The 111,972-nt window shown below is 65.8% G+C and carries 108 protein-coding genes (1 of these 108 only partly in view); 49 read left to right on the top strand and 59 right to left on the bottom strand.

All coding sequences use genetic code 11. The features are described 5' to 3' along the window. Together C7401_RS07930 and C7401_RS07925 are read left to right on the top strand one after the other, a co-directional pair. Positions 1-638, top strand: partial view of an NAD(P)/FAD-dependent oxidoreductase gene (locus C7401_RS07930; RefSeq protein ID WP_112170825.1) — the 3' end only. 667 nt of this gene lie to the left of the window's left edge; the window shows 638 of its 1,305 coding nt (coding positions 668-1,305); its start codon lies beyond the left edge, outside the window; its stop codon occupies positions 636-638. Between the two features lie 115 nt (positions 639-753). Next, entirely contained in the window at positions 754-1,728 is a 975-nt protein-coding gene (locus tag C7401_RS07925; RefSeq protein WP_112170824.1) for an aldo/keto reductase, read from the top strand. Here the strand turns inward: C7401_RS07925 and pdxR are convergent. Then, positions 1,722-3,200 carry a MocR-like pyridoxine biosynthesis transcription factor PdxR gene (pdxR, locus tag C7401_RS07920; RefSeq protein WP_112170823.1) on the bottom strand — a complete coding sequence of 493 codons (1,479 nt, stop codon included), beginning with the start codon at positions 3,198-3,200 and terminating at the stop codon, positions 1,722-1,724. The two genes, C7401_RS07925 and pdxR, sit on opposite strands and share 7 nt — an antisense overlap. A gap of 108 nt (positions 3,201-3,308) precedes the next feature. Here pdxR and C7401_RS07915 point away from each other — a divergent pair, with 108 nt between their 5' ends. Then, entirely contained in the window at positions 3,309-3,773 is a 465-nt protein-coding gene (locus tag C7401_RS07915; RefSeq protein ID WP_112170822.1) for a GNAT family N-acetyltransferase, read from the top strand. Between the two features lie 21 nt (positions 3,774-3,794). Here the strand turns inward: C7401_RS07915 and C7401_RS07910 are convergent, their stop codons facing one another. The 3 genes from C7401_RS07910 to C7401_RS07900 all read right to left on the bottom strand — a co-directional run bounded on the left by C7401_RS07910 (position 3,795) and on the right by C7401_RS07900 (position 6,377). Continuing rightward, positions 3,795-4,376: a DUF3501 family protein gene (locus C7401_RS07910; RefSeq protein WP_112170821.1), complete on the bottom strand. Its 582-nt coding sequence runs from the start codon at positions 4,374-4,376 to the stop codon at positions 3,795-3,797. 39 nt (positions 4,377-4,415) lie between these two features. After that, positions 4,416-5,753 carry a heterodisulfide reductase-related iron-sulfur binding cluster gene (locus C7401_RS07905; protein WP_112170820.1) on the bottom strand — a complete coding sequence of 446 codons (1,338 nt, stop codon included), beginning with the start codon at positions 5,751-5,753 and terminating at the stop codon, positions 4,416-4,418. A gap of 201 nt (positions 5,754-5,954) precedes the next feature. Continuing rightward, the gene (locus C7401_RS07900) at positions 5,955-6,377 is read right to left on the bottom strand and encodes a rubrerythrin family protein (RefSeq protein WP_112170819.1); all 423 of its coding nucleotides are present in this window, start codon (positions 6,375-6,377) and stop codon (positions 5,955-5,957) included. Positions 6,378-6,685: 308 nt separating this feature from the next. Here C7401_RS07900 and C7401_RS07895 point away from each other — a divergent pair, with 308 nt between their 5' ends. Both C7401_RS07895 and C7401_RS07890 read left to right on the top strand, forming a co-directional pair. Beyond that, on the top strand, positions 6,686-7,045 hold the full coding sequence (locus C7401_RS07895) for a DUF3564 domain-containing protein (RefSeq protein WP_112170818.1): 360 nt from the start codon (positions 6,686-6,688) through the stop codon (positions 7,043-7,045). 233 nt (positions 7,046-7,278) lie between these two features. Beyond that, on the top strand, positions 7,279-8,067 hold the full coding sequence (locus tag C7401_RS07890; RefSeq protein ID WP_112170817.1) for a DNA/RNA non-specific endonuclease: 789 nt from the start codon (positions 7,279-7,281) through the stop codon (positions 8,065-8,067). A 67-nt stretch (positions 8,068-8,134) separates the two neighbouring features. Here the strand turns inward: C7401_RS07890 and C7401_RS07885 are convergent, their stop codons facing one another. Genes C7401_RS07885 through C7401_RS07875 form a run of 3 tightly spaced genes read right to left on the bottom strand, consistent with a single transcriptional unit; the run spans position 8,135 to position 9,958 of the window. Continuing rightward, entirely contained in the window at positions 8,135-8,725 is a 591-nt protein-coding gene (locus C7401_RS07885; protein WP_112170816.1) for a BPSL1445 family SYLF domain-containing lipoprotein, read from the bottom strand. A gap of 22 nt (positions 8,726-8,747) precedes the next feature. Then, on the bottom strand, positions 8,748-9,689 hold the full coding sequence (locus C7401_RS07880) for a M23 family metallopeptidase (protein WP_112170815.1): 942 nt from the start codon (positions 9,687-9,689) through the stop codon (positions 8,748-8,750). Between the two features lie 2 nt (positions 9,690-9,691). Then, positions 9,692-9,958 carry a hypothetical protein gene (locus C7401_RS07875; protein ID WP_258396930.1) on the bottom strand — a complete coding sequence of 89 codons (267 nt, stop codon included), beginning with the start codon at positions 9,956-9,958 and terminating at the stop codon, positions 9,692-9,694. Positions 9,959-10,228: 270 nt separating this feature from the next. On the opposite strand from C7401_RS07875, the gene C7401_RS07870 reads away from it, so the two are divergent. Beyond that, positions 10,229-10,489 carry a hypothetical protein gene (locus C7401_RS07870; RefSeq protein ID WP_112170813.1) on the top strand — a complete coding sequence of 87 codons (261 nt, stop codon included), beginning with the start codon at positions 10,229-10,231 and terminating at the stop codon, positions 10,487-10,489. Between the two features lie 27 nt (positions 10,490-10,516). On the opposite strand, the gene C7401_RS07865 is transcribed toward C7401_RS07870, so the two are convergent. The 3 genes from C7401_RS07865 to C7401_RS07855 form a co-directional block, all read right to left on the bottom strand. After that, entirely contained in the window at positions 10,517-11,758 is a 1,242-nt protein-coding gene (locus C7401_RS07865; protein WP_112170812.1) for a dienelactone hydrolase family protein, read from the bottom strand. 65 nt (positions 11,759-11,823) lie between these two features. Further along, a complete protein-coding gene (locus C7401_RS07860) occupies positions 11,824-12,465 on the bottom strand; it encodes an HAD family hydrolase (RefSeq protein WP_112171110.1) in 642 nt (213 codons plus the stop codon). 162 nt (positions 12,466-12,627) lie between these two features. Then, positions 12,628-13,371: a Crp/Fnr family transcriptional regulator gene (locus C7401_RS07855; RefSeq protein ID WP_112170811.1), complete on the bottom strand. Its 744-nt coding sequence runs from the start codon at positions 13,369-13,371 to the stop codon at positions 12,628-12,630. A 104-nt stretch (positions 13,372-13,475) separates the two neighbouring features. Between C7401_RS07855 and C7401_RS07850 the strand changes: the two genes are divergently transcribed. Continuing rightward, the gene (locus tag C7401_RS07850) at positions 13,476-14,033 is read left to right on the top strand and encodes an Mpo1 family 2-hydroxy fatty acid dioxygenase (RefSeq protein ID WP_112170810.1); all 558 of its coding nucleotides are present in this window, start codon (positions 13,476-13,478) and stop codon (positions 14,031-14,033) included. 15 nt (positions 14,034-14,048) lie between these two features. On the opposite strand, the gene rarD is transcribed toward C7401_RS07850, so the two are convergent. Next, the gene (gene rarD / locus C7401_RS07845) at positions 14,049-14,942 is read right to left on the bottom strand and encodes an EamA family transporter RarD (protein ID WP_112170809.1); all 894 of its coding nucleotides are present in this window, start codon (positions 14,940-14,942) and stop codon (positions 14,049-14,051) included. 334 nt (positions 14,943-15,276) lie between these two features. Between rarD and egtD the strand changes: the two genes are divergently transcribed. Next, a complete protein-coding gene (egtD, locus tag C7401_RS07840; protein ID WP_112170808.1) occupies positions 15,277-16,278 on the top strand; it encodes an L-histidine N(alpha)-methyltransferase in 1,002 nt (333 codons plus the stop codon). A gap of 84 nt (positions 16,279-16,362) precedes the next feature. On the opposite strand, the gene C7401_RS07835 is transcribed toward egtD, so the two are convergent. Continuing rightward, complete coding sequence (locus tag C7401_RS07835; RefSeq protein WP_112170807.1) at positions 16,363-16,659, bottom strand: acylphosphatase; 297 nt, start codon at positions 16,657-16,659, stop codon at positions 16,363-16,365. 188 nt (positions 16,660-16,847) lie between these two features. Here C7401_RS07835 and hpnA point away from each other — a divergent pair, with 188 nt between their 5' ends. Then, positions 16,848-17,885 carry a hopanoid-associated sugar epimerase gene (gene hpnA, locus C7401_RS07830; RefSeq protein WP_112170806.1) on the top strand — a complete coding sequence of 346 codons (1,038 nt, stop codon included), beginning with the start codon at positions 16,848-16,850 and terminating at the stop codon, positions 17,883-17,885. Between the two features lie 112 nt (positions 17,886-17,997). Further along, complete coding sequence (locus C7401_RS07825) at positions 17,998-18,705, top strand: hypothetical protein (RefSeq protein ID WP_112170805.1); 708 nt, start codon at positions 17,998-18,000, stop codon at positions 18,703-18,705. An 80-nt stretch (positions 18,706-18,785) separates the two neighbouring features. Here C7401_RS07825 and C7401_RS07820 read toward each other — a convergent pair whose 3' ends face one another. Continuing rightward, positions 18,786-19,964, bottom strand: a complete 1,179-nt coding sequence (locus tag C7401_RS07820) for a glycosyltransferase (RefSeq protein WP_112170804.1) — start codon at positions 19,962-19,964, stop codon at positions 18,786-18,788. Then, positions 19,961-20,830 (bottom strand): squalene synthase HpnC, encoded by an 870-nt coding sequence (gene hpnC / locus C7401_RS07815; protein WP_112170803.1) that lies wholly within the window; start codon positions 20,828-20,830, stop codon positions 19,961-19,963. Before hpnC ends, C7401_RS07820 begins: the two co-directional genes overlap by 4 nt. Positions 20,831-21,252: 422 nt before the next feature. On the opposite strand from hpnC, the gene ispH reads away from it, so the two are divergent. Together ispH and hpnH are read left to right on the top strand one after the other, a co-directional pair. Then, positions 21,253-22,197, top strand: a complete 945-nt coding sequence (gene ispH, locus C7401_RS07810) for a 4-hydroxy-3-methylbut-2-enyl diphosphate reductase (RefSeq protein ID WP_112170802.1) — start codon at positions 21,253-21,255, stop codon at positions 22,195-22,197. Positions 22,198-22,209: 12 nt separating this feature from the next. Further along, positions 22,210-23,361: an adenosyl-hopene transferase HpnH gene (gene hpnH, locus C7401_RS07805; RefSeq protein ID WP_112170801.1), complete on the top strand. Its 1,152-nt coding sequence runs from the start codon at positions 22,210-22,212 to the stop codon at positions 23,359-23,361. 110 nt (positions 23,362-23,471) lie between these two features. Here the strand turns inward: hpnH and C7401_RS07800 are convergent, their stop codons facing one another. Beyond that, entirely contained in the window at positions 23,472-24,986 is a 1,515-nt protein-coding gene (locus tag C7401_RS07800; RefSeq protein WP_112170800.1) for a purine-cytosine permease family protein, read from the bottom strand. 58 nt (positions 24,987-25,044) lie between these two features. Further along, entirely contained in the window at positions 25,045-25,998 is a 954-nt protein-coding gene (gene speB / locus C7401_RS07795; protein WP_112170799.1) for an agmatinase, read from the bottom strand. A gap of 150 nt (positions 25,999-26,148) precedes the next feature. Between speB and C7401_RS07790 the strand changes: the two genes are divergently transcribed. From C7401_RS07790 to C7401_RS07775, 4 genes are all read left to right on the top strand, one after another. Beyond that, positions 26,149-27,069, top strand: a complete 921-nt coding sequence (locus tag C7401_RS07790) for a LysR family transcriptional regulator (RefSeq protein ID WP_112170798.1) — start codon at positions 26,149-26,151, stop codon at positions 27,067-27,069. Between the two features lie 200 nt (positions 27,070-27,269). Then, a complete protein-coding gene (locus C7401_RS07785) occupies positions 27,270-29,741 on the top strand; it encodes a type VI secretion system Vgr family protein (RefSeq protein WP_112170797.1) in 2,472 nt (823 codons plus the stop codon). Continuing rightward, complete coding sequence (locus C7401_RS07780; protein ID WP_112170796.1) at positions 29,741-30,529, top strand: hypothetical protein; 789 nt, start codon at positions 29,741-29,743, stop codon at positions 30,527-30,529. The genes C7401_RS07785 and C7401_RS07780 overlap by 1 nt, the downstream gene beginning before the upstream one ends. Continuing rightward, on the top strand, positions 30,526-30,969 hold the full coding sequence (locus tag C7401_RS07775; RefSeq protein WP_112170795.1) for a hypothetical protein: 444 nt from the start codon (positions 30,526-30,528) through the stop codon (positions 30,967-30,969). Before C7401_RS07780 ends, C7401_RS07775 begins: the two co-directional genes overlap by 4 nt. 148 nt (positions 30,970-31,117) lie before the next feature. On the opposite strand, the gene C7401_RS07770 is transcribed toward C7401_RS07775, so the two are convergent. Both C7401_RS07770 and C7401_RS07765 read right to left on the bottom strand, forming a co-directional pair. After that, positions 31,118-31,324 (bottom strand): YbdD/YjiX family protein, encoded by a 207-nt coding sequence (locus tag C7401_RS07770; protein ID WP_112170794.1) that lies wholly within the window; start codon positions 31,322-31,324, stop codon positions 31,118-31,120. 29 nt (positions 31,325-31,353) lie between these two features. Continuing rightward, positions 31,354-33,438: a carbon starvation CstA family protein gene (locus tag C7401_RS07765; RefSeq protein ID WP_112170793.1), complete on the bottom strand. Its 2,085-nt coding sequence runs from the start codon at positions 33,436-33,438 to the stop codon at positions 31,354-31,356. 296 nt (positions 33,439-33,734) lie between these two features. On the opposite strand from C7401_RS07765, the gene C7401_RS07760 reads away from it, so the two are divergent. Together C7401_RS07760 and C7401_RS07755 are read left to right on the top strand one after the other, a co-directional pair. Beyond that, positions 33,735-35,225 carry a cache domain-containing protein gene (locus tag C7401_RS07760; RefSeq protein ID WP_112171109.1) on the top strand — a complete coding sequence of 497 codons (1,491 nt, stop codon included), beginning with the start codon at positions 33,735-33,737 and terminating at the stop codon, positions 35,223-35,225. Beyond that, positions 35,225-35,887 (top strand): response regulator, encoded by a 663-nt coding sequence (locus C7401_RS07755; protein WP_181565533.1) that lies wholly within the window; start codon positions 35,225-35,227, stop codon positions 35,885-35,887. The genes C7401_RS07760 and C7401_RS07755 overlap by 1 nt, the downstream gene beginning before the upstream one ends. A 69-nt stretch (positions 35,888-35,956) precedes the next feature. Here the strand turns inward: C7401_RS07755 and C7401_RS07750 are convergent, their stop codons facing one another. Further along, on the bottom strand, positions 35,957-36,565 hold the full coding sequence (locus C7401_RS07750) for an MlaC/ttg2D family ABC transporter substrate-binding protein (protein WP_112170792.1): 609 nt from the start codon (positions 36,563-36,565) through the stop codon (positions 35,957-35,959). A gap of 208 nt (positions 36,566-36,773) precedes the next feature. Between C7401_RS07750 and hpnN the strand changes: the two genes are divergently transcribed. Together hpnN and C7401_RS07740 are read left to right on the top strand one after the other, a co-directional pair. Further along, on the top strand, positions 36,774-39,401 hold the full coding sequence (hpnN, locus tag C7401_RS07745) for a hopanoid transporter HpnN (protein ID WP_112170791.1): 2,628 nt from the start codon (positions 36,774-36,776) through the stop codon (positions 39,399-39,401). Next, the gene (locus C7401_RS07740) at positions 39,398-40,495 is read left to right on the top strand and encodes an MlaA family lipoprotein (protein WP_112170790.1); all 1,098 of its coding nucleotides are present in this window, start codon (positions 39,398-39,400) and stop codon (positions 40,493-40,495) included. The genes hpnN and C7401_RS07740 overlap by 4 nt, the downstream gene beginning before the upstream one ends. A gap of 59 nt (positions 40,496-40,554) precedes the next feature. Here C7401_RS07740 and C7401_RS07735 read toward each other — a convergent pair whose 3' ends face one another. From C7401_RS07735 to C7401_RS07690, 10 genes are all read right to left on the bottom strand, one after another. After that, on the bottom strand, positions 40,555-40,941 hold the full coding sequence (locus C7401_RS07735; protein ID WP_181565525.1) for a type II toxin-antitoxin system VapC family toxin: 387 nt from the start codon (positions 40,939-40,941) through the stop codon (positions 40,555-40,557). After that, positions 40,938-41,186: a type II toxin-antitoxin system Phd/YefM family antitoxin gene (locus tag C7401_RS07730; protein WP_112170789.1), complete on the bottom strand. Its 249-nt coding sequence runs from the start codon at positions 41,184-41,186 to the stop codon at positions 40,938-40,940. Before C7401_RS07730 ends, C7401_RS07735 begins: the two co-directional genes overlap by 4 nt. A 135-nt stretch (positions 41,187-41,321) precedes the next feature. Next, the gene (locus C7401_RS07725) at positions 41,322-41,807 is read right to left on the bottom strand and encodes an acyl-CoA thioesterase (RefSeq protein ID WP_112170788.1); all 486 of its coding nucleotides are present in this window, start codon (positions 41,805-41,807) and stop codon (positions 41,322-41,324) included. 119 nt (positions 41,808-41,926) lie between these two features. Beyond that, positions 41,927-42,592 carry a phosphorylase gene (locus tag C7401_RS07720; protein ID WP_112171106.1) on the bottom strand — a complete coding sequence of 222 codons (666 nt, stop codon included), beginning with the start codon at positions 42,590-42,592 and terminating at the stop codon, positions 41,927-41,929. Between the two features lie 53 nt (positions 42,593-42,645). Continuing rightward, the gene (gene shc, locus C7401_RS07715) at positions 42,646-44,712 is read right to left on the bottom strand and encodes a squalene--hopene cyclase (protein WP_181565524.1); all 2,067 of its coding nucleotides are present in this window, start codon (positions 44,710-44,712) and stop codon (positions 42,646-42,648) included. Then, the gene (gene hpnE / locus C7401_RS07710; protein WP_112170787.1) at positions 44,712-45,977 is read right to left on the bottom strand and encodes a hydroxysqualene dehydroxylase HpnE; all 1,266 of its coding nucleotides are present in this window, start codon (positions 45,975-45,977) and stop codon (positions 44,712-44,714) included. Before hpnE ends, shc begins: the two co-directional genes overlap by 1 nt. Further along, positions 45,977-46,828, bottom strand: coding sequence for a presqualene diphosphate synthase HpnD (hpnD, locus tag C7401_RS07705; protein ID WP_112170786.1), 852 nt, complete (start codon positions 46,826-46,828; stop codon positions 45,977-45,979). The genes hpnE and hpnD overlap by 1 nt, the downstream gene beginning before the upstream one ends. Positions 46,829-47,075: 247 nt before the next feature. After that, entirely contained in the window at positions 47,076-48,020 is a 945-nt protein-coding gene (locus C7401_RS07700; protein WP_112170785.1) for a sensor domain-containing diguanylate cyclase, read from the bottom strand. Next, complete coding sequence (locus C7401_RS07695) at positions 48,017-48,652, bottom strand: chemotaxis protein CheC (protein ID WP_112170784.1); 636 nt, start codon at positions 48,650-48,652, stop codon at positions 48,017-48,019. Before C7401_RS07695 ends, C7401_RS07700 begins: the two co-directional genes overlap by 4 nt. Further along, positions 48,645-49,013: a response regulator gene (locus tag C7401_RS07690; RefSeq protein ID WP_112170783.1), complete on the bottom strand. Its 369-nt coding sequence runs from the start codon at positions 49,011-49,013 to the stop codon at positions 48,645-48,647. The genes C7401_RS07695 and C7401_RS07690 overlap by 8 nt, the downstream gene beginning before the upstream one ends. Between C7401_RS07690 and C7401_RS44285 the strand changes: the two genes are divergently transcribed. The 3 genes from C7401_RS44285 to C7401_RS07680 all read left to right on the top strand — a co-directional run bounded on the left by C7401_RS44285 (position 49,000) and on the right by C7401_RS07680 (position 52,828). Beyond that, on the top strand, positions 49,000-49,419 hold the full coding sequence (locus C7401_RS44285; RefSeq protein WP_146757891.1) for a hypothetical protein: 420 nt from the start codon (positions 49,000-49,002) through the stop codon (positions 49,417-49,419). The two genes, C7401_RS07690 and C7401_RS44285, sit on opposite strands and share 14 nt — an antisense overlap. A 217-nt stretch (positions 49,420-49,636) precedes the next feature. Further along, positions 49,637-51,901: a hybrid sensor histidine kinase/response regulator family protein gene (locus C7401_RS07685; RefSeq protein ID WP_112171104.1), complete on the top strand. Its 2,265-nt coding sequence runs from the start codon at positions 49,637-49,639 to the stop codon at positions 51,899-51,901. Positions 51,902-52,114: 213 nt separating this feature from the next. Further along, a complete protein-coding gene (locus C7401_RS07680; protein WP_112170782.1) occupies positions 52,115-52,828 on the top strand; it encodes a hypothetical protein in 714 nt (237 codons plus the stop codon). A gap of 58 nt (positions 52,829-52,886) precedes the next feature. On the opposite strand, the gene C7401_RS07675 is transcribed toward C7401_RS07680, so the two are convergent. Together C7401_RS07675 and arsC are read right to left on the bottom strand one after the other, a co-directional pair. Next, positions 52,887-53,441 (bottom strand): NADPH-dependent FMN reductase, encoded by a 555-nt coding sequence (locus tag C7401_RS07675; RefSeq protein WP_112170781.1) that lies wholly within the window; start codon positions 53,439-53,441, stop codon positions 52,887-52,889. A 381-nt stretch (positions 53,442-53,822) separates the two neighbouring features. Beyond that, positions 53,823-54,176, bottom strand: a complete 354-nt coding sequence (arsC, locus tag C7401_RS07670; protein ID WP_112170780.1) for an arsenate reductase (glutaredoxin) — start codon at positions 54,174-54,176, stop codon at positions 53,823-53,825. Between the two features lie 479 nt (positions 54,177-54,655). On the opposite strand from arsC, the gene parA reads away from it, so the two are divergent. Together parA and C7401_RS07660 are read left to right on the top strand one after the other, a co-directional pair. After that, the gene (gene parA / locus C7401_RS07665) at positions 54,656-55,318 is read left to right on the top strand and encodes a ParA family partition ATPase (RefSeq protein ID WP_112170779.1); all 663 of its coding nucleotides are present in this window, start codon (positions 54,656-54,658) and stop codon (positions 55,316-55,318) included. Between the two features lie 24 nt (positions 55,319-55,342). Further along, complete coding sequence (locus C7401_RS07660; RefSeq protein WP_112170778.1) at positions 55,343-56,410, top strand: ParB/RepB/Spo0J family partition protein; 1,068 nt, start codon at positions 55,343-55,345, stop codon at positions 56,408-56,410. 109 nt (positions 56,411-56,519) lie between these two features. Here C7401_RS07660 and C7401_RS07655 read toward each other — a convergent pair whose 3' ends face one another. After that, positions 56,520-57,878 (bottom strand): replication initiation protein, encoded by a 1,359-nt coding sequence (locus C7401_RS07655; RefSeq protein WP_112170777.1) that lies wholly within the window; start codon positions 57,876-57,878, stop codon positions 56,520-56,522. Positions 57,879-59,733: 1,855 nt separating this feature from the next. On the opposite strand from C7401_RS07655, the gene C7401_RS07650 reads away from it, so the two are divergent. Next, positions 59,734-60,936: a DNA-binding protein gene (locus C7401_RS07650; protein ID WP_112170776.1), complete on the top strand. Its 1,203-nt coding sequence runs from the start codon at positions 59,734-59,736 to the stop codon at positions 60,934-60,936. Positions 60,937-61,035: 99 nt separating this feature from the next. Here C7401_RS07650 and C7401_RS07645 read toward each other — a convergent pair whose 3' ends face one another. The 3 genes from C7401_RS07645 to C7401_RS07635 form a co-directional block, all read right to left on the bottom strand. Further along, positions 61,036-62,028 (bottom strand): tyrosine-type recombinase/integrase, encoded by a 993-nt coding sequence (locus C7401_RS07645; RefSeq protein WP_258396928.1) that lies wholly within the window; start codon positions 62,026-62,028, stop codon positions 61,036-61,038. 90 nt (positions 62,029-62,118) lie between these two features. Beyond that, on the bottom strand, positions 62,119-62,532 hold the full coding sequence (locus tag C7401_RS07640; protein ID WP_112170774.1) for a DUF2471 family protein: 414 nt from the start codon (positions 62,530-62,532) through the stop codon (positions 62,119-62,121). Positions 62,533-62,630: 98 nt separating this feature from the next. After that, positions 62,631-63,290, bottom strand: coding sequence for a helix-turn-helix domain-containing protein (locus C7401_RS07635; RefSeq protein ID WP_112170773.1), 660 nt, complete (start codon positions 63,288-63,290; stop codon positions 62,631-62,633). 124 nt (positions 63,291-63,414) lie between these two features. On the opposite strand from C7401_RS07635, the gene C7401_RS07630 reads away from it, so the two are divergent. Further along, complete coding sequence (locus C7401_RS07630) at positions 63,415-64,614, top strand: glycine C-acetyltransferase (protein ID WP_112170772.1); 1,200 nt, start codon at positions 63,415-63,417, stop codon at positions 64,612-64,614. Positions 64,615-64,631: 17 nt separating this feature from the next. Next, positions 64,632-65,663: an L-threonine 3-dehydrogenase gene (gene tdh, locus C7401_RS07625; RefSeq protein ID WP_112170771.1), complete on the top strand. Its 1,032-nt coding sequence runs from the start codon at positions 64,632-64,634 to the stop codon at positions 65,661-65,663. Between the two features lie 13 nt (positions 65,664-65,676). Here tdh and C7401_RS07620 read toward each other — a convergent pair whose 3' ends face one another. Further along, on the bottom strand, positions 65,677-66,360 hold the full coding sequence (locus C7401_RS07620; RefSeq protein WP_112170770.1) for a YceI family protein: 684 nt from the start codon (positions 66,358-66,360) through the stop codon (positions 65,677-65,679). 209 nt (positions 66,361-66,569) lie between these two features. On the opposite strand from C7401_RS07620, the gene C7401_RS07615 reads away from it, so the two are divergent. From C7401_RS07615 to C7401_RS07590, 6 genes are all read left to right on the top strand, one after another. After that, complete coding sequence (locus C7401_RS07615) at positions 66,570-67,430, top strand: AraC family transcriptional regulator (RefSeq protein WP_112170769.1); 861 nt, start codon at positions 66,570-66,572, stop codon at positions 67,428-67,430. 81 nt (positions 67,431-67,511) lie between these two features. Continuing rightward, positions 67,512-68,510, top strand: a complete 999-nt coding sequence (locus C7401_RS07610) for a DMT family transporter (RefSeq protein ID WP_112170768.1) — start codon at positions 67,512-67,514, stop codon at positions 68,508-68,510. A gap of 112 nt (positions 68,511-68,622) precedes the next feature. After that, entirely contained in the window at positions 68,623-69,309 is a 687-nt protein-coding gene (locus C7401_RS07605; protein ID WP_112170767.1) for a TetR/AcrR family transcriptional regulator, read from the top strand. Further along, positions 69,302-69,781: a nuclear transport factor 2 family protein gene (locus C7401_RS07600; protein WP_112170766.1), complete on the top strand. Its 480-nt coding sequence runs from the start codon at positions 69,302-69,304 to the stop codon at positions 69,779-69,781. Before C7401_RS07605 ends, C7401_RS07600 begins: the two co-directional genes overlap by 8 nt. A 307-nt stretch (positions 69,782-70,088) precedes the next feature. Next, positions 70,089-70,562 (top strand): hypothetical protein, encoded by a 474-nt coding sequence (locus C7401_RS07595; RefSeq protein ID WP_112171103.1) that lies wholly within the window; start codon positions 70,089-70,091, stop codon positions 70,560-70,562. Positions 70,563-70,702: 140 nt separating this feature from the next. Then, complete coding sequence (locus tag C7401_RS07590; protein ID WP_112170765.1) at positions 70,703-71,326, top strand: thioredoxin fold domain-containing protein; 624 nt, start codon at positions 70,703-70,705, stop codon at positions 71,324-71,326. A 354-nt stretch (positions 71,327-71,680) separates the two neighbouring features. Here C7401_RS07590 and C7401_RS44280 read toward each other — a convergent pair whose 3' ends face one another. Beyond that, the gene (locus tag C7401_RS44280) at positions 71,681-71,995 is read right to left on the bottom strand and encodes a hypothetical protein (protein WP_146757890.1); all 315 of its coding nucleotides are present in this window, start codon (positions 71,993-71,995) and stop codon (positions 71,681-71,683) included. A gap of 12 nt (positions 71,996-72,007) precedes the next feature. Between C7401_RS44280 and C7401_RS07585 the strand changes: the two genes are divergently transcribed. Next, positions 72,008-73,030, top strand: coding sequence for a hypothetical protein (locus C7401_RS07585; protein ID WP_112170764.1), 1,023 nt, complete (start codon positions 72,008-72,010; stop codon positions 73,028-73,030). Between the two features lie 408 nt (positions 73,031-73,438). Here the strand turns inward: C7401_RS07585 and C7401_RS07580 are convergent, their stop codons facing one another. Both C7401_RS07580 and C7401_RS07575 read right to left on the bottom strand, forming a co-directional pair. Further along, positions 73,439-75,319: an ABC transporter ATP-binding protein/permease gene (locus C7401_RS07580; protein WP_112170763.1), complete on the bottom strand. Its 1,881-nt coding sequence runs from the start codon at positions 75,317-75,319 to the stop codon at positions 73,439-73,441. Next, positions 75,316-76,209 carry an extracellular solute-binding protein gene (locus C7401_RS07575; protein ID WP_112170762.1) on the bottom strand — a complete coding sequence of 298 codons (894 nt, stop codon included), beginning with the start codon at positions 76,207-76,209 and terminating at the stop codon, positions 75,316-75,318. The genes C7401_RS07580 and C7401_RS07575 overlap by 4 nt, the downstream gene beginning before the upstream one ends. 160 nt (positions 76,210-76,369) lie before the next feature. On the opposite strand from C7401_RS07575, the gene C7401_RS07570 reads away from it, so the two are divergent. The 3 genes from C7401_RS07570 (at position 76,370) to C7401_RS07560 (ending at position 77,937) form a co-directional block, all read left to right on the top strand. Beyond that, positions 76,370-76,798, top strand: coding sequence for a TOBE domain-containing protein (locus C7401_RS07570; protein WP_112170761.1), 429 nt, complete (start codon positions 76,370-76,372; stop codon positions 76,796-76,798). Positions 76,799-76,823: 25 nt separating this feature from the next. Continuing rightward, on the top strand, positions 76,824-77,417 hold the full coding sequence (locus tag C7401_RS07565) for a nitrogen fixation protein NifQ (protein WP_112170760.1): 594 nt from the start codon (positions 76,824-76,826) through the stop codon (positions 77,415-77,417). 82 nt (positions 77,418-77,499) lie between these two features. Then, the gene (locus tag C7401_RS07560) at positions 77,500-77,937 is read left to right on the top strand and encodes a winged helix-turn-helix domain-containing protein (RefSeq protein ID WP_372460471.1); all 438 of its coding nucleotides are present in this window, start codon (positions 77,500-77,502) and stop codon (positions 77,935-77,937) included. Positions 77,938-77,956: 19 nt separating this feature from the next. Here C7401_RS07560 and C7401_RS07555 read toward each other — a convergent pair whose 3' ends face one another. After that, positions 77,957-79,276, bottom strand: a complete 1,320-nt coding sequence (locus C7401_RS07555; protein ID WP_112170759.1) for a DUF2325 domain-containing protein — start codon at positions 79,274-79,276, stop codon at positions 77,957-77,959. 192 nt (positions 79,277-79,468) lie between these two features. Then, positions 79,469-80,047, bottom strand: coding sequence for a hypothetical protein (locus C7401_RS07550; protein ID WP_112170758.1), 579 nt, complete (start codon positions 80,045-80,047; stop codon positions 79,469-79,471). Between the two features lie 171 nt (positions 80,048-80,218). Between C7401_RS07550 and C7401_RS07545 the strand changes: the two genes are divergently transcribed. The 6 genes from C7401_RS07545 (at position 80,219) to C7401_RS07525 (ending at position 87,112) form a co-directional block, all read left to right on the top strand. Beyond that, positions 80,219-81,493, top strand: a complete 1,275-nt coding sequence (locus tag C7401_RS07545) for an MFS transporter (protein WP_112171101.1) — start codon at positions 80,219-80,221, stop codon at positions 81,491-81,493. Between the two features lie 183 nt (positions 81,494-81,676). Further along, positions 81,677-82,138, top strand: a complete 462-nt coding sequence (locus tag C7401_RS07540) for a zinc-finger-containing protein (RefSeq protein ID WP_112170757.1) — start codon at positions 81,677-81,679, stop codon at positions 82,136-82,138. A 192-nt stretch (positions 82,139-82,330) separates the two neighbouring features. Then, on the top strand, positions 82,331-82,729 hold the full coding sequence (locus tag C7401_RS07535; protein WP_224043245.1) for a hypothetical protein: 399 nt from the start codon (positions 82,331-82,333) through the stop codon (positions 82,727-82,729). Positions 82,730-83,629: 900 nt separating this feature from the next. Then, positions 83,630-83,797 carry a hypothetical protein gene (locus C7401_RS44890; RefSeq protein WP_181565523.1) on the top strand — a complete coding sequence of 56 codons (168 nt, stop codon included), beginning with the start codon at positions 83,630-83,632 and terminating at the stop codon, positions 83,795-83,797. Between the two features lie 217 nt (positions 83,798-84,014). Then, complete coding sequence (locus C7401_RS07530) at positions 84,015-85,763, top strand: ABC transporter permease (RefSeq protein WP_112170755.1); 1,749 nt, start codon at positions 84,015-84,017, stop codon at positions 85,761-85,763. Positions 85,764-85,777: 14 nt separating this feature from the next. Then, the gene (locus tag C7401_RS07525; protein WP_112170754.1) at positions 85,778-87,112 is read left to right on the top strand and encodes an ABC transporter ATP-binding protein; all 1,335 of its coding nucleotides are present in this window, start codon (positions 85,778-85,780) and stop codon (positions 87,110-87,112) included. Between the two features lie 91 nt (positions 87,113-87,203). Here the strand turns inward: C7401_RS07525 and C7401_RS07520 are convergent, their stop codons facing one another. Continuing rightward, positions 87,204-87,665 carry a cupin domain-containing protein gene (locus C7401_RS07520; protein WP_112170753.1) on the bottom strand — a complete coding sequence of 154 codons (462 nt, stop codon included), beginning with the start codon at positions 87,663-87,665 and terminating at the stop codon, positions 87,204-87,206. A gap of 319 nt (positions 87,666-87,984) precedes the next feature. Beyond that, entirely contained in the window at positions 87,985-90,777 is a 2,793-nt protein-coding gene (locus tag C7401_RS07515; protein ID WP_258396926.1) for a mechanosensitive ion channel family protein, read from the bottom strand. 528 nt (positions 90,778-91,305) lie between these two features. Here C7401_RS07515 and C7401_RS07510 point away from each other — a divergent pair. Next, complete coding sequence (locus C7401_RS07510; protein ID WP_112170752.1) at positions 91,306-92,595, top strand: MFS transporter; 1,290 nt, start codon at positions 91,306-91,308, stop codon at positions 92,593-92,595. On the opposite strand, the gene C7401_RS07505 is transcribed toward C7401_RS07510, so the two are convergent. Together C7401_RS07505 and C7401_RS07500 are read right to left on the bottom strand one after the other, a co-directional pair. After that, the gene (locus tag C7401_RS07505) at positions 92,596-93,600 is read right to left on the bottom strand and encodes a ketopantoate reductase family protein (RefSeq protein WP_112170751.1); all 1,005 of its coding nucleotides are present in this window, start codon (positions 93,598-93,600) and stop codon (positions 92,596-92,598) included. 4 nt (positions 93,601-93,604) lie between these two features. Next, entirely contained in the window at positions 93,605-94,375 is a 771-nt protein-coding gene (locus C7401_RS07500; RefSeq protein WP_112170750.1) for a class II aldolase/adducin family protein, read from the bottom strand. Between the two features lie 170 nt (positions 94,376-94,545). On the opposite strand from C7401_RS07500, the gene C7401_RS07495 reads away from it, so the two are divergent. Then, positions 94,546-94,989 carry a MarR family winged helix-turn-helix transcriptional regulator gene (locus C7401_RS07495; protein ID WP_112170749.1) on the top strand — a complete coding sequence of 148 codons (444 nt, stop codon included), beginning with the start codon at positions 94,546-94,548 and terminating at the stop codon, positions 94,987-94,989. A gap of 37 nt (positions 94,990-95,026) precedes the next feature. Here the strand turns inward: C7401_RS07495 and hpaI are convergent, their stop codons facing one another. From hpaI to C7401_RS07460, 7 genes are read right to left on the bottom strand one after another with little or no spacing between them, the layout of a single operon-like run. Further along, a complete protein-coding gene (hpaI, locus tag C7401_RS07490; protein WP_112170748.1) occupies positions 95,027-95,809 on the bottom strand; it encodes a 4-hydroxy-2-oxoheptanedioate aldolase in 783 nt (260 codons plus the stop codon). 17 nt (positions 95,810-95,826) lie between these two features. Beyond that, entirely contained in the window at positions 95,827-96,630 is an 804-nt protein-coding gene (gene hpaH / locus C7401_RS07485; RefSeq protein WP_112171099.1) for a 2-oxo-hept-4-ene-1,7-dioate hydratase, read from the bottom strand. Between the two features lie 25 nt (positions 96,631-96,655). Further along, on the bottom strand, positions 96,656-97,057 hold the full coding sequence (locus tag C7401_RS07480; protein WP_112170747.1) for a 5-carboxymethyl-2-hydroxymuconate Delta-isomerase: 402 nt from the start codon (positions 97,055-97,057) through the stop codon (positions 96,656-96,658). Positions 97,058-97,073: 16 nt separating this feature from the next. Continuing rightward, the gene (hpaD, locus tag C7401_RS07475; protein WP_112170746.1) at positions 97,074-97,937 is read right to left on the bottom strand and encodes a 3,4-dihydroxyphenylacetate 2,3-dioxygenase; all 864 of its coding nucleotides are present in this window, start codon (positions 97,935-97,937) and stop codon (positions 97,074-97,076) included. Beyond that, on the bottom strand, positions 97,937-99,394 hold the full coding sequence (gene hpaE / locus C7401_RS07470; RefSeq protein WP_112170745.1) for a 5-carboxymethyl-2-hydroxymuconate semialdehyde dehydrogenase: 1,458 nt from the start codon (positions 99,392-99,394) through the stop codon (positions 97,937-97,939). The genes hpaD and hpaE overlap by 1 nt, the downstream gene beginning before the upstream one ends. A 34-nt stretch (positions 99,395-99,428) precedes the next feature. Further along, a complete protein-coding gene (locus C7401_RS07465; RefSeq protein WP_112170744.1) occupies positions 99,429-100,196 on the bottom strand; it encodes a fumarylacetoacetate hydrolase family protein in 768 nt (255 codons plus the stop codon). Next, entirely contained in the window at positions 100,193-100,975 is a 783-nt protein-coding gene (locus tag C7401_RS07460) for a fumarylacetoacetate hydrolase family protein (RefSeq protein ID WP_112170743.1), read from the bottom strand. Before C7401_RS07460 ends, C7401_RS07465 begins: the two co-directional genes overlap by 4 nt. A 193-nt stretch (positions 100,976-101,168) precedes the next feature. Between C7401_RS07460 and hpaR the strand changes: the two genes are divergently transcribed. Continuing rightward, positions 101,169-101,567: a homoprotocatechuate degradation operon regulator HpaR gene (hpaR, locus tag C7401_RS07455; RefSeq protein WP_112171098.1), complete on the top strand. Its 399-nt coding sequence runs from the start codon at positions 101,169-101,171 to the stop codon at positions 101,565-101,567. A gap of 107 nt (positions 101,568-101,674) precedes the next feature. Here hpaR and C7401_RS07450 read toward each other — a convergent pair whose 3' ends face one another. Beyond that, a complete protein-coding gene (locus C7401_RS07450) occupies positions 101,675-101,986 on the bottom strand; it encodes a thioredoxin family protein (protein WP_112170742.1) in 312 nt (103 codons plus the stop codon). 75 nt (positions 101,987-102,061) lie between these two features. Further along, positions 102,062-102,865, bottom strand: coding sequence for a class I SAM-dependent methyltransferase (locus C7401_RS07445; RefSeq protein ID WP_112170741.1), 804 nt, complete (start codon positions 102,863-102,865; stop codon positions 102,062-102,064). Between the two features lie 621 nt (positions 102,866-103,486). Here C7401_RS07445 and C7401_RS07440 point away from each other — a divergent pair. Further along, on the top strand, positions 103,487-103,762 hold the full coding sequence (locus C7401_RS07440) for a hypothetical protein (RefSeq protein ID WP_112170740.1): 276 nt from the start codon (positions 103,487-103,489) through the stop codon (positions 103,760-103,762). 28 nt (positions 103,763-103,790) lie between these two features. On the opposite strand, the gene C7401_RS07435 is transcribed toward C7401_RS07440, so the two are convergent. The 5 genes from C7401_RS07435 to C7401_RS07415 form a co-directional block, all read right to left on the bottom strand. Continuing rightward, complete coding sequence (locus C7401_RS07435) at positions 103,791-105,062, bottom strand: winged helix-turn-helix domain-containing protein (protein ID WP_112170739.1); 1,272 nt, start codon at positions 105,060-105,062, stop codon at positions 103,791-103,793. Next, complete coding sequence (locus C7401_RS07430; RefSeq protein WP_112170738.1) at positions 105,055-106,800, bottom strand: FAD-dependent oxidoreductase; 1,746 nt, start codon at positions 106,798-106,800, stop codon at positions 105,055-105,057. Before C7401_RS07430 ends, C7401_RS07435 begins: the two co-directional genes overlap by 8 nt. A gap of 46 nt (positions 106,801-106,846) precedes the next feature. Continuing rightward, positions 106,847-107,836 (bottom strand): DedA family protein/thiosulfate sulfurtransferase GlpE, encoded by a 990-nt coding sequence (locus tag C7401_RS07425; RefSeq protein WP_112170737.1) that lies wholly within the window; start codon positions 107,834-107,836, stop codon positions 106,847-106,849. Between the two features lie 332 nt (positions 107,837-108,168). Beyond that, a complete protein-coding gene (locus C7401_RS07420) occupies positions 108,169-108,414 on the bottom strand; it encodes a hypothetical protein (RefSeq protein ID WP_112170736.1) in 246 nt (81 codons plus the stop codon). Positions 108,415-108,878: 464 nt separating this feature from the next. Next, entirely contained in the window at positions 108,879-110,534 is a 1,656-nt protein-coding gene (locus C7401_RS07415; RefSeq protein WP_112170735.1) for a methyl-accepting chemotaxis protein, read from the bottom strand. A 1,034-nt stretch (positions 110,535-111,568) separates the two neighbouring features. Here C7401_RS07415 and C7401_RS07410 point away from each other — a divergent pair. Next, a partial coding sequence (locus C7401_RS07410; RefSeq protein ID WP_258396923.1) for a contractile injection system protein, VgrG/Pvc8 family occupies positions 111,569-111,972 on the top strand: 404 nt, incomplete at its 3' end.

The raw sequence follows: 111,972 nt of genomic DNA, 5'->3' as shown, positions 1-111,972 counted from the left end.
GCGCGCGGCCCGTGGTCAAGACCGCGCGCGGCGAAGTGCGCTGCGGGTTCGTGGTGTCGTGCTGCAACGCCGCGCCCGGCGGCGTGTTGCCGGGCGACGTGGCCGCACGCATCGCGCCGATTGCCTCGTACATCATCGCCACTGAGCCGCTCGGCCGCGAGCTGGCCGACTCGTTGATCGCGCAACGTTCCGCCGTGTGCGACAACAACTTCTTTCTCGACTACTTCCGTGTGTCGGCCGACGACCGCATGCTGTTCGGCGGACGCGCCGATTCGACGGGCGCCGCGCCCGCGCAACTCACGGCGGCCATGCAAAAGCGCATGAGCGACGTGTTCCCGCAGATCGCGAACGCGCGCGTGGAATACGCCTGGGGCGGCTTTGTCGATGTCACGCGCAACCGCGCGCCCGACTTCGGCGCCATCGATCCGAATTATTACTACGTGCAAGGTTTCTCGGGGCACGGCGTGGCGCTCACCGGCATCGCGGGGCGGGTCGTGGCACAAGCCATCGTGGGCGAGCGCGCGTCGTTCGACCTGTTCGCGCAACTGCGGCACGCGCGCTTTCCCGGCGGCCCCGCGTGGCGGCGGCCCGCGCTGGAGATCGGCATGCTTTATCACCGCGTGATGGAGATGTTCTGAAACGGCATGTCCTGCACGTTCCGCCTGGCTGTTATACCCTTGCGAAAGTCCGCTGCCCTCGTGCGGCGCGCGCCCCTCTTCTGCTTCATCCGCTTTTTCGCCAGGAGCAACAGCAATGGATTACGTCAGGTTCGGCTCGACAGGGCTGCAAGTTTCGCGTCTTTGTCTTGGTTGCATGACCTACGGGGTGCCCGAACGCGGCACGCACCCGTGGACGCTGGGCGAGGAAGCCAGCCGCCCGCTCATCCGCCAGGCACTCGATGCCGGCATCAACTTCTTCGACACGGCCAACACCTACTCGGACGGCACGTCCGAGGAAATCGTCGGGCGGGCGCTGCGCGACTTCGTGAAGCGCGACGACATCGTGCTCGCCACCAAGGTCTATAACCGCATGCGGCCCGGCCCCAACGGCCAGGGTCTTTCGCGCAAGACCATCCTCACGGAAATCGACCATAGCCTCAAGCGCCTCGGCACCGACTATGTCGATCTCTACCAGATCCACCGCTGGGACTACAACACGCCCATCGAAGAGACGCTCGAAGCGCTGCACGACGTCGTGAAGGCCGGCAAGGCGCGCTATATCGGCGCTTCGTCCATGCACGCGTGGCAGTTCAGCAAGGCGCTCTACACGTCGCGCCAGCACGGCTGGACCGAGTTCATCAGCATGCAGAACCACGTGAACCTGCTCTATCGCGAGGAGGAGCGCGAAATGCTGCCGCTGTGCGCCGACCAGGGCGTTGCCGTGATGCCGTGGAGCCCGCTTGCGCGCGGCCGCCTCACGCGCGACTGGAACGCCACGAGCGAGCGCGCATCCACCGACAGCTTCGGCAAGACGCTCTACGGCGCCGAAGCGGATCACGCCATCATCGATGCGGTCGCAACCATCTCGCGTGCGCGCGATGTGCCGCGCGCGCAGGTCGCGCTGGCCTGGCTGCTGCAAAAGCCCGGCATCACCTCGCCGATCATCGGCGCTTCGAAGCCGCAGCATCTCGAAGACGCTGTTGCGGCGCTCTCGCTAAAGCTCACCGCGGAAGAGATCAAGGCGCTCGAAGCGCCTTATCTGCCGCATGCGATCGCGGGGCATCAGTAAGCCGTAGGCAAACGCTCGCGCATGATCCGCGCGAGCGTTTGCATGTGCGCGTCGGCCGCGTGCGGCGGCGTTTCGGCGTAGCCGAGCAGGAAGCCGTTGTAGCGCGCCGCATCGGGCGCTTCGAGGCAATACGAGCTCAGCGGCGAGAGATGCAGCCCGTGTGCACGCGCCGCTTCGCTCACGTCCACGTCGGCGAGCGGCGCGTCCAGACGCACGCTCAAGTGCATGCCGCCGGCGTCGGCCGACACCGTCATCAAACCACGCAGATGCTTGTCGATTGCCGCGACCAGGCCGTCGCGACGCTCCTCGTAGAGCCTGCGCATGCGCCGCAAATGGCGCGCGTAGCGCCCGCTTTCGATGAACTCCGCCAGCGCCAGTTGCTCCGCCACGCGCCCCTGGCGCATGAGCGTGCGGTGCGCCTGCGCGAACGGCGCGACCACGCGCGGCGGCACGATCATGAAGGCGATGCGCAACGCCGGAAAGAGCGTCTTGCTGAAGGTGCCGAGATAGAGCACGGGGGCGTCGTCGGCCAGGCCCTGGATCGACGGCAAGGGCGGCCCGTCGTGGCGCAGTTCGCTGTCGTAGTCGTCCTCCACGATCCACGCGCCGCACGCGCGCGCGTGCTCGATCAGCGCGAGACGCCGCTCGAGGCTCAGCACGCTGCCCAGCGGATACTGATGCGAAGGCGTGAGGTAGACGAGGCGCGGCGGCCGCTCGCGCCAGTCCTCGGGGCGCGCGTTCATGCCCGCGGCGTCCACGCTCATGGGCACGAGTTGCAGCCCCGCGCCCGCGAAGGCCACGCGCGCGCCCAGGTAGCCCGGGTTCTCGATCCACGCGCGCTCGCCCGCGTCCGCGAAGAAGCGCGCGCACAAGTCCAGGCTCGACTGCGTGCCGTCCGTCACGAACACCTGCTCCGGCCGGCAACGCACGCCGCGCGACACGCGCACGTACTGCGCAATGGCCTGGCGCAGCGCGGGCATGCCTGCGCTGTCGCCATAGCCCAGGTCGTGCGCGCGCAATTCGCGCAGCGCGCGCTCGACCGCCGTGCGCCATTGCGCATACGGAAACTGGTCGAGCGCGGGCACGCCCGGACGCAGCGCCTTGGCGCCATCGTTGCTCAGGCGGCGCGGAGGCAGGTCGCGCACGCGGCGCGAGAGCACCGGTGCGCTGTCTTCTTTCGGCGCGAGTTGCGCAGGCGTCGTCGCGCCGCCCGCTTTGACCACGTTGACCACCGAGCCGTGGCGCGTGGCGTTGACGAAGCCCTCCTCCACCAGCCGCTCATACGCGTAGAGCACCGAATTGCGCGCGATGCCAAGCTGCTCCGCGAGCGCGCGGCTCGACGCGAGGCGCGTGCCGCGGCCGATGTCGCCGTCGAGAATCGCGCGGCGCAGGCTCTCGTAAAGCAGGTCCTGCTGCGTGAGCTTGCGCACGGCGCGCTTCGCATAGGCTGCCATCATCAACGCGTAGTCCAAAGCCGTGGCTCCATCATTGTCATTTGTGGTGGGACTAACAATGGTGCCACAGGTGGCTTACGCTTGGGAGTCTGACCTAAGCCACACCGGCACATTGGGAGACACAACTTGACCGACACGGCAATTCAGGTGCGCGCCGTCGCGCCCGACGATTTCGACGCATGGCTGCCGCTCTGGGACGGCTACAACCGCTTTTACGGGCGCTTTGGCGCAACGGCGCTACCGGAGGCCATCACGCGCACCACGTGGTCGCGCTTCTTCGACGGCTATGAGCCGATGCACGCCTTCATCGCCGTGCGCGGCGAGCGCGTGCTCGGCCTCGTGCACTTCATCTATCACCGCAACACGATCATGGAAGGGCCGATCTGCTATTTGCAGGATCTCTTCACCGTGGAAGACGCGCGCGGCCAGGGCGTGGGCCGCGCGCTGATCGAGGCCGTGTATGCGCATGCGAAGGCTTCGAATTCGTCGCGCGTGTACTGGCATACGCACGAAACGAATCACACGGCCATGCGCCTTTACGACGACGTGGCCGTCAAGCCTGGCTTTGTCATGTACCGCAAGGACGTGTGACGCATCGAAGCGCGCGCCGCCTCAGGCGAGATCCTTGAGCAGCGAGGCGCGCACCGCGCCGTCCACGGTCTGCGTGGGCACGCGGTAGTTCGGGTGATCGCAGCCCAGCGTGAGCACCGCGCCTTCTCGCAGGCGCGCTTTCATTTGCGGCGTGAGTTCGAAACGCACGAAATGCACGGCCGAGGTTTTTTCGGCGTTCTCGCGTTCGAGGTCTTCGTCGGCGATCGCGTAGACGGGCGGCTCGCCTTCCACCTGAACGAACACCTTGTCCTCGATGCCGATCAGGCGCGCCAGCGCCGCGCGACGCTCGACCTCGCTTTCGTATTCGAGCTGCATCGTCGCCTTGAGGTTGCTGCCGTCGGGCACGAGCGGCAGGTAGGCCGCGAGTTCGCCCTGAATGCCGTCTTCGTCGAAGATCTTTTCGATGTGCAGCATCTCCTGGATCTGATAGCGGATCGTCGCCTCGTCTTCGAACAGGAACGTGAGGTGATTGCCGAGCGCAACGACACGCTGCTTCTTGTGTTCGATGATGCGCTTGCGCATGTCGCCCCGCGCCTTCGCGTAGGCTTCCAGCGTCAACAGCGAATTTCTCGCGATCGTCATGAGTCGTGCCTCGTGTCGGTATCGTGATGGCGGCGTCGCTCAAATGCCATAAGCGCGGCGCAGCAAGGTGATGGGATGCGCGAGCGGCGGCTCGCCCAGATTGTTTTCCTCGATGCCCTGGGCGATGTGGTGGCCCGCAAGCTGGCAGTCTGACGAGATGAAGTTAGGCGCGGCCTGGCCCATCTGCTTGAATACGGGCGTACCGATCTTCATCGACATCGCGTGAAACTCCTTCTTCACGCCGAACGTGCCCGCATGGCCCGAGCAGCGCTCGACCACGGTCACCTTGGTGTCGGGCACGAGCGAGAGCAGGTCGAAGGTCTTGCGGCCGATGTTCTGCACGCGCGCGTGGCACGGCACGTGGTAGGACACGTTGCCCAGCGGCGCGCGGAAGTCGGTCTTGAGCAGGCCGTCGCGGTGGCGCGCCACGAGGTACTCGAACGGGTCCCAGAATGCGTCGCTCACGGCTTTGGTGTTGGCGTCGTCGGGGAACATCAGCGGCAATTCGTGCTTGTACATGAGCACGCAGCTCGGCACCGCGCCGATCAGCGCATAGCCTTCGCGCGCGTAACGCGCGAGCATCGGCATGTTTTGCGCCTGCTTGTGCGCCACGCCCTCCAGATTGCCCTGCTCCAGCAGCGGCATGCCGCAGCACCACTCGCTCTTCACGAGTTCATAGGGAATCTCGTTGTGGTCGAGCACCGCGAGCAAGTCGTGGCCAATGCCGGGCTCGTTGAAATTCACGTAACAGGTGGCGTAGATCGCGACCTTGCCCGGCGTGCGCTCGCCTTCGCGCACCTCGCTCGTCGACGCACGTTTTGCAACGTTACGGAATTTGCGGGTGGCGAAGTCGGGGAGCCACGCCTTGCGATCGACACCCAGCATGTCTTCCATCGCGCCGCGCATCACCTTCGTGTGATTGACGGCGTTGACCGATTGCGTGACCACGGGAATGCCGGCGAGCTGGCCGAGCGCGTCGGTGTTGGAGAGCACGCGGTCGCGCAGCTTCACTTCGCCTTTGCGATAGTGGATGGCTTTCGCGCGCAACATGAGATGCGGAAAATCCACGTTCCACGGATGCGGCGGCACGTAGGGACACTTCGTCATGTAGCAGAGGTCGCACAAATAGCATTGGTCGACGACCTTGCCGTATAGCGACTTGTCGACGTCGTGCGCCTCGCCGGTGTCGGTTTCGTCGACGAGATCGAAAAGCGCCGGAAACGCGCCGCACAGCGACACGCAGCGCCGGCAGCCCGCGCAGATGTCGAACACGCGAGCGAGTTCTGTGTCGAGCTGGGCCTGGTCGTAGAACGCTTCGGAGCGCCAGTCGAGCGGATGGCGCGTAGGTGCTTCGAGACTGCCTTCCTTGTGGGGCATGACGTCTCCTTCTTTTAGTTATCGCCTGGTCGGCAATATGCGCGGCTGAATGCGCGACTCAAGCCGCCACTCAAGCCGCGGCTGAACATGCGCGCGTGCGCGCGCCGGTTCGCGTCCGGCGCGCGCAAAGCATTCGCGCGATGTGTGCGTGCCGTACATAGCGGGCGCCACGCATGCGGCGCGCCCGGCACGCGGCGGTCCTCAGTCCGCCAGCACGTCCAGCGCTTTCGAATAGCGGTTGGCGTGGCTGCGCTCGGCCTTGGCGAGCGTCTCGAACCAGTTCGCGATTTCGTCAAAGCCTTCGTCGCGCGCGGCCTTGGCCATGCCGGGATACATATCGGTGTATTCGTGCGTTTCGCCCGCGATCGCCGCCTGCAAATTCAGGCGCGACGTGCCGAACGGCAGACCGGTCGCCGGGTCGCCCACCGCTTCCAGATATTCGAGGTGGCCATGTGCGTGGCCGGTTTCGCCTTCGGCGGTCGAGCGAAACAGCGCCGCTACGTCGTTCTGCCCTTCAACGTCGGCCTTGGCTGCGAAATACAGGTAACGGCGGTTGGCCTGCGATTCGCCTGCGAATGCATCCTTGAGGTTCTGTTCCGTCTTCGAGCCCTTTAGCTGTGCCATCTGTGCCTCCATCCGATTCGATCTGATATGTGGGGACGCGACGCCATTCGCCTTCGTGCGGTGCACCATGGACGGGCGACTTCGCCGCACTATCAATCTAGGTTGTGGTGTTTGCGTTCCCAATTGTGATTTTCAATCTCCCCGATAGCGACGCGCCGATGGCCGGGTTTACGCGGCCGTCGGCAGGGTCAGTTCCGTTACGCGTCCTGCACGCGACGATCTGTCCTGCACGATCTGCTTGCGCGCGCCGCCAGACGTCCTAGACTTTGGAATTGCCGACGCGCCCGATCCATTTTTGTGGAGATGCCATGCGACTTACGATCTTGATCAACGGTTCCGATCCGACCGTCAATCACGACTATGCAGTGCTCTGGCTCGACACCGACCAGCAACGCTGGTCCCGCGAGTCTCACGAAGGGATCGACCTGCCGGAATGGGGTGAAATGCGCGACGTGAATGGTGTCACGTCGCTTTGCGCGCCGCTCGAAAACGAGCCGCTGTGCACGCTACGCGGTTTGCATGTGAATCGCCGTCAGGAAATCAGTTCCGCACACGGCGACGCAACATGGTCATGCGAAACATCGCACTCGCCGATGGAAGGCCAGTGGCGCCTTCAGGCCGTGGACCGCCAGATGGTCCGCGCCGAGCATGCGTTGTTCGCCGGCTGATCCGGCTTTGAACGAGTTCTGATTTTCCCGTTTGCCTGAAGGCGGCCCGTTTGCCGCCTCGCCTCTCGCGCCGCAACGCAACGCTGCCGCGCTCATCTGTTCAGCATCACATCGCGCCTGCGCCCGCTCACTGAGCGGGCGCGCGTTTTTTTGCCCGCGCTTTTCTCCTTGCGCGGCGCGCCCGCTATACTTTCAGCCCGCTTGATCCCACCCCAGTCCAGTCAGTCCTCTCGATGAAGAAGCTGTTTGCCTCGCTGATTTCCTCCCTGCTGCTCGCCGCCGCGAGCCATGCCCAAGCCGCGCCGGCCTGTTCGCAGTTCGTCCCCGGCGGCCAGTTCCCCACGCTCACGAACGCACGCATGGCGCCGAAGACGCGCATGCTCTGCTACTCGGACTTCGTCGTCCTGCACTCGGGCGTCACGCACGGGCCGCTGTGGTCCGCCGAGCATCTCACGCGCGATCACCTGGAAGCCGCGAAGGACATGACGCGCACGAACCGCTTTTTCGAGGACGACCGTTTGCCCGCGGGCGAAGGCGCGACGCTCGCCGACTACAAGCGCAGCGGTTTCGATCGCGGCCACATGAGCCCGGCGGGCAACCGCTGGAACGCGCAGGCCATGGCCGAATCGTTTTCGCTGGCCAATATCGTTCCGCAAAACCGGGACAACAACCAGCGCCTGTGGGCGCATATCGAAACGGCCGTGCGCAAGCTCGCGACGAAATACGGCGAAGCCTATGTCGTGACCGGGCCGCTCTTCACGGGCGCGCAGTTGCAGACGATCGGCGCCACGCGCGTGCTCGTGCCCACGCAGATCTTCAAGGTCGTGTACGTGCCTTCGCAGCAGCTCGCGTTCGCCATCGTCGCCGACAACGCGTCGGCCGACCGCTACGACATACGCTCGGTGCGCGATCTCGAAGCGCAGAGCGGCATTGCGTTCCCTGGCATTCCGGCTAACGTGGCGGCGAAGGAAAAGGTATCGTTCAACGGCCGCAACTTTGCCGTGAGCCAATGGGGCTGGTGAGCGCGCGATTCATGCGTGACTTATGCGTGACTTATGCGCGACTCATGCCTGACGCGCGTCCCGCTCGCTAGATGTCGAGCCGGGAGACCTTCGAGCCCTCCAGCGAAACGCCGGCCATGAGGCCGGCGTTCGTCAGCACGAAGGCTTCGATGGGGTTGACCGCCGTGGCGCTGTCGATCTTGCCGTTGGCGCCCATCTTCACGAGCGCGACGGTGGCGTCCGCGCCCACGCTCCAGCCGCTGCTGCGCTTGAAGCGATCGAGCGACGAGCGCGTCATGAATGCGTAGACGATGGCGCGCGACTGCGCGCCGACCTGGGCGCCGAACGAGCCGCCCATCGTCGAGAAGTAGCCGAGCGTGCGGCCCTCCACGCGCAGCGCGCCGCGCCCGTACTCGGCGCCGATCACGAAGCCCGCGCCCTTCACGTCCGGAAACACGAGCACGCCGCGCGCCTTGGCAAGCAGTTCGCGCGAGCCCTTGACGGAGCGATAGAGGCGCGCGAGCACCTCGTCCACGTCCTCGTCGATCTCGCGGCGCGCCACCGCGTTCGCGGCCGCTGGGTCGGCGGCGGCGGGACCGGTGGTCGTGCAGCCCGCCATTGCGGCCAGCCATGTCGCCGCGGCGACCGAGCCGCCCGCGAGGAATTCCCGTCTCTTCATTTCGATTCGTGATCCGTATTGATTACTGCTGCGCTTTCGGCAACGACGCCAGCGGGTCGACCGGCTTGCCGTTCTCGCGCACCTCGAACATCAGCGTGGAGATGCCCGCGCCGTCCGTGCCGCTCGTGGCGATTGCCTGGCCCTGCTTCACCGTCTCGCCTTCCTTCACGAGCAGCTTGCCGTTGCGGCCGTAGGCGGTGAGCAGATGCGCGTCGTGCCGCACGATGACCAGCTTCCCGTATGCCTTCATGCCGCTTCCCGCGTAGACCACGCGGCCGGCCGCCGCCGCTTTCACCTGCTGCCCCGCCGGGCCCGCGATCACCACGCCCTTGGACTTGCCCTTGAAGGGTTGCGCCACGCTGCCTTCGATCGGCCAGATGAAGCGGGCGCTGGGACGCTCGGCGGCGGCGGGCTTGGCGGCCGGTTTTGCCGCAACCGCCTTCGGAGCGCCTGGGCTTGTGGCAGTTGCAGGGGCGGCGGCAGGAGCGGTGGCTGCGCGTGCCACGGGCGGTACGGATGAACCGGACGACCCGGACGAAAGGGGCAGGATGGGCGGCAGAGGCGCGCCCGGCGAACTCGCGGCCGCCGCCGCTGCGGACGGCGCGACGCGCAATAGCTGGCCGATCTGGATCTTCCCGTCGGCGGGCAGCTTGTTCCAGTTGATGAGGGTGGCGGGCTTCTGGCCGTTGGCTTTCGCAATGCGCGTGAGCGTGTCGCCGGGCTTCACGCGATAGAAGCCCGGCGCGGCTTCGGCCGCGCTCCCGGACGCGGGCAGCGCCGCAGCGGCGACCGCGGGCGGCTGCACCGCCCTGGCCGTCACGGCGCCGTCTTCCGCCTGGTCCGTCTCGCCGGTTTCCGCGCTGCGCCACGGCGTGATCGTGCAGGCGCTCAATGCCACGGCAAACGCAAGCGCGAGCGCCGCGCCGCGCGCGAGGCGCGCGGCCTCCTGATGCAGGCCGCGCATGGTCAAGCCTGCGGATCGGCGTTGTCCGCCGCCGGCGTCCCGCCGAGCTTTTCCTCGGCCAGTTCCGCGAGCGCGCCGCCGCCCTTGTACCCCACCACGGCAGCCACGCTCTCGGCCAGCAGCGACGCCTCGGGGTGCATTTTTTTCTCGGCTTCCACCGCCGCGACCGCGCCGGCGATTTCGGCTACCTTATCCAGAATTCCCATCGATGACTCCTTGCCCACACTCTGAAATACCGTCTGCGCCGGAGGGCGCAGGTGCGTCATCATCGTTGGTTTGCCTGCGGACGCCGCGGTTTAGCGCGAGCGGGTTGACCTGTATCAGCGCGCGCACGAAGCCGGCGCGCGCCTCTGACAGTGGCATGACAGAACTGCCGCACGATGCGGCAGAGATCCGCGAGGAGAATGAGCCGCGAATGGCTCACGTATTGTTCACGAAGTGCTGAATTTCCCGCGCGGCTTTCTATAATGCGGGCCGCACCCCAAGCCGCGCGACGCTGGCGCCGCGCGGCCCCGCTGATACAAGGAGAGGATCACAAGATGTTCGACGCATACGCAAACGACGACGATGTCCTGAACGTACAAGGCGACGCGCTCACGCTCACGAACGGTTCGACGCGCGTGACGCTCGCGGGCACGCTCGAAATCACGCGCGACAAGCGCGGGCTCGCCGCCGCGCTGGCGCTCAAGGCGGCGCTCGACGACGTCGTGGCAAAACTTCAGGCCGACCCGCACCTGCCCGCCAAGGTCGCCGACGAGCCGGACCAGAAGCCCGGCGTCGTCAACAACCCGTTCAACTGAACGCCAACGCGGGCGGCGGCGCGAGATTCAGAACGGCTTGCCTTCGCTCTCGCGCCAGGCGCGCGCCATGAGCGTGTTCGAAGGCAGCGTTTCGTCGAGCAGCTTCTTCGCGCTCTGCGCGCCCGCGATCGGCAGGCCGGTGGGGTCGATCGCGCCGATCTGCGCGAGCACCGAGGCCTGATCCCAGTAGATGTGCTCGTTATAGAGCTTGTTGCCGCGAAAGCAGATCACGGCGAGCATCGGCACTTCGAAGTATTTGCCCGTGGGCGCGAGGCCCGGCAGCAGCCAGTCGATCTCGCGGTCGTGCGTGCAGCAGAAGATGAACTCGTCCACCACGCGGTCCGAGCCGATGGTGCGCGAGATCGGGATCAGGCGCGTGTCCTCGGGGTTCGAATGCACGAAGTGGTGCGTGTAGAAGCGCTTGAGCTCGTCGTGGCCCACGCCGCCCGTCATCGTCGGAATGTGGTTGACGTAGGGCTGCGCGACCATGGTCGGCATCACGTCGCTCGGGTTGCGCGCGACGAACTCGTGGTAGCAGTGTTCTTCCCACAACGCGTTGAAGTCGTAGATCGGGCCGAGCACGCGGCGCAGCATGGCGAGCGTGCGCGAGTACGCCATCATCGTGGCGGGCTTGTCGTACTGCGGGCGCGAGGACGACGCGAACGCGTGGTCGCAGCCGGGGTAGGTGTACAGCTCGACGCCCGGTTTGTCCGCCAGCGCTTGCGCGATGCGCTCGCGCGTGGCGGCGTCGCAGTGGGCGTCGTCGGCGCCGAAGTGCAGCATCAGCGGGCAGTGAATGCGCGCGGCTTCGTCCAGATTGTTTTCGAGGCCCACGGCGTAATAGCCGATCGCGCAATCTACATCGGTGCGCGTCGCGCTCAGGTACGCGAGCTTGCCGCCCAGGCAGAAGCCCACCACGCCCGCCTTGCCGCGATGCTGCGGATGGGCGCGCAGCGCGGCGAGCGTTTGCGCCACGTCTTCCATCGCGAGATCGACGTCGAAGCGCTCATAGAGCGAGAACGCCTTTTGCGCGTCGGCGCCGTCGTAGCCGAGATCGACGTTCGGCTCCAGACGCCAGAACAGGTCCGGCACCATCACGACGTAGCCTTCCTCGGCGTAGCGGTCGGCAAGCGCGCGCATATAGCCGTTCACGCCGAAGATCTCCTGGAGCAGCACGAGACCGGGGCCGCTGCCCTCGGGCGGCAGCGCCGTGTAGGCGCGGAATGCGCCGCCGTCTCGCGACGTGATCTGGGTCCATTGTCCGTTCATCGAGGTGTCTCCGTGTAGTCGTGGGTTGCCGTAGGTTAGCGTCGATCCCGCGCCGATGCAGCGAGTCACGCCGCGCCGAAACCGCCCGCCGGCGCGAGCGGCGGCAGCGCCGACTCGCCGCGTATCCACGCGTGCTGCGCAAGCTCGGCCATTTCGCGGTCGCCGCGGCTGTCGCCATAGGCGTAGAGCGTGGCGGGCGCGTGCTCGCCCCACCATGCGCGCAGCCGCGCGACCTTCTCCGGCCCCCAGCAGTTCTTGCCCGCGAGGCGGCCCGTGTACGCCCCGTCGCGCCATTCGAGTTCGCTCGCGAGCACGGTGCCGATGCCGACCGTCTGCGCCCACTTGCGCAGATAGATCGACGGCGAGGCGCTCACCAGCACCACGTCGTGGCCAAGCGCCTGGTGCTCGGCCACGCGCGCGAGCATCTCGGGGCGCAACAACGCGGGCAAACGGCGCTCGACGAAACGCTGCGCGGCGGCTTCGAGCGCCTCGCGCCGCACCGGTCCCAGCGCGGCGTAGAGAAAGCGCGCCTTGGTCGGCCCGCGCTGCGACCAGCCGGGCGCGATGCCAATCAGCCAGGGCAGGCAGCGCAGCGCGGCGGTGACGAAACGGGCGGGGCCGGCGGCGTCGAGCATGAAAGCGCGAAAGCTGTCGGACGTGGTGATGGTGCCATCAAAGTCGAATGCGGCGATGACGCGGTCGTTCATGTAGAGCGTATTGGGCAAAATGGGCAAGCGTGAAGGAAGAAGGCGGCGTGGCCGGCGTCATTGTCGGCGCAAACCCGAAGCGGCGGCAACGCGCGGTCCGACATTGATGCCATCGGTCGATGTGAATCGATACGGATACGCCGTGCGGATCAATGCGCGCGCTCACTGCGCCTGCGCCGCCAGGCGTGCGGCGTCGACGATCTCGATCTCACCGTAGCGCAGCGCGAGCACACCGTCGCGCTCCAGCTGGCGCAGGATCTGGTTCACGGTTTGCCGCGACAGCGCCAGCATGAGCGCGAGATCCTCCTGCGGCACGGGAATCACGCATCGCGCGCGCAACGCGGCGGGGACAGGCGTGGGCGTGACGGCGGCCTCGCCATAGTCGTGCGCAAGCAGCAGCAGGCGGCGCGCCACGCGTGCGGGGGCGGGCAGGAGCGCGGTTTCCTCGATGGCGTCGAACGCGAGGCGCAGCTTTTGCGCGAGCAGCAGGCCGAACACGCGCCAGTATGCAGGCGTGGCGTCGAGCAGCGCCACGAGCGCGGCGCGCGGCACGTGAAAGAGTGTGGAGTCGCGCTCGGCGTAGGCGTCGTGCGTGCGCGCGCCGCCGTCGAACAGCGCGATCTCGCCGAACCAGCGCGCGGGCCCGACCACGGCCAGCAGCGCCTCGCGCCCGGCCATGCTCGCCGCCCCCACGCGCACCGCGCCTTCCAGTACGCAATAGAGGCCGTCGTCGGTGTCGCCGCGCATGAAGAGGCGCTCGCCCGCCGCGAGCGTGCGCACGCGCCCCGCTGCGCGCAGGGCCTCGCGCAGCGGTTCGGGCGCGGCGCGAAACCATGCGCTGCGTTCGAGCGCGGCGGCAGTCGGCACGGATCGGGGGGCGGACGACGAGGCGGCGCGTGAAGTCATCGACGGGGTGCGCGTTGGCATTGGGCGGCGCAATTGTCGGCTAGCCGAAGGTTTGCGCGCGTGAGCCCGACGATCATAATGATTTTGGAGACAAAGGGGCACCCATGAGAAACCTGACCGAGCAGCTCACCCAGTACGCCGCCTATCATCGCGACGCGCGCAACATCGGCACCCATTTCATCGGCATTCCGCTCATCGTGCTCGCGCTTGCCGTGCTGCTTTCGCGTCCGGCCATCGCGCCGGGGCTGCCCTTTGTGTCCTTTGTGCCCGTTGCGGTGTCGCCCGCATGGCTCCTGTTCGGCGCCGCCACGATCTATTACCTCGTGCTGGACGTGCCGCTCGGGCTGATGATGGCGGTCGTCTCCGTGGCGTGCGTGGCGTTCGGCGCGTGGCTCGCGCAGCAAGGCACCGCCGCGTGGCTGGGCGGCGGCGTGGCGCTCTTCGTGATCGGCTGGATCTTTCAGTTCGTCGGGCATATTGCGTGGGAGCATCGCAAGCCGGCGTTCGTCGACGATCTCATCGGCCTCATGATCGGGCCGCTGTTCGTGCTCGCCGAGGCGCTGTTCAGCATCGGCTGGCGCCCCGCGTTGCGCGCGGCGATCGAGGCCAAGGTCGGCCCCACGCGCATCAATGCGCCGCGCGGGCAGCAAGCGCGGCCTTGAACGGCGTGTGGGCCGTCAGCGTTCGAACCGCACGAGCCGCGCCGCGTGCAGCGCCGTGAGCGCGACGGCCACCCAGATCGGCACGTAAGTCGCGAGCTGGCGCATGCCCAGATGTTCGCCGAGCAGCGTCACCGAAACGATCACGAGCAGCACCGGCTCCACATAGCCGAGGATGCCGAAAAGGGCCATCGGCAGCATGCGGCTCGCCTTCAGGTACGACGCGAGCGCCACCGTGCTGAGCACGCCGAGGCCCGGCAACAGCACGAAAGCGAGGAACTTGTGCGCGTCGAGGAGCGCGAGCGAGCCGCCCGCGCGCACTTCGATCACGGCTATCGGCACGAGCAGCAGCATCTCCACGGCGAAGGTGACGAGCGAGTCCGCGTGAATCTTGCGGCGCAACACGAAATACGGCGGATAGCCGAGCGCCACGAGCAACGTGGGCCACGAGAACGCGTGCGTGGCCCACAACTCGTGCGCCACGCCCACGGCCGCGCACGCGACGGCAAGCCATTGCAGCCGTTCGAGCCGCTCGTGGTAGTAGTAGCGGCCCACCAGCACCATGATGAGCGGCAGCAGGAAGTAACCGAGCGACACCTCCAGCATGCGCCCGTGCAGCGGCGCCCACAGGAACACCCATAGCTGCGAGCCGAGCAGCGCGGCGCTCGCCACGAGTGCCAGCGCGGTGCGTGGCTCGCGCACCATGCGCATGAGGAGCGCGCCCAGTTGCGGCGCGCGCTTGCGCAGCAGCAGCAAGGCCAGCGCGCCCGGCGCGGTCCAGATGACGCGCCAGGCGAAGATATCGAGGCCGCCCAGCGGCGCAAGCAGCAGCGTATAGGCCGACATCAGCGCGAACAGCGCCGAAGCGCCCACGGAAAATGCGAGACCGCGCCCGGTTTCGTGCTGGTTCATCGGGATGGTCGGCGGCGCAAAACGGAACCGCAGAGGGGGCGAGCGGCGCGGCGCGTAAATTTCGCGCGCGCGGGTAAAAACGTTGTCATTTGAATTGGCTATTGAATAAGACGCGAACTCGCAAAGCCCGCGGCGAGACCGCATTCTAGTCGTGTTTTGGCGGCCTGAGGCGCCGCAAACCCGCGCCGCGCAAGGCGGGCATGTGCGATGCTGCCATTGCGGTTCGCCGCGGCGGCGCAATTAAGTCTGTGCAGACTGCGCAACGATGGACTAGAACGTAAGTCTTGCCGCGCCAGCCCGCCGTCACCAACGTCCAACGCCCACTGGAGCCCGCATGACACTTCCTGCGCCCCGCCCCGCCGTTGCGGATCCCGCCCGCTCACAGGCCCTTCGCGCCGCCAGCGAATTCGCCGCCGACGTGCGCGCGGGCCTCACGCGCGCGCCGCAGAAAGAACTGCCCTCGAAGTATCTGTATGACGAAGTGGGCTCGGCCCTCTTCGAAGTGATCACCGTGCTGCCCGAATACGGGGTCACGCGTTCCGAGGAGCGCCTGCTCACGCGCTACGCGGCCGAGATCGTCGAGGCGCTGCCCTCCGACGTCAAGGTCGCGGAGCTCGGCAGCGGCAGCGGCCGCAAGACGCGCCGCATTCTCGAAGCGCTGTGCCGCAAGCGCCCCACTTCGTACTGTCCGATCGAGATTTCGCGCAGCGCGCTGCAACTGTGCCGGCGCGAGCTGGCCGACATCGAACGCATCTCGATCGTCGGCTACGAGCGCGACTATCTCGCCGGTCTTTCGGAAGTGAGCCGCCAGCGCAAGCCCGGCGAGCAACTGTTCGTGCTCTTTCTCGGCAGCACGATCGGCAACTTCGCGCGGCTCGCGGCCACGCGCTTCTTGCGCGACATCCGCGCGATGCTGCGTCCCGGCGACACCCTGCTGCTCGGCACCGATCTCGTGAAGCCCGTGGACACGCTGATCGCCGCCTACGACGACGCCATCGGCGCCACGGCCGCGTTCAACCTGAACCTGCTCGCGCGCATCAACCGCGAACTCGACGCCAACTTCGACCTGCACGACTTCGAGCACGTCGCGCGCTTCAACCCCGACGTGCGCAGCATCGAAATGCATCTGCGCGCGAAGCGCGACGTGCGCGCCGAAGTGAACGCGGCGGGCTTGAGCGTCGAGATCGGCGCGGGTGAAACGATCTGGACCGAGAGCAGCCACAAGTACCACGCCGACGAAATTCCGGCGATCGCCGCCGACGCGGGATTTCGCTGCGCGCGCCAGTGGGTCGAGAAAGAGTGGGGATTCGCGGAGAGCCTGCTCGAGGTGAAGTGAGGGGTATCTGAACTGCAACGAAAAAGCGGTGCGCCTTTTGCATGGCGCACCGCCTTTTTTTTTGCGCTGGGTTAGCGCGCGATGTCAGTGCTGTTCGAAGCGCTCGTAACGTTTTTCGTTCGTACGCTCCTCGCTTTCCACCGAACTCACGCGCGCGGCGGGCGGCCCGTGGCGCAGCCACGACAGCATGCGGTCCACCTGGTTGGCCGTGCCCTGGATCACGGCTTCCACCGAGCCGTCCTCCATGTTCGCGACATAGCCGCGAATGCGCAGCGCGTGCGCCTGGCGCACCGTCGCGTGACGAAAGCCCACGCCCTGCACCGTCCCGCGCACGCGCACATAGTACGTTTCCAGGCGCGTATCCAGATCCGGTTCGCTCATTGTTCAATCTCCATGATTTGATGCTTGCGCTGCCGATACGGTCGGCATTGTAGACGCCATCGCGCGAGCGCGCCGGGCGCGAGCCGAGGCACAGCCAGGCCCGCGCCGCGTACAATCCGTGCCACGTCGCGCCGCGCACGCCGCGACGTCGCCCGAAGCCGTCACCCGAACATGGAAGCCACCCTGCAATGACCGACACCGCCCGCGCCACTACGTCCCGCGCCAACCGGGACCTCGTGCTGATCACCGGAGCGTCCGGCTTCGTCGGCTCGGCCGTCGCCCGCATCGCGCAGGAAAAGGGCTTTGCCGTGCGCGTGCTGGTGCGCGCGACGAGTCCGCGCAAGAACCTCGAAGCGCTCGACGCCGAGATCGTCACCGGCGACATGCGCGACGCCGCTTCGATGCGCCAGGCGCTTGCCGGCGTGCGCTACCTCTTCCACGTGGCCGCCGACTATCGCCTGTGGGCGCCCGATCCGCACGAAATCGAGCGCGCCAATCTCGAAGGCGCCGAGGCCACGATGCGCGCGGCGCTCGAAGCGGGTGTGGAGCGCATCGTCTACACGAGCAGCGTGGCGACGCTCAAGGTGACGAGCTCGGGCAACTCCGCCGACGAAACCTCGCCGCTCACGGCCGAGCAGGCAATCGGCGTGTACAAGCGCAGCAAGGTGCTCTCGGAGCGCGCCGTGGAGCGCATGATCGAGCGCGACGGCCTGCCCGCCGTGATCGTCAATCCGTCCACGCCGATCGGCCCGCGCGACGTGAAGCCCACGCCCACGGGGCGCATCATCGTGGAAGCCGCCACCGGCAAGATTCCCGCGTTCGTCGACACGGGCCTGAACCTCGTGCACGTCGACGACGTCGCGAACGGCCACTTCCTCGCGCTGGAGCGCGGGCGCATCGGCGAGCGCTATATCCTCGGCGGCGAGAACCTGCCGCTCCAGCAAATGCTCGCCGACATCGCCGGCATGGTGGGCCGCAAGCCGCCCACCATCGCGCTGCCGCGCTGGCCGCTCTACCCGCTCGCGATGGGCGCAGAAGCCGTGGCACGCTTCACGAAGCGCGAGCCGTTCGTGACCGTCGACGCGCTCAAGATGTCGAAAAACAAGATGTATTTCACCTCGGCGAAAGCGGAGCGCGAGCTCGGTTATCACGCGCGGCCGTATCGCGAAGGGCTGAAGGATGCGCTTGCGTGGTTCCGCGAAGCGGGCTATCTGAACGCCAAATAACAAGCAAGCCCAGCAAATTGTTACAACTTTTGTTGCGACATGCGTACAACTCCCGGAAGGCAATGCAGGCGCGCTATGGGTAAAATCGCAGGTCTTACCTGAGAAGCCTCGCATGAATCTTCAAGAACAGATTGGCGTGCTCGCAGCTGGCGTCGATCAGCTCATTCAGGCCGCCGCCGCAGTACAGGGCACGCGCGCCGATGAACGCGCAGCCGCCGAACCCCTCCAGACGTCTCCCGTTGCAAGCAGCGAAGTGGAAGCCGTGAGCGCAGCCGACGCTGTGGCGACGTCGCTCGCCGCGACGCCGGAAGCCGAAGCCGCTGCCTCCACCGAAGCCGTGGCAGTTGCCGAAGCACGTGAACACGTCGAACCCATTGAACCCGTTGAACCTGTCGTGCCCGTTGAATCCGTCGTGCCTGCTGAACCTGTCGAAGCCGCTGAAACCGTCGAAGCCGTGAGCGCAGTCGAGACCGCCGAACCGGCCGCCGCCGGGGCGCCGCCCGAACTGCTCGTGGCGCGCCCGACGCAAAACGAGATCACGCTGACGATCGGCGGCCAGACGGTCACGCTCAACGCGGTGCAGATCGGCCAGATGATCGAGGAGCTGGCGAACGCGCGCGCCTCGATGCAGCCCGAACCGCCGCCCGGCATTCCGCCCGGCTGGCGTTTCGCCTCGACGAAAAACCCGGTGATGGCCGTGCAGAAGCAGTCCAACGGCGACCGCCTGCTCGTGATGCGCCACACGGGTCACGGCTGGGTGCCGTTCACGTTTTCGCCCGATATCGTCGTGCAGATGTATATGATGCTCACGCAGCGCTAACGCGCGAGCGGACATCGAAAAGCAGAAAGGGCGCCGAGGCGCCCTTTTTTACTTCATCCGTTGCCGGATTTCGCAGACGATCAACGTCCTTGCGCCGGCGCCTGCACGCGCGCCTTCCACTGTCCGCCCTTGCCGCGCCAGAAGCGCCATGCCGAAGCGAACGTCGCGCCCACGTAGAACAGCGCGACGAGCGGCAGGAACGGCGCCCACAAAGGCGAGCGACGGTAATAGGCGAGCATCGGCGAGTAGGCGCAGCACATCAGCGCCCACGCGAGCCACGCGGGCCAGCCCTTCGGGCCGAGCACGAGCGCAACGACGGGCGGCGCGAGATAGATCACCGTCATGCCGAGGAGCGTGCCCGCGAGCTGCCACGCCGAGTAGTGCAGTTGCGTGAACGCCGTGCGCGCGATCATGTTCCAGATGTCCTTCCACGAATCGTACGGGCGCAGCGACACGCTCTTCGCGGCAACGTCGAGCCGGATCGGGTGATGCCCCTCGCCACGGTGCTTGATGCGCGCGGCCAGGCTGCAATCGTCGATCAGTTCGGCGCGGATCGACTCGATGCCGCCCGCCTCTTCGAGCGCCTGGCGGCGCACCAGCATGCAGCCGCCGGCCGCGGCCGCCGTGCGGTTCTTCGGGTTGTTCACCCACGAGAACGGGTAGAGCTTCGCGAAGAAGAACACGAACGCCGGGATCAGCGCCTTCTCCCAGAACGAGTCGCAGCGCAGACGCACCATCAGCGAGACGAGATCGCGGCCTTCTGCCTGCGCGCGCACCACGAGTTGCGCGAGCGCCTCGGGCGGGTGGCCGATGTCGGCGTCGGTGAGCAGCAGGTAGTCGGCGGGCAGCTTGAGCGTGCGCACGGCCTCGATGCCTTGCGACTGCGCCCACACCTTGCCCGACCAGCCCGCGGGCAGCGGCTTCGCGGTGATCACGCTGAGCTTTTCCGGGCATTGCAGCGCGAGCGCGGCGGCGCGGGCCGCTTCGGCCGTGCCGTCGGTGCTGTGGTCGTCGATCACGATCACGTGGAATTCGCCGCCATAGTTCTGCTGGAGCAGCGAGCTCACGGCCTCGCCGATCGCATCGGCCTCATTGCGCGCGGGCACCACGGCGCAGGCGGCGGGCCAGCCTGACGCGGGTTCGACGAGCGGCAGCGCCTGGGCCGGGCGCGCGCGCCAGAAGCCGCCGCGGCCGAACAGCAGGACGAGCCAGATCACCAGCGAGAGGCAAGAAACGGCAAACAGGATGGTCGTAGTCATGCGTTGTTCCTCTCGATCGAAGGCGCGCGCACGCCCACGCGGCGCGACAGCCACATAGCCGCCGTGCGCAGGAGCACGACGGTCCAGTCGGGTGCGCGCAGCACGGGCCGCGCGCGCAATACATCGTAGCCGGCGCGCTCGATGCAATCGAGCATGCGCAGGCCGCCATGCACGACGCTGCACAGTTCGAGGCCGAAGCGCCCCGGCACGCGCAGCGCGAGCGGCGCGCCGCTCACCATCAGCGAGCGCGCACGCGCCACCTCGTGCGCCATCAGCGCGCGCCAGGCGTCGTCGACCCGGCCCGCGGCGATCTGCGCTTCGCTCACGCCAAAGCGCTCGCGCTCGGCCAGCGGCAGGTAGATGCGGCCGCGCGCCCAGTCGGCGCTCACGTCCTGCAAGAAGGTGATGAGCTGCAACGCGGTGCAGATTGCGTCGGAATCGGCGAGATTGTCGGGCGTCGCTTCATGGATCAGATGCAGCATCAAGTGGCCGATCGGGTTCGCCGAGCGCCGGCAGAAGTCCATCAGCTCGAAGCGGTCGGCATAGCGCGTCGTGTCGATGTCCTGATCGAACGCCGTGACGAGATCGTAGAAAGGCGCGAGCGGCAGCCGGTTCTGGCGCACCACGTTCGCGAGCTTCGCGAACAGCATGGGGTGCACCGTCGCCGGGCGGCCTTCGGCCACGGCGTTCAGCCCTTCGCGAAAATCGGCGAGGCGCGTGTGACGCTCCTCGGGGCTCCAGTCGCCTTCGTCCGCGATGTCGTCGAGCGTGCGCGCGACGTGGTAGATCACGCCGACAGGCGCGCGCAGCGCCTTCGGCAGCAACACGCGCGCTACCGGAAAATCGTCGTAGTGGTCGGGTTCCATCAAGGCGTCCAGAATGGGGTCGTATCCTGCGGGCGCCCTCCCGGCGGCCGCAGGACGCGATAGTTTAAGGGTTCCCGCGCCATGTTGCACCGCGCAAGGGCGAACCGACCGCGTTCGAAATCGCGCTGAACCCCACGCCGCGGGCGCTGCGGGCGCGACGTTGCCGGTACGGCGCAAGGGCCATGCGGCGGGCTTTTCGGGCGCATCCGGCGCGAGCGCGAGTGCGACCGTCGCGTGCGCGCCGCACCTCGTCGCGCGCCACGCAGCAAACCGGCGGCGAAGGGGTTAAAATGCGCGTCTGGTTTTTACTCCGTCCCCCCTCAGACGGAATTATTGGTATTCATATTAAATAGACAGCCGCAGCGATCAGGTCATTTTTACCGACTCGCTCGCCTTCTGCGGCAGTCGGAGTTCGCCACCTTATGCGAGTGATCCTTGCCCAACCCCGCGGCTTTTGTGCGGGGGTTGTCCGCGCTATCGAAATTGTCGATCGCGCTTTGCAGAAGCACGGCGCGCCCGTCTACGTGCGCCATGAGATCGTCCACAACCGGCACGTGGTCGAAAACCTGCGCAACAAGGGCGCGCGTTTCGTGGAAGAGCTCGACGAAGTGCCCGAAGGCGCCGTCGCGATCTTCAGCGCGCACGGCGTAGCGAAGACCGTGGAACGCGCCGCCGAGGAACGCGACCTCGACGTGCTCGACGCCACCTGCCCGCTCGTCACGAAGGTTCATGTGCAGGGCCGCCAGTACGTTGCAGCGGGCCGCACGCTGATCCTGATCGGCCACGCCGGTCACCCCGAAGTGGAAGGCACGATTGGCCAGATCCCCGGCACCGTGCTGCTCGTGCAGAGCGAAGCCGATGTTTCGAAGCTCGATCTGCCGCTCGATGCGCCGCTCGCTTACGTGACGCAAACCACGCTTTCGGTGGACGACACGCGCGGCATCATCGACGCGCTGCTCGCACGGTTCTCCGACATCGTCGGTCCGGACACGCGCGACATCTGCTACGCGACGCAGAACCGGCAGGCCGCAGTGCGTGAACTGTCGGATCTGGTGGAAGTGCTGCTGGTCGTTGGCGCGACGAACAGCTCGAACTCGAATCGCCTGCGCGAAATCGGCAGCGAAACGGGTGTGCCGAGCTATCTCGTGGCCGACGGCTCGGAAGTGAAGTCGGAGTGGTTCGCCAATGTGCAGACGGTCGGCATCACGGCCGGCGCATCGGCGCCCGAGGAAATGGTTGAGAACGTGATTGACGCGCTGCGCGCGTTAGGGCCTGTCGAGGTGTCGACGATGGCGGGCCGTGAGGAAAAAGTCGAATTCAAGCTGCCGTCGAAGCTGTTGCAACCGCTCGTCGCGCGCGAAGTTTAAGGAGGACACACTTTGTCTATTCCGCTGCTACAAAAAGTCCGCGTTGGCTCGTACATCTTCCGCCAGCATTTCAGCGGCAACAAACGCTATCCGCTCGCGCTCATGCTCGAGCCGCTGTTCCGCTGCAATCTCGCCTGCAATGGCTGCGGCAAGATCGACTATCCGGATCCCATCCTGAACCAGCGCCTGTCGCTGCAAGAGTGCCTGGAAGCCGTCGATGAGTGCGGCGCGCCGGTCGTTTCCATCGCAGGCGGCGAGCCGCTGCTGCACAAGGAAATGCCGCAGATCGTGAAGGGCATCATGGCGCGCAAGAAGTTCGTGTACCTGTGCACGAACGCGCTGCTCATGGAAAAGAAGATGGACGACTACCAGCCGAATCCGTATTTCGTCTGGTCGGTACACCTGGACGGCGACCGCGAAGCGCACGACCATTCGGTCTCGCAGGACGGCGTGTACGACAAGGCCGTCGCGGCCATCAAGGAAGCCAAGCGTCGCGGCTTCCGCGTGAACATCAACTGCACGCTGTTCAACGACGCCGTGCCCGAGCGCGTGGCGAAGTTCTTCGACACGGTCGGCGAGATCGGCGTGGACGGCATCACGGTGTCGCCGGGCTATGCCTATGAGCGCGCGCCGGATCAGCAGCACTTCCTGAACCGCGACAAGACCAAGAACCTGTTCCGCGAGATCTTCAAGCGCGGCAACAACGGCAAGAAGTGGTCGTTCAGCCAGTCGAGCCTGTTCCTCGACTTCCTCGCGGGCAACCAGACCTACCAGTGCACGCCCTGGGGCAACCCGGCGCGCACGGTGTTCGGCTGGCAAAAGCCGTGCTATCTGGTCGGCGAAGGTTACGTGAAGACCTTCAAGGAACTGATGGAAACGACGGACTGGGACAAGTACGGCACGGGCAAGTATGAGAAGTGCGCGGACTGCATGGTCCACTGCGGCTTCGAAGCGACGGCCGTGATGGACACGGTCGCGCACCCGCTCAAGGCCGCGCGCATTGCCCTTACGGGCGCGCGCACCACGGGCGCGTTCGCGAAGGACATCCCGCTCGAAGGCGCGCGTCCGGCTGAATACGTGTTCTCGCGTCACGTCGAGATCAAGCTCGAAGAAATCAAGAGCGCGGCCAAGACGAAGAAGCCGGTGACGGTCGCGGCTAGCTAATACGCTTTGATTCGCTTCGCTTTCCGCCTCGCGCGGAAAGCCAGCAAAAAGGGCGCAACGGTTTTTGCCGTTGCGCCCTTTGTCTTTTCAGGCGAGACGTTACCCGTACGTCAATGCCCTGCCGACTGCCGCGCCATTGCGACAATATCGCTTTCCTTGATGGTGCGAATCACCTTCTCTTCCGCGCGCAGATCGAGCGAGCGGCTCAACGCGTAATAGCTCGCACCCGCAACGACCAGCCCGACCAGCCAGGCGAGATCGATGCCATCCATCAGATGTGCGAAGTAACCGACGAAGATCTCCTTGCCCGATTCGTTGTCGACGATGGCGAAGAACGGAATCATCGCGGCAAAACCGATCAGGTACGCAACGATCCCGCGCGCCTGCCACGCGCCGTAAATCCCCTGCGGCGTGAAGAAGTGCGAGATCGCGTAACGGCCCTTGCGCACGAAAAAGTAGTCCACGAGATTCACGGAGGTCCACGGCACGAGGAAGTACAGCATCAGCACGAGGAAGGTGTTGAGCAACGCCACGCCATTGCCTCTGATCGAGAGCGTGCACGCCATCACGATTGCGCTGATCGCCATGACCGCGCCAATGCGCGCGCCACGCGTGGGCTTGATCTTGCGAAACGAGTCTACGCCCGTGAGCAGCGTGAGCATGGCGCTGTACGTATTGAGTGCGATGATCGGCAGGAAGCCCACCACCGAAACGACGACCAGCAGGCTGCCGCAGCCCGGAAACAGCGACGCGCCAACCTGGTTGAGCGCGACGAGCGCATCGGAGGCCTTCAGTTGCTGCGCGAGCCATGCGCCGAGACCGATCATCCACGCACCCGAAAGCGACGCACCGAGGAAAATGGCCGAAATCAGCTTCGCGCGGCTGGTGTGCTTCGGCAAATAGCGCGAGTAGTCCGAAACATAGGGCGCGTACGAGATGTTGTAGCTCGCGCCAATGGCGAATTGCGTGAGGAACGCGACCCAGTTGAAGCCGAGGTGCGCGCCCGACGCCACGGCGGGAATGGCGGGAATGGACGCAGCGCCCTTGCCTGCACCAAACGCAAGAGCAACCGTCACGATCGCGTAGAGCGGCAGCGTCGCGATCAGTGCCCACTTGAACGCCTTGTGCATGAGATCGTGCCCGAAGATCGCGAGCGCGCCGCCCACGATCGACGCCGCGATCGCCACCACTGCGGGATTCACGCCGAACACGTTCTTCAGGCCGTCCATGATGAGCGAGATGTTCACGACGTTGAAGCCCACGAACACGAACAGCGTGGCGAGCAGCGCGAGCGCGACGCCGCGATAGCCGAACTGCGCGCGCGACTGGATCATCTGCGGCAGGCCCATATCCGGGCCCTGCGAGCCGTGGAACGCCATGAAGATCGTGCCGAACATGATGCCGAGCGCCCCCGCCAGCGTGGTCCAGCCAGCGGAGAGGCCGATGCTCGGGCCCACGAAGCCGATCGAGATCGTGAAGAAGTGGAAGTTGCCGAGGAACCAGAACGGACCCTGGCTACTGAGCTTCGCGTGACGCTCGCGCTCGGGGATGTAGTCGATCGAGTGGCTCTCGATTTCGAGGCCGGCCGCCTCGCCCGCGAGGGCGGCGTTTTCATGGGCATTCATGCAACGAGTCTCCTGATTTTCGTAGTTTGCGCGGGCGCCAATGCGCGCCCGCCACCGCTCAGTCGCGCCGCTTCACGCCCGGCAGCACGCACAGCATTTCGAACGCGAGATTGGCTCCGAGCAGCGCCGTGGTGCCGAACGGATCGTACGGCGGCGCCACTTCCACGAGGTCCGCGCCGACGATGTCAAGCCCCCAGGTGCCACGGATGATTTCAAGCGCCTGCGGTACGGTCAGCCCGGCGATTTCCGGCGTGCCGGTGCCCGGCGCGTAGGCGGGATCGATGCCGTCGATATCGAAGCTCAGGTAGACCGGGCCGCCTTGCACGCGCGCGCGCACTTCTTCCATCAGCGGCTCGAGCGACCGGTTCCAGCATTCCTCGGCCTGCACGACCTTGAAGCCCTGCTGACGGCACCAGTCGAAGTCTTCGGCTTCATAGCCGGTGCCGCGCAAGCCGATCTGCACGACGCGATCGCAGTCGAGCAAGCCTTCCTCCACGGCGCGGCGAAACGGCGTGCCGTGCGCGATCTTTTCGCCGAACATCGTGTCGTTCACGTCGGCGTGCGCATCGACGTGAATCAGGCCGACGCGGCCATGCTTGCGGTGGATCGCGCGCAGGATCGGCAGCGTGATCGTGTGATCGCCGCCAAGCGAGATGGGGCGGCAGTCGTGTTCGAGAATCGCGTCGTAGGCGGCTTCGATGCGCGTGATCGAATCGGCGAGGTTGTAGGGGTTCGTCGCGACGTCGCCGATATCGGCCACGCGCAGCGAATCGAACGGCGCCGCGCGCGTGGCCATGTTGTACGGACGCAGCAGCACGGACTCCGAGCGCACCTGGCGCGGGCCGAAGCGCGCACCGGTGCGGTTCGAGGTGCCGAGGTCGAACGGCACGCCCACGAAGCAGGCATCGAGGCCCGAGGCGTTTTCGACCTGCGGCAGGCGCATCATCGTTGCGATACCGCCGCTGCGCGGCATGACATTGCCGCCGAGCGGCTGGAAATATTGGTCAGACATTACGGCGCTCCACTTTCATTTATCGTGCCGTATCATTCGAAACGGCTATAGCCGCAGTTGTAAGCGCCCATCGGCCAAAGATGAATAACGATCTGGTCGTTGTTCACATAGATTTTTATCTATGTATCGATGTTTGTCCCCGGAGAACCCATGCTCGGCAGCCTGACCGATCTCGACCTGCGCCTCATCCGCGTGTTCGTCGCCGTGGCCGACGCCGGCGGCGTGAGCATCGCGCAGACCACGCTCAACGTGAGCCAGCCCACCATCAGCGCGCAACTGTCCACGCTCGAAACCCGGCTCGGCTACCGGTTGTGCGAGCGCGGGCGCAGCGGTTTCAAGCTGACCGAAAAAGGCGAGCGCTTCTACGAACTGGCGACCACGCTGCTCGCCGCCGCCGAGGACTTCACGCTCAAGGCGCGGCATCTGGACAGGAAGCTGGTGGGCACGCTCAGCATCGGCCTGATCGGTCACACGCCGACCAGCCAGAACGCGCGCATCAGCGAGGCGATCGCTTCGTTCCGGCAGCGCGACGAAGCGGTGCGCTTCTCGCTTTCGGTGAAGTCGCCCGGCGAACTTGAGGAGCAGTTGCTCAACGGCGAGATCCAGATCGCGGTGGGCTACTTCTGGCACCGCGTGCCGACGCTCGAATACACGCCGCTTTTCATCGAGCGGCAGATCGCGTACTGCGGGCGCGGGCATCCGCTGTTCGGGAAAGCGGGGCAACTCGATCCGCTGGAGGCCGCGGAATACGAATGGGTGTGGCGCACGTATCCGACGCCGGAAGCGCAGCACTCCACGACGCAAAGCAAGGTCACCGCGCAGGCCGACAACATGGAGGCCGTTTCGTTACTGATTCTTTCCGGCCATCATCTCGGCTATCTGCCCCAGCAGTTTGCCGCGCCTCACGTGCGTCGCGGCTTGCTCGCCGCGCTCAATCCGAAGCAGCTCTGCTACGAGGTCACGTTTCATGTGGTCACGCAAAAGCGCAACCGGCATAGCCCGATCGTGCGCGCGTTTCTGGAGGATTTGAAGAACGCGCATCTGCGTGAGGCCGAGGACGATACGCAATGAAAAAGGCGCTACGGGCTTGAGACCCGTAGCGCCTCTTGCTCCACGTCCGCCCGATATCGGTGTGGCAGGAATACGCTTGATTGGCGATCAAGAAATCAAATTCAGGCTTCTGCTACCGCAGTCGTTTCGGACACATCTGATTGTTGAGCGCGCATCGCTCCAGCCAGCATGAGACTCCACCCAATACAGGGGACTCATGTATGGCAGAACTCGATCCGATCAACGCGATCGGCGGCAGGCAAGCCTTTCATCTCGACGTGTTCGGCGCGGAAGCCGCAGCGGCGCTCTCGGTCGTGTCGTTCACGGCCACCGAAAAAATGGGCGAGCCCAACATCGTCCATATCGAACTGACCCACCCGCAGCAGCTATTGCGCGCCGACTTCCTGAGCCGTGACGCGGTTTTCAGCATCAAGGCCGATGACGGGACCATGCGGCGCTTTTCAGGCTTTATCGAGCGCTTCTCAACAGTTCAAACGACGAAGGATTTCACAAGGTACGAGGTTGTCCTCAAGTCGCATTTCGGACGGCTCGAAGCCGTCATGAACACCGGCAACTACCAGCACCAGAGCACGCCGGACATACTTGCGGCGATCCTGCGCCGACACGGCCTGAGAGACCATCAGTTCCGCTTCCGGTTGCGCCGCAAGTACCCCAAACACCTGTTCCGCATGCAGCACCACATGACGGATATGGCGTACGCCCAGATGCTGATGCAGAAGGCGGGCATCTACAGCTATATCGTGGAGACGGAGTACGGCGACCAGGTGGTTTTCGGTGATGACATCGACCATTACCTTTACGACGAACCGCAACGCATTGTGCCGTACCGCGAGGCGGCGGGACTCGAAGCGGGCGGCGTGGAAGCCGTCACGGCGATCAAGACCCACACCGTCACGGTGCCGCAGTCGTTCATGGTGGCCGAGTACAACCCTGAATCCGCGTGGGAGCGTTTTCGCGCCTCGGCCACCGTCGCGCCGGAGGACCCGACCACCTACGGCCAGCCGTATATCTACGGCACGAACCACCTCGACGCGGACGGGGCGCAGTGGGAAGCGCAACTCAGGCACGAAGCGGCGATCGCCGGCCAGATTGTGTACGAAGGCGCGGGCAACGTGTTCGCCTTGCGGTGCGCCACGGTGCTCGAAACGGATATCGTGCTGCCCGACGCGCCCAAAGGCATGGTCATCATCGAGGCCACGCACAGCGGTGCGCGTGACGCGGCGTATTCAAACACGTTCAGGGCCATTCCTGCCGACCGTCGTTTCCGTCTGGAACTGAAGCCGGAAGCCTGGGCAAAAATCGGCGGCACGTTGAGCGCCCGGATTTGCAGCCCGGACAAGTACACCTACGCCTACCTCAATGCCGTGGGCTATTACGTTGTCCGCTTCGATGTGGACTTCGCAACATGGCCCAAAGGGGGCGAGAGCATACCGCTGCGACTCGCCAAACCCTTCGCGGGCAAGCTGCAAACGGGCTTCCACTTTGTTGCGTTGGACAATGACGAAGCGGTGATTTCTTTTCGAGATGGCGACCCTGATAAACCGGAAATTATTGCGTTTCATCATCATTCGCAGTCGCGCGACCTCATCACGAGCGACCGCCGCTGGCTCTCGCGTAACACGATCCGCACGCAGAGCAACAACAAGCTGCGCATGGAGGACTGGGCGGGCCAGGAGGGCGTCAAGCTCAGCACGGAGCACTCAGGCAAGTCGCAACTGAATCTTGGGTATCTCGTCAACCAGAAGCTCGAATACCGGGGTGAGGGCTATGAGCTTCGGACATCGGGGTACGGGGTCAATCGTGCGGGCAAGGGGCTGATGCTGACGGCCTACGACCGTCCTGGCGCGACCGGCAAGCAACTGGACATGCAGGAGACCATCGCGCAACTGGAAAGCGCGCTCGCGACCGCGAAGGCGCTGGCCGCGTCCGCCAGCAGCGCAAAGGCCGAACCTGCCGACACCGACGCGCAGCAGCAGATCAAGGACGATCTGGACGGCCTGAAGAAGCCGGGACTGTTGATGAGCACACCGGCCTCGGCTGCGCTGGTTGCGGGCCAGGGTATGCAGTTCGCGGCGCAGGGCGACATCTCGGGGGTGGCCGGGAAGAACGCGGACTGGAGCGTGCTCAAGCGTTTCACGGTCACGGCGGGTGAAAAGCTGCCACTGTTTGCGCAGAAATTTGGCATCAAGATTTTCGCGGCCAAAGGGCCAGTCGAATTCCAGGCGCAGAGCGGCCCCATGTCGTTCACTGCGGACAAGGACGTGAACGCTGGCAGCGTCAATGGCAAAGTCAATTTGTCCGCTGCGAAAGAAGTCATTCTCGAGTGCGGCGGCGCGTTCGTCCAGATCAAGGACGGCAGCCTTACGTTGGGCGGCCCGGGTGACTTGTTCCTCAAGACCATCACCGTGCAGAGGCAACGCAAGGCGTCGATAAGTACGCCCTTGCCGTCTATGCCAACTGCACCAGTCTATGACGAACAGGTACAAGCTATCGATGCAAAAACGGGGGCATTCATTCCCGGTTTGGCCTATTACATCAAGACACAGAGTGGAGCGATTTATACGGGCAACACAGATGCCAAGGGATTATGCGAACGCGTCACTACCAGCGAACCTGAAGAACTGACAGTGTTGTTTGGGGACGATGCCGAGAGAATGATGGAGAACACCTAATGGCAACCAAGCCGGCAACTATTCAGACGAGCGGGCGAGGCGGCAAGGCCAAGACCAATCCCGAAAAAAACTCCATCGCTCCCTTACCGCACAAGCGCAAAGTTCGTCTGTTGTTATGGGGGGGAGCAGCCACGCCGGGCGATAACGGCGCATTTCAATGGGCCGCACGCAATGTCATTAAAGACTACAAGGCGTCTGACCGGGGAAACTTTACCATCGACGAACATCACATACTCGTCGCCAAAGACATCGTCAGCTACATCAACGACCAGGACGATGACAGCATCAGATCGTTAGACATATTCACACATGGAGGCCCTCAGGCGTTGTACCTGACTACGGCCAGTCCGGATACAGATAAAGTGCTTCGTTACGTTCTGCACAACTCAAGCCTTTATCGCACCCGTACGCGGATGATCTTGAATGCCGCTGGCTGGACTGAAGGCTCGGCGCTGATCGATGAGATCAATTTTGGCAAGTTCGCAAAGAACGCGAAGATTGAGTTGCACGGGTGCACGACGGCCGATGCTGAGTCGGACACAGACAACATCGCAGCGGATTTCTCCAGCCGACTTTCTGAAGCCGGTAAAACCGTATCTATCGTCATAGGCCACGCCGACAAGGCAAACCCCAACATTAAGGGAGGCGGAGAGAAGAATGATGAGCAGGATTACCGACACGGTCAGCGCGTCGTATTCAGCAACGGAAAAATCGTCAAGGTAACTCGCCAGAACGGGCTTTTGATCGAGCGCGAACTGGAAGCCCTCACCGGGAAGGGTGGAGCATGAAAATAGCATCGACCGCCCGTCTCATATCCGTGGCATTCCTCTCGCTGGCCGTCTCATTGGTGGCATTTGGTCTCTTCGGCCTGTCACACTTCGATCGGTATACCGGCGAATATTTTGACGGACGCTTAATCGTGTTTGACAACGGTGTCTATCCGTTCATGTGGGGCGTCTTATTGCTAATAATCGGCCAGCTCGCGCGCCTACGGCTTCGTCGACCGGCCATGCTACTTGCGGCTGGCGCAGCGCTCGCGCTCTTCGTGCTAATGCGAGTAGAGATTCCGCCTCCTGCTGCCGGTCAAGCGATTTTCCCGGACGCAGGCTTGCTGGATCAGTTAATAGCAATCTCTAGCGCGGTGCTTTGCCTTGCGTTGGCGGATCGCCCAATTCAAAGGCTATTGAGCCGGATAATCAGAGGCTTCTCGCCCAAGCATCGCCGATAGATGTAGTTTAGTCTCCATGGGGGCCCAATTACTCCTACCTGGCGCGCGTTGTCCAAGGCGAAAAAAAGGCGTGACAGCGTTCGCCGTCGCGCCTTTAGTCGCATATCTGCGTGTAGCAGGTTAACGAACGCGTTCGTTCAGTGGGAACTCAGCAGCACTTCCCCGCACCCGACCCATACCGCGCGTTCTGCCGTTCGCGGAAAAACTCCTCGTACGTCATCACCGGGCGGTCGGGATGCGTCGCGCGCATGTGCGTGACGTAGCCCTCGTAATCAGGCAGACCGACCATCAACCGCATGGCCTGGCCGAGATAGCGCCCGGCCGTCTGCACGTTGTCGCGAAGTCCCGAGAACATGATGTGCTCCGTTCAGTTGATGACGCCGTTCAGTGCACGCGCTGCGCCACGGCGGCGGCGCCAGCGGGCATCGCTTCGTACGGCGTTTCCTGCACGGTCGGATGAGCGATCCGGCGTGCGCGCGAAATCGCGATCAGGCCGTACACCACGATGCTCACCACCACGAAGATGAAGAGGCCCGAAAGCGCGGCATCCACGTAGTCGTTGAAGACCATGCGCTGCATCTGCTCGAGCGACTTCGCGGGCGCGACGATCTTGCCTTCGGCAATAGCCGCCGACAACTTCTGTGCGTGCGCAACGAAGCTGACCTTCGGGTTGCTGTCGAAAATCTTCTGCCAGCCCGCCGTGAGCGTGCAGATAAGCAGCCAGAGCGTCGGCGCCGCCGTGACCCATGCGAACTTCTCGCGCTTCATCTTGAAGAGCACGACGGTTGCGAGCATCAGCGCGATACCGGCGAGCATCTGGTTCGAGATGCCAAAGAGCGGCCACAGCGTGTTGATGCCGCCAAGCGGATCGACCACGCCCTGGTAGAGGAAGTAGCCCCACGCCGCCACGCACAAGGCGGTCGCGATCAGGTTGGCCGGCAGCGACTCCGTGCGCTTGAGCGACGGGTGGAACGTGCCGAGCAGGTCTTGCAGCATGAAGCGGCCCGCGCGCGTGCCCGCGTCGACGGCGGTCAGGATGAAGAGCGCTTCGAAGAGGATGGCGAAGTGATACCAGAACGCCATCATCGCTTCGCCGCCAATCACCTGATGCAGGATCTGCGCCATGCCCACGGCCAGCGTCGGCGCGCCGCCTGCGCGCGCGACGATGGTCGTTTCGCCCACGGCTTGCGCGGTGTGCGTGAGCATGTCCGGCGTCAGCATGAAGCCCCACTGGCCCACGGTGTGCGCCACGGCGTCCGGCGTCGTGCCGAGCACGGCGAGCGGCGCGTTCATCGCGAAGTACACGCCCGGCTCGATCACCGAAGCGGCCACGAGCGCCATGATCGCGACGAACGATTCCATCAGCATCGCGCCGTAACCGATGAAGCGCGCGTTGGTTTCGTTATCGAGCAGCTTGGGCGTAGTGCCCGACGAGATCAGCGCGTGGAAGCCCGAGACCGAACCGCACGCGATGGTGATGAAGAGGAACGGGAACAGGTTGCCCGACCACACCGGACCCGTACCGTCGATGAACTTCGTGAAGGCCGGCATCTTGAGTTCCGGCGCGACGATCAGAATGCCGATCGCGAGCGCGAGAATGGTGCCGATCTTCAGGAACGTCGAGAGGTAGTCGCGCGGCGCGAGCAGCAGCCACACCGGCAGCACCGAAGCGACGAAGCCGTAGCCGATCAGGATCCACGTGAGCTGCGTGCCCGTGAACGTGAACCAGGCCGCGAGCGTGGGCGAGTCGTGCACGTGCTGGCCGAATGCGATGGACGCCATCAGCAGCACGAAGCCGATCACCGAGATCTCGCCGATCTTGCCGGGGCGAATGTAGCGAACGTAAAGGCCCATGAAGATCGCGATGGGAATCGTCGCGGCCACGGTAAACGTGCCCCACGGCGAGTTCGTGAGCGCCTTCACCACGATCAGCGCGAGCACCGCGAGAATGATGATCATGATGAGGAAGGTGCCGAAGAGGGCGATCACGCCCGGCACCGGACCCAGCTCCATCTTCACGAGGTCGCCGAGCGAGCGGCCGTCGCGGCGCGTGGAGAGGAACAGCACCACGAAGTCCTGCACCGCGCCCGCGAACACCACGCCCGCGAGAATCCACAGCATGCCGGGCATGTAGCCCATCTGCGCGGCCAGCACCGGGCCGACCAGCGGGCCCGCGCCCGCGATCGCCGCGAAGTGGTGGCCGAACAGCACGAACTTGTTGGTGGGCACGTAGTCGAGCCCGTCGTTGTGACGCACCGCCGGCGTCATGCGCAGGCCGTCCAGTTGGAGGACAGTGCTCGCGATGAAGCGGCTATAGAAGCGATACGCGATCAGATACACGCACACGGCGCAGATCACGATCCACAGTGCGCTGATACGCTCGCCGTGCGCGAGTGCGATGGTGCCGAACGCGAATGCGCCAAGCAGCGCGACCAGCGTCCAGACGACAAAACTGGATGTCCGACTCATGCGGCGTCTCCTGTTTATGGTTTTACTTGTGCACCCGGCATCGGGACCGGGCTCCGTCGCGCCGTTTCCAGGCGGCGCATGCACGACGCATTGCGCCGTGCTGTGGGCGGTAGTATTCGCTTTCAAACCGTCAGCCACAACCGGACAACTACGTAAGTGCTCTACGTGTGACTACGTAGGCAGCCCAACAGCCTCGATGATCTGCACCCGCGCTGCCAGCCGTTAAACGCTGCATGGATTGGCTGCCCAGCCGCACGCGCGCGGTTATGCTTGCAGACTCAGCACCCGACATCGCCATGCACGCCCCATTTTTTCTCACTGACCGCCGCCTGAAGACGAAGATCTTCCTGCTCGCGGTCGTGCCGTTTCTCGTCGCCATTGCCGGGATCGGGATCGGCGTGCGCCAGCAGGCGACGCGCCTCGCGCAAACGCAGCACGCCACCATGCAAAGCGCGTATCTCACGAGCAAGGAGATCGAGTTGCGCCACTACGTGGAGCTGGCGACGAGCGCCATCGCGCCGCTCTACGCGCCCGAGGCGAACAGGGACGGCGCCTTGAGCACGCCCGCCGACGAAGCCGCACGCCAGCGCGCCGCGCTCGCGGTGCTACAGAACATGGACTTCGGCCCCGACGGCTACTTTTTCGTCTACGACATGCACGGGCGTTCGCTCATGCATCCGCGCGAGCCGGGCCTCGTCGGCCAGGACTTGTGGAACCTGCGCGATCCGCAAGGCTCGCTCACGATCCAGCAACTCATCGCCGCGGCGCAACGCGGCGGCGGCTTCGTGCGCTACATGTGGCACCGGCCTTCCACGGGCAAGCTCGCGCCCAAGCTCGGCTATGTCGTGCCGCTGCCGCGCTGGGGCTGGATGGTCGGCACCGGCATCTATCTCGACGATGTCGATTCAACGCTCGCGCACATCGACGAACGCGCCTCCGCCAACATCGAGCGCACCATGAAGTGGCTCGGGGTAATCGCGCTCGCGGGCGTGCTGGTGATCGCGCTCGGCGCGCTCGTGCTCAACGTGAGCGAGCATCGCAGCTCCGACGCCAAGCTCAAGCGCCTCGCGCAACAGGTGGTGGAGTCGCAGGAGCAGGAGCGCGCGCGGCTTTCGCGCGAACTGCATGACGGCATCAGCCAGATGCTTGTTTCGGTGAAGCTGCTGCTCGAATCGGCGCTCGCGCGCTTCGAGCGCGGCGAAACGCGCGTGCCTCCCGCGGAGGCCTCGCTCGCCACCGGCCTCACGCGCCTCTCCGACACGCTGCGCGAAGTGCGCCGCATCTCGCACGCGCTGCGCCCCGCGATGCTCGACGACCTCGGCCTCGCCGCCGCGCTCGAACAACTCACGCGCGAGCTTGCCGATCAATCGGGCATCGAGATCGGCTTCACGCAGGCGCAGCCCAAGCCTTCGCGCGCCACGCGGGCGCGAGCGCATGCGCCCGCGCTGCCCGACGCCGTCAACACGACGCTCTTTCGCATTGCCCAGGAAGCGCTGACCAATATCGTGCGGCACGCCCACGCGGCGCGCGCCGCGCTCACGCTCGAAGTGGCGGCGAACGGCGTGACGCTCAGCATTGCTGATAATGGCCGCGGCTTCGACGTGGCGCACGCGCTGGCCGACCCGCGCGCGGGTCTCGGCCTGCGCAACATGCGCGAGCGGCTGGAGTCGCTCGGCGGCCGCCTCGACATCGCCTCGCAGCCCGGCCACACGCTCGTCACCGCCTGGGTGCCGATTGCATCCCACGCGGCGCCGCATGCCGCCGCCGTCTCCGGAACGCCGACATGATGAATGTGAACGAAATCAACGATACGAACGCCCCGGACCGGCCTGCGCGCCTCGTGCTGGTCGACGACCACCCGCTCGTGCGCGACGGCCTGCGCGCGCGTCTCGAAGCCGTGCCGGGCTTCGAGGTGGCGGGCGAGGCCGGCAACGCCGACGAGGCCATCGCGCTCGCGGCGTCGCTCGAACCCGACCTCGTGCTCATGGACGTAGGCATGGCCGGCGTGAACGGCATCGCGCTCGCGGGCATATTCCACGAGCGGTTTCCGGGCATCCGCGTGCTGATGCTCTCCATGCACGACAACATCGAGTATGTGACGGAAGCCGTGCGCGCGGGCGCGAGCGGCTATGTGCTCAAGGACTCGCCGGCCACCGAGATCATCCGCGCGATCGAGGCGGTGCTGGCGGGGCGCACGTACTTCAGTGCGGGACTGAGCGCACGCATGATCCAGGCGTCCGCGCGCAGCACGCCCGTGGAGCGCCTCACGCCGCGCGAGCGCGACATTCTCGACGCGCTGGCCGAAGGGCTGTCGAGCAAGCAGATCGCGCAGCGCGAAGGGCTGTCGGTGCGCACGGTCGAAACGCACCGGCTCAATATCAAGCGCAAACTGGAGATCGAAGGGCAGGCGGAACTGATCAAGTTCGCCGTGGAGCACCGCCGGAAATGAAACGGGCGCACTGGCCAGCAGCCAGCGCGCCCGACAAGGCACAATGCATGTGCAAACAGCGATCGGCGATCAGCTGCGCGCGTTGTGGTCGACGAGGAACTTGATGAGCCCGTCGATGCCGCCCTTGGCGATCTGGTCGGCGAACTGCGTCTGGTAGACCTGGATCAGCCACGCGCCCATCATGTTGATGTCGTAGATCTTCCAGCCGTTGGGCGTTTGCGTGAGGCGGTAGTCGATGGCGTCGTCGCCGCCGTTGCTGATGACGTGCGACTGCACCACGGTGTCCTTTGCGCCCGCACCCGTGCTCGACGGCGCGAACTTGAAGTTGACCTGCGTATCGCGCAGTTGCGAGAGCGACGAGGCGTAGGTCTTCACGAGCAGGAGTTGAAATTGCTCATAGAGCTTTTGCTGCTGCTCCGGCGTAGCCGTCGCCCAAGGCTTGCCCACCGCGATGCGCGTGGTGCGCTTGAAGTCGGTAGCGGGGACGAAATGGGTTTCGACCACCTGGGTGATCTTGTTCATGTCGCCGCCGCGCGCCTGCGGGTCGGCCTGCATCGCCTTCACGGTGCCTTCCACGGCGGCCTTGACGGTCGCGTCCGGCGAAGCCTGTGCGTACGCGGCACCCGAAATGCCCATGAAACAGGCGGCGGCAAGAAATGCGGTCAAGTAACGTTTCATACGCTCTTCTGGAACAGTGAAATTCAGGTGCCGGTAAAGTACGGAACGGTCCGTACCTCCGGCTGGCCCAGTATAACGGCTTTGGCGCTGATGCTGCCCAGGCGTCGCCTCAATCCGGCGTGTGCATGAGGCGCGCCGGGACGGGCAGGGCCGGTATACTTGAGCGCTTCGCGTCAAAGAACCTAATTGACAGGGCCCCCTCGCCTGTATGCTGAAGCCATTCATCATCCACCTCGTCGCCTGGTCGGTACGCCGCGCGGCGTGGGTCATCGCAATCGCCATCGTGCTCGCCGTGCTCTCCGGCGTGTACGTCGCGAAGCATTTCAAGATCAATACGGACGTCAGCGGCCTCGTCGAGAACAAGGCGGAATGGGCCGCGCTCAGTGACGCCAAGGACAAGGCCTTCCCGCAGCGCTCAAGCTCGCTGCTCGTGGTGGTCGAAGCCGACGCGCCGGAAATGGCCGACGCGGCCGCCGACAAGCTCGCCCACGCGCTCCAGGCCGACTCGCGCGAATTCAGCGCGGTCTCGCAGCCCGCGGGCGGCCCGTTCTTCCAGCACAACGGCCTGCTCTTTCCGTCCACGAACACCGTCCTCTCGACCACGGGCCAGCTCGTCCAGGCGCGCCCGCTCGTGAACCAGCTCGCCAAGGACCCGAGCCTTGCGGGCCTCGCGGGCACGCTCACCACCACGCTGCAACTGCCGCTCACGATCGGCCAGGTAAAGCTGCCGCAAATGGCGCACCTGCTCGGCAGCGCCGCCGACGTCGTCGATCAGGTGCTGGCGGGCAAGCCCGCCGCGTTCTCGTGGCGCGGACTGGTCGACAAGGACGCGGCCACGAAGCCCGCGTTCGCGTTCATCACCGTCCAGCCGGTGCTTAACTTCGCGGCGCTGCGCGCGGGCGCGAGCGCCTCGGAGGCGATCCGCGCGACCGCCGCCTCGCTCCATCTCGACACGGAATTCGGCGCGCGCGTGCGCCTGACCGGCGAACAGCCGCTCGCCGACGAGGAATTCGCCTCGGTCCAGGACGGCGCGGCGCTCAATGGCGCGATCACGGTCGTCGTCGTGCTGCTGATCCTCTGGCTCGCCCTGCGCTCGGGCAAGCTGATCGGCGCGACGCTCGTCACGCTCCTGATCGGCCTCGTCATCACGGCCGCGCTCGGCCTCATGATGATCGGCTCGTTCAACATGCTCTCGGTCGCGTTCATGGTGCTGTTCGTGGGGCTGGGCGTCGATTTCGGCGTGCAGTTCGGCGTGAAGTACCGAGAGGAGCGCTTTCAGGACGAACGGCTCGACGCGGCGCTGCTCAAGACCGCGCGCACTATCGGCGTGCCGCTCACGCTCGCGGCGATTGCCGTGGCCGAAAGTTTCTTTTCCTTCCTGCCGACCGCCTACAAGGGCCTCTCGGAACTCGGCCAGATCGCGGGCGTGGGCATGTTCGTGGCGTACCTCTGCAACATGACGGTGCTCCCGGCGCTCATCCGCGTGTTCAACCCCAAGGGCGAGCGCGCCTCGCCCGGCTTCGCGTTTCTCGCGCCGGTGGACAAATGGCTCGCCGAGCATCGCAAGCCCGTGCTGATCACCACGCTCATCATCGTGGTGGGCGCGACGCCTTTGCTGCTGCATCTGCGCTTCGACTTCAATCCGCTGCATCTTAAGGATCCGCATACCGAGTCGATGGCGACGCTGCTCGCGCTCAAGAACTCGCCCGTCATCTCGATCAACGACGTAAGCGTGCTCGCGCCGTCGCTCGAAGAGGCCGACAAGATCGCCGCGCGACTTTCGAAGCTGCCTGACGTGGCGCGCGCCACCACGCTCAGCTCACTGATTCCCGACGACCAGCAGCAAAAGCTCATGCTGATCTCGAGCGCCGCGCAGCAGCTTCTGCCCGCGCTCACGCAACAGCCGTCCTCGCCCGTGACCGACGAGGTGCGCGTGCAGACGCTCAAGCGCGCGGCCAACCAGCTCGCGCTCGCCGCGGGCGATCATCCGGGGCCGGGTGCTGCCGAGGCGAAGCATCTGTCCGACGCGCTCGCGAAGCTTGCCAACGCGAGCCCGGCCGTGCGCGATCGCGCGGAAACCGCTTTCAGCCTGCCGCTCAAGCTCGCCTTCGCGCAGCTCTCGCGCCTCTTGCAGCCCACCGAGATCACCCGCGAGAACCTGCCGCCCGAGATGGCGCGCGACTGGGTCGCGCCGACCGGCCAGGCGATCGTGGACATCGCGCCGCGCGTGCCGCCGGGCGTCGATCCCAACGACGACGTGATGCTCGCGCGCTTCGCGCACGCCGTGAAGGCGGCCGAGCCCGGCGCCATTGGCGGGCCGATCTCGATCCTGCACTCGGCCAACGTCATCATCCTCGCGTTCCTTCAGGCGGCGGCGTGGTCGGTGGTGCTCATCACCGCGCTGCTGTGGATCACGTTGCGCAATTTCGGCGACGTGCTGCGCACGCTGATTCCTCTGCTGGTATCGGCGCTCGTGACGCTGGAGTTGTGCGTTGTGTTCGGTATCCAGCTCAATTTCGCCAACATCATCGCGCTTCCCCTGATGCTCGGCGTTGGCGTCGCGTTCAAAATCTATTTCGTGATGGCCTGGCGCGCAGGGCAAACTGGCCTGCTGCATTCCAGCCTCACCCATGCGGTGCTGTTTTCCGCCGCGACCACGGCCACGGCGTTCGGCAGCCTGTGGCTTTCGCATCATCCGGGCACGTCGAGCATGGGCAAACTGCTCGCGCTGTCCTTGTTCTGTACGCTCATCGGCGCCGTGGTATTCCAGCCGGTGCTGATGGGCAAGCCGCGCGCGAAGCGCGCACGATCGGAAATTCAGGGGATCGATCAATGAAAAAGAATCAAGCCGCGCTGACCATGGCGGCGGCGAGCCTGGCGCTCCTCGTGACGTCGGGTTGCGCCACGGGGCCCGAGCGCAAGCCGGGCGACCCGTTCGAGCCCACGAATCGCGTGATCTTCCAGTTCAACGACAAACTCGACACCTACATCGCACAACCCATCGCGAAGGGCTACCAGAAGGTAACGCCGCAGCCGCTGCGCCAGGCGATCACGAACTTCTTCTCGAACCTCGGCGACGCCGACAACTTCGCCAACAACCTGCTGCAACTGAAGATCACCGACGCCGTTCAGGATCTCATGCGCATCGCCATGAACACGACCTTCGGTCTGGGCGGCCTGATCGACTTCGCAACCGCGGCGGGACTGCCCAAGCACCACCAGGACTTCGGTCTCACGATGGGGCACTACGGCATACCGGCGGGCCCATATCTCGTGCTGCCGCTGTTCGGGCCGAGCTCGGTGCGTGACGGCATCGGCATGGGCGTGGACGTGAAATTCAACGTCATCAACTACTTCGAGCCGGCCGTTCGCAATCCGATGTATCTCGCGCAGTTCGTCAGCGCGCGTTCGGACCTGCTCGGCGCGACCGACCTGCTCAAGCAGGCCGCGCTCGACCCGTATTCGTTCGTGCGCGACGCGTACCGCCAGCAGCGCGAATCGCTGATTCGCGGCTCGCAGGGCAACAACGCGCCGCTGCCCGATTACGGCGAACCGGGAGAATCGGGCGGCGCGGCCAAGCCGAACGACAACGGCCTGCCCAATTACGACGATCCGGACGCGCCGGCTGGGGCGGGCACCACGGGTGGCGCGGCGGGTTCGGGTGCGTCGAACAATGGTCTGCCGAATTACGACGATCCGGGCGATGTGAGCGCGGCGGGAGCGGCACCGGCAAGTGGCGCGGCAGCGACCGCGGCTGGCGCTGCTGGCGCGGGTGCCGGAGCGGCCGCCGCCGCGGGCACGGCGGGAGCGGAAGCAGCGGCGGTGGCGGCTTCCGCACCGGCTACGGCATCGGCGCCCGTCGCGGCTTCGGCTGCCGCGCCGGCGTCGGGCGTCACGGCCGAACCGGCAAAGCCGGCTTCGGCGCCCTGAAGCCTGGCCGCCCGCAGGCACGCGGGCGGCACAATCCGCACAACCGGCATGCTTGCGGTCTAGACCAGAACCACGGTGTCGCTATATTGCGCGACCTGACGGTCGTGCGATATCAGCCGAAGCGGCTCGGTCAAGGCTTGCGCCACGAGTAGCCGGTCAAAAGGATCCTGATGATGCGGCGGCAGCGATTCGACGGCAACGGCGTGCTCGGCCTCGATCGGCAGAATGCGATAGCCCGCTTGCCTGAAGTAATGCAGTGCCGCTTCACCGGACACGGGCATGTCGCCGCGATGCAGCGAATACTTGATGCCGATTTCCCAGATGCTCGCGGTGCTGACGTAGATCGTGCTCGTCGGCGCCAGAATCATTTCCCGCGCCACCTTTGGCAACCGGGGGCTATCGGCGATGGCCCAAAGCGCAATATGCGTGTCGAGCAGAATATTCAAGCGCCGCCCCCGTTGAACAGCGCCGCGACTTCGTCGTTGTGGGCGTCGATGTCGTCGGGGATCTCAAATGCGCCCTTGGCTATGCCGATGCGGCGCTCGACGGGCGCCTCCGGCGCAAGCGGCACGAGCCGGGCGACCGGCCGGCCGCCGCGAGCAATGATGATTTCCTTTTCCCGCCCCAACTCGACATCCTCGACAAGGCGCGAGAGGGATGACTTGGCTTCCAGCATGTTCACGTAGGGCATGAGACCTCCTGTATTGCCTGGTTAGTCTAGTCTGGCTAAGTCATCGAATCAAGGACGCTTGACGCCACATAGACGTAAAAAAACCCGCCAGCCTTCACAGGCTGGCGGGCTTTTTGTTCGAGCCCTACGCATGCGTCACCGCACCGAAGCGTCCTCGCTCTCGGCCTCGCGCTCCGCTTCTCTCGCTGCCGCGAGCGCGGTGGCGTCCGCCGCTGTCTGCACGGTCTGGCGATAGCGCTCATAGGCCTCGTCGGCGTAGCGAATCTGTTCGCGACCGTGCGGGGCCGGCGTGCCGTCCGCGCCGAGATTCACGAACACCATCTTTTCGATCGTCAGGATGCTCTTGCGCGTGATCTTGTTGCGCACCTCGGCGCGCAGCGTGATCGACGTGCGGCCAAAGTGCGTGGCCTTCATGCCGAGTTCGATGATGTCGCCCTGACGCGCCGAGCTGACGAAGTTGATCTCCGAGATGAACTTGGTCACGACGCGCTGGTTGTCGAGCTGGCAAATCGCGTAGATGGCCGCTTCTTCGTCGATCCAGCGCAGCAGGCTGCCGCCGAAAAGCGTGCCGTTCGGGTTCAGGTCTTCAGGCTTGACCCACTTGCGAGTATGAAAATTCATGTCTGGTACTCCCCGTGAACTGTGATTCGCCCCCAATTCGATGAGACGAATCTAGGGTTAACACTGAGATGCTACCAGAGATAGGGGTTTTCCCTAGGCATTTCAATAATGCCGTCGCGTCATGAGGGAAAAAAAGCGCCGCTGGCCGTCAGGACCTGTCGCGCGGCGCTGAGCGACCGGCGCGCCGCCTTGGCGTCGGCGGCCACGCGCAGCAGGCCGCCCAGTTGCGCGGGGTCGCGCGCCAGTTCGCGCAGGATGGGGAGCACGGCGGTGGTGCCGTCGTCGCGCAGGCCGGCCATCGCCGCCTTCGGCAGGCTACGCCAGGCCGGGTCGACGATCGCGCGGCACACCGCGAACGGCACGCCATGGGCGGCCGCGGCGGCGGCGGCGAGATGCGATTCCATATCCACGGCGAGCGCGCCGCACGCGCGGAACAGCGCCGCCTTGTCGGCCGCGCCGGTGAGCGGGGCGGCCACGGCCGCCTCCACGCCGCGCCGGGTTTGCGCGGCCAGCGGCGAGTTCATGAGTGCTTCGGCCATGCGCGCGCTCCAGGCGGCATGCGTGGCGACGCGCCCGAACGGCCCGTCGATCGCCTCCGCGATCACCACGGTGCCCGGTTCGAGGTCGGGCGCGAGTCCGCCCGCCGTGCCGAAGCTGACGATGCCCGCCACGCCATCCTTGAGCGCCGCCGCGAGCGCGCTTTGCAGCAGGTCGGCACGCGCGGCGTAGACGGCGCGCACGCCGTCATGGCCCTTGCCCGCCGCGATGCTCGCCTCGAAGGCCATACCCGTCACCGCGATCACAGGCAGCGCGCGCGCCCTTGCGCCGGCCGCCGCGCTCACAGACCGACCGCGACGCGCGTTTCGCCCGTGCGCTTGAGATTGCGATAACGCGCGAGCGCCCACAGCGGGAAGAACTTGCGATAGCCGTGGTAGCGCAGATAGAACACGCGCGGAAAGCCCGTCGCCGTGAAGCGGGTTTCGTCCCAGAGGCCGTGTTCCTGCTGCGTCGTGCGCAGATACTCGATGCCGCGCGCAACCGCCGGATGATCCACCGCGCCGGCAGCCATCAGCCCGAGCACTGCCCAGGCCGTTTGCGAAGCGGTGCTCGTGGCGCGCTCGTAGCCACGGTATTCGAGCTTGTAGCTCGTGCCGTCTTCGCCCCACCCGCCGTCGTCGTTCTGGATCTGCACGAGCCATTGCACCGCGCGCTGCATGCGCGGGTCGTCGTGCCCGAGGCCGGCCGCGTTGAGCGCGCACAGCGCCGTCCACGTGCCGTAGATGTAGTTCATGCCCCAGCGGCCGTACCAGCTACCGTCGGCTTCCTGTTCTTCCAGCAGGTAGTTGTATGCGCGGCGTGCGTGTTCGCTCGCCGCCGGCAACTCGCCAAGCTGCGCGAGCATCGAGAGGCAGCGGCCCGAGACGTCGGCGGTCGGCGGATCGAGCAGCGCGCCGTGGTCCGAGAACGGGATGTTGTTGAGGTAGTACTGCGTGTTCTCCGGCTCGAACGCGCCCCAGCCGCCGTTGCTGCTCTGCATGCCGACCACCCATTCGCGCGCACGCGCGATCGGCGCGTCGTAGGCGTTCGTCTTGTCGAGCTTGTCCATGCGATCCATCGCGGCCACGACCACGGCGGTATCGTCGACGTCGGGGTAGTGCGGGTTCGCGTACTGGAACGCCCAGCCGCCCGGACGCACCTCGGGACGGCGCGAGATCCAGTCGCCGCGCACATCGAGAATCTGGAGCGGGCGCAGCCATTCCAGGCCGCGGCGCGCGGCATCCTCGGCGCGCGCGTCGCCCGTTTCCAGCAGCGCGTGCGCGGCCAGCGACGTATCCCACACCGGCGAAAGGCAAGGCTGGACGTACGCTTCCTCGGTATGGACCGTGACCAGCTTTTCGAGCGACTGGCGCGCAATGGCGCGGTGCGGATGATCGACGGGATAGCCCAGCACGTCGTACATCATCACGGCGTTGGCCATGGCCGGGAAAATCGCGCCCAGGCCGTCTTCGCCGTTCAGGCGCTCGTCCACGAACGCCACGGCCGCGTCGATGGCGCGCTGGCGCAGGTAGTTCGGGAACAGCGGATCGGCCACCCGCAGCACGCCGTCGGCGGCACGGAAGAAGCCGAACCAGCCCTTGCTCTGGTGCGGCGAGCGGGCGTTCAGGCCCACGCTCACCGGCGCGCCGAGGAACAGCTCGTCGATGCGCACGCCGCGCGGGTTGCGGGCCACCGGGCGCTTCGCGCCCAGCACGAGCAGCGGCACGATCACGGTGCGCGCCCAGTACGACACCTTCGAAAGATGGAACGGGAACCACTGCGGCAGCAGCGTGATCTCGACCGGCATCATCGGAACGGCGTACCACGTCACCACGCCAAAGAGCGCGAGCAGGATGCGCGTGAACACGTTGACCTGCTCCGCGCCACCCGCCGCATGAATCGCTTCGCGCGCGCGCACCATGTGCTCGGCGTCTTCGGCGTCGCCGATCATCTTGAGCGCGAAGTAAGCCTTCACGCTCGCGCTCACGTCCATGGCGCCGTCGGTGAAGAGCGGCCAGCCGCCGCCCGGCAGCTGGATGCGGCGCAGGTAGCGCGCGATCTTCTGTTCGAGCTCGAGGTTCGCTTCCTCGCCGAGGTAATGCACGAGCAGCACGTATTCGGCCGGAATCGTGGCGTCCGCTTCGAGTTCGTAGACCCAGTGGCCGTCGGCGCGCTGGTCGGCGAGGATCGCGTCGGTCGCGCGCACAACGGCGGCGTCGAGCGGCGTGGCCACGCCAGCGTGGCGCGGGCTCGTTTCGTCAGCAAACGCGCTCGCGGACAGCAGGACGCCCGTCGCATCGGCGACGTCAGCGCGCGCGGGGCGGCTGCCGAGGTCTTCAGTCGGCATGGCGTGGGATAAATCGTTCATCAGCGTTCCAGATTTTCTGTCAGGAGCAGTTCCGCAGCCTTGCGGCCGGAGCGGATCGCCCCTTCGATCGTTGCGGGCAGACCGGTAGCCGTCCAGTCGCCTGCAAGCATCAAATTGTTCCAGCGGGTGCGCGTCGCGGGGCGACGCCATTCCTCTTCGGGCACGGCCGCGAAGGTCGCGTGCGCGTCGGCGGCGACCCGCCAGGCGGGCAGCGGTTCGAGCGGCAGCGACGCGGCCGCAGCCACGTCGGCCCAGACCCGGCGCGCGACCTCCTCGGGGTCGAGGTCGAGCGCGTGGTGCGCGTCGTGAATCGTCGCGCTGAGGCGCCCCTCGGCGGCGCTCAGCCAGTGTGCCGTGCCGTTCACGAGCGCCATCGGCGAGGCGAGGCCGGGCGGCGGTTGCACCGCGTAGTGCACCGTGACGATCGCGGTGTAGCGCCGCGGCGCCTGCAACGACGGCACGAGCGCCGCGGCGGCGGCGGCGGGCACGGCCAGCACGACGGCGTCGTCCTGGCCGAGCACGATACGCCCGTCCGAAAAATCGAGGGCGACGACGCGGCGCGCCGCGTCGTCGTACGCGATCTCCCTGAGCGGCGCGTCGAGCCGGATGGCCGCGCCGCCGTGCTGAAGCATGCGCAGCGCCGGATCGACGAAGGCGCTCGACAGGCCGCCGCGCGCCGCCAGCGGCCGGAACGCCTCGCCGCCCGCGGCAAGCGTCTCGCGCAGCATCGAACCCGCCAGCTCCGCGCTTCCTTCACGCGGCTCGACGTTGAGCGCCGAGAGGAAAAACGGCCGCAGCAGCCGGTCCCACAGCACACCGTCGCAACGCATGGTCTGCGCCATCGTGCGGCCGGGCTTGGCGAACAGCAGCGGCAGCAGCGCGAGATAGTCGGCGGCCCGGGTGCCCGGCACGCGGGCACGCGCGTCGCCGATCCAGAACGGCATGCGCGAGCGCGAGAAGCGCATGGTCCAGCGCGAGCGCGCGGCGAGGTCCATGAACGCGAAACCCGGTTCAATGGGGCCGCCAAGCGCGTCGCCGGCGCCGATCGTGCGCACGTATTCGAGCGTGCGCGCATGCCCGGCCAGCACCAGATGGTTGCCCGTGTCGAGCGTCGCCGAGAGCGTGTGGTCGTAGTACGAGCGGCAGCGTCCCCCTGCCTGGCCGGCGGCCTCGTACAGCGCCACCTGCACGCCGCGCCGCTGAAGCCGCACGGCCGTCGCGAGGCCCGCAAGCCCAGCGCCGATGACGTGGACTAGCCGAGGCATCAGAACAGCGCGTAACGCGCGACGATCCACATCAGCCGCGCGCGCGGCTTGCTGACTTTCGTGCGCGGCAGGTCGAAGCCGCGATCCACGGTGCGCTCGAGCAGCACGCGGTAGACGCCCGACATGATGCGCGGCGCCTTCACCTGCGCGCGCGGCGAGGCGTCCATGATCGCGTCGGCTTGCGCGAAGTGCGCGAGCGCGCGCTGCACGAGCGTCTCGCACACGCGCGGCAGCGACGGGTCGGCAGCGATCGTGTGCGGATTGCCCGGCGCGATCCCGTCGCGCGCGAGCAATTCGCGCGGCAGGTAGCAGCGGTTGATGTCCGCGTCTTCGTCGATGTCGCGCAGGATGTTGGTGAGTTGCAGCGCGCGCCCCAGATGGTGAGACAGCGCGCGGCCCGGCTCCTCCTCCATCCCGAATATCCTCACCGACAGCCGGCCCGCCGCGCTCGCGACGCGGTCGCAGTACAGGTCGAGCGTGGCCTCGTCGGGGGCGCAGATGTCCTCGGCGGCGTCCATGGCCATGCCGTCGATCATCGCGTGGAAGTCCTCGCGCTTGAGCCCGAAGGTATGGATGTGACGCGTGAGCGCCGCGAGCGAGGCGCGCGGCGTGCCGGCATAGCACGCGTCGATGTCGGCGCGCCATTGGTCGAGCCCCGCCGCACGCTCGGCGCGCGGCAGGTCGCTGTCCGCGATGTCGTCGACAGCGCGGCAAAAAGCGTAGACCTGATACATGGCGTCGCGCTGCGCGGGAGGCAGAATCCGCATCGCCAGATAAAACGAGCTGCCCGACGAAGCGGCGGCGGCGTCGGTTTGTTGTGTATCGTCCACGACGAGGTTGGAAACAGCCAAGACGATCTCCGCTGGGGGCGCCCTCAACGGGGCTTTCGACTATTCGGGCCCGCATTGCCGCGGGTCGCCCGCGCGCGCGGACACGCGCGAGGCACCGGCCCTCAAAACCGCCTGTCAATAGGCGCGCAAGGCCGGAAACGGGCCAAAGTATATCAACCTTTGGGGTGGCCCGCAGTCGGCAGGGGCGTGCGGCCGGGCCGGGGCACAGCGGCGCGGGCCATGCGGCCCGGCCTTGCCGCGCCCGCGCTCAGGCGAGCGCGATCGAGCGGTTGCGGCCCTGGCGCTTCGCCGTGTAAAGCGCGGCGTCCGCCTCGTTGATCATGCCCTCGTAATCGGGCGCGCCCGCGCGGGCCGCGGCGGCGCCCACGCTGGCCGTGACCGGCACGATTACGCCCTGCACTTCGATCGGTTCGTCGCCGATCGTGCGGCGAATTTTCTCCGCCACGTACAGCGCGTCGTCGAGCGGCGTGCACGGCAGAAGCAGCGCGAATTCCTCGCCGCCGAAGCGGCCGAACACGTCCTGCTTGCGCACCACGTCCGATACGCGCTGTGCCATCGAGCGCAGCACGGTGTCGCCGGCCACGTGGCCGAACTCGTCGTTGATGCGCTTGAAGTGGTCGAGGTCGAACAGCAGCATCGAAAGCTCGCCGCCATAGCGCTGCCAGCGCGAGAACTCGTCGGCGAGACGGGATTCGAAAAAGCGCCGGTTGGCGATGCCGGTGAGGCCGTCGCGGTCGGCGTATTCGCGCAGCTTGGCCACGGCCTCCTCGCGCTCGCGCTGCATGACGCTCACGTGCGTGACGTCCGAGAGGGTCACGCACACGGCGATCACGTCGCGATCGCGCATGAGCGGCATGAAGGTGCAGTCCTGCTGCATGTAGTCCACGCCGCCCGTGATGGGCCGGTCATGGTCGAACTGGAACAGGTAGGGCCGCTGCTCCCACGAGCTGAACGCGAAGCTGCCGAGCTGGAACACGCTTTCCACCTTGCGCGTGAGCCACGCGCGCGGCAGGTCCGGAAAGCGTTCGAAGATGGAGCGGCCGATCACGTCGTCCGCCGCCACGCCGCTGTGGTCCTGCATGAAACGGTTCCACATCAGCACGTTCATCTCGCGGTCGACCACGAAAATGCCGAACCCCACCCGTTCGACGACGAGGTCCGACAGCGACGGCAATCCGGTTGGCGTGCTCATAGGCTGTGCAAGAGCGCGTCGATGGCCCGGCTCACGACGTGGATCGACTCCTCGGCCATCAGCATGACAAGGTGGGCGCGAAAGCGCTGGTCTTCGAGCGCGAAATTGACCTCGACGAGGAGCGCGACGTCCCAGGCGAGCAACCCCGGCTGGAACACCTCGTCGAGCATGATCGCCTCGCCGAGCAGGCCCGGCTGCGAAAACACCGGCATGCGCCCGAGCTGGTCGAGCATCGACGACACGCACGCGCCCGTGAGCGCGTTGGCGACGTCGAACATCAGTTCTTCCTCGGTGAGCGTGTCGTCGGCGTCCGGCGCGTAGATCACGCCGCCTCGCCCGCCGACCAGGCTGCCGAGCTCGGCGATCTCGCCGCTGCGGCAGATCACCAGCGCCTCGCCCTTGATCTCCGAGCGAAAGCCCTGGCGCACGGCCGCGACGGGACCGTCGATGCCGGTCATCTCCCGCAGCGCCGCCGCGGCCTCGGACACGGCGACCACGCGCACGCGCGGCACCGAAAGCTCGATAAAGGCATTGAGCAGCCCCGACAGTCGCGTCGCCGCCTGCCCCATGCCGAGATTGGCGATCTCCTGGAGCGCGTCGCGCTGGAGTTCCGTGAACACTCGATCAGGCATACAACCCGTACTCCTTCAGGATGGGTAGCAGCGCCTCCTGGGTTACCGGCTTTGCGACGAACGCCGCCGCGCCCAGCGCCTGCACGCGCTCGCGTGCGCGCGGCTGAACGTCCGCTGAAACGACGATCACGAACGTGTTCAGGTCCTCGTGCTGCAAGGCTTCGAGCACCTGAAAACCCGTCAGGTCGGGCATCGTGAGGTCGAGAAACATGACTGCCGCGCGACCGGCGCGGTAATGCGCAAGGGCTTCGTTTCCGTTCGACGCGTACGAAATCTCGACGTCCCAGTCCTCGGGCAGCGCCTTCGTGAGCACCTTGCGGGCTAACAGCGAATCATCGGCGATCACGATGGGCAAGGACATGGATATGCAGAATGAGTGTGCGTTGGGCGGAGTGCGTTTTGGCGTATTAACGGCGGCGCGCGCCATTACTTTAGGGAAAAATACGCGTAAGCCGGAAAATGCATGGCGCATGGATAACAACGCATGGACGGGCCGCCGCTGCGGCGCGCCCACCCAAGGCGGGCGGCAGTGGTGTCGCGCGATGGATACCGGCAACCCGGGCACCGGTCGTGAAAGCCCTCGTCTGCATCTTCGCAGCCACCCCGTAGCATGGCCGTGCCCCATTTTCGGACGGCGCGGCAATTCATGCGAATGCGTTATTTATCGTGTTCGCGATTCTCGAATCAAATTGAATCAAATGCAACTCGTCCATAATCATTCGACGAACAAATTCGACTCATTCCAGCGAGTTTCTCGCAACAAATGATCCATCCCTTAAATAGAGAACGTCGATTATCCCTTTGTGGTACGTTTGCGCTTCACCGATTTTCGCGAATTCGGCGCACGGCAAGCGGATAAACCCTGAATGGAAAGCCCGAACGCACAATCTTGCCGCGCGCGCGTCACCGGCCGGCCGTCGGCGCGTCATCGCGGTCGTTTATGATGTCGAAAGCCCCGCCGCCTTTTCCCTGCTTTTCCGTACGATGATTGCTGACCGGCCCGAGCGGCCAGACGAACGCACGCCCCTGCCGCCCCTTTCCGACGACGCGCCGTTTCCGGCTGCGCCAGGCCATGACTTCACGGTGCGCCGGCGCACGCTGCTGGCGCTGCTCATCGCGGCGATCGTGCTGCCGTGCGTGTACGTGGCCGCCATGGCATACAACGACCTGCGCGCGCGCGAGTCCGACGCGACCGACACCACGCTGCGCACCGTGCGCGTGGCCGAGGAGCACGCGCTCAAGGTGTTCGACATGAACGAGGCGCTCGATGCGCGCGTCGTCGAGCTCGTGCGCGGGCTGGACGACGACGGCGTGCGCGCGAACGAATCGCAGATCCACCAGCAGCTCGACGCCATTGGCGGCGGCTATCCGCAGGTGGCCGCGGTGTCGATCTTCGGGCGCGACGGCGACCTGCTCGCGAGCAGCCGTTTCTCGCCGCCGCCGCCGGTTTCGATCGTCGCGCGCGACGACTTCGCCGGCATTCGCGACGGCCGCGTGATCGAGCACGTCTCGCGCGTGATGCACGGCCAGGTGAGCGGCGAAACCGTCTTCAACATGGGCGTGGCACGGCGCGACCCGAGCGACGCGTTCGCGGGCATCGTCTCGGTCGCGCTGCGTCCCGGCTATTTCAGCTCGTTCTACCGCGACCTGCTCGGGCCCGACTCGCCGATGGCGCTCGGCCTCGTGCGCAGCGACGGCTCGATCCTCGCCTTCGATCCGCCGCCGCGCGCGCTCGCCTCCGCCATCACACCGCACTCGCCGCTCAGCAGCGCGCTCGCGCGCGGCAGCGAGGGCGGCGTCGTGCGCATGCATTCGGGGCTCCTCAACAGCAACGTGATCCTCGCGTACCGGCGCGTGGGCGCGTACCCCGTGTACGTGACCTGCGCGTATCGCACGCCCGCGATCTGGACCGCCTGGTACAAGCACCTGAGCGTGCTCATCATCTCGATGTTCACGCCCTCGATCGCGCTCTGGTGCGTGATCTGGCTCTCGCTGCGACGCCTCGCCGCCGAGGAGGAGGCCTGGGAGCGCTGGCAAGCCGAGGCGTCGATGCGACGCTCGATCGAGTCCGCCTACCGGCAGTCGCGCAAGATGGAAGCGCTCGGCAACCTCGTGGGCAGCGTCGCGCACGATTTCAACAACCTGCTGATGATCGTCTCGGCCAACGTGCAGATCGCGCGGCGGCGCGGCGTGGCGGGCTTCGAGCGCGAGCTTTCCGCCGTCGAGCGCGCGCTCAAGAGCGGCCAGTCGCTCACGCGCCAGTTGCTCGGCGTCGCGCGCAAGCAGCCGCTGCGCAACGAAACGATTCACGTCGGGCGCTGGCTGCCCGCGTGCCGCGAGCTGTTGCGCGCCTCGCTCGGCGCGAAGGTGTCGCTCGTCGTCGACGAGGGCGAAGGCGTGTGGCCGGTGCTCGTCGATGTGGCCGAGCTGGAGCTCGCGCTCATCAACCTCGCCGTCAACGCGCGCGACGCGATGCCCAACGGCGGCCGCTTCACCGTGCGCGCGCGCAACATCAGCTTCCGGCCCGACGAAGGCTTCCCGCTCGACGGCGACTTCGTGCACATCACGCTCGAGGACACCGGCACCGGCATGCCGCCTGACGTGCTCGCCCGTGCGTTCGAGCCGCTCTACACGACCAAGCCCAAGGGCACGGGCACCGGCCTCGGGCTGCCGCAGGTGTTCGCGTTCTGCGAGCGCTCGGGCGGCCTCGCCGCGATCGACAGCGCGATCGGCGCGGGCACGACGGCGCATCTGTATTTGCCGCGCTCGCTGGCCGAGCCGCCCGCGCCACGCCCGAGCGAGATGCGCGAGGAAAGCGCCGAGGTGCAGCAAGGGCTGAACGTGCTGCTCGTCGAAGACAACGACGAAGTCGCCGCGGGCACCGAAGCGCTCCTGCAAATGATGGGGCACCGCGTGACCTGCGCGAGCGACGCGGCGAGCGCGCTGGAACTCGTCGAGGCCCCGCACGCCGACGGCGAGCGCACGCCGCGCTTCGACCTCGTGCTGTCGGACATCCACATGCCCGGAACGATGAACGGCATCGACCTCGCCGAGGCGTTGCAGGGACTGGAACCGGCGATGCCCGTGATCCTCGTGACCGGCTATGCGGAGGAACTGGACCGCGCGCGCCATGTGGATGTGCGGGTACTCTCCAAGCCGTTCGATATCGCACTGCTGGAAAAGACACTCGAGGCAATCCGCGAGGAACGCCAGTCGCGCGCGAAGCGCGAGCGTGATGCGACGCTGTAGCTAGTGCGTTGTGGGTGGTGCGCTGTTGCTGTGCGGCTTCTTCTCTTGGCGAACCGCGTGCGATCGTTCGATGCCCGTTTGTTTCGCAGACGAGGCACGCGGATTGCGGCGCGCACGATAATCCGCGCACGCACTCGGTCAAGCGCGGCGCACAACGCGCGCCATTCGGCGCATCATGCAATGAGGCGTAGACACCTGACGAAGGAGGGTGCCATGAAGCAGACCGTGACCGGCCTTTTCAAGACCTACGACGAAGCGCGGCACGCGCAGGACGCGCTGCTGCAACGCGGCTTCGCGGCGAGCGACATCGACCTGCCGGCACACACCGAAGGCGTGCTGGCGGGCATCGAGCGTCTCGTGACGAGCTTTTTCTCAAGCACGGGCGACGTGCGCCGCAGCGCGAACGAGCCGCCCGGCACGACGCCGCCACCGCAAGAAGCCGTGCGCATTGGCGTACATGTGAGCGACGAAGCGCACGCCGACCTCGCGTGCACGACACTACGTGAAGAACATGCGACGGACGTCGCCTTGCGCGGCTCGCCGTGGGCGTGGCCCGCAACGGACCGCCCGGTTGCACGCGAGCACTCGGCGCTCGACGAGCTGGGCCTGAGCGACTTCGCCGACGCCATGCGCCGCCGCACGGCGCAGGCCGACGAAGGACATCAAGGCACGCAGGGGAGTGCAGCCGATGCGCCCATGCGGCCGGCGAACGAAGCCGAGGCCACCGTGCTCACCTCGGCAAGCGCGCCGGGCGCGGGTGCGGTGATGGGCGCTCATCACGTAGACGTGGACGTGCCCGCCGCCCCCGAGGCGACGCGACCCGCTGCCGGCGCCGCGCCGCAGATTCCCGACGAATTCCTCGAATACGAAGAGGACACGCCCGAGCACCACAAAGACATGCCGGGACAATCGCGCACGCTACATTGAGCGCCGGCCTTAAGGCGCCTCAAGGCGTCCTCAAGGCGTCACGCGCGCGGCCCGGACCTCAGCGTCCGAGCTGGCGCTTGACCCAGGCTGCGTAGGCATCGACGAAGGTTTGCAGGAACTTGCGCGTGTCGTCGCTGACGATCTCACCCTTCTCGTTGATGCGACTCACGTCGTGCTTGATGAACATCTCGGGCTGGCCGAGCAGGGCAACATCGAGATACGCGAGCACATTGCGCAGATGCTGCTGCGAAAGCGCCGTGCCGATCGCGCCGGGCGAGGTGCCAAGCACGGCGCCCGGCTTACCGCCCCACGAATTCGTACCCCACGGCCGCGAACCCCAGTCGATCGCGTTCTTCAGCACGCCCGGAATCGAGCGGTTGTATTCGGGCGTGACGAAGAGCAATGCGTCGGCGGCTTCGATCTGCTGCTTGAACCGGCGGGCCGCCTCAGGGTAGTCGGCGTCGTACTCCTGGCTGTAGAGCGGCAGCACGCCGATGTCGAGATAGTCGAACGTGAAATCGGCCGGCGCCAGCGACGTCACGGCGTGCGCGAGTTGCCGGTTGAAGGAATCCTTGCGCAGACTGCCGACCACAACCGCGATTTTGTAGGCCATTGCTGTGTCCCTGGAGGCGCGCATGAAGCGCAGTAGAAGGAAACGCCATCATAGGCGTGAGTGGATTCCGATGATGGCGAGGCGTGCGGAAGGTGATGAGACCGCGCTGTGGATAACCTGGCATTGCGCGAATTTATCCACATTTTTTGTTGAGAAGGTTGTGGACAACTTACCTGAATAGCCGATGGGGCCGGGCCTCGCGTGGGATTCGTCGGCAGGTTAGCAAAGCTGCAACTTTCGTGCGCACGCGGTGGGGGAGGGCAGCCCGCGCGCGGCCACCTTCGATGATTTGCACGGATCAGTGTCAACGCGCGAACGTCACCGTACGAGAAGTCGGCTATACGGCCGACTGGCTCTCGTAATCGTTTTCACACTACGGCTTCACTCGAACAGCACCGCGAGATTCTCGGTCGGACGACCAATCACGGCGCGACCGTTACGCACGACGATGGGTCGCTGCAAGAGAATCGGGTGACTCGCAATTGCTTCGTAGAGCTGATTATCTGTGACACCTGGCGCGTCGAGGCCCAGTTCCGCGTATTCGGACTCCCCCGTTCGCACCATGTCGAGCAGCGGGCCGCCGAGCATCGCATGCAGGCCCTTGAGTTGCTCGACCGTGAGCGGTTGCTTTAGATACTCGATCACCTCGACAGGCTCGGTCGCCTTGGCATTCGACACCAGGTCGCAAGCGGCGCGGGATTTGGAGCAACGGGGGTTGTGGTAGATCGTGATCATGGTTGGTGGCAGACGAGAGGGAAGTGGCGGGCGGCCTTTGCAAGAGCCGGTGAGGATCTGCGATTTTACCGGGCGCGCTGGTGGAGGATGAAACTGGTGGGTCGGGCGAGTTCACCTGCCGTGAGACGCTGGAGTCGGTCTCGGGCTCGTGCGTGGTTTGCGTTCGCGATCCGAGTTCTCTGCCTGGTCGCTGGAGCGCTCGAGATCACTCGATCCCGGCGATGGGACTTTATGCGCATAAAGTGGTGGGGGAGGTGCCGCACTCTCACGCTGCGTCGGGAGCCAACGGCTTTGGCTGGCGGTGTTTTGGTTTATGGTGCCGCGGCTTGCATCACCCGTGCTACAGAGCCTCCTCCCGAGCTTTATGCGCATAAACCTTGTCCGAATGGCCAATTCGACTGAGAAATACTCCAAAAATCATTGAATTGAAAAACAGTCCAGGTAAAATCCCAAGCTAATAGCAAAAAGGAGAATACCAATTGGCAGCAGAGATAATCGCAGTCACGCAGCAGAAGGGCGGGGTCGGCAAGAGCACGATCGCGATGCATCTCGGCGCGGCATTTCACGAGAGAGGGAAGCGGGTTCTCGTCGTGGACGCCGACGGCCAAAATACGCTGGTTCACTGGGCCAGCGCATCCGCCGACGGCGAAACCGGCATCCCGTTCCCGGTGGTCAACCTCTCCGAAGCCGGTGGACAGATCCATCGTGAAATCAAAAAGTTCATCAATGACTACGACATCATCGTTGTCGACTGCCCACCGTCGATCACGGAGAAGGTGTCTGGCGTCGTACTGCTGGCTGCCACCGTCGCCGTGATTCCCACGTCATCGTCTCCGGCCGATTACTGGTCGAGCGTCGGGCTGGTCAAACTGATCCAGCAGGCGCAGGTGATGAACGAAGATCTGCGCGCGGTGTTCCTGCTGAACAAGACCGAAGAAAAGCGCATGCTGACACGCGAGTTGAAACGCGCGCTCGAAGAACTCGGCTTTCCGTTGCTCAAAACCCAGATTCCCACACGTGAGGCGTACAAGCAGGCCATGGCGCTTGGCCAGACAGTTCTACAAATGAACGACCGCGGCGCACGCCTCGCCGCATTGGAAGTGCGCGCATGCGCCGACGAAATCGCGGCGATGCTCCCCTGACTTTATGCGCATAAAGGACCCTGAATGAAACCCTCCCAATTCGCCAAAGGCTTTCAGGCTCGCCCTGATACGACGAGCAGCGAAAAGCGTACTGCGCTTGACCGCCTCAACGCCATCGACGGACTGGTCCAGGACAAGCCGAAAGCGCCCGACGTGGCCGGACGTTCGAGCCAGCCTGTCATTGAGCCGATTGCCGAGCCTGCTCTGGAAGCCGCACCCGCTGTCGAAAACGAGTCGGCGCAATATCGCGCGTGGCGCATCGCGCACGGCTACCGTCCGGGGCAGATCATCGAGTTGCCGCTCAAGGACATCAAGCCGAGCCCCTTCAATCCGCGTCACTTCTATCTGAAGGCGTCGATTGCGGAGCTCGCGGTCAATCTCGCGAAGCAAGGGCAGCAGCAGGCCATTCACGTGATTCCCGATTACGCGACGCCCGGCAGCTACTACGTGAGCGACGGCGGCCGCCGCGTACGCGCGCTGAAGGAAGCGAACAAGGAAGTCGTGAAGGCGATCGTCGTCGATCTGCCGATCGGGATTCAGAGCTACAAGCTCGGCTACGATCTGAACGTGCAGCGCGACTCGCAAACCGTCTTCGACAATGCGGTGGTGTGGAAGCGATTCATCGACGAAAAGCACTTCCAAAGCCAGCGTGAACTTGCCGATCATCTCGGCCTCGACGAATCGACGGTGGCGGTTGCGCTGTCGATCGGGAAACTGCCGGAGTTGGTGATGCAGGAGATGGTGGCACGCTCAGACCGGTTCGGCTCGAACATGGCGTATCAGGTCGGCCGCTATCACGGCGCACGCGGCACCGACGCCACGCTGCGTCTCATCAACCGCATCGTCTCGGACGATCTCAGCACGCGGCAGGTCGCGGATATCGTGAAAGGCCGGGCGAGTCCGCAGGAAAGTCCGAAGCCGGCAGGCCGGCAACGCTACGCGCAAAGACTGGAGATCAAACTGGATGGCGTGGCCGTTGGCGACCTCAAGTCATACGGCGACGACCGGCTCGAACTGCGCCTGAAAGGCCTCTCCAAGGATCGACGCGATGCTATCCTTCAACAGATCGAACAGATTCTGAAAACGAAATAAGTTTGAAAGTGCGTCAGCGGTTGCCACCGTAGCCAATGCAGTTGGCGGCTGGCAACCAGCCTGACGCCACCGGCCCGCATTGCACGGAACCGGGAAAACACCGTCTGGATCAGGCGGCGCGCGACTGGCTCAGCGTGAACGCCAGCAGGTCGCCGTCGGTCGGTTCGCCCCAGGTCTTGCGGGCAAGCCAGTCGAAAAACGCCGAGTCAGCCAGCTTCGAGTCCAGCCCGCGGCGACGCCAGTCATCCCGCAGATGCGCGCCGAGCACCGGCAATTCATCCTCTTCGAAGGACTGGCGCGCAAGTTCACGCTCCATCTCGCCCTGCTCCTCGTAGAGTGCGCGCGCTTCCTTGCGGCGATAAGCCGAGTATTCGTCGAGCAAGCGCGCCTTCGGATCGTCTGCCGTCACCGCCGCCGCTGCGCTGCGGCCAACGGCAGGTGTCGCGCCCGCCGGGGTTTCGACCGGCGGCGCATAACCCTTCTTCAACGCATCCTTGAATAGCGCCGCGGCGCTGCGCACCGGCGGCAGGCTCGTGCTGCGCAGACGCTGCTCGGTCAATTGCAGCGCGGCGCGAATGCGATTTTCCTCGCTATCGGCATACAGCGATTGCGCTTCCTTGAGCGGAATGCCGATCTTCACCATGCGATCGACGAGCGTGCTGTCGAACACGTTCGGATGTTCATCGAGCGCAAGCATCGGTTGCTTGCGCTCGGTTACGCGAAACTGGATTTCGGCGACGCGCCGTCCTTCGCGATGCTCGATCAATTCGACGAAGATATTCGTGACCGCGTTGACTTCGGCGATTGCCGGTCGCAGATAATCGCGCTTGAAATACTTGTACTCGCGCTTGGCTTCATCGCCGGCTTCGGTATCCGGCGTGCCGGAGAGGATCGGGCGCCACCATTCCCAGGTCTCACGCATCGTGAGATGGCTGGGGTTAGTGAGATAGCGTACGCAAATCTCGTAGAGCGCGAGGCCGGCGCTACTGCGCAACTGGCTCTGGAATTGCAGGCTCAGGCGGGCGTACTGGACCGGGTCCAGCAGCTTCTTCTTGATTTTCGGTGCGAACGAGAATTCCACCCAGACGCGCCGGGTCTGCGGGTCCTCGAGAATTTCCGCGTCCGCGATCAGCGTGGAGATACCCCACTTGCGTCCGGGCTTCTGGCTGGAGGTCCCCTGGCTCCATTCGACCTGCACCGACACCATGCGGCGCAAGTGCTCTTTCACGAGCGCCGTATCATTGGAATCGAACGCCGAGTTGGCGACGATGTCCGAAAGCAGCGCACGGTAAGTGTCGCCGGACTCGTCGGCCTGCTGCGCGACGGCCAGCAGCACGTTGAACAGCTTGCGGGTCAGCAGGGTGATCTTGCCGCTTTTCGGCTGGATCGCGATCGCCTCGACGGCCTTGCGCAATTCCGCCGAACTGGGGCTTACCACATCGGTCTTTTTCACGCGCTTCGTGGCCATGCGTCGGGTCGAGGAAGGAATTTCGCGAAAGGATACCGTCTGTGGTGATAGGCGTCTATAGGGCGTCTCTCACCATTGCCGGTGATGCGCCCATTATGTGTGCAACTCACCGCGACGCACTCCCGTATCACCTCACCTTCCGCCAGACGCCCGTCCGGCGGGGCGCTTTGCGTATTCTACGATCCGGCCCGAGCCCGCGTTTTCGCCCTTGCGCCAACGGTCGCCGTTTGCTCCCGTAACGGCTCACCTTAAATATTTTCACCTGTTGGGTGGAAAATCCCGCCGGCGTTGGCCAAGCTCCACAACGAAAGCAGTCCAGATGAGAGACATAACGAAATGGCCCCTGAAAGTGCCTCGCTGAGTGCCGGGAAGCCCGTTTTCCCCCGGCAAGCGCTCAACAAAATGACCTTCGGCGGCGTTGAGTTCTGCATTCGCCGTCCGCAGCCATGCGAAGCGTCCCGTAAATTCTCACCTATGGTTTAACTGGCGGTGCCTTCCGGCAAGGATGGAAAGGCCGTCCTACCGACATTCAGGGCACCAATGCTCCTGAAAAAACTCACCTTTTGCGCTGAGCAGGCGTCGCGGCGCAGCGCAAATATCACTCCCGAAAAACCTCACCTTCCGGCTGCTCGTATGAAAAAATCAATAGATTCCGAGACTTATCCACATGTCGGCAGCTCGGCAAATCCGCGCTTTGCTCCCGTATCACCTCACCTCAAATGAAGAAGTGCGCTCCGCATCGACGGGTCCTCACCGCACAACGGCCCCCGAAAACGCTCACCTCAGCGAATTCCAGCGATTGAGTCTGCGGCTTCTCCCCCACGGAATTTCGGTGCTTCCGGCGCAGTGAATACCAACTTTCTCCCGCATTTCCTCACCTCAAGCCCAAAAAGAGCCCAAAATACCTCCCGAAAAGCCTCACCTTCGCGCTTTGCGAGGCAGAGCAAGCACCCGGATTCGCCGCAACGCCGCAAGCCCCCGTAGAACCTCACCTTTGCCACTTCGAGAGGCAGACGAATGCGCCGGAGACCGGCAAGCGTCCCGGCCAACGGGTGCATCGACTCCCGAAAAACCTCACCTCAGAGCTCCGGAAACGCCCATTTCGCCCGATTTCTGCGTTTGGCTCCCGAAAAACTTCACCTTCGATCCGCATTTTTTCCCGATTTTCCTCACCCAAGGCTTTTCAGCCCCTCGATTTCGTCCAAAAACACCGCGAATTCCCGGTCCCGAATCCGCTCACCGTTGCATTTCGCGTAACATCACGACACCTCCCTGTCCCTCTTGACCCATACGGCGGCTCACTCCCGTATTCGCTCACCCTTGCCGCGAAGTCAACAATCTCCCTGTCCCTGAATCCGCTCACGTCCTTTCCCGTACCGCCTCACCCCCGATCCCGAAGCCCGTCACCCGACTGTCCCGCAAGGTCTCACCCAGGGTCCCGTAAAGCTTCACCTGATCAGCCTGAAAGCCCCGCGGGATAAGGGTTTGCCGTGGCGTTAACGTTTTTAACGGGTATCAAGGGTGTTTACTTTTATGTATTCTCAAGCACGATCTTCCTTGCGAGTTTTCCAAGATATCCACAATTCCTCCAACCCCTACGGCTCTGATTCTTCTCACCTCTCGCGTGAAACAACGGATCGAAGTAAAATCGGAGGTAAATCTCCCGCGTTTACAATGGCTTATGAAACAAAGTTCGATTTGTTTCACGCCGACACTCGACTAAAGCCTGCTTCAATCGAAATAAAGCGCCGCTTAAAGCACTTCTCTCCGCTCTAAACCTTCCTGGCATTAAAAAACGTAGCAAACAGAACGTAATTTGTTATGATTCGTCCACTCCCCTGCCGAGAAGACGAACATGCGAGACCAAGATCGCCAGGTTATCCGCGAAGAACTCGAGAATTTGCGCAAAAACGGAGCGCGTAGGCAGGAGCTCTCCCTCCATGCCTGCAAGCGTCTGTTCTTCGATTTCGAGATCAAACCCTCGATGGCCGCTGTCCGCGAACTGACCCAGACTGGCAGTGCGAGCGACATTCCCAAAGATATCGAGCTGTTCTGGCAACGCATCCGAACCGCGTCGAAAACGCGTGCTGGTGTTGGCGCGATTCCGCCTGCACTGGAAGAACGTGCCGGCGAGTTGCTTGGCGCACTATTCGAAGAAGCGCTAATGCTGGCGCGAGACGCTTTGCACGACGAACGCACCGAATTCGAGGCTGGCCGACGCGATGCCGAGCAAGCCGCCCGCGACGCCGAAGCCCGGCGCGCCGCAACCGATGAGATGTTGCAACGCAGCGAAAGCCGCACCGAAGCGGCCTACGAGCGGGTGCGTGAACTCGAAAGCCAGCTCGCCGCCAGTTCAGCGCAGGGCGCGCTACAGCATGGCAACCGCGAAGTGCAGTTTCAACGCCTCGAATCGGAAAACGAAGCCCTGCGCAAGCGGGTCGAAACCGAGCAGACGACCAATGCCGGATTGCGCGACCGAATCGACGGCTTGCATGAAGAGATGCGCAAGAGCACCGAGCACTATGCGCAGCAAATCAAGGATGCGCTGGCCGAGGCCGAGCGGCGCGTCAGGCCGATGCTCGTCGAGCTCGATTCATTGCGCTCGATGTCGTCGACGTGGCAGTCGGCCCAGCGCGATGCGAGCAAGAAGGAATTCGATTTCATCCAGCAACTGGCGACGGCGAAGGCACGCGCCGACCGGCTCGACGTCCTGCTGCGCGAGCGTTCCGACGAAGTCGATGTCCTGACTCGCCAGGTAACGACGCTACGCGGACAACAAGGCGTCGATGCGTCGGTTGCGGCTGTGTTGTGCGCCCTCGCAGCGGAGGGACGTTTGGGCGATGCTGAACTGACGCGTCTCGGGACGGTGGTGGATGGCCACGTCGCGCTGCCGGCGCGTTGCCCGAATTGCCATGAAGGGGAACCGGAGTTGTCCGAAGTGGACGATGGTTTTGAGTTTCTGTGCCCGGAGTGCGAGCACACGTCGGGCGCGGGGGCCTCGAAGCTGGAAGCCTTTTCGCGCTTCATGGCGGGCAAGCATTCGCCCGAACAGGCTTGAGGTGAGCCTTTGCGGGAGCGAACGAGCGCTCCCGGCGTGAGCTTTTACGGGACGCGGCGCGTGCCGCGGGCGCGGCACGAACGCCAGCCCATGCGGTGTTCAGGTTTTTTCGCTTTCCGCAGCGGCACGCTGCATCGCTTCCCGTTCGGTCCATATTTTCCATGCGCGGTGGAGCCGGCCCGCGGAGATCGGTTGCAGGAAACCGAGCCACTGCCCTACCTGATCGGTGTCCACGCCCCGCTCGAACAGGTCCGCCGCAAACGTGTTGCGCAGCGTTTGCGGACTGGCGCGCTCGGCGCGGGTTTCGGCCACGCCCGCGGTTTCCATCAGCGCGTCGATGGCGCGCAGCACCGTGGCCTTGTGCATCGGTCGCCCCGAGGGGGAGCCGGGAAAGACGAGCTGGCCGGGCAATCCGGCGAGGCGGCGCGCTTCGAGCCATGCGCCAAGCACGTCGACGGCAAAGGGTGCGAGTCGCGTGGTCCGCGTGAAAACAGGGTTGGCGGCTTCGATCGTCACCCACTCCGAGCCGATCGCCACGCAGTCGAGCGTCAGCGCGATGGCATCGCCGGTTTTCAAGCCACCGCCCAGAAAGATTGCGACGAGGGCCCTGTCGCGGCGCTCCCGCCATTGCTTCGCGGCGGAAGGCTCGACGAGCGGAGAGAACAGCCGGCCGACGATCGCCGCGCGTTCGGCGGCATTGAGAAAGCCGGTCGGTTCGTTTTCGCGTGCGTTGCGCCAGGCGGCTTCGCCGTCCTGAGCGATGAAGCGCGCGGGATTCGTGGAAGCGAGCTCGATTTCACGCACATGATCGAGCACGCGTTCGATGAGGCGAAGGTAGCGCAGCCGCTGAGGTTTTTTCACGTCGAGGCTGGCGACGAATTCCGCGATCGTGCCGGTATCCACTGTCATGATGGTCTTGCGCTTGAGCGCGAGCCATTCGAGAAAGCGTCCCCATTGCACGCGATAGACGTCGGCTGACGAGCGACGCAATTCTTGGGATGCCAGCCAGGCGTCGAATGCGGCCACGGGGTCGCGTTGCCAGTCTTGACGTTGCTGGTCGAAGAGGTCGCGTGCGGGAGTGGAGGACGCCATCTCTATCATTCCGTTAGTTGCGTTAAAGGAACATTATAGCGAGATCACGGCGGGCGCAACCCATCTGCGCTCGCCAGGCTCCTCAACCCGTCAGCCGCCCCACGCCCGCGCGCGTCGCACGGCGTCGCTGCGCCTGGCCTGACGGCGTGCCTCTTCCGCACTTTGCGCGGCGCGCTCGTAGGCCGAGACCGCGAACGCGAACACGGCGGGCAGCGCATTGGACTGGCCGAAGTCGACGGTCTCATCCGTTTCCGGCCAGGCAAGGTCGCCGGGCCGCTGGAAGAGGCCCAGCATGAGGGCGTCATGGCGGCTCGCGAAGCCGAGGTCGGCAAGCGCCTCGGCCTCGATGGCATGAAGAAGCCGCCACGTAAGCGGGACTTGGCGGGCGATGTAGCGTTGCGCGATGTTGCGCACGATATGTTCGAGGTCGCGCGCGGCGGACTGGAAACGCAAGGCGGCCAGTTCGTGTTCGCGCGGCAGTTCGGTTGGGGGCGAGATGGACATCGGCGGCTCCGGTCGGACTTTCACTGTATAAATATACAGTAGTCGGGCCGATTGCGCAGCCTCATCCGTATGGCCAGGGGTCGCGGTGAGCTGGCCGCTCAACCGTGGATCACCACCATCAGCGCGCGGGCTTCGCCCTTGCCCACGTTGCGGATCGCGTGCGGTTGATCGGCGATATAGCGCGCGGTGTCCGCCGTCTTGAGCCGTTGCGTCGCGCCGCCCGCCTCGACTTCGAGGCTCCCCTGGAGCACGGTGAGGTGCTCGCGCGTACCGGGTTCATGCGCGCTCGACACCAGCGCGCCGCCCGCCTTGAGCGTCAGTTCATACCATTCGAATTGTCCGGCGAGTTCGATCGGCCCCCACACGCGCAACTGGTAGCCGGCTTCGTGCCCCAGCAGTGTGGGGATGTCGTGCGGCCCGGCCACGGCGATCGCCTCGGGCGCCTTCGGCGCGGCGAACAGGGAATCGAGCTTCACGCCCAGGGCGTTCGTGAGCCGCCAGGCCACGGCGATGGTCGGGTTCGCCTTGTCTCGCTCGATTTCCGATAGCATGGATTTGGAGACACCCGCGGCGCGCGAGAGGTCGTCGAGCGTCATCTTGCGCTCGCTGCGCAGCCGCTGGATTTGCTCGCCCACGCGTGGCGGCGCGGTGGAGGGTACGGTGGATGCAGGCGAGAGACCGGTTGCGGCCGGCGCCGGCGCCGGCGCGTCGGGAACGGCAGCCGCCGGTGCGGTGCGCGGTTTGCGGGTGCTTGCCATTCACGACCTCATCGTTTAGAGTGCGTTCGATATATCGAACTTGTGTTCGAAATAAAAGAAATTTTCGCTAAAACCTGCCGCCGACTATAGCAGGCCGCGGCCCTCCAAGCCAGGAGCTCGATCCATGCGTACCCCGTATCTCGACCATCTGCGTGCCACGCTCGACCAGATTCGCGCGGACGGTTTCTACAAGAACGAGCGTGTGATCGCGACGCCTCAGTCCGCCGACATTCGTCTGGCCGACGGCAGCGACGTACTCAACTTCTGCGCCAACAATTACCTCGGTCTCGCCAACGACGCCCGCCTGATCGCCGCTGCGCAAGACGGGCTCGAGCGCGACGGCTTCGGCATGGCGTCGGTGCGCTTTATTTGCGGCACGCAAACCGTGCACAAGCAGTTGGAAAGCGCGCTCGCCACGTTCCTGCAAACCGAGGACTGCATTCTCTACTCCAGTTGTTTCGACGCGAACGGCGGCCTCTTCGAAACGCTGCTCAGCGAGGAAGACGCCATCATCAGCGACGAACTCAATCACGCGAGCATCATCGACGGCGTGCGCCTTTCGAAGGCGCGCCGCTACCGCTACAAGAACAACGATCTTTCGGATCTCGAAGCCAAGCTGCGCGAAGCCGACGAAGCCGGGGCGCGCTACAAGCTCATCGCTACCGACGGCGTGTTTTCGATGGACGGCATCATCGCCGACCTCAAAGGCATCTGCGATCTCGCCGACCGCTACGATGCCCTGGTGATGGTCGATGACTCGCACGCGGTCGGCTTTATCGGCGAGCACGGGCGCGGCACGCCCGAGCATTGCGGCGTGGCGCAGCGCGTGGACATCATCACCGGCACGCTCGGCAAGGCGCTGGGCGGCGCCTCGGGCGGTTATATCGCGGCGAAGCAGGAAGTCGTCGATCTGCTGCGCCAACGCTCGCGTCCGTATCTTTTCTCGAACACGCTCACGCCGAGCATCGCGGCCGCATCGCTCGCGGTGCTCGAACTGATCGCGAGCGACGAAGGCGCGCAGTTGCGCCGCCGCGTGCGCGAGAACGGCGCGCAGTTTCGCCGCGAAATGAGCGCGCTCGGCTTCACGCTCGTGCCCGGCGAGCACCCGATCATTCCCGTGATGCTGGGCGACGCACAGGTCGCCACGCAAATGGCCGACGCCCTGCTGCACGAAGGCGTTTATGTGATCGGCTTTTCGTATCCCGTCGTGCCGAAGGGCCGCGCGCGCATTCGCACGCAGATGAGCGCCGCGCACACGCCCGAGCAGATCGGGCGCGCCGTCAACGCGTTTGCGCGTGTGGGCAAGACCCTCGGCGTGATTTAACAAGGATCGCGAATCAAATGAAAGCACTCGCCAAACTCGAACGCGCCCCCGGACTCACGCTCACGCGCGTGAAGAAGCCCGAAGTCGGCCACAACGACGTGATGATCAAGATCCGCAAGACGGCGATCTGCGGCACGGACATCCACATCTGGAAATGGGACGACTGGGCGCAAAAGACCATTCCCGTGCCGATGCACGTGGGCCACGAATACGTCGGTGAGATCGTCGAAATGGGCCAGGAGGTGCGCGGCTTCCAGATTGGCGACCGCGTGTCGGGCGAGGGGCATATTACCTGCGGCTTTTGTCGCAACTGCCGTGCGGGGCGGCGTCACCTGTGCCGCAACACGACGGGTGTCGGTGTGAACCGCGAAGGCGCGTTCGCCGAATATCTCGTGATACCGGCCTTCAACGCATTCAAGATTCCGCCCGAAATCTCCGACGATCTCGCGGCGATCTTCGATCCGTTCGGCAACGCCACGCACACGGCGCTTTCGTTCAATCTCGTGGGCGAGGACGTGCTCATCACGGGCGCGGGGCCCATCGGCATCATGGCTGTTGCGATCGCGAAGCACGTGGGCGCGCGTAACGTCGTCATCACCGATGTCAACGACTATCGCCTCGAACTCGCGCGCAAGATGGGCGCCACGCGCGCCGTGAACGTTTCGCGCGAGTCGCTGCGCGACGTGATGGCGGAACTGCACATGACGGAGGGCTTCGACGTGGGCCTCGAAATGTCGGGCGTGCCGAGCGCATTCACGGCGCTGCTCGAATCGATGAACCATGGCGGCAAGGTCGCGCTGCTCGGCATTCCGCCCTCGCAAACCGCCATCGACTGGAACCAGGTGATCTTCAAGGGGCTGGAAATCAAGGGCATTTATGGCCGCGAGATGTTCGAGACCTGGTACAAGATGGTCGCCATGCTGCAAAGCGGGCTCGATCTTTCGCCCATCATCACGCATCGCTTCGGCGTGGACGACTACGAGAAAGGCTTCGCGGCGATGCTTTCGGGCGAGAGCGGCAAGGTGATTCTCGACTGGACCGCGGCCTGAGCGCGTCGCGGTTTCACTGCGTTTCCGATTGAGCGGCTGCGCCCACTGGTGGCTGCTCGAATTCGGCCTGGATGCGCACATTGATATCGTCGCCCACGGCGGGATACCAGGTCGTCAGACCGAACGCCGCGCGGCTGAAATGGCCCGTGGCCGTGAAACCGAGCGTGGGCGCTTTCGTGAGCGGATTCGGCGCGTAGCCGTTCAATGTGACGTCGAGCGTGACCGGCTGCGTCATGCCGCGTATCGTGAGGTTGCCCGTGAGCGTGCCGCGCCCCTCGGCCGTGCGCGCGAAGCGCGTGCTCACGAAGCGGATTTGCGCGTAGCGCGCCACGTCGAGCATTTGCGCGCTTTTCACCATGGCGTCGAGCGCGGGAACGTTCGTGTCGAGGCTCGACGCGTCGATGACCACATCCACCGAGGCGGTTTCGAGGCCGCCCGTACGCCAGTCGAGCGTGGCCTGTGCGCGGTCGAAGCGCATCACGAAGCGCGTGTACTGGAGGTGATCGACATCGAACACGATGCTCCAGTGATGGGCGTCGAGCGTGTAGTGGCCCGCCGGCACGCTGGCTTCGGCGCGGCTCACACTGTGCGTGACGACCCGCAAAGGCGTGCACGCGGCGAAGCCCGCCGCGCACACCGCAGCGCAGAAGGCGCGGCGCGAGCCGCGAACGAATGGCGCAAACGACCGCTCTTTCATCTCATCTCCCATTGGCTGGCTGATACGTTCCTGTACGTTTGGCGGCCCGCGTTTCTTCCATCCCGACGATAAAGCATAACGTGCCAGGGCCGGATCGCCGCGTCGCCGCCTTGCCGTATCCTGTCCGCCCGCTCACGCGGGCGTTGCGCGCCGCGCGAAAGTCGGGTTTCATACGCGCATAGCAGCCAACACGCCGGGAGTGCCGCTCCATGCCAGCCGCGAATCATGCAGTGCGCTTTCACGCCACGCTCGTGCGCGAGGTCGACGCGATGACGGCCGCCACGGCGCGCTCGTTCGGACGCCACACGCACGATCAGTACGGCATTGGCGTGATCGATCGCGGCGGCCATGTCTCGCTGAGCGATGCGGGCCAGGTCGAGGCCGTGCCGGGCGATCTCATTCTCGTCAATCCCGGCGAAGTGCACGACGGGCGGCCGCTCGACGCCGCGGGCCGCACGTGGCGCATGCTCTATTTCGAGCCGTGCTGGATCGACGCGTTGCAAGCCGACATCACGCAGGGCGACGACGCCGGCTTTGCGCTTCATGCGCCCGTGATCAGCGAACCACGTTTGCGCGGCTTGTTCGACGCCGCCTTTGCCCATGTGACGCAGCAAAGCGCGGACCAGAACGTGGACCCACGCGCGGCCTCGGGCGACGACCTCTCCCGCATGGCGTTCGACGCCGCCGCGCTCGAAGTCATGACGCGCCTCGTCGAAGCCCTCGGTCACCGGCGCTCGCTCGCGCCATGCTCGCCCGCCGCGCTCGTCCACGTGCGCGAGATGATCGACACCGATCCCGCCGTGCCGTTCTCGCTTGCCGAACTCGCCCGCGCGGCGGGGCTGAGCCGGTTCCAGCTTCATCGCGGCTTCATGCGCGCGTTCGGCGTGGCACCGCACAACTACATCCTGCATCGCCGCGTGGCGCTCGCGCGGCAACTGCTCAAGGCCGGTCACGCGCCTGCGCAGACCGCGCTGGCCGCCGGCTTCTGCGACCAGAGCCACCTGAATCGCGCGTTCGCGCGGCAATTCGGCGTCTCACCCGGCCGCTACCGGCTCGCTCGCGGGGCATGAAGTCCAGGCGCTGACGCACATCGATCCAAGACGGCGCGCCGTGGTCCGCCTATACAGGCGTATCACCACGAGGAGCGCTCCATGTCCACACGATTGCCGCCGCGTGAAAACGCGCGTCGCCCGGCCCTTTCCCCCCGATCCGTCGCGCATCTGCAATTGACGGCGGCTATGCTCACCGTCGGCAGCACGGTGATTGCCAGCAAGACCATCGGCGCGGGGCTCGATCCCTTGCCCGCCACCGCGCTGCGCTTCGCCATGGCGTTGCCGGTCTTTCTGCTGCTCATGCGCCTGACCGGCACCGCGTTTCCACGCCCCGGCCTGCGCGACGCGCTGCTGCTCATTGCGCAGGCCGCCATCGGCAGCGTGGGCTATACGGTCCTGCTGATCGCCGGCACGCAGCGCACGTCCGCAAGCGACGCCGGCATCATCCTCGGCACCCTGCCTGCCGTGTGCGCGCTGAGCGCCGCATTGCTGCTCGGCGAGCGGCTGCGCGCGAGCACGCTTGTTTCGGTCACCGCCGCAAGCCTCGGCGTGGCGCTGGTCACGCTCGCGCCAGCCGGGCCTCGCGACGGCGCGCGATCGCTCGCGGGCGATGCGATGATCCTCGGCGCGGTCGTTTGCGAAAGCCTGTTCGTCCTCCTCAACAAACGGTTATCGCGGCCGTGGCCACCGCTCGCGCAAGCGGCGGCGATGACGGGGCTGGGGTTCATCGTCTCGGGCGCTTGCGCGTTGCCCGGCTGGATCGGCGCGGTGCACGCGGTCCCGCTTTCCGTGTCGCTCCCCGCTTTGCGCCCCGCGTTGATCGGCGTGGCGTACTACGCGCTGGTGCCGACCGTGGGCGGATTCTGGCTCTGGTACGCGGGCGCCGCGCGCGTGCCGGGCGGCGAGGCTGCCGTATTCACGGCGGTGGCGCCCGTGACAGGCGTGGCGCTCGCGACTCTGCTGCTCGGCGAACCGCTCACGCTCACGCGGGTCATGGGGCTCGCGCTGGTTGTCGCCGCCGTGTTCGCGGTGTCGGGGCGTTCGCTCCGTGACCGCTTGAGCGGGTCGTCCGGCCCACGCGACCGCAACGCGCCCTGATTCCGGATCTTGACTTGGGAGAATGATCGTTCTACATTACGTGCTTGGAGAACGATCATTCTCCTGATGCTTGTTGCAAGCACCCACTGCAAGACCGCAATCGAGAGAAACCATGAGCACGCCAGCCATTCCGAACCCCGAAGCGCCCCCGGCCGATGCGCGCGAGCGCCTGCTCGAAGCGGCCGAAGCGCTGATCTACGCGGGCGGCATTCACGCAACCGGCGTGGACGCGATCGTTCGCGCGGCGGGCGCGGCGCGCAAGAGCTTCTACACCTGGTTCGAATCGAAGGACGCGCTTGTTGCGGCCGCGCTCTCGCGGCGCGACGAGCGCTGGATGCGCTGGTTCATCGCCGGCACGCTCGCGCGAGGGCGCACGCCGCAGGCGCGTCTCATTGGCATGTTCGACGTGCTGCGCGAATGGTTCGCGTCCGCGGACTTTCACGGCTGCGCGTTTCTGAATGCCGCCGGCGAAACAGCGTCGCCCGATGACCCCGTGCGCGTGGTCGCGCGGGATCACAAGGCGCGCCTGCTCGACTTCGTGCGTGAGCAGACCCATGCCTGGGCGCGCGAGGCGGGCGTGGACGGCCGCGTGGCATCGCGCGTCGCGCGCCAGTGGCTGATCCTGATCGATGGCGCGATCGGCGTGGCGCTCGTGAGCGGCGACGCCGACGCGGCGCTCGACGCGCGCGCCGCCGCTCGCCTGCTGCTCGAAGCAAGCGCGCCTGATTCCCGCAATCCAACCGATTCGCACGCGCCATCGCGGCGCGCCGCCCAACGCAAGGAGAAAGACCATGAGTGATGCGAACGAAGTGCGCCCCCCGCTGCCGCCGTTTACGCGCGAGAGCGCCATCCAGAAAGTGCGCGCCGCCGAAGACGGCTGGAACACGCGCGACCCGCAGCGCGTCGCGCTCGCCTACACGCCGCAAAGCGTGTGGCGCAATCGCGCCGAATTCGTGACGGGCCGCGAGGCGATCGCTGCGTTTCTCGCGCGCAAGTGGGCGCGAGAACTCGACTACCGCCTGATCAAGGAACTGTGGGCGTACACCGACAATCGCATTGCGGTGCGCTTCGCGTACGAATGGCGCGACGATTCGGGCGCCTGGTTTCGCTCATACGGCAACGAGAACTGGGAGTTCGATGCGAACGGCCTGATGGCGCACCGGCACGCGTCCATCAACGACCTGCCGATCCGCGAGGCGGACCGCCTCTATCACTGGCCGCTCGGGCGTCGCCCCGACGACCATCCGGGCCTGAGCGACCTCGGCCTCTGACACAGCGCTTTCATCGGCAATTTCACAGGCGTTTTCATCGGGACGACTCATGACGCTGGCAAGATGCCGGCGGCGAGCGGTGACGCATGAGTCGCCCGATCCGAGCATGGACTCCATTGCGCGCGCATCGGGTTGCGGTACAGTTCGTCATTCACCCCGAACCAGCAACCAGAAGACCGACAGCCCATAGCGGATCGGCGCAAGCAAGGACGGAGAGCCCATGCGGTTTTGGCAGAAGCCAGGTGGCGCGGCAACAATAACGAAAGCGAAGAAGACGAAACGAGGCGCGGCCGCCACCCTGCTGCTCATGCCCTTGCTCTCACTGATGCTGCTCGGTGCGCAACCGGCGCGCGCCGCGAACTGGTGCAGTTCGGGTCTTTGGGTCGACGCGATGGTGGGCTCGTACCACATTCATCCCGACAAGGACTTCGAACAGTTCAATCCGGGTCTCGGCATCGAATGCTGGCCCGGCGACACCTGGGCGCTCACGGCGGGCGGTTTTCGCAACTCGTTGCGGCGGCCCTCGTATTACGGCGGCGCGGTGTGGGCCCCCGAGTTCCTGCACTGGGGCTTCGTGCGTCTCGCGGCGATGGGCGGCATCATCTCCGGCTATAACTACGGCAACTGGGGTCTCGGTCACGACCATACGATCGGGCCCGTGGTCGCGCCGATCGTGATGGTCGCGTACAAGCGCGTGGGCGTGAACTTCATCGTCATTCCGCCGATCCCCTCCGACGACCTGCCGTTTACCATCGGGTTCCAGTTGCGGTTCAAGTTCTGAGGGAGCATGGGCTCCCGCAAACTCTCACCTTTCGCCTCAACCTGACCGCTTTGCCATGCTGGCGTCAGGAGCACGCCACCGCCTGACCCTAAGATACGGGGCTTCGTATTTCAGGGCGCGACCCGCGCCAGAGGAAGAGAATGAAAAAGTTCACACGCATGCTGATCGCCGCGGGCGCGTTGGCCATGGTCACCTCCGCCACGTCCGTCATGGCCGCCGATACGCCGGAACCCACCTGGTTGCCGGCCACCGCCGCCGCCAGCCTCCGCGAAGCGAGTGCGATCGTCGAAGGGGCGAGCGGGTCGAATGTGAAGTCGACGCTTTATGTCTTCATGGACCCAAACTGTATTTACTGTCACCTGGTGTGGAAAGCGCTGCAACCGTATGAAGCGGCGGGCCTGCAAGTGCATTGGATTCCTATGGGCTTTCTGAAGGTCGATTCGGCAGGCAAGGCAGCGGCGCTGCTGGAAGCGAAAGACGGCGCCGCGCTGCTCAAGGAACTCGAGACGCATTACTCGGAGAAGGACGAATCGGGCGGCATCGCGCCGCTTGCGCACATTCCGCCTGCCGATCAGAGAAAGCTCAACAACAACATCAAGCTGTTCCAGGACCTCGGTTTCGACGGCACGCCGACGCTCATTTATCAAGGCTCGGGCGGCCGCTGGGCCAACGTGAGCGGCCTGCCGAAACTGAACGACCTGCCCGGCATGCTGAATCTGCCGGAGCAACCCGTGAGCGATCCTGAACTGCAACGCTATCGCTGAACGCGCGCGGCGGTGAGTCGATCGCCGCGCGCGGGCTTCACCCATACCGGGACAGGTGAGGACTTCCAGGAGTCGGGTTCGATGCGCGCGTCCCGAAAACCCTCACCTTTGCTCGCGCCCAGGTTTCGGAACGTGTAATCGGGATGCTTCGGATCGATTACACATGCCGGACATATTGATTCGGATTGCTGATGAAGTCATCGAGCGGCAAGCGCCAAAGCGAGGATGCTCGAAGCCTGGATTGGGTCATGAACCGCAGGGGTGAGCGTTGACGGGAACCGTATCCGGCAACCACGTTGAAGCGCGCACACGCATGACGCGACACCCTCAACGAGGGAAATCACGTGGGCACAATCAACAGGTGAGCATCTGCGGGATGCTCACACTCACTGCGGTGTGATCGATGCGATTTTTCGCCGCACCGTCACGCGCTTCCCGCGCGTGAGCGATTCGAACGCCGGCGACTTTACGTAAAGCAAAGGCGAGTGTTTCCGGGAGCGTCGAGACATTGCAGGCCAATGCTGCGACGCGGCAGTCCGCACGCGGATACGCGATGATTCGCGGTATAGTCATTTCCAACAGGAGGTTTCGTCGCGTGCCGTGCGTCTTGCCGGCAAACCCGCCACCAAGCAAGCCTGCGTGTCGCCGCCGCACCCGCGCGGTCTGCAACGGAGTTTCCCCATGAGCATCCTCGACAGGCTTTGGCCGCGCGCCCGCGCGAAGCAGCCGCCGGAAACGCCGCAAATCCGCGCGTTGATCGAGCGCCTGCTCGTGCTCAGCCCCACGCTCGCACTCGTGCCCGAGTGGCGCGAGCGGCTCGTGCCCGCGCTCACGTGTTCGGTCGCATACGTGCGCGACGTGGTGGAGCGCATGCCGCCCGCGCGCGAGGCGAGCGCCGCCACCTGGATGAACGACCCCTACATCCACGCGTTTTTCGCTGCGCCCGACGAAGTCGGCCACGTGCTGAGCCGCTCGCCCGAACTGCATGCCTGGTTCGAGAGTCATCCGCTTGCGCGCGAGGTTTATGCGGTGCTCGGCATGGCGCTGAACGAGCGGTGCGCCTTCGGCGCCGAGCAGCACGGCGACGAGGTGCACACCGACGTCATGCAGACCACGTTGAGCTTTGACGACCATCAGGTGCGCGTGTGCGGCGAGACCGAAGCCGACCTGCGCGAGCAGATCGTGCAGCGCGTGGTCGAGCAGATCGCGCTGGAAGGCCTCGCGCAGATCGGCGCCGACGAGTCGCGCCGCGACGTGCTCGAACAGGAGCGCGCGCTGCTCAGAACGCGCCTGCAACTGCTCACGCGTCACGGCGCGGGCACGCAACGCATGTTCGGCGAGCACGATGTGCAAAACGCCGGCGAAGTGGCCAGGGTCGAAGCGCAGATTGCGCAGAACGAGCGCGAGATCGCCGCGCTCGGGCTCAAGAGCGAAGCGCTCGAACATCAACTCACGGTGATCTGCAACGTGCTTGCGAACCCCGCGCAACACACCAACGTCGAAATGCGCGAGATCTGCCTGAGCCCGATGAATGTCCTGCTGGCAAACGGCAGCGAGGGCAACAACGGCTCGATCGTGTTCCCGCTCGCGCGCCTGCCGGCAAGCCCGCAAGGTCTGCGCGCCTTCTCGCTGGTGCGCTTCGCGCGCGCCGACCTCCAGCCCTTGCCGCGCGTGCTCGTCGAAGACAGCCGCTTCATGATCTGAACGCGGCGGCGCGGTCATAGGTGAGGAGATTCGGGAGCCGCGTGCGTAGCGTCGCATCGGTTCGTTGACGAACCGCGCCGCAATCACCGTTGCCAGTTGTCGGCCGTCAACGGTTCGTGATCCCGATGGACAGGATCGCCTGGTTTCGGCGCGCAACATTTTCCTGGGAGTCCCAGGTTAAGGGATCCGAATATTGCCGGGTACCAGGTGTTGGCAGTCGAAACCTTGCGTGCCTGGGCGCGAAACGGCGAAAGGTGAGTGTTTTCGGGACCGGTGAGCGAGGGTGCGAAAAGGCGCTTCGAAACGCTAACCGTCTGGTCAGGAAGCCGAAAAAAGCCCCTTGAAAAGGGGCTTTTTTCATCGGACGAGACGCTCGCGCACGCATGCCGACGCGAAAGGTGAGCGTTTTCAGGAGCCATGCAAAACGGGCCAGGCGAGCACGCCGTTCGCGTCGATCGTGAATCGCAGGTCGCCGCTATGCGTGGCGGGCGCATCTTCCGCGGCGATATCGAACGTTTCTCCGGCGATCTCCACGGCAACGTAGTGGTCGCCGTGACGCAGCGAGGTGCCCGCAATGCGCCCTTGCCACGCACCTTCCGGGGTTGCGACGAGCGAGCGCGGCGAGACCCGCCACATGACGCGCGACCCCGGTGCCAGCGAAGCATCGGCGCAGGGCAGACGCAGGCCGTTGGGCGTTTCGATCTCGCCGCCTGCAATCACGACCCCCTCGCCAACGTTGTGCAAGCCGAGCAACTCGGCCACGCGCAGCGTGGCGGGCCGCTGGAACACATCGGCCACGGCGCCCGCCTGAAGCACGCGCCCCTGTTCGAGCACGAGCACCTCGTCGGCGAGCAGGGCGGCTTCGTCGGGATCGTGCGTGACGATCACCGTCACCGCGCCGATCTCGCGTTGCAGCGCGCGCAGCGACTGTTGCAGGCGGCGGCGGCGCGGCGTGTCGAGCGCGGCGAACGGCTCGTCGAACAGCAGCAGTTGCGTATGACGCGTGAGCGCGCGCGCGAGCGCGACGCGCTGGCGCTGGCCGAACGAAAGCTGGCGCGGCAGGCGTTGCGTGAGCGTGTCGAGGCCCAGGTGCGCAAGCCAGTAGCGCGCGGCGGCGGCGTCCGCATCCACGGGAAACGCGAGTTGCTGCGCCACCGTCATGTGCGGAAAGAGGCCGTAGTCCTGCGGCATGTAGCCGATCTGGCGGCGCTCGGGTGGCAGCGCGCCGAGGTCGATTGCGCCGAGCGTGACCGAGCCCGCGTCGTTGCGCTCGAGCCCGGCGATGATGCGCAGCGCGAGCGACTTGCCCGAGCCCGAAGGCCCGATGATCGCGAGCCGCCGCGTTTGCGGCCGCCACGCCACATCGAGCGCAAACGCGCCGAGATGGCGCCGCACCGCGAAGGACAGACGCAGGTCGGCGTTCTCCGCCACCGTGGCGGCCGGCGTGATGCTGGTGAGTTCGTCGCCGTTCTCGAAGTTCACCGCCAGCGTCGAGCGCGCGCTGCGGCTATACACGGAGAGCACCGCGCAGATGACCGCGATGCCGAGCGTGGGCAGCAGGAGCGGCATCATCGCAGGCAGCCCCTGGCCGCCGAACACGACATAGGTGTAGACGGGCAGCGAATACGGGTGATACGCGACCATCACGGTCGCGCCGAATTCACCGAACGCGCGCAGCCACGCGAGCGCGAGGCCCGCGCGGATAGCGGGCCAGGCAATGGGTAGCGTGACGCGAAAGAAGCGGGCGGCGGCGTGATGGCCGAGCGTGGCGGCGACGTCGTCGTAGACCGGATCGACCGCGCTGAACGCCGAGCGTGCCGCGACGATCAGGAACGGCGCGGCCACGAACGTCTCGGCGAGCACGATGCCCGTGAACGAGTCGGTGAGCGAGCCGCCAAAGAGCTGGCCGATGCCGCTATACGGCCCGATGAGAAAGAGCAGCAGCACGCCGCTCGTGAGCGGCGGCAAGGCGAGCGGCAACTGCACGACGAAGCCGAGCAGCGCGACGCCGCGCGTGTGCGTGCGCGCGAGCCAGTAGCCGAGCGGCACCCCGCTCACGAGGATGACGAGCGAAGCCACGCTCGCACTCGCCACCGACACCCCGACCGCCGACCAGGTGGCGTGCCAGTCCACGCCTGACCAGTCCGCCTGGCCGATCTGCGGGATGCTCGCGAGGAACGGCGCGCACAGGTAGACCGCAAGCAGCGCGCCGAGCCACCAGAGCGGCTGCGAGCGCTTGACGGCGCCCTGGGCGGCGCCCCGCGCGGCGAGCTGTGCGGTTTGTGTCATTGCTGTGCGGCGTCGACCACGGCCTGCACCGACGGCGGGATCGCCTGGCTTTGACCGTTGACGGCGGGCTTCGTCACGTCCACGCCGTGCTCGGCGAGCAGCTTGCGGCCTTCGGCGGAGAGCAGGAAGTTCACGAAGCGCGCGGCGCCGGCGCTATTGGGTGCGTCGTTGAGGATCGTGAGCGTGTAGTTCGCCTTGATCTTCAGTTCGGGCGCGGGATGGATCGACGGAATCTTCAGGTCAGAGGTTTCGGTCGAGTAGAAGAAGCCCGCGTCGAGCTGACCCGACTGCAAGCGGCCGACGAGCGTTTCCTCCGGCAGCACCTGCTCGGGATTTTCCGGCGCGCCGAGCGTTTTCTCGACGAGGTCAGGCTGGTTGTACGCCTGCGCGGCCTTCGTCATGAGCTCGACGGTGAAGGCGCCTTTCGGGTCGAGCTTCGGGTCCGTGCGGCCAAGGCGGATGCCCGGCTCCTGGAGCACCTGATCCCACTTCTTCGTTTTGAAGTCGTTGGCGAAACGGCTCTTCGGGTTGTAGCCGATCAGCAGCGGCGACTCGGCGAAATTCACGTACCACGAAACGTGATTGCCGTTGGCCTCGCCCATGAGGCTCGCGTTGACCTTCGGGCTCGCGCTGATGAACACATCGCCGCGGCGCAGCTTGCCCTTCACTTCATTGGCGATCTTGTTGGATCCCGCAGCGTAGCCCTTGAAATGCAGGCCCGTTTCCTTTTCGAACGCGGGGCCCACGCTCTTTTCCATGAGGTTCACGAGCGAGCCTGCATAGAGGACATTGACATCGGTTTCGTCGGCGAATGCGTTGGCGCTTGCGCCCATCGTACCGATCACACCGGTCATCACGACAACTGAGGCCACCAGCTTGCGGATAAACATGTTCGACACCCCGTACCGTTATAAAGGCCCATATATTACGATGGACTGCTGCATTCATGTGTTCGCCGAGTTGTCGAATTTACGCTCGCGCGACTGGGCGCGTCACACTGACAAGGCTAAACTGGCAGTCCTGTCTATTTTCCTGTTTGTGGAGACTCTCATGCGTACCAGCGCCCGTAATCATTTCTCCGGCCAGATCAGCGCGGTCAAGGCTGGCGCCGTGAACGACGAAGTCACGCTGAGCGCCGACGGCGGCCTCGAGATCGTCGCGATCATCACGCATGGCAGCGCCGCTTCGCTGGGTCTCGCGGCGGGCAAGCCGGCATTCGCGCTCGTGAAGGCATCGTCGGTGATCCTGATGGTCGACGGCGACGCGAGCAAGGTGTCCACGCGCAATGTCGTCGCGGGCACGGTCTCGTCGGTCACGAAGGGCGCGGTGAACGCGGAAGTCGTGCTTGCGGCGCCGGGCGGCGCGCAGATCGCGGCGATCGTGACCAACGACAGCGTCGATCGCCTCGGCATTGCGGCGGGCAAGCCGGCCACCGCGTTGTTCAAGGCGTCGAGCGTGATCGTCGGCGTAGACGGCTGACGCAACGCGGTCATAGGGGCGTGCGATGAACAACGCCGGGCCGAATGCGCACGATGTCGAGCGCCTTGCCGCCACGCGTTGCGACGCGCTCACGGGCGCGCCCGCTTCGCCGCGCACGCCCGACGCGTGGCTTTTCGCGCGTCTCGTCGCCGCGCGCGAGGTACGCGGCGAACTGGCGTTGCTCGGGTTATCGCCGGCGCAGCTCGATGCGCTCGCCGCGCGCCATTTCGCGTGCGACGTGACGCAAGGCGCGCTGCCCGCGCACGTCATCGCGGATACGCGGCACGCCGCCTTCGCCACGGCGATGTTCCACTTCCTCGACTCGCTGGCCGCGCCGCAAACCGACCCCGACGACGCGCGTTGCCTCGCGGCGATCATTGCGCACGCCTGCCTGCGCCCCGATCATTTGTGGCGCGATCTCGGCCTGCGCGGACGCGACGACGTCACGCGCATGCTGGAGCGTTTTTTTCCCGAAGTCGTGGCGCGCAATGTGGAAGGTCTGCGCTGGAAGAAGCTGCTCGCGCGCGAACTCGCGCTCGCAACAGGCGGCACGCCCGGCCCCGCGCCCGGCTGCCCCGGCTGCGAGGACTTCGGCTTCTGCTTTCCTGCCGGACACTAGCTTTTTTGCCTTGCACGGCAGGCCGAACCCAGGGCCGAAGCCTGGGTGCGAGGCGCGGCATGCATCGTGTATGCTTGCGCGCATGACCCCACCCCCGAACGATCCCCAGCGCGCTGACGCGCCGGCGCCCACGCAGGCGCAAGAGTCTGGTCAGTCCGCTCAGCCCGCAACGGGCCGGCCGGATGTGCGCTTTCGCATGCGCATCATCCAGGACGGCACGATCGCGCTCGGACCCGGCAAGGTGTCGTTGCTGGAAGCGGTTCGCGAGCACGGTTCGATCTCGGCGGCGGCGCGCAGCATGAACATGTCGTACCGGCGCGCGTGGCTGCTGATGGACGAGCTCAACCGCGCGCTGGAGTCGCCGGCCATGGTGTCCGAGCACGGCGGCCAGAGTGGCGGCGGCAGCATGCTCACGCCGGTGGGTGAAGAGATCATTCGCCTTTATCGCAGCATCGAGACGCGCGCCGCAACGGTATGCGCGCCCGAGATCGAGGCGCTCGTCAAGCTCGTGAAGGCTTAGGGCGACGCAACGTGCGCCATTAACCGTGGCGCAGGCAGAAACGCGACACGGGCACGGCGGCAAGCGTGGGCGGCGCCTTCGTGTGCAGCCGCATCATCAGTTCGACAAAGCTCGCCAGACTCGCGGTACGCAACGGGTGCCAGGTCACCTGGTGCCGTTCGCACACGCGCTTGAGCGTGCTCATCGAATCATGGTCGATGCAGTCCACGGGGAACACCGCGAGATCCGCGCTGGCGAGCGCCGCCGCGAGCAAACCCTTGCGATCTTCCATGCCGCCGTCGTGCACGGTCAATTCGCCTCCCGCCGATTCCACCCAGCGTCGGAGCGCGTGATTCGATCCCGGCCGCCCGCCCACATAGACGATGCGGCGTCCCTTGAGCGCGTCCTGCGGGAGCGCGCGCGGGGCCTGCGCGTCGTCGTGGGCTTGCGTCGCGTGCTCCATGGCGTGGACTTCGGCGCGCAGGGCGTCGATCAGCGCGTGAGCTTCGTCGAGTTGCGCGCGCAGGGTGTGGAGCGTGGCGGCGTCGGCGTTCGCGCGTTGCTCGGCGGCTTCGCGGCGGCTCGTGTGCAGCGCGAGCCGGGCGTCGCGCGCCGCCAGCGCTTCCTGTAGCGCTTCCACCTGCGCGTGTTGCGGCGGCGCCTCGCGTTGCGCGGCGGCGTGCGCGCTCAAGCGCGCCGTTTGCGCTTCGAGCGCGTCGCGCTCGCGGCTCATCTCGTGCAGACGGGTCTGCTGGCGCTCGACCTTGGTCTGCAAGTCGGCGTTCTCGGCCTCCAGCGCCACGAGGCGGCGCAAGTCGGCGCGGTTGGCCGCGCCCACGAGGTGCGAAAGCATGTGCAACTCGCCAAATGCCGACTGGCGCACTTCCATGGTCGTGGCCGGATGCGTCATCAGCGCCCAGTAGGCGGGCGGAATGTCGCCGCTCGCGAGCGCCTCCTGCCAGAGCGAGAGTACGGCCTGCGCGTCGCGCGCGCCGGCGAAGCGGCGTAGCGCGCCCGCGTAGCGCGTGTCGAGTGCCTTTTGCAGCGCCTTGGCACCCGCGCCGCCCTCGATCGCGAGTTCGACGGCGGCATGGTGGATGTCGAGATCGCTCGCTTGCCGGGCATCGAGCGCCGTGTGTCTGGGGACCAGCTTGCGCAGTTCGTGCGTGCTCAGGCAGGTGCCGATGATCGAGCAATGCAGATGGGCGTCGAGTTCGGCAAGGCGCGTGCGTTGCCGTGCGCGGGTGAGCTCGGCTTGCGAGGGACCGCAGCAGTCGGCGCCCGGGAAGGCGCGCAGCGTGGTTTCTTGCGAGGCAGCGTTGCCCGGCGTGCGGGCGAGGCGGAACGGCGGTGCGTGCATGGGTAACCTCTGATCCGGTGCGGAACGCGGGGCTCTGCATGGGCGCGGGCGGCGCCTGTGCCTGAGCACTGACGGCCGCGCACCGACAGCGCAATATACCACGGAATATAACGAAGTCAGGGAGGCTGCCCCGGCAGCACTGGCGGCACAATTTGCGTGTTCCGCCGCCGTGCGAATCGGCGGCGGTGCGGCTCAGGCCGCGGGTTCGCGCACGAGCGCAGCCGCAACGGCGGTGGCTGCCTCGTTGCGTGATGTATGGCGCGCGTTGGCCGCGCTGGCTGCATTAGTCGCTGCAAGCGCGTTCGCGTGCTGCTCAAGCACATGCTCGACGCCCAGCCCGACAAACGACGCGTCGAGCCGATCCAGTTCGCTCACGGTGCGGCGCAGCGCTTCGGTGTCCAGACTGAGCGCGTCGCTGAAAAGCGCGTCGCGCGTCTTGTCGAGCCGGCGCGCGTCGCGAATCGCACGCTTGAGTTCGCGCTGGCGCGCAAAGCGAGCGAAGTCGCCGCGCCGCGAAAGGGCGGCGAGCAGCGGTTGCAGCGACACGCCGGCCTGCGCGGCTTGCACGGCTTGCGCGCCGCCGCCCTGCGCCAGCATGCGGTCGAAGCGCTCGATGCTGTTGCGCAAACGCCGGAACGCGTCGATCACGTCGCGGATCAGCTCCGCGCGCTCGTGACCGGACGCGGGGCGCAGCGTCGTGATCGAGGCCGCGAAGCCGTCCGCCAGGACATTCGATGTTGCCGCGCTAACGAGGCGCCGACTGCTCGCCAATCCCACTCTCCCGTATCGTGTTCGTTCGTTATATTCTATAGGATATAACGAAGCATGGCGGGCGCGCGCAAGCCGCGTCGCCGGGCCTGCCTGTGGCGCAGCGCCGCATGCACTAAAATTGCCGCTTTGCGCCGCCGCGCGCATCCGCTTTCCCGCTCATTTCCGCTGTTCATGACCACACCTTCCCCGGCCCCGGACGGCGCGTCCGAAGACCCGCCCAGTCTCTCGCACAATCGCGGCTTCCAGCGTTTCTACGGCGCGCGCGTACTGTCTTCGCTCGCGTTCCAGATGCTCGCCGTCGCTATGGGCTGGCACATCTACGCGCTCACGCACAGCGCATTCGCGCTCGGTCTCGTCGGCCTTGCGCAGTTCCTGCCGATGTTCCTGCTCACGCTCGTGGTGGGGCACGTGGCCGATCGGTACGACCGGCGGCGCATCGCGTCGGTGTGTCAGCTTGTCGAATGCGCCGCGGCGCTGACTTTTGCCGCCGGCACGCTGGGCGGCTGGCTGGGCGCGCCGCTCATTTACGCGCTTGCGGCCTGCATGGGCGCGGCGCGCGCGTTCGAGTCGCCCGCCATGTCGTCGCTGTTGCCAGGCGTCGTGCCGCGTCCGCAATTGCCGAACGCCACCGCCTGGTCGACTTCGGCGAACCAGACCGCGAACATCGTCGGCCCGGCGCTGGGCGGCCTGCTCTACGGGATCGGCGCGACGCCTGCCTATGCCGCCTGCACGCTCGCGTTCGCCTTGGCGGCCGCGCTCTCGGGCACGATCCCGATGCGCGCGAAGCCGCCCGCGCGCACGCCGGTCACGCTCGAATCGGTGTTTTCGGGCATCGCCTTCATCCGCTCGCAGCCCGTGATTCTCGGCGCGCTGTCGCTCGATCTCTTCGCCGTGCTGTTCGGCGGCGCAACGGCGTTGTTGCCCGTGTTCGCCCGCGACATCCTGCACGCGGGGCCGATCGCGCTCGGGCTCCTGCGCTCGGCCTCGGCCGCCGGCGCGCTGGCGGGCTCGATCTGGCTCGCGCACTTCCCGCTGCGGCGCCGGCCGGGCCTTGCGATGTTCGGCGGCGTGATCGTGTTCGGCTGCGCGACCATCGCCTTCGGGCTCTCGCACAACATCGTCGTGTCGCTCATCGCGCTGGCGGCGCTCGGCGCGTCGGACGTGGTGAGCGTGGTGGTGCGCACGTCGCTCGTGCAGTTGCGCACGCCCGACGAAACGCTCGGCCGCGTGAGCGCCGTGAACTCGCTCTTCATCGGCACGTCGAACCAGCTCGGCGAATTCGAGTCGGGCCTGACCGCCGGATGGTGGGGCGCGCAGCGCGCCGTGCTGGTGGGCGGCGTGGCGACCATCTGCGTCGCGCTGCTGTGGATGCGGCTCTTTCCGGCGCTGCGCGACACGCGCTCGCTGGAGCGCGAAGAGACGCGCGCCACCGCCAGCGCGAGCTAGTCGCGCAGCGCCTGCGGCACCCGGTCCCGGCCATGCCGCGGGCCGGTGTTTGCCGTTATTCTTTTGCGAAGTGTTGTGCAAAGCGATCCGGCGCAATCATTCGCAGTAATCGCAACAATTGCAGCATCCCTCATTCACCCTTCACGTCATGCCACCCTCGACCATTGCCCCACGGAGCGCCGCATGCGCGTAGGCCGTCCAGTCAAGGCGCTGCCGCAGCCGCTGTGCGACTACTGCGGTGCGAAAGCGGTGCTCGCGCGCTTCACCGATGAGGCCTACCCCTATCGCGACGATCACGGCCCGCTCTGGGTTTGCACGCCTTGCGAGGCGTGGATCGGCGTGCCCGCGCGCAGCACGCGCCACGTGCCGCTCGGCCGCCTCGCCAACGCCGCCCTGCGCGACGCCAAGAGCCGCTTGCACGACGCGCTCGAACCGCTCGTCGCCGCGAAAATGCGCCGCGACAAGGTGAACGCGTTCGAAGCGCGCGGCAAAGCGATCCGGTGGCTCGCGGGTGAACTGGGCTACGACTTGCCCAATCCGTCCATTCATCTCCTGACGCTCGAACAGTGCGAAGCGGCCATCCGCCATATCGAGGCGTTCATGGCCGCGCGGCGTGGCGAGGGCGAAGCACGCCAGGGCGATTGACGGGAGCCGCGCGGGCAATGCGCCCCGCATGGCTGTCACCGATCGTTACACTCGATTCGACGTTGCGCGCTTAACCTTCGGCGCGGCGTGCCGTTATTGCACGGAACAGAATCTAACGTGCCCGATTCCATGGCCAGGACGATCTCCTTTGCGCAGCACTCACAAGCCGGCCGCGCCCGTCGCAGCAAATCGATGTTGCTGCCGATACCGCACGCCGTCGCCAACGACCTCGCGCTGCAAGTGCATCTCGCGCTCGCCGCCCTGCGCCGTGGCGGCAGCGGCGATGACGCACGCGCCTTGCTTCATGCTCACGTGCTCGCGCAATCGATTGCGGAAGCCGGCTACGGCGCGTTCGAGCCCGAATCGGTACGCGCGGCGGATGCCGCGCTGATCGCCTGCTTCGAGCGCGGCAATACGGGCGGCGGCTGGCAACTCGACGACGCGGGCTTCGAGGCGCTCGCGCAACTCGTGACCGTGTACGACCGCCAGTTGCACAGCGCGCCGCTGTGGGCGCTCACCGAGGCGAGCGAACGCCTGGAGCGCATGGGCGCGGCGGACGTGAACGCGCGGGCGATACGCAAGAGCGCGTAATGCGTGCGTGGGGTGCAAAACCGGGGTCGAGGGCCGCGCCGGGTACGCGGATTGCGCTCCAAAGGGTTTCGGCAAGACAGGTTGAAACGCGCAGAGCGGCGGGCAGAACGCAGTACGATGAGAGTGTACGACCCCTCTTTACGAGGCGAGCCGGATCGACGCGAATGGCGAAAAGCGGGCGGCGATACGCGGTTCCGGGTGGCCTTGATTGATGATGTGCCCCCGTATTTCCGCAGCGCTTGCGCATGTCTGCCTCGACGCCGCCGGTCGGCGTTGTGGCGGCATTGGCACGAGATTTGACGCCGGGCGCGAATCGTGTTGACTTCGGATAGGTGGCGCGCCTAAAATTCGCCCGTCTTAACAAAAGGGGCTGACGCCTTGGACAGTAGCAGTAGTCGATCTTCGAACAGTTTCGCTGCCTGACCGGCAGGACGTCCGCGCTCCCTTTCTTTCAGCCGCCGTCTTGCCAGCCAGGCAGATGGTGCGCGTCCAGCAGTAAATCCTCGTGCACTCTTGAAAGCGTCGACCGACGCCGCAGCGACTTGAGCAGTTCAAGCGCCGCGGTTGGCCGACATCGCGCCGTACGCCGTCGTTTATTCGACGTGCGCTTGCGGCACGGTTCGTTCGTTTCGCCGTAACGGCGCGACGGGCGGATCGACACATGCGCCGCCTTGGGGCCGCAACGCGTTCGAGCCGCAAGCTCGACCGGGGCCGCCGGGTCAGCCGCCGTGACGATAAGGAGTTCCGATGTCTGACAGTGACAGTTATCCGTTATGCCGCTTCCTTTTGAATTGCACTGAGGAAAGCGGGCAGACGCGAATCGTCGCGCGCTGACTGCGCGTTACCGGGTCTGCTGGCTTTCCTTCCTAACGCGTCCCGCATGACGCCAGGAGATCCAGCATGAACTTCGGCCTTCTTTTGCCGCACCTGCCGCAATCGCAGCAACACCTCCATCCCGATGTGCTTGGCGCACGCGAGCGCGCGCCCACGCCCACCCCGCCCCCCTGCCGGGAATCGCAACTCGCCGCGCGCTGGCGAGACCTGCGATCGCGCGTGTTTCGGGTCTGAATCAGCCATGAAGTGACGATCCCCGCGCGTACGACCAGCCGGAACGGCCGGCCGTACGCGCCGCGCGAGGGTTTCGCGCAATAACCCAACGCCGGTGTTTCAACATGAACCAGTTCAACTACACATTGCGAACGATCCGCCGCGCAGCGCGCGCCTGCGTCGGCCTCGTCGCGTCCGCGCCTGTGTCCACGCCTGTTCTCGCCAACGGAGGCCGCTAATGGAGTTCGGCTTCAACCTGAACCGCACGGCCAACGCTTCGGCGTGGCGCGTGCTGCCCAATCGCTGGGATTTCGTGGCGTTCCCGCTCATGATCGGCCTGATCGCGATGGCGGCCGTGGGCTTTCACGAGACGATGGCGCCGATCGCCACGCTCAAGGCGCAGCCCATCTCGCTCGATCCGGCGAACCTGCCCGAGTACGCCATGCGCACCACGCTGCGCATGCTCGCGGCGATGGTGGCCTCGCTCATCTTTACGCTGGCGTACGGCACGCTCGCGGCAAAGAGCCGCCGCGCGGGCCAGGTGCTCGTGCCGATTCTCGACATCCTTCAGTCGGTGCCGGTGCTCGGCTACATCTCGTTCACGGTCACGTTCTTTCTCGCGCTGTTTCCGTCGCGCGTGCTGGGGGCCGAGCTTGCGGCGATCTTCGCGATCTTCACGAGCCAGGCCTGGAACATGACGTTCAGCTTCTACCAGTCGCTGCGCACGGTGCCGCGCGACCTGGATGAAGTCTCGCGCGGGTTCCACCTCACGGGCTGGCAGCGTTTCTGGAAGCTCGAAGTGCCGTTCTCGATGCCGGGCCTCATCTGGAACATGATGATGTCGATGTCGGGCGGATGGTTCTTCGTGGTGGCTTCCGAAGCGATCACGGTGGGCAACAACACGATCACGCTGCCGGGCGTCGGCGCGTATCTGGCCCAGGCGATCGCGGAAAAGAACCTGCACGCCGTGGGCTGGGTGATTCTCGCGATGGTGGTGGTGATTCTCGCCTACGACCAGTTCCTGTTCCGCCCGCTGGTGGCGTGGGCCGACAAGTTCCGCATGGAAAACACGAGCTCGGGCGACGCGCCCGAATCGTGGCTGCTCGACCTGATCCGCCGCACGCGCCTCATTCACCGCCTGCTCGTGCCGATGGGCTTCCTGCTCGCCACGCTCGCGCGCATTCCGTTGCGCGTGCAACTGCCGAAGTCGCTGCCCGTCGTCACCACGATCAGCAAGCGTTCGCGCGTGGGCGACATCGTGTGGGCCGTGTTCGTGATCGCGCTGACCGTGTTCGTGGTGTGGCGCGTGGTGGCCTACGTGCGCACGGGCGTGACGCTCGACGAAGTCGGGCACGTGTTCATGCTCGGCCTCATCACGCTCTTTCGCGTGATGCTGCTGATCGCCATCGCTTCCGTGATCTGGGTGCCGCTCGGCGTGCTGATCGGCCTGCGCCCCTCGCTTGCCGAGAAGGTTCAACCGCTCGCGCAGTTCCTGGCCGCCTTCCCGGCCAACCTGCTGTTCCCGGTGTTCGTGATCGTGATCGTGCGTTTTCACCTGAACCCTGACATCTGGCTCTCGCCGCTGATCGTGCTCGGCACGCAGTGGTACATCCTCTTCAACGTGATCGCGGGCGCGAGCGCGTATCCGAACGACTACAAGGAAGCGGCCACGAATTTCCGCATTCGCGGCTGGCAATGGTGGAAAAAGGCCATGCTGCCGGGCATTTTCCCGTACTACATCACCGGCGCCATTACGGCTTCGGGCGGCGCGTGGAACGCGAGCATCGTTTCCGAGTTCGTGCAGTGGGGCGACACCAAGGTCGTCGCGCACGGCCTCGGCTCGTACATTGCAGAGACGACGGCCGCCGGCGACTTCCCCAAGATCATCCTGGGCATCGCGATGATGTCCCTGTTCGTTACGCTGTTCAACCGCGTGCTCTGGCGTCCGCTGTACACCTACGCCGAGTCCCGGCTGCGCCTCGATTGAGATGGAGTGACATCATGCTGAATCCGAAAATCGTCTCATCCGACTTGCTGCCTATGCGCCCCGTTCCCGGTCAGGAAGTGCTTGCCGTCAAGCACGTTTCGCGCGGTTTCGCGAAGAAAGAGGACGAGCGCCTCGTGCTCGACGACGTGAACCTCTCGCTGCGCGAAGGCGAGATCGTCGGCTTGCTCGGCCGTTCCGGCTCGGGCAAGTCCACGCTGCTGCGCATCATCTCGGGCCTCATCGAGCCGACCGAAGGCGAGGTGAACTGGCTCGGCAAGCCGCTCGAAGGGCCGGCCGAAGGCGTCTCGATGGTGTTCCAGACCTTCGCGCTGTTTCCGTGGCTCACGGTGCTGCAAAACGTGGAAGCGGGCCTCGAAGCGCAGGGCGTGGGCGCGCGCGCGCGCCGCGAACGCGCGCTGGCGGCGATCGACCTGATTGGTCTGGACGGCTTCGAAAACGCCTACCCGCGCGAGCTTTCCGGCGGCATGCGCCAGCGCGTGGGTTTCGCACGCGCGCTTGTGGTCGACCCCACGCTGCTGCTCATGGACGAGCCGTTCTCGGCGCTCGACGTGCTGACCGCCGAAACGCTGCGTACCGACCTGCTCGATCTGTGGACGCAAGGCCGCCTGCCGATCAAGTCGGTGCTGATCGTCACGCACAACATCGAGGAAGCCGTGTTCATGTGCGACCGCATCCTCGTGCTCTCGTCGAATCCGGGGCGCGTGTCGGCCGAGATCAAGGTGCCGTTCAAGCATCCGCGCAACCGTCTCGACCCGGTCTTCCGCAAGCTCGTGGACGACATCTACGCGAAGATGACCGCGCGCGAAGCCGCCGAGGCCACGCATCGCCGCCTCGAAGTGGGCAGCCGCTTGCCCGATGTGTCGACCAACATCATGGCCGGCCTGATCGAGACGCTGGCGGCCGCGCCGTATCACGGCCGCGCGGACATGCCGGAAATCGCGCGCTCGCTGCATCTGGAAGTGGACGACCTGTTCCCGATCGTGGAAATGCTCCAGCAGCTCGGTTTCGCCGACGTGCGCGAAGGCGACGTGCTGCTCACGCCGCCCGCGCGCGTGTTTGCCGAGATGGGCACGCAGGCGCGCAAGCTCATGTTCGCCGATCACCTGCTGCGCAACGTGCCGCTCGCGGCGCGCATCAAGAAGGTGCTCGACGAGCGGCCGGGCCATCGCGCGCCGCGCGTGCGTTTCGAGCAGGAACTCGAAGACGTGCTCTCCGATGTCGCCGCGGAAGAAACGCTCGACACCGTGGTCGAGTGGGCCCGTTATGGCGAGGTGTTTTCGTATAACGACCAGACCGAGATTTTCAGTCTGGAAGACGTCGAGGCATAAGGCCGCGAGTCGAATAGAGCAGTGCGCAAACCGGACGACCAGGTCGTCCGGTTTTTTTTTGTGCCGTTCTTTCGCGAAGGCCGATACGCGCTCATGAAGCGGCGTACGGTGTGCCGTCCTTGTGCAGAAACCGGCCGTCGCGGCTCGGGCTCATCATATCGACGTCGGAGCAGGTGATGACGTCGGCCGGAGAGCGCGAGCCGACTTCGAGATAAACGGCGACTCGACCGGACTGGTTGATCATGTGATGCCCGTTGCCGGTGTGCTTCGCAAATGCGGCACAGTCCCCCGCACGCAGCACGGTTTCGCCATCGTCTTCGATGAGGGTCAACTCGCCCTCGAGGACGTAGACGAACTCGTCTTCGTCCGAATGCCAGTGACGTTGGCTCGACCAGTTTCCCGGCGGCAAGCGCATGAGATTGACGCCGAAGTCGCGCAGGCCGCCCGCATCGCCAAGGCGCTGACGTATGCGTTCGGCGCACGGGGCGGCGAAGGGCGCGGGATAGCCGGTGCCTTTGCGCTCGGGCACGTTGGCAACGTCGATCTTGGGCATGGGGGACTCTCCAGTTCTCCGAAGGCAATGCGAACGGTGTCGACAAACTTCTTGCTGGGCTTCTGGCCGTGTAGCCGCTGTGACGCCGGAGCGCGCCAAAGGTGCAAAGGTGAGCTTCTCCGGGGGGCGTATGCAGCATCTGCGGCGCACCCTGCATGCCTCACGCAGGCCATTGATTCGACAGGGAACTTTACTCCGCCTGCGGCGCGCCGCAACGCCGCCGGCCGCGCATGGGTGAGCTTTTTCGGGAGATGCGCCGCGTGCGGCGAAGGGTGAGGCCGGTGCGCAAGCGCCGCGCACCGGTCGTTGGGTCAACTCATCAATTCGGCTTGCCGCCGGACGAACCGTGCCCGTCGCCTGAGGCGCCGCTGCGTCCGTTGCGCGGCTTGGCGCCTCGCGATTGCGCCCGCGCGCGATCATCGCCGCTTGCGCCTTCGTCGCGATTGTCCTGATCGTTGCGCTCATCGAAGTCGTCGCCGTATGTCCGGCCTTCGACATCGTCGCCGCGCGCCATGCCCACGAGAAAATTGCGCTGCGGGTTCGCGAGTTCGATGCCGCGCTCCGTGAAGCGCAGCAGCACGCGCCGGTTGAACTCGCGTTGCACGCCCCAGCGCGCCGAGTCCTTGCACTGGATCTGGCCGACGAGCGTCACGCTCGCGCCATCCACCTGATCGACGCCCCAGTAGGCGAAGTCGCTGAGAATGCCGTTCTTGTACGCGTCCTCGCCGCGAATCTCCGCGCCGATTTCCTTGAGCGTGTCGATGGCGCGTTGCAGATCGGAGCCGTGCGCGATCTGCACCTTGACCGCCGCATTGCCGATGCCGCGATTCGTGTTGTTCACGGTCGTCACCGAACTGAACGGCACGGTGTAGAGCGAGCCATCGCCGCCGCGCAGCCGCACGGTGCGGATCGAGAGAAATTCGACCGTGCCCGAGACGCCCGCCACCGTCACCCAGTCGCCCACCTGCATGGCGTTTTCGGTGAGCAGGAAGATGCCCGTGATGAAGTCCTGTACGAGCTTTTGCGAGCCGAAGCCGAGCGCCACGCCGAAGATACTCGCGCCCGCGATAAGCGGCGCGGTGTTCACGCCGAGCTGCGAGAGCGCGGTGAGCCCGACCACCACGAGAATCGCAACGAGCAGCGTGGTGCGGAACATCGGCAAGAGCGTGCGCAGGCGCGCGGCGCGCACGAAGTCGCCCGCGTCGGTCCAGGCGTGCAGCCGCCGCTCGGCCGCGCCGTTCGCGAACTCCCAGATCGCAACGGCCGTGACGATGGCAATGGCGATGGTGAGCAGCGCCGAGCCGAGCAGGTGCCCGATGGGCGCGAACGCGAGAATGCGCGCGGGCCGCAGGCCCCAGATGTGCAGCAGCAGATCCAGCGTCACGATCCACAGCGCCGCGACCACGATGCGCCGCAGCGCGGGGTAATAGCGGTACGCGCGGCGCTGGCCGAAGCTCATGTTCTGCTGGTCTTCGCGCAAACCGAAGACGCGGCTGAGCGCGCCGAGCAGCACGATCGCGCTCACGCGCGCGGCGAGCAGCACGACGAGCGAGAGGCCGCCCGCGCGCACGAGTTCGCCATAGCCGCCGCGCAGGTCGAGCGCCCAGACGAACCACAGCGCGATCACGACGAAGAGCGCCACGCCAACCCAGATGTCGGCGAACCATTGCATGAACCACGCGTAGGTGCCGTGCCGCGCGGCCGCCTTGCGCATGGCGTCGGCCACGGGGCGGCGCAGTTGCAGGATCATCACGACGAGCGCGAGATGGCCGATCAGCGTGACGACCTTCACGAGCGCGAGATGCGCGTCCTCGGTCATGCCGAGCGGCACCGCGCAGCCAATCGCACCGCCCACGCCGCCGATCACGACGATGCGCACGAGCCAGCGCTGCGCGTAGGCGGCCCAGTCGTCGGCGAGCGGCACGAGTCGCAGGGCCGCGGCGTCGGGCGCGAACAGCAGCTTGCCGAACATCACGAGGACACGGCAGATCACATAGGTGTCGACGATATGGCCGACGGCGTCGGCGGGCGCCGCGTCGTCGGGGCCGAAGAGCGAGAGCACGCCCGCCGCGCACAGGCCGAACGCGATCACGGGCACGACTTCGAGCAGCATCACCAGCAGGGCGCCCGGCAGGCGCTGTAGCAGGCGCCAGTGATGCGCGCCGCGCAGCGCGTGATAGGCCTCTTTCGCGCGCTCGGCGGGGCTTTTGGGCGAGGCGTCGGCGTCGTCGCGCGCCTGGGCGGCGGTGAGCGTGGCGCGCGCCGTGGCGTTGGCTTGCGCATTCGCGTTGGGACCGGCATTGGGGTCGCCGTCCGCCTTGGCTTTGCCGTCGGCGGGCTCCATGCCGGCGGCTTCGCGCAGGGCGTCCTGCTCGGCATCGGCTTTGGCGTCGGCTTTGGCGTCGGCTGCCAGGGCTGCGCTCGTGCCGGTGGCTTCGGGCGTTTGCGGCTGCGGCGCGGGCTCGCTGGCGCGTGGCGGGTTTTCGTCCTCTTCGCGTTGCTTCGCGGCCTGATGTGCGGCAATGGCGCGCTCCGGCGCGGCGATGGCGCGGCGCAACAGCGTTGCGATGGCGAGCGCGGGCACGAGCGTGAGCACCAGCACGCGCAGGAGGCTCAGCAGCATCGCATGGCCCTGCGGCGTGTTCAGATGGTCGTGCCACCACGCGCGCGTGGACCAGAGGCCGAGCAGCGTGGAGACCGTATGGTTCAGATGCTGGCCGACCATGCGCGCGCCGTGCGCGGCGTGGTCGGCGATCTGCACGACAAGGCCGTTGGAGCGCAGCGCGCCCGCGAGCGGCGCGGAAGCCGGCGTGGCGGTCGCCGCGCTCGATGCGGCGGGCGCGCTTGCCGGCGCGGCGGCCGAGGCGGGGGGCGCGGGTGTAGCGAGCGCGCCGGCGGCGGCGATGGCGCGCAGCGTGTCTTCCATATGGCCGCGCTGAACCGGGTCGTCGAGAACCTGGAGGGCCGCTTGCGCTTGGGTGGGCGTGAGCGCCACGGGTGCGACGGGGCTGCTCGCGGGCGTGTCAGGCGCGGGCGTGGCGGCCGGTGTGGCCGCCTGAGCGCCCGTCGCGCCGAAGGCGAGCGCGAGCGTGATGGAGAGAGCGGCGATCACGGCGATCGCGCCGGACGGAGCAAATTTGCGCGAAATGCGCGCGGACCGAAAGGCGAAAGAAAGCGACATCCTTGTCATGGGCTTACGGGTCGCGGCAGCGACGACCCTTCTGTGGCAGCGGAGTGAAAAGACAGCAGGACGAAACGCGCGGTTGGGAACGCGCTGGCGTGGCGCAAACGCTGCCGCCGCCCGATTCGTCGGAACGTTCGACGCGCTGCCGCAATTTTTGTGCCCCGGCGGGGCCACATGGCGTTTGCGGTACCGCAAACGATGCGGCGCGCGAAACGTGAGAGCTGGCTATGCCGGGAAGTATGCCTCTTTTGGCGCGCGGGCGCGGTTGGCCGCGCACGGCGCGCGCCGATAAACGGGGACATGTTATGGGCGGCAGCAACCATCTATCGCGCGTCGGGACGTCGATGCATGCCGCGCGGCCTACGCGGGTTTTGATCAGTGGCGCGCGCGAGCCCGCGAATGCTACCGTTGCACGATCCACCATCCAGGCCCGCCAGAGGCCGACGAGGAGAGCCCATGAACAGCGTCAGCATGACCGGAGTGCGGAAGGGCAAACTGAGCCGCACGCAGTTGATCGTCGCGGCGACCATCGGCAATGCGCTCGAATTCTTCGATTTCACCGTCTACAGCTTCTTCGCGCTGACCATCGGCAAGCTGTTCTTTCCCACCATGTCGAGCTACGGGCAGTTGCTGGCCTCGGTGGCGACCTTTGGCGTGGGCTTCGTGATGCGGCCGCTGGGCGGCGTCGTGATCGGCGCCTACGCCGATCGCGCCGGACGCAAGCCCGCCATGACGCTCACCATCTTCATGATGGCGCTGGGCTGCTTGCTGATCGGCCTCGCGCCCACCTACGCGCAGATCGGTGTGGCCGCACCTGTGCTGATCGTGTGTGCGCGGCTGCTGCAAGGCTTTTCGGCGGGCGGCGAAGTGGGCGCTTCCACCACGCTGCTGATCGAAGCGGGAACGCCCGCCAATCGCGGATTGCTCGGTAGCTGGCAGTTCGCGAGCCAGGGGCTGGGCGTTTCGCTGGGCGCGCTAATGGCCGGACTCCTCACCACTTTCCTCGCGGCCGACACACTGCTCGCCTGGGGCTGGCGCGTGCCGTTCCTCATGGGCGTGGCGATCGCGCCGCTCGGCATGTGGATTCGCCGGCGTCTGGACGAACAGGCGCCCGAGCACGCGAGCGCCGTGCGCATGCCCGTGTTCGCCGTGCTGCGCGACTACTGGCGGCGCGCCGCGCTCGGCATTCTGCTCACGATCGGTTCCACGGTCACGGCCTACGTCGTGACGTTCTATATGCCGACTTATGCGATTCACGAACTGAAGGTGCCCGCGCCCACGGCCCTGCTGGCGGGGCTCGTTTCCGGCGTCGTGACGTTCGTGGTCGCGCCGATCTCGGGGCTGCTGTGCGATCGCTTCAGCCGCCGCACGCTGATCTTCTGGCCGCGCGTGGGCGTGCTGCTGCTGATCTATCCGGCGTTTCTCTGGCTCGCGAGCGGGCCGGACGCCGCGCGTCTGCTGATTACCGTGGGCGGCCTGAGCGTGCTGCTCGGGCTTCAGGCCGCGCCGTCCATCACGATGCTGCCGGAGATGTTCCCGCGTGCCGTGCGCGCGACGGGCATGGCGATCGTCTATAGCATCGGCGTGGCGATTTTCGGCGGCTTCGCGCAGACCATCGCCACGTGGCTCGTCAAGAGCACCGGCAATCTGCTCTCGCCCGCGTGGTACGTGATGGCGTGCGTGGCGCTCTCGTGCCTTGCGCTGCCGTTCATTCGCGACCTCACGGGCAAGCCGCTCGAAGACTGATCACACGCGCGCGTTGCGCGCGGCTTCGAGATTCGCGTCGAGCTGGCGGGCGAGGCCATAGAGCATGCCGAGCGACGGCGCATCGACGCCCGCGCGCTGCGCCAGTTCGTACGGCGCGCCGAGCAGCGCCTCGACTTCGAGCGTGCGTCCCGCTTCCACGTCCTGGAGCATCGAGGTCTTGAACGCGCCCAGCTTGCGCGTGATGGCGCTGCGCTCCTCGATGGTCATGGCGATGGGAATGCCGAGCGCCGCGCCGATCGCGCGCGCTTCGACCATGATCGTGCTCACGAGCTGCGCCGTGAGCGGGTCGTCGAGAATGACGTCGGCGGTCGAACGCGTGAGCGCGCTGATGGGGTTCATCGTCATGTTGCCCCAGAGCTTCGCCCAGATGTCGGCCTGAATGGACGCGGCGGCCGCGACTTCGAAGCCCGCGCGCGTAAGCAGCTCGCGCGCCTCTTGCGCGCGTGCGGCCATGGGCGCCGAGCCCTCGCCGACGATCAGATGATTGCCGTTGCCCTTGCGGATCACGCCAGGCCCCGCAATGGACGACGAAAGATGCACCACGCAACCGGAAGCCTGCGCGGGCGGCAACGCCGCCGACACGACGCCGCCGGGATCGACCGCTTCGAGCCGCCCGTTCGCGTTGGCGCCGCCAAAGCCGTGAAGAAACCACCAGGGCACGCCGTTCATGGCCGAGACGATATGCGTGTGCGGCCCGATGAGCGGCGCGAGCGAGGCGGCGGCCTGCACGAGCGCCTGGCCCTTCAGGCAGACGAACACGATGTCCTGCGCGCCGAGCGACGCGGCGTCGTGGGTGGCGTGCACGGCTTGCGTGTAGCGCGTGTCGCCTTCGACGATCGTGAGGCCGTCGCGGCGGATCGCTTCCAGATGCGCGCCGCGCGCGAGCAGACTTACCGCAATGCCCGCGCGCGCCAGGCGCGCGGCGATGAGGCCGCCGATCGCGCCGCCGCCGACGACGGCGATCTTTTGATTCGGGTTAGTCAAACCGTTACTCCTGATAAGAAGGGTCGATGCGCGTCACGCGCCGGATCAGCGCGTCGAGCACGTTCTGGCCCGCGCCGTGCTCGGGCGAGAACTGTAGCGCGTCGCGCGTGGCGCGCTCGGTAATGTCGGGCGCGATGGGCAGCGTCTGGCCGCGCATCGAGTCGGTCACGACCTGCACTTCGCAGGCGCGATTGAGCGTCCACAGCAGCGCGAATGCGTGCGCGAGGCTCACGCCATGCGAGAGCAGCCCGTGATTGCGCAGGATAAGCAGGCGCTTGTCGCCCATCGACTTCAGGATGCGCGATTTTTCTTCCGAGTGCACGGTGATGCCCTCGAAGTCGTGATATGCCACCATGTCGTGCAACTGCGCCGAATAGAAGTTCGTGTACGCGAGACCGCCCTCCATGCACGCCACCGCGAGGCCCGCCGTGGTGTGCGTGTGCATCACGCAGTGGGCGTCTTCCACGTTCTCATGGATCGCGCTGTGAATCACGAAGCCGGCGGGATTGATCGGGTACTCGCTCGGGCTCAGCACATTGCCTTCGAGATCGATCTTGACGAGATTCGACGCCTTGATTTCGTCATAGGTGAGCCCGAACGGATTGATGAGGAAATGCTTGTGCGGCCCGGGTACGCGCAGCGTAATGTGATTGAAGATGAGTTCGGTCCAGCCCATCAGATGAAACACGCGATACACGCCCGCAAGTTGCACGCGCGCTTCCCATTCCGTGGCGTCGCACCACTCGGGGCGGGCGCGCTGGATGTTTTCATTCATGAAAGTCTCCTCCTTTTTCAGGCTCTGATCACGCCGATCCTACGCGCAAATAAATGCGTGTGCAAGCATCAAATTTTCCATGAAACGCTTGCGGAAAAGGGTTCGCGGCGATGCTATGCTAACGGCAGGGACGCGCTTTTGCGGCCGCGGAAAACCAGGCGGGAAGACGAATGACGGGGAAGTACAACATCGAAGAGCTGTTCACGTACCGGCTGCATGTGCTCAAGAAGCAGACCGACCGCACGATGAACGACGCGTTCGAGGCGGCGCTTTCGCTGTCGCTCACGGAGGCGCGCCTGCTGCTGAGCGTGGGCGCGTTCGGGCCGTTGTCGGTGTCGGATCTCGGGCGCGTGTCGAACCTCGACCGCAGCCAGGCGAGCCGCGCCACCGACGTGCTGGAGCGCAAGGGCCTGCTCGCCAAAACCTCGAACGAAGCAGACGCGCGCGGCGTGCTCGTGGCGCTCACGACGCAAGGGCGCAGCACGTACCGGCGCGCCTCGACGATTTCGAAGGCTACGAACGAGGCGATTCTCGCCACGCTCAGCGAGCACGAGCGCGAGGTGCTGACGAGCGTGCTGGCCAGGCTCGTGGCAAGCGGCAAAGAGAGCGAATAAGCCGAACGCCGCGCGTGCGGCGTTGGCAAGCAGGGTGTCAGCCTTGCGCCGCAGGCTGGCGGAACTTCGCGGCAAGCTCGCTCGCGCTGCGTGCCAGCAGCGAGACGTCGCTCCCCACGGCAACGAACGTCGCGCCCGCTTCGAGATAGTCGTTCGCAATCGCCGGATCGGGCGCGAGCACGCCCGCGCCCTTGCCTTGCGCGCGCACGGCGCGTATGCCCTTGCAGATCGCTTCGCGCACCGGCGTCGAACCGGGCTGGCCGAGCAAGCCCATCGAAGCGCTCAAGTCCGCCGGGCCGAAGAATACGCCGTCCACGCCTTCCACCGCGGCGATCTCGTCGAGCTGCGCGAGCGCGCTCGCGGTTTCCACCTGCACCAGCACGCACAATTGTTCGGCGGCGTGATGCAGATAATCGGGCGAACCGTTCCAGCGCGAGGCACGCGCGAGCGCGCTGCCAACGCCGCGCACGCCGTGCGGCGGGTAGCGCGTGGCGGCCACGGCGGCGCGCGCCTCGTCAGCGTTCTCGATCATCGGCACGAGCAGCGTTTGCGTGCCGATGTCGAGCAACTGTTTGATGATCGCGGCGTCGTTGCGCACGGGCCGCACGATCGGGTGCGTGGCATAAGGCGCGACGGCCTGTAATTGCGCGAGCGTGCTGCGCAAGTCGTTGGGCGCGTGTTCGCCGTCGATCAGCAGCCAGTCGAAGCCCGTGGTCGCGAGCAATTCGCTCACATACGAGTCGGCCAGCGCGGCCCACAGGCCGATTTGCGGGCGGCCTTGCGCGAGCGCGTGTTTGAACGGGTTGGCAGGTGCGGTCATGCGTTCTGGAATCCTGATCAGATGAAATTGAAGCCGATGCCGCCCAGCGGGCCGTAATCGGCGTGGAACGTGTCGCCTGCGCGAGCGGCAATCGGGGCCGTGAACGAGCCGCTCAGGATCACGTCGCCGGCTTCGAGGCGCTCGTCGTGGCGCGCGATCTTGTTGGCGAGCCAGGCCACGCCCGTGGCCGGATGATTGAGCACGGCGGCGGCAAGGCCGCTTTCCTCCACGGCGCCGTTCTTGTAGAGCAGCGCGCCCACCCAGCGCAGATCCACGTCGAGCGGCTTCACGGGGCGGCCGCCCAGCACCACGCCCGCGTTGGCGGCGAAGTCGGAGATCGTGTCGAACACCTTGCGCGGCGCTTTGGTTTCGCGGTCGAACTGCTCGATGCGCGCGTCGATGATCTCGATGGCGGGCGTCACATAAGCGGTGGCGTCGAGCACGTCGAACAGCGTGACGTCGGGTCCTTGCAGCGGGCGGTTCAGCACGAACGCCAGCTCCACTTCCACGCGCGGCGCGATGAAGCGGTCGGCGCGTATGTCGCCGCCGGCAGGAATGAACATGCTGTCGAGCAGCGGCGCGTAGTCGGGTTCGTCGATCTGCGAGGAACGCTGCATGGCGCGCGAGGTGAGGCCGATCTTGCGGCCCTTGATCGTGTGGCCCGCCGCGAGCTTGAGCTTGACCCATTCGCGCTGGATCGCATAGCCGTCGTCGATCGTCATCTCGGGATGCGCGCGAGAAAAGTGGCGCAACTGCGTGCGCGTGCGTTCCGCTTCGTCGAGCTGCGCGGCCAGCTCGCGGATGGTTTGCTGATCTAGCATCATGAATTCCATTGCGAGCCGGCGCTCACGTTTTGAGCCTGGCGTGCAGGTTGTTGTGCTTCCATGCGCCTTCCTCGCTGAACTCGACGATTTCGAGCGAGAGCGCGAGGCCGTGCGTGGCGAAGGCCTGGGCGAAGTGCTGCTTGATCGCTTCGAAAAGCGCGTCGCCTGTCGCCTTGCGCACGGCCTGCGAGCGGCCCGCGCCGATCTTCAGGCAGCCGTGCAGGAAGGCGTTTTCCGGGTTGCCGTCGGCCACGAAGAACTGCTCGCAGCGCAGCGCGCGCGTGCGAATGCCGCCGCGCGGGTAGACGCGCGCGCCGCTGTCGTCGCGCTGCGCGTCGAGCACGTGCGCGAGCGTTTCGCAAAGCTGGCCGATGCTGTTCGTATCCGCGAGATTCGCGCTGTATTCGAGGGTGAGATGGGGCATGGCGGTCTCCCGTTCTTCAAGCGGGCAGCGGCGTGACCGGCAGGATCGCGTTGATCTGCCCGGTGCCGGAGCTGCCGAAATACGGCGTGACGATTTCCGCGCGGCCTTCGTAGCGGTCCCAGCCGAGCGCGCCGAGCAGCATGGCCGTGTCGTGCATGCCGCCTTCGCCCCAGCACTTTTCGTTGTACATGGGCAGCATGCCGCAGAAGGTCTTCCAGTCGCCGCGCTCCCACATTGCCACGACGTTGCGGTCGGTCGCTTCGAGGAACGGGTCCCAGACCTTGTGCATGAACGCTTCGGCCGTGCCGTTGTTGGCGAAGTGGTGGCTGAGCGAACCGCTCGCGAGGATCGCCACCGTGCCGTCGTAGTGCTCCTCGATCGCGCGGCGCACGGCCAGCCCGAAGCGCGCGCTCGTGGCGAGGTCGTGCCACATGCACCAGGCGGCCACGGAGACGGTGCGGAAATGCTCGTCGCCGTTCATGTAGCGCATGGGCACGAGCGTGCCGTATTCGAGGTCGAGCGTCGTGTCGCTGTGCGCGCGGCTCTTGATGCCCATTTCGTTCGCGACTTCAGCGATCAGATGCCCGAGCTGCGGATTGCCCGGATAGGCGTACTGCATGTTCTTGATGAAATGCGGCAGCTCGTTGCTGGTGTAGACGCCGTCGAAGCGCGGCGCGCAGTTGATGTGATATTCGCTGTTCACGAGCCAGTGCACGTCGAACACCACGATCGTGTCGACGCCCAGTTCGCGGCAGCGGCGGCCGATCTCGTGATGGCCGTCTATGGCGGCCTGGCGGCAGCCCTTGTGCGGGCCGTCCAGTTCGGAAAGATAGAGCGAAGGCACATGCGTGACCTTCGCTGCCAGCGCGAGTTTGCCCATTACACGCCCCAGTGCGGAATGTGATGCGAACCGAGCGAAACGCACACGTTCTTCGGTTCGAGGAACACTTCGTAGCTCCACGTGCCGCCTTCGCGGCCCACGCCGGAAGCCTTCGTGCCGCCAAACGGCTGGCGCAGGTCGCGCACGTTCTGGCTGTTCACGAAGCACATGCCCGCTTCCACGGCGGCCGCCACGCGCAGCGCGCGGCCGGTGTTCTCGGTCCACACGTAGCTGGAAAGGCCATAGGCGATGTCGTTGGAAAGGCGGATCGCGTCGGCTTCGTCTTCGAAGGGAATCAGGCAGGCGACCGGCCCGAAGATTTCCTCCTGTGCGATGCGCATGCGGTTATCGACATCGACGAACACGGTGGGCTGCACGAAGTTGCCCTTCTTGAGGGCGTCGGGCACGGTGGGGGCGTCGAGCCCGCCGCACGCGAGCGTCGCGCCTTCCTTCGAACCGAGCTCGATGTAGCTGCGCACCTTCGCGAGATGGCCCTGGCTGATCATCGGGCCGACGATGGTTTTCTCGTCGAGCGGATCGCCCACGGTAATGCGCTTCGCGCGTTCGATGAAGCGCTCCGCGAACTTCGCGTAGATCGAGCGTTGCACCAGAATGCGCGAACCGGCTGTGCAGCGCTCGCCGTTGTTCGAGAAGATCATGAACACGGCGGCGTCGAGCGCGCGTTCGAAATCGGCGTCGTCGAAAATCACGAACGGCGACTTGCCGCCCAGTTCCATCGAGAACTTCTTGAGGCCCGCGGCCTGCACGATGCGGTTGCCCGTGGCCGTCGAACCCGTGAACGACACCGCGCGCACGTCGGGATGCGCGACGAGCGGCTCGCCCGCTTCCTGGCCATAGCCGTGCACGACATTGAGCACGCCCGCCGGAATGCCGGCGTCGAGCGCGAGCTGGCCGAGCATGGAGGCCGTGAGCGGCGAAAGCTCGCTCATCTTCAGCACGGCCGTGTTGCCGAACGCGAGGCAGGGCGCGACCTTCCACGTGGCCGTCATGAACGGCACGTTCCACGGCGAAATGAGCGCGCACACGCCAACCGGGTGGAACAACGTGTAATTGAGGTGCGTGGCGGTGGGATAGGTATGGCCGTCCACGGCCGTGCAGACTTCGGCGAAGTAGCTGAAGTTGTCGGCGGCGCGCGGCACGAGCTGCTTGCCCGTTTGCGAAATGGTTTGACCCGTGTCCTTCGTTTCGGTCTGCGCGATTTCCGGCACGTTCTTCGCGATCAGCTCGCCGAGCTTGCGGATGGCCTTGGCGCGCTCGGCCGCGGGTTTGGCGGCCCACGCGGGGAATGCTTCTTTCGCGGCGCGCACCGCGAGATCGACTTCCTCCGCGCCGCCGCGCGCGACTTCCGCGAGCACGTCCTGGTTGGCGGGATTGACGGTCTCGAAGTAATCGCGCCCGGCGTGCGAGCGGCCGTTGATGAGATGTTCGATTCGCATGTCTAACTTGTCCTGTGTTCGATTCGTTGCCGCATCAACGCCCGTAGTCGGCGTCGCTCGCGATGGTGTTGACGAGGCGGCCGAGCCCGTCGATTTCGCACACCACTTCGTCGCCTGCATTCACGTTGACGACGCCTTCGGGCGTGCCGGTCAGAATGACGTCGCCGGGGGCGAGCGTCATGAAGCCGCTCAAATACTCGATGAGTTCGGCGATGCCCGTGACGAAATCGCGCGTATTGCCGTCCTGCTTGAGTTCGCCGTTCACATAGGTGCGCAGGCCGAGCGCGTTGACGTCGGAGATATCGGCGGCGTCGACGAACCACGGACCGAGCACGGTGCCGCCGTCGCGATTCTTCACGCGCAGGTTCGGGCGATAGTAGTTTTCCAGGTAGTCGCGAATCGCGTAGTCGTTCGCGATCGTATAGCCCGCCACGTACTGCATGGCGTCCTCGCGCTTCACATTCTGCGCCGTGCGGCCGATCACGACGGCAAGCTCGCACTCGTAGTGCATGAACGTGACGTCGGCGGGACGGCGCGTCGTGCCGCGATGGCCGATCACGCTGCCCGGCCCCTTGAGGAACACGAGCGGTTCTTCCTGCTTCGAGAACTGCAATTCCTTGGCGTGCTCGGCGTAGTTGAGCCCGAGCGCGAAGATCGTGCCGGGCTCGAACGGCGCGAGCCACACGACCTCGTGCTCGTCGCGCACGCGTCCGTCGGCAAGGCGCACGCGGCTTTGCTCGTGCGTGTAGTCGGGCGTGGCTTCGTGGATTGCGCCTGCGTAGGCAACGCGACCGCGCATCATGCTTGTGCTCCCAGCGCCGCGTTCGCAGCAACGAATTCGATTTCGAGCGGCGCCCAGTCGCCAATGGCGAGCGTTGCGCGCGCGCCGGCCTGCGCCACGGGCGCGCCGTGCGGCACGCCGAGCGTGAGGACGTCGCCGAGGGCGAGCGTCATGAAGTCCGTGACGTCGGCCAGCAATTGCGCGACGCCGCGCAGGTTCGTGGCCGTCGTGGCGCTGAAGGCGGGCTGGCCGGTCACGTTCACACGGATGTCGAGTCGGTCGGGGTCAGCGACATGGCGGCGCGCGACCACGGCCGGGCCGATCACGCAGAAGTTGTCACGGGCGCGAAAGCGCACCGAGGGGCGATAGACGCTGGCGTGCGGCACGCAAAGGTCGGCCACGAGCGTATAGCCCGCGATGTAATCGAATGCTTCATGCACGGCGACGCGTGTGGCGGTGCGGCCGATCACGACGCCGAGCGACGCGCCCACTTGCACACCCAACTGCGCACCCTCGCCACCGGGCACGGCCACGCGCGCACGGTGGCCGGCGTGCGTGTTGCGCGGCTTCAGGTAGAGAATGGGGGCGCGCGGCGGCGCCTTGTAAGGGGGCGCGTTCGCGGCGTCGCCCAGCGCTTCGAGCGCGTGACGGTCGTTGAGCAGCGTGCCGTAGACGGCGCCGCTCACGGGCGGGCGGCCGTGCGCGCCCGTGGCGAGCAGCGCGTGGACGGTGGCTGCGTCCACGTCGCGCGGCAGGGCCTCGCCTTCGACGTGCAGCAGGTGATCGGCAACTGAAAACATGGCTTGTGTCGGCTTCCCGGAAACACTAACATGTTAGCAATAGTGCGCTTGCTATCATCCGTCGTCAATCATCGATGAGATATTTGCGGGTTTCCCCTGGGATCTCCCCAGTGTCCCGATTCTTCGCCTGGCCGAAACCACCATGTCTGAAAACTCGCGTTCGTCCACCCGCGTTGCGCACCGCAACCTGCCCATGTTGCTCCTGCGCGCGCGCGAAAAAATGATGGAGCGCTTTCGCCCGCTCATCACCTCGCACGGGCTCACCGAGCAGCAGTGGCGCGTGATACGCGCGCTCAACGAAAGCGGCCCGCTCGAGCCGCGGCAAATTTCCGATCTGTGCACGATTTCCAGCCCGAGCATGGCGGGCGTGCTCGCCCGCATGGAGGCGCTAGGTCTCGTGACGAAGGAGCGCTTCGCCGACGACCAGCGGCGCGTGCTCGTCTCGCTCACGAAAAAGAGCCATCAGCTCGTGAAGGCGATTTCGAAGGATCTGGAGGCGCGCTACAAGGCGCTGGAAGAGCAGGTGGGGCCTGAGGTGGTCGAGCGCGTGTACCGCGCGGTCGACGATCTGCTCGCGGGCCTGGAGGACTGAACGCCGCGCGCGCGTTGAGGTGAGGATTTACGGGGGCGGTCCGCGCGAGGGCGGGGACCGCGTGTGAGGGGGCGAGCGACGCGAGTGCCTTGGAGCGACGCGAGCGACTACGCGAGCGTGGCGAAAGCCTCGTCGAGCTCGGCGGCGTTCTGCGGACGCACCACGCGCGCGACTTCCACGCCGTTGCGCAGGAAGATGAGCGTGGGCCAGAGCTTCACGCGAAACGAGCGGCCCAGCGCGCGGCCCGGTCCATCTTCCACTTTCAGGCGGCGCACCTGCGGGTTGCGCTCGAAGGCCGCGCCGATCACGGGCTGTGCGCCCTGGCAGTAGCCGCACCAGTCGGTGCCGAACTCGATGACGGCGGGCCCGCCGAGAGAGTCGATTTCCTTGCGCGCGGGCGCGTTCGTGGCATAGCTCATCGTGTGCTTCCTCGTCTGGCTCGTAGTGGCGTGCCCATACGATACCGCATCGCGCGACGCCCTTCAGGCGCGGGCTCAGGCATCCGCGCGCGCGGCGATCGTCGCTGTGGATTCGATGCGCTCGATCAGACAGCCGTCCGCCTCCGCATGGGCGGCCACGAGCGCGTCGATGTCGGCCAGCAGGGCGTCGAGGCGCTCGCCCAGACGCTCGCGCGAGAGGCTCGACATCGAAAGCGGACGCGCCTTCAATTGCGCGGCGCTGACGCGCCGGTATTCGATCACGCTAACGCGCTCCAGCGCGGCGAACGCGGAGCGCGCAAGCACGTCGAGATGGCTTTCCCACTCCGCCGACTTGCGCTGGGCGCGCGCCGGGTCGGTATCGGCGTAACTGTCGAGCAGCTCGCGATACTCGCGTGCCCACGGGCGCAGCGGGTCGTCGAGATGCGAGGTGTTGAAGAGCGCCACGGCGCCGCGCGGCGTGAGCAGCGTGTCGAGGCGCGCGAGCGTGTCGCTGCGATCCATCCAGTGAAACGCCCGGCCGATCACGGCGAGATGGAACGCGCCGAAGGCGGGGCCCAGATCGTACGAACTGCCCTGACGGTATTCGATGTTCGGCGCGATGCCCGCGCCGAGTTGCGCGGCGATGTCGAGCATGGCGGGCTCGGGATCGACGGCAATGGCGTGCGCCACCCAACTGGCGAATGCGAGCGAAAGCTGGCCGGGACCGCAGCCCAGGTCGAGCAGACGCTGCGAGCCGTCGAGCCCGACGTGTTGCGCGACGCGGCGGATCAAGGCGGGTGAGTAGGCGGGGCGGCCGCTCAGGTAATGCTGCGCGGCGTGGTGAAAGCGATCGGGAATGAACGGCGTGACGTGATTCATGGCGCTGGAGAACCCCTGGACGTGACGACCCGCACAGTCTGGAGAGGCGCGCGAGCGGCGTCAAGGCACGGTTCGACGCAAAGGTGAGCGTTTTCGGGAGTGAGTGCGACGGCGTGCGGCTGCGCACCTTTGAGCGACCGGCGCTTGAGCGGGCGCGAGGCCCTCACGCGAGAAAATGCCTTGAAAACAAGGCTAAAACGCTAAAGTGACGGCTGAACAGGTGAGCCGAATTTTATCGGCAGACGCACTCGATGCGCGACGAACCAGGGTGTCGAAGCACAAAGGTGAGCGTTTTCAGGAGGGAGCTGGGCGCACGCGCGGTGAAGGCGTGGAGCAGCAAATGCAGCCATTGGCAAAATGGTGATAAATCAACTTTAGCCCTGATCTCAAGGCGTTTTTTATTGCCAGGCCTGACGAAGCGACAAGCCGCCGCGCCCGTGGCGACGGCATGCGGGCGGCAAAGGTGAGAAGATTCGGGAGTGCGCTTCGTGTGGCTTTTCGCGGCGGGGCGCGCCGGCAGCCGTCCGGCCCTCAATGGACGCACGCACGCGATGGGTATATAACTTAAACCGAGTGCAGGATTTTTTCGACTACTGTTCAGCAAGGGAGATAGGGTTCATCATGACGAGCGACGACACGCAAAAGCAGGACGCTCAAAAGCCTGGCGCCGGCGCGCCGCAACCGGATCTGGAACATCTGAACGCTGCGTTCACCCACGTCGACGAAGGCGTGAAATCCGGCAAGATCGCAGCGGGCGCGGCCAAGGGCCTCGTCTTCAGCCTGGTGGAAACGCTGGGCGCGCTGGTGGGCGACCCCGACCTGCCGCAGCACGCGCGTTCGGGCTACGAAGGGTTGCTCGAAGCGGCACGCGAGTTGCGCGCGAAACTCGAGCACTGAGTCGAGCACGGAGAGCGTCACCGCCATTTCACTCAGCCAGCAGGGCGGCCGCCAGGCCGTCCGGCGCGGCGCGGATACTCAGCTCCGGCGTGCCGTGCCACTGCGCACAACGCTGTAGCGCCCGGCGTAGATCGGCCACCAGACGGCCGCTCACGCGCACGCCGGGCTCCAGATGCAGCGACTTCACCTCGAACACCTGCTGCGCCCTGTGCGCCTTCGCGTCGATGCGTCCGATCAATCGTCCGCGGTTCAAGATCGGCAGTACGAAATAACCGTACTTGCGTTTCGAAGCCGGCAGATAGCATTCGATCGCGTAGTCGAAATCGAACAGCGCCACCGCGCGCTTGCGGTCCCACACCACCGGGTCGAACGGCGAGAGCAGTGTGGTCGCCGTGGAGGCGAGCGTGCCGTTCGCCGCATCGCCGATCAGCGCGGCGAAGTCGCGGTGCACGAACGCATCTTGCTTCCAGCCTTCCACACGCACCGGCAGCAACTCGCCCGCGTCGGCGAGCGCGTGCAGCGCATCCACGTAAGGGCGGCGCGGCAGGCGGTAGTAGTCGGCGGCCCAGTCCGCACGGATCACGCCCAGCGCCCGGCATGTGCGCAAAAGCAGCGTGCGTTCCGCCTGAGCGCGCGGGGGCAGGTCGCGTGCATCGCTCCAGTTCGGCAGCACGCGCTCGGCCACGTCGTACACGCGCTGGAAGTTGCGGCGCTCCGCCACCATCAGCGCGCCGGTTGCGAACAGCACTTCCAGGTGCCGCTTCTCGGGCTTCCAGTCCCACCAGCCATTGCCCTTGTCGCCCTCGGCGCGCGCGAAGTCGGCGGAGCGCACGGCGCCCTCGGTGCGAATGCGTTCGAGCAGCGCGTCGATTTCGTCGCGGTATTGAGTATGCCAGTCGGCCGCGTATTTCCAGCCCATGCCCGAAGGGTCGAGCATGCGATGGCGCAGCAGCCCATAGTCCTCGATCGGCACGAAGCACGCCTCGTGCGACCAGTATTCGAAAAGGCGGCCTTCGGCGAGATGCGCGTCGAGCCAGGCCGGTTCGAACGCGCCGATGCGGCTGAACAGCACGAAATAAGGACTGCGCGCGACCACGTGGATCGTGTCGATCTGCAATTGCGCCATGCGGCGGATCGCGTCGAGCACGTCGTCTTTCGTGGCCTTGCGGCGCGGCGGCGCGAGCAGGCCCTGCGCGGCGAGATGCAGCGTGCGCGCCGCCGTGAGCGGCAGGGTTAGCGAGGAACGGGCGTCGGCAGTCCCGGACGCTGCATCTGCACTATCCGCGCTGCACTCACGCATGGACGCCCGCAACCACCGTCACCGGCCGCGTCGTCGCGAGCCGCTGGTGGATCTGCGCGACCACGGCCGCGCCTTCGCCCACCGCCGCGGCCACGCGCTTGGTCGAGCCCGCGCGCGCGTCGCCGATCGCATAGACGCCTTCCACCGAGGTCGCGAGGCTGCACGACTCGTTGTCGCCGGTCAGCACGAAGCCGTGCGGGTCGAGTTTCACGCCGCATTCGCGCAGCCAGCCCGTGTTCGGGTCGGCGCCCGTGAAGAGGAACAGGTGCCGCGAATCGAAATGGTCGACGCCTTCCGGGCATGGCATCTTCAGACGCACCGAAGCCAGCCCGCTCGCATCCTCGCCCAGGCCGCCGATCTCGCTGTGCCCGTGCACTCTCACGTTCGCAAGCGAGGCAATCCGGTCGATCAGGTAGCGCGACATCGTCGATTCGAAGCCCGCCTTGCGGATCAGCACGTCGATCTGACGCACGTGCGTGGAGAGATAGACGATGGCCTGGCCCGCCGAATTGCCGCCGCCCACGAGCACCACGTTCTCGTGCTTGCAGAGCTTCGCCTCGACCGGCGAGGCCCAGTAGTAGATGCCACGCCCCGTATAGCGATCGATCCCTTCGATGGCGGGCCTGCGGTACACCGCGCCGCTCGCGATCACGACCGTATGCGCGCGCACGTCGCCGCTACAGGTTTCGAGCCGGCGCGGTTCCTCATCGCAGTACAGCTTGCGCACCGATACGGGAATCGCAACGTGCGCCCCGAACTTCTGCGCCTGCACGAACGCGCGGCCCGCGAGCGCCTGGCCCGAGATGCCGGTGGGAAAGCCCAGGTAGTTCTCGATGCGCGAGCTTGCGCCCGCCTGGCCGCCCGGCGCGCGCGAATCGAGCACGATCACCGAAAGGCCTTCGGACGCTGCGTACACCGCTGTTGCGAGGCCAGCAGGACCCGCGCCCACCACGGCGACGTCATAGACGCGCTGGCCGTCCAGCTCGGGCAGGATGCCGAGGCAGGTGGCGAGTTCGGGCGCACTGGGATGACGCAGCACCGACCCGTCGGGGCAGATCACGAGCGGCAGGTCTTCGCAGCGCGCGGCGAAGCGCTCGATCAGCAGGAGCATGCTTTCGTCGCGCTCGTCGAGCACCGAATACGGATGGCCGTTGCGCGAGAGGAAGCCTTGCAGCGAAACGAGTGCGGGATCGTCGTGCTTGCCGACGAGAATCGGGCCGCCCGCGCCTTTTTCGATCAGCGAGACGCGGCGCAGGATCAGCGCACGCACGATGCGCTCGCCGAGTTCGGCTTCGGCGACGATGGCCGCGCGCAGTTGCTCGGGGGGAATCAGGATGGCGTCGACGCTTTCGAGCGCCAGGCCGTCCACGAGCGCGGGGCCGCCCGAAAGCTGACCCACCTCGGCCAGAAAATGGCCGCGCCCATGTTCGACGATGAGCCGCTCGCGGCCCAGCCCGTCGCGCTGGAATACTTTGACCGAACCGGAGAGCAGCACGAACATGCCGGGGCCGGTTTCGCCGGTGCGAAAGAGCAGTTCGCCCGCCGCATAGTGGCGTTGCTCGCCGAAGCGCGCGAGGCGCGCGATCTCGTCGTCGGTGAGCTCGGGGAACATCTGGTGGCGCCGCGAGGAAAGCGTCGAGAACGGCGCTTCGGCGGGTTGCGGCTGCGTGTCGGAGTGGCGGCTCGCGGAAGGAAGTTCCGCGGAATCCGGAACTTCGGCTTCGGTGATCGTGCCCATCTGGCGGTTCTCCTCGTGCGGGCGGCTCGGGAGCGGGCCGCCCGGATCAGACAGCTTTAGGCGTGATGTTGACCGGGACTTCGCTGTGCGCCATCAGCTGGAGCGATTCGAGCGTGCGGCCGGCGTCGCGCCACGCGTCGAGACCGCCGAGTAGCGGCACCACATCGGTAAAGCCGGCCTCGACGAGCTTTTTCGCCATCCAGGCCGCGGAAATTTCATTGGGGCACGAGCAGTAGATCACGAGCTTCTGGTCGTTCGGATACTTGCCGACGATGTCTTCGAGCTTGCGCTCGTCGGCGAATAACGCGCCCGGAATGATGTACGGATCGAGCTTGCGCTTTTCTTCGGAACGGATATCGAACACCACGGGCGGCGGCTTGGCGCCCATCGCATGGTAGAGGTCGTCCACCGTGATGCGAGCATTCGCGAGCTTCTTGATGAGCTGGCGGCGGCGCTGCCAGCGGTAGGTCGCGTAGAGCACCAGCAGCACGGCCACCACGACGAGGGCGAAGCGGCCAAGCCGGCTCGCGCCGCCCATCAGCATGTCGATTTGCGGGGCGAACAGCACGCCGATGAGGAGGCCCGTGCCGGACCACAGCGCCGCGCCGATGCCGTCGAAGCCCACGAACTGGCGGTAGGGCACGCCCATCGCGCCGGCCATCGGCACGGAGACGAGCGAAAGCCCCGGCACGAACTTGGCGACGGCGAGCACGCGCACGCCCCAGCGGCCGAAAAAGCGCTCGGTCTTTTTCACGCAGGTGTCGCGCGAGAGCGAGAGCTTGCAGAGCGTCTTGAGCGTGTTGCCGCCATAGAGACGCCCGGCCAGAAACCACACGCTGTCGCCGATCAGCATGGCGAAGATGGCGAGCACGAGCACCGGCGCGACCTGCTGGCCGATCGAACCGGGATGCATGGCCGCCATCGCGCCGAACAACACGAGCGCGGGCATCGCGGGCACGGGCAGCCCTAGCGATCCGGCAAGCACATTGATGAACACCAGCGCAGGCCCGTATTGCGCGATGAGGTCATGTAGCATCGGCTTACTTCCGTTGCGCTTTTAAGCGGAGAACGGGAAAGATAGGAGGGTAACGTAAAGATTATGGACGCATTTCGAAGGCGTGCAAGCGCGCCCGTACGTGCGTATGAAAACGACGCGCGCGATACACGCCCGCCGGGGTGGGCACATCACGACCGATCGTGCTTGAGCACGCGAGAACGGACTTGCCGCAAGCGGCAAGTCCGTGAAAAAAGCGCCGGAATGGAACGAGGCGGCAGAAAGCGGCATCGATGCGATGCAAGACGGTTATGTAGCCGCGGAAACCGCAGGCGACTCAACCGCACGTGCCTCGCTTCGCCGCCAGTCCGCGCTCAGCGCGTGTGCGATTCCCCCGGCAGTTCCGCGCCTTGAGCGCGAATCGCCGCTATCAGCTCGGCCGGCGTGATCTCGTAACGCACTTCGCGATGAATGCCCGGTTTGCGCTCGTCGACTTCGATCAGCATGAGGCTTTTGCCGTCGGCCGCCGATTCGAGGCGCAGTGAACGCAGTTCGCGTCCGGTCGCGTCGTCATGCTCGGTGAGCAGGGTCATGTTTCCGGAAGACCCGGTCGTGCGCATTGATGTTGTCCTCGTGCGTTGGGTGGTCGAGCCATTGTACGGGGTCGCCCGCGCGGCGTGTCTTTGCAAGTGAGCGCAGACGCACACAGCAGGATCGCCGTGCCGCAACCCTGGGCCAGTGTAACGCGACTCGCCGCCGTGACGGCCCATTTTTGCGCGCCCTGCAACGACCCATGCGAAATGCGTTGCGCGTTGCACCACTGTCATGGTTGTGACGCAAAGCGGCGTCACGCGAAGGTCGGGGAGCAAGGCGCGCGCGCCAAGAAAAAACGGCCCGCCCGGGCAGGCCGGGTGAGCCGTTAAAACGCCGTTGTTACTCGGATCAGCAAGCCGAGGTGCGGGTTGCTGACGGTTTCCATGGTGCAGCCCGGGGGCGGCGCTGTCGAGATGGGACTAACGCCGATCTCTCAGACCAATGCCACGCCGGCGCAGCGCCAACGCGGCACCCAGGCCACTCAAGCTACTCAGGCGGCGATTTCCTCAGCCGTTTCGGCCCGCGCCTTCGACACGGCGGCGTGCCGCGCCGGGTTGCGGGCGGGCTTGGCGCGCGCGCTCGCCTGGGCGCCCGCCACGGTGAACAGGCGCACGGCTTCGTCGAGCACGTCGGCCTGCTCGGCCAGACGCAGCGCCGTGGCGGCCGCCTGCTCGACGAGCGCGGCGTTCTGCTGCGTGGCGCTGTCCAGATGCGCGACGGCCTGGTTGACCTGGCGGATGCCTTCGGCCTGCTCGCCGCTCGCATTGGCGACCTCGGTGATGATCGACGAGACGCGGCTGACCGCTTCGTCGATGGAGCGCATCTGCGCCGTGGTGTTGCCCACGAGCCGCGTGCCCTCGGCGATCTCGTGCACGCTGGCGTCCACGACCTGCTTGATCTCCTTGGCCGAAGCCGCGCAGCGCTGCGCGAGCATGCGCACCTCGCCCGCCACCACGGCGAACGAACGGCCCGCCTCGCCGGCACGCGCGGCCTCGACGGCGGCGTTCAGCGCAAGGATGTTGGTCTGGAACGCGATGCCGTCGATCACGCCCGTGATGTCGCTGATGCGCCGCGACGCGTCGGTGATGCCGGTCATCGTGCGCTCCATCTGCGCCGCGATCGAGCCGCCTTCGGCGGCGGCTGACTGGGCGTCGCGCGCGAGGTCGAGCGCGCGGGCGCTGGCGTCGGCGTTGGCTTGCACGGTGGTCGTGAGCTGATCCATCGTGGCGGCGGTTTCCTCGAGCGACGCCGCCTGCATCTCGGTGCGGCGCGAGAGATCGAGATTGCCGCTGGAGATTTCGTGCGCCGCGTCGAGCATGCCGTCGATCTGCGAGCGCACGTCGAACACGATCGCGGTGAGATTGGCCTGAAGCTGGTTGAGCGCCTGGAGCACGTCGCCGAGATCGTCGTTGGTGGCGATCGCGAGCGTGGCCGTGAGGTCGCCGGCGGCCATGCGCGTGGAGGCCGTGGTCATTTGCGCGAGCGGCTCGCCCAGGTGCCGCGTGGTGAGACGCCAGGCCCCGACCGCGCAGACGCAGGCCGCGCCGAACGCAGCCCAGAACGGCAGCGGCGGCAGACCTTGCCAGGCCGCGAAGCCGGTTGCGGCAAAGACGGCGGGTACCGCGCCGTAGCCGAAGGCGATGCGCGTGGCGATGGGCACGCGCAGCAGCGACTGAAGCGCGCCGATCACGCCCGTGCGGACCACCGCGCCGTGACGCAGACGCACGCCGTGCAGACGGCCTTCGCGCATTTGCGCGTACAGCGCTTCGGCATTGCGGATTTCTTCGCGCGTGGGCTTCACGCGCACGCTCAGATAGCCGACCACGGTGCCCTGCTCGGACACGGGCGTGACGTTCGCGCGTACCCAGTAGTGGTCGCCGGTCTTGCGGCGGTTCTTGACGAGCGCGGTCCAGGGGCGCCCTTCGCGAACGGTGTCCCACAGATCGGCGAACGCCTCGGCCGGCATGTCGGGATGGCGAATGATGTTGTGCGCCTTGCCGATCAGTTCTTCTTTCGTAAAGCCGGACACCGCGATGAACGCGGGATTGCAGTACTGAATGCGGCCCTTGAGGTCGGTGGCCGAGACGAGCATCTGCGAAGCGGGATAGTCGAATTCCTGCTGCGTGACGGGCTGATTGTTGCGCATGAGATTCCTTCGATGGGGCCGCCTGAGACCCAACAACATAGTGACCGTTAACGGCAATTTCCTTACGGACTTTAGGGAATTGGGCAGGCGGGTGCGAAGTGCGGGCAGCGCGAAAATCCGTTGTGCTATCAATGGATTGGGCGGGATGTTGGGGGGCGTATGCACAGAGTTTTCCACTTCATCTGTGGAAAACTTCGCTGCCTTCGAAACGTGCAACTTCTCTGTCGCGCGGTTGATTGATGTTTGCGATCAGGGACTTAGGTTCGCTGTCCAGAAGTTGTGCACAGGGCTGCCAACAAAAACTGTGGAAAAGGTCGGTGCGATGGGGCTGCTATTTGGCCGCTTTCTGATCGGTTTGCCGCGATCGGGGACGGTGTGCGTTAACCGAATCGCATCAAGGACTTGGTGCGGTCTTCCAAGGGTTACGCACAGGGCTGCCAACAAAATCTGTGGACAATGTCGTGGCGCTGCGCGTATGGCTTCCGGTTGTTTGCAGGATTGAGATGCCGTTGGTGTGCTGTCGGGAATATCGTGGGTGAACGCGCTTTCAAACCATCGACGAGACGGAATCCTGAAGTTACCGCTCCTACAGCACTGCGCGCGAGATGCCGTTCGATGCGTAACCGCGTGACACGCTGGAAAGCATCCGCGCGAAATTCGATGAAACAAAACTGCATATCGAGCGCGGTGGCGATCCGCGCAGGCCAGAAAAGGGCTGTCGCAGAGGAGAGGGTAAAGCTCAAACAGGCCACAGGTCGAGCGCGACCTGCTGGTCAGCAGTGAAGCAGATGTTGGCCTCGCATTCATCGAAAGTGCGCAATCTCGCTGAGAGGGCAGCAGGTAACAAGTCACTTGCTGCACGTTCATCAATACGACGTTATTAGTATAACTATGTGATGTTGAAATTGAAATTATGCCGTGCGTCAGGCGGACCGAGCTTTATCCGATGCGCATGCGAATTTCAGATTCATCCCATGTCGATGGAAACCGGCTCGTGGTGCCATTGAGCACATTAATTTGATCCGGGAGATCGCATGATCGAGCTTGATCTACTGCCTGAAAATATCTCGGGGCGCCAGTCTTGCCACCTGGCGGTACCTGGTACTGACAGCGCGGCGCAATTCTCGGTCGTGTCTTTCACGGCCACCGAAAAGATGGGCGAACCCAACATCGTCCAGATTGAGCTAACCCACCCGCAGCAGTTATTGCGCGCCGACTTCCTGAGCCGTGACGCGGTCTTCAGCATCAAGGCCGATGACGGGACCACGCGGCGCTTTTCGGGCTTCATCGAGCGCTTCTCGACGGTTCAAACGACGAAGGATTTTACGAAGTACCAGATTGTGCTCAAGTCGCATTTCGGACGGCTCGAAGCCGTCATGAACACCGGCAACTACCAGCACCAGAGCACGCCGGACATTCTCGCAGCCATCCTGCGCCG

Source organism: Paraburkholderia unamae, assembly GCF_003268775.1.
Classification (GTDB): domain Bacteria; phylum Pseudomonadota; class Gammaproteobacteria; order Burkholderiales; family Burkholderiaceae; genus Paraburkholderia; species Paraburkholderia unamae.
This window is presented reverse-complemented; position numbering and strand designations above follow the sequence as displayed.

Excerpts from the sequence above, each read along its gene's own strand:
- C7401_RS07775 (WP_112170795.1), top strand. The coding sequence starts at position 30,526 with ATGAAAATAGCATCGACCGCCCGTCTCATATCCGTGGCATTCCTCTCG.
- C7401_RS07415 (WP_112170735.1), bottom strand. The coding sequence starts at position 110,534 with ATGCGCAACAATCAGCCCGTCACGCAGCAGGAATTCGACTATCCCGCT.
- C7401_RS07695 (WP_112170784.1), bottom strand. The coding sequence starts at position 48,652 with ATGCCTGATCGAGTGTTCACGGAACTCCAGCGCGACGCGCTCCAGGAG.
- C7401_RS07700 (WP_112170785.1), bottom strand. The coding sequence starts at position 48,020 with ATGAGCACGCCAACCGGATTGCCGTCGCTGTCGGACCTCGTCGTCGAA.
- C7401_RS07540 (WP_112170757.1), top strand. The coding sequence starts at position 81,677 with ATGCGCGTAGGCCGTCCAGTCAAGGCGCTGCCGCAGCCGCTGTGCGAC.
- C7401_RS07575 (WP_112170762.1), bottom strand. The coding sequence starts at position 76,209 with ATGTTTATCCGCAAGCTGGTGGCCTCAGTTGTCGTGATGACCGGTGTG.
- C7401_RS07535 (WP_224043245.1), top strand. The coding sequence starts at position 82,331 with ATGTTGCTGCCGATACCGCACGCCGTCGCCAACGACCTCGCGCTGCAA.
- C7401_RS07650 (WP_112170776.1), top strand. The coding sequence starts at position 59,734 with ATGCGAGACCAAGATCGCCAGGTTATCCGCGAAGAACTCGAGAATTTG.
- C7401_RS07640 (WP_112170774.1), bottom strand. The coding sequence starts at position 62,532 with ATGTCCATCTCGCCCCCAACCGAACTGCCGCGCGAACACGAACTGGCC.
- C7401_RS44285 (WP_146757891.1), top strand. The coding sequence starts at position 49,000 with ATGGGCAAGGACATGGATATGCAGAATGAGTGTGCGTTGGGCGGAGTG.
- egtD (WP_112170808.1), top strand. The coding sequence starts at position 15,277 with ATGACACTTCCTGCGCCCCGCCCCGCCGTTGCGGATCCCGCCCGCTCA.
- C7401_RS07675 (WP_112170781.1), bottom strand. The coding sequence starts at position 53,441 with ATGGCCTACAAAATCGCGGTTGTGGTCGGCAGTCTGCGCAAGGATTCC.
- hpaH (WP_112171099.1), bottom strand. The coding sequence starts at position 96,630 with ATGCTAGATCAGCAAACCATCCGCGAGCTGGCCGCGCAGCTCGACGAA.
- C7401_RS07850 (WP_112170810.1), top strand. The coding sequence starts at position 13,476 with ATGAGAAACCTGACCGAGCAGCTCACCCAGTACGCCGCCTATCATCGC.
- C7401_RS07800 (WP_112170800.1), bottom strand. The coding sequence starts at position 24,986 with ATGAATGCCCATGAAAACGCCGCCCTCGCGGGCGAGGCGGCCGGCCTC.
- shc (WP_181565524.1), bottom strand. The coding sequence starts at position 44,712 with ATGAACGATTTATCCCACGCCATGCCGACTGAAGACCTCGGCAGCCGC.
- C7401_RS07785 (WP_112170797.1), top strand. The coding sequence starts at position 27,270 with ATGGCAGAACTCGATCCGATCAACGCGATCGGCGGCAGGCAAGCCTTT.
- speB (WP_112170799.1), bottom strand. The coding sequence starts at position 25,998 with ATGTCTGACCAATATTTCCAGCCGCTCGGCGGCAATGTCATGCCGCGC.
- C7401_RS07820 (WP_112170804.1), bottom strand. The coding sequence starts at position 19,964 with ATGACTACGACCATCCTGTTTGCCGTTTCTTGCCTCTCGCTGGTGATC.
- ispH (WP_112170802.1), top strand. The coding sequence starts at position 21,253 with ATGCGAGTGATCCTTGCCCAACCCCGCGGCTTTTGTGCGGGGGTTGTC.
- C7401_RS07865 (WP_112170812.1), bottom strand. The coding sequence starts at position 11,758 with ATGAACGGACAATGGACCCAGATCACGTCGCGAGACGGCGGCGCATTC.
- C7401_RS07555 (WP_112170759.1), bottom strand. The coding sequence starts at position 79,276 with ATGCACGCACCGCCGTTCCGCCTCGCCCGCACGCCGGGCAACGCTGCC.
- C7401_RS07765 (WP_112170793.1), bottom strand. The coding sequence starts at position 33,438 with ATGAGTCGGACATCCAGTTTTGTCGTCTGGACGCTGGTCGCGCTGCTT.
- C7401_RS07825 (WP_112170805.1), top strand. The coding sequence starts at position 17,998 with ATGAATCTTCAAGAACAGATTGGCGTGCTCGCAGCTGGCGTCGATCAG.
- C7401_RS07910 (WP_112170821.1), bottom strand. The coding sequence starts at position 4,376 with ATGACGATCGCGAGAAATTCGCTGTTGACGCTGGAAGCCTACGCGAAG.
- C7401_RS07645 (WP_258396928.1), bottom strand. The coding sequence starts at position 62,028 with ATGGCGTCCTCCACTCCCGCACGCGACCTCTTCGACCAGCAACGTCAA.
- C7401_RS07905 (WP_112170820.1), bottom strand. The coding sequence starts at position 5,753 with ATGCCCCACAAGGAAGGCAGTCTCGAAGCACCTACGCGCCATCCGCTC.
- C7401_RS07620 (WP_112170770.1), bottom strand. The coding sequence starts at position 66,360 with ATGAAAGAGCGGTCGTTTGCGCCATTCGTTCGCGGCTCGCGCCGCGCC.
- C7401_RS07600 (WP_112170766.1), top strand. The coding sequence starts at position 69,302 with ATGAGTGATGCGAACGAAGTGCGCCCCCCGCTGCCGCCGTTTACGCGC.
- C7401_RS07635 (WP_112170773.1), bottom strand. The coding sequence starts at position 63,290 with ATGGCAAGCACCCGCAAACCGCGCACCGCACCGGCGGCTGCCGTTCCC.
- hpaE (WP_112170745.1), bottom strand. The coding sequence starts at position 99,394 with ATGCGAATCGAACATCTCATCAACGGCCGCTCGCACGCCGGGCGCGAT.
- hpaD (WP_112170746.1), bottom strand. The coding sequence starts at position 97,937 with ATGGGCAAACTCGCGCTGGCAGCGAAGGTCACGCATGTGCCTTCGCTC.
- C7401_RS07630 (WP_112170772.1), top strand. The coding sequence starts at position 63,415 with ATGCGTACCCCGTATCTCGACCATCTGCGTGCCACGCTCGACCAGATT.
- C7401_RS07860 (WP_112171110.1), bottom strand. The coding sequence starts at position 12,465 with ATGAACGACCGCGTCATCGCCGCATTCGACTTTGATGGCACCATCACC.
- C7401_RS07570 (WP_112170761.1), top strand. The coding sequence starts at position 76,370 with ATGCGTACCAGCGCCCGTAATCATTTCTCCGGCCAGATCAGCGCGGTC.
- C7401_RS07890 (WP_112170817.1), top strand. The coding sequence starts at position 7,279 with ATGAAGAAGCTGTTTGCCTCGCTGATTTCCTCCCTGCTGCTCGCCGCC.
- C7401_RS07530 (WP_112170755.1), top strand. The coding sequence starts at position 84,015 with ATGGAGTTCGGCTTCAACCTGAACCGCACGGCCAACGCTTCGGCGTGG.
- C7401_RS07750 (WP_112170792.1), bottom strand. The coding sequence starts at position 36,565 with ATGAAACGTTACTTGACCGCATTTCTTGCCGCCGCCTGTTTCATGGGC.
- C7401_RS07770 (WP_112170794.1), bottom strand. The coding sequence starts at position 31,324 with ATGTTCTCGGGACTTCGCGACAACGTGCAGACGGCCGGGCGCTATCTC.
- C7401_RS07855 (WP_112170811.1), bottom strand. The coding sequence starts at position 13,371 with ATGACTTCACGCGCCGCCTCGTCGTCCGCCCCCCGATCCGTGCCGACT.
- C7401_RS07685 (WP_112171104.1), top strand. The coding sequence starts at position 49,637 with ATGATTGCTGACCGGCCCGAGCGGCCAGACGAACGCACGCCCCTGCCG.
- C7401_RS07565 (WP_112170760.1), top strand. The coding sequence starts at position 76,824 with ATGAACAACGCCGGGCCGAATGCGCACGATGTCGAGCGCCTTGCCGCC.
- C7401_RS07680 (WP_112170782.1), top strand. The coding sequence starts at position 52,115 with ATGAAGCAGACCGTGACCGGCCTTTTCAAGACCTACGACGAAGCGCGG.
- C7401_RS07545 (WP_112171101.1), top strand. The coding sequence starts at position 80,219 with ATGACCACACCTTCCCCGGCCCCGGACGGCGCGTCCGAAGACCCGCCC.
- C7401_RS07725 (WP_112170788.1), bottom strand. The coding sequence starts at position 41,807 with ATGAATTTTCATACTCGCAAGTGGGTCAAGCCTGAAGACCTGAACCCG.
- hpnA (WP_112170806.1), top strand. The coding sequence starts at position 16,848 with ATGACCGACACCGCCCGCGCCACTACGTCCCGCGCCAACCGGGACCTC.
- C7401_RS07480 (WP_112170747.1), bottom strand. The coding sequence starts at position 97,057 with ATGCCCCATCTCACCCTCGAATACAGCGCGAATCTCGCGGATACGAAC.
- C7401_RS07510 (WP_112170752.1), top strand. The coding sequence starts at position 91,306 with ATGAACAGCGTCAGCATGACCGGAGTGCGGAAGGGCAAACTGAGCCGC.
- C7401_RS07780 (WP_112170796.1), top strand. The coding sequence starts at position 29,741 with ATGGCAACCAAGCCGGCAACTATTCAGACGAGCGGGCGAGGCGGCAAG.
- C7401_RS07870 (WP_112170813.1), top strand. The coding sequence starts at position 10,229 with ATGTTCGACGCATACGCAAACGACGACGATGTCCTGAACGTACAAGGC.
- C7401_RS07585 (WP_112170764.1), top strand. The coding sequence starts at position 72,008 with ATGAGCATCCTCGACAGGCTTTGGCCGCGCGCCCGCGCGAAGCAGCCG.
- C7401_RS07580 (WP_112170763.1), bottom strand. The coding sequence starts at position 75,319 with ATGACACAAACCGCACAGCTCGCCGCGCGGGGCGCCGCCCAGGGCGCC.
- C7401_RS07495 (WP_112170749.1), top strand. The coding sequence starts at position 94,546 with ATGACGGGGAAGTACAACATCGAAGAGCTGTTCACGTACCGGCTGCAT.
- C7401_RS07525 (WP_112170754.1), top strand. The coding sequence starts at position 85,778 with ATGCTGAATCCGAAAATCGTCTCATCCGACTTGCTGCCTATGCGCCCC.
- rarD (WP_112170809.1), bottom strand. The coding sequence starts at position 14,942 with ATGAACCAGCACGAAACCGGGCGCGGTCTCGCATTTTCCGTGGGCGCT.
- C7401_RS07595 (WP_112171103.1), top strand. The coding sequence starts at position 70,089 with ATGCCCTTGCTCTCACTGATGCTGCTCGGTGCGCAACCGGCGCGCGCC.
- C7401_RS07885 (WP_112170816.1), bottom strand. The coding sequence starts at position 8,725 with ATGAAGAGACGGGAATTCCTCGCGGGCGGCTCGGTCGCCGCGGCGACA.
- C7401_RS07425 (WP_112170737.1), bottom strand. The coding sequence starts at position 107,836 with ATGCTACATGACCTCATCGCGCAATACGGGCCTGCGCTGGTGTTCATC.
- C7401_RS07925 (WP_112170824.1), top strand. The coding sequence starts at position 754 with ATGGATTACGTCAGGTTCGGCTCGACAGGGCTGCAAGTTTCGCGTCTT.
- C7401_RS07450 (WP_112170742.1), bottom strand. The coding sequence starts at position 101,986 with ATGAGCTATGCCACGAACGCGCCCGCGCGCAAGGAAATCGACTCTCTC.
- hpaI (WP_112170748.1), bottom strand. The coding sequence starts at position 95,809 with ATGACCGCACCTGCCAACCCGTTCAAACACGCGCTCGCGCAAGGCCGC.
- C7401_RS07755 (WP_181565533.1), top strand. The coding sequence starts at position 35,225 with ATGAATGTGAACGAAATCAACGATACGAACGCCCCGGACCGGCCTGCG.
- C7401_RS07740 (WP_112170790.1), top strand. The coding sequence starts at position 39,398 with ATGAAAAAGAATCAAGCCGCGCTGACCATGGCGGCGGCGAGCCTGGCG.
- C7401_RS07435 (WP_112170739.1), bottom strand. The coding sequence starts at position 105,062 with ATGCGTGAGTGCAGCGCGGATAGTGCAGATGCAGCGTCCGGGACTGCC.
- C7401_RS07760 (WP_112171109.1), top strand. The coding sequence starts at position 33,735 with ATGCACGCCCCATTTTTTCTCACTGACCGCCGCCTGAAGACGAAGATC.
- C7401_RS07690 (WP_112170783.1), bottom strand. The coding sequence starts at position 49,013 with ATGTCCTTGCCCATCGTGATCGCCGATGATTCGCTGTTAGCCCGCAAG.
- C7401_RS07730 (WP_112170789.1), bottom strand. The coding sequence starts at position 41,186 with ATGCCCTACGTGAACATGCTGGAAGCCAAGTCATCCCTCTCGCGCCTT.
- C7401_RS07440 (WP_112170740.1), top strand. The coding sequence starts at position 103,487 with ATGACGAGCGACGACACGCAAAAGCAGGACGCTCAAAAGCCTGGCGCC.
- C7401_RS07560 (WP_372460471.1), top strand. The coding sequence starts at position 77,500 with ATGACCCCACCCCCGAACGATCCCCAGCGCGCTGACGCGCCGGCGCCC.
- hpnE (WP_112170787.1), bottom strand. The coding sequence starts at position 45,977 with ATGCCTCGGCTAGTCCACGTCATCGGCGCTGGGCTTGCGGGCCTCGCG.
- C7401_RS07720 (WP_112171106.1), bottom strand. The coding sequence starts at position 42,592 with ATGGCCTTCGAGGCGAGCATCGCGGCGGGCAAGGGCCATGACGGCGTG.
- C7401_RS07615 (WP_112170769.1), top strand. The coding sequence starts at position 66,570 with ATGCCAGCCGCGAATCATGCAGTGCGCTTTCACGCCACGCTCGTGCGC.
- C7401_RS07655 (WP_112170777.1), bottom strand. The coding sequence starts at position 57,878 with ATGGCCACGAAGCGCGTGAAAAAGACCGATGTGGTAAGCCCCAGTTCG.
- arsC (WP_112170780.1), bottom strand. The coding sequence starts at position 54,176 with ATGATCACGATCTACCACAACCCCCGTTGCTCCAAATCCCGCGCCGCT.
- C7401_RS07610 (WP_112170768.1), top strand. The coding sequence starts at position 67,512 with ATGTCCACACGATTGCCGCCGCGTGAAAACGCGCGTCGCCCGGCCCTT.
- C7401_RS07875 (WP_258396930.1), bottom strand. The coding sequence starts at position 9,958 with ATGATGACGCACCTGCGCCCTCCGGCGCAGACGGTATTTCAGAGTGTG.
- C7401_RS07900 (WP_112170819.1), bottom strand. The coding sequence starts at position 6,377 with ATGGCACAGCTAAAGGGCTCGAAGACGGAACAGAACCTCAAGGATGCA.
- C7401_RS07430 (WP_112170738.1), bottom strand. The coding sequence starts at position 106,800 with ATGGGCACGATCACCGAAGCCGAAGTTCCGGATTCCGCGGAACTTCCT.
- C7401_RS07790 (WP_112170798.1), top strand. The coding sequence starts at position 26,149 with ATGCTCGGCAGCCTGACCGATCTCGACCTGCGCCTCATCCGCGTGTTC.
- C7401_RS07895 (WP_112170818.1), top strand. The coding sequence starts at position 6,686 with ATGCGACTTACGATCTTGATCAACGGTTCCGATCCGACCGTCAATCAC.
- C7401_RS07660 (WP_112170778.1), top strand. The coding sequence starts at position 55,343 with ATGAAACCCTCCCAATTCGCCAAAGGCTTTCAGGCTCGCCCTGATACG.
- C7401_RS44890 (WP_181565523.1), top strand. The coding sequence starts at position 83,630 with ATGAACTTCGGCCTTCTTTTGCCGCACCTGCCGCAATCGCAGCAACAC.
- tdh (WP_112170771.1), top strand. The coding sequence starts at position 64,632 with ATGAAAGCACTCGCCAAACTCGAACGCGCCCCCGGACTCACGCTCACG.
- C7401_RS07835 (WP_112170807.1), bottom strand. The coding sequence starts at position 16,659 with ATGAGCGAACCGGATCTGGATACGCGCCTGGAAACGTACTATGTGCGC.
- C7401_RS07520 (WP_112170753.1), bottom strand. The coding sequence starts at position 87,665 with ATGCCCAAGATCGACGTTGCCAACGTGCCCGAGCGCAAAGGCACCGGC.
- C7401_RS07880 (WP_112170815.1), bottom strand. The coding sequence starts at position 9,689 with ATGCGCGGCCTGCATCAGGAGGCCGCGCGCCTCGCGCGCGGCGCGGCG.
- hpnN (WP_112170791.1), top strand. The coding sequence starts at position 36,774 with ATGCTGAAGCCATTCATCATCCACCTCGTCGCCTGGTCGGTACGCCGC.
- C7401_RS07445 (WP_112170741.1), bottom strand. The coding sequence starts at position 102,865 with ATGAATCACGTCACGCCGTTCATTCCCGATCGCTTTCACCACGCCGCG.
- C7401_RS07460 (WP_112170743.1), bottom strand. The coding sequence starts at position 100,975 with ATGTTTTCAGTTGCCGATCACCTGCTGCACGTCGAAGGCGAGGCCCTG.
- C7401_RS07465 (WP_112170744.1), bottom strand. The coding sequence starts at position 100,196 with ATGATGCGCGGTCGCGTTGCCTACGCAGGCGCAATCCACGAAGCCACG.
- C7401_RS07605 (WP_112170767.1), top strand. The coding sequence starts at position 68,623 with ATGAGCACGCCAGCCATTCCGAACCCCGAAGCGCCCCCGGCCGATGCG.
- C7401_RS07590 (WP_112170765.1), top strand. The coding sequence starts at position 70,703 with ATGAAAAAGTTCACACGCATGCTGATCGCCGCGGGCGCGTTGGCCATG.
- hpnC (WP_112170803.1), bottom strand. The coding sequence starts at position 20,830 with ATGGAACCCGACCACTACGACGATTTTCCGGTAGCGCGCGTGTTGCTG.
- C7401_RS07500 (WP_112170750.1), bottom strand. The coding sequence starts at position 94,375 with ATGAATGAAAACATCCAGCGCGCCCGCCCCGAGTGGTGCGACGCCACG.
- C7401_RS07420 (WP_112170736.1), bottom strand. The coding sequence starts at position 108,414 with ATGCGCACGACCGGGTCTTCCGGAAACATGACCCTGCTCACCGAGCAT.
- hpaR (WP_112171098.1), top strand. The coding sequence starts at position 101,169 with ATGTTGCTCCTGCGCGCGCGCGAAAAAATGATGGAGCGCTTTCGCCCG.